Source organism: Lelliottia sp. F153, from assembly GCF_002870005.1.
GTDB classification, from domain to species: Bacteria; Pseudomonadota; Gammaproteobacteria; order Enterobacterales; family Enterobacteriaceae; genus Enterobacter; species Enterobacter nimipressuralis.
Genome location: NZ_PKFT01000001.1, coordinates 171732 through 287074 on the forward strand (window position 1 = coordinate 171732; position 115343 = coordinate 287074).

Below are 115343 nucleotides of genomic sequence, written 5' to 3' on the forward strand. Positions count from 1 at the left end.
TCTGGGGGGTGACAAGAGGCATTTTTTTGTATCATTTCCGTAACTTACGAGTGTCGTGGAACGGCGACAGTATAATTTCGCAGCGTAATAAAACAGGTTGAGCGAAGGTGAGAATGGAAAGTAACGGCGGGTGATTACAGGTGACTGAAAAGGTTAGTTTCTTAGGGAAACTAACCTGATAAAGAGACTAGATATAGAGCGAGGTTTCGCCGACAGGACGGGTCTTAAAGCGGCGATGCACCCACAGATACTGCTCCGGCGCGCGCATGATTTCGCTTTCGATCACTTTATTAATGTACGTCGCGGCTTCGCGCTCATCCTGTGGGTAATTATGCAGCTCAGGAGAGATAAACAGACGATAGCCAGACTTATCGGCTTTTCTGACCATGGTCACCGTCAGCATCGGCGCACCGGACAGCCGTGAGATAACAAATGTCCCGTTCGTGGTGGCGACATCTTTCACCGCGAAGAACGGGGCAAAACTGCTGCCTTTACGCCCATAATCCTGATCGGGCGCGAACCATACCGCTTCCCCTTTCTTCAGGGCATTCACCAGCCCTCGGAGGTTGTTGCGGCTGATCATCGCTTTGTTTGAGCGCATACGGCCGCGCGTCTGTACCCATTCCATCAGCAGATTGTTATGCGGGCGATAGGTCGCCATCATGGGCTGACAAAGACCCATCACGCGGCCACCCAGTTCCAGCGACATAAAATGCACGCCGATCACCATGACGCCACGATTTTGTGCCTGAACCTGTTTCAGGTTTTCCAGCCCTTCAACGTCGAACCATTTACGCACGCGCTCGTCCGGCCAGAACCAGGCCATACCGGTTTCCAGCAGCGCCATTCCGATGGATTTGAAGTTTTCAGCGATCAGCTTCTCGCGCTGTTCGACACTGTAATCAGGAAAACAAAGCTCAAGGTTTCTGCGGGCAATAGACTCCCGACGCTTCAGAAAAACACGGGAAGCGCTGCCTAAACTTGAGCCAAGAATTTGTATAGCGGGGTAGGGCAATTGAACGAGCACCCAAAGCAGGCCAAGGCCAAACCATGTGAGCCAGTAACGTGGGTGTAAAAATGCACTTTCGAATTTGCATTGAGACAAAGTAGTGAACCTATGTGAAGCCAGAGAAGGTAGCGCAAACATTGCGTTACAACGTGCTGATTTAGACCGTAGTTTTGGATTATCGTTGCAGGCCTTACCCAACTTTACGGCGCTGCCAGACCACTTCCGGTACAAGGCGGGCTGCGTAGATTAGCACCCTTATACGCGCTTTTCTATGACTTGTTTTTACTGGAAAAAGGCCGAATCAGGAATCGTTTCAGTTAAGTGTATCTCATGGGGGAAAAGCCGTGGCGGTGGATATTTCATGGGTGGAGCGTGCATTGATCTGGGCAGGAAAGTGTCCCCTGCAGGAATCGAACCTGCAACTAGCCCTTAGGAGGGGCTCGTTATATCCATTTAACTAAGGGGACGAAGCGGCACGAGTATAGCCTCATTTACACAGGGCGTTAAGCGCGATACCGCCTGACTGCTTAAAGTGTCGCCATTTAGTCGATTTTTTTTGGATTCTCGTCCTTGTTTTGTCGGGCTTTTTCCTTTTCCTTCAGCTCGGCCTTACGCTTGTTGGACATGTCGTTGCGGATTTGCGCATGGCTCAACAGGGCGAAAATAAAGGTCCCGCCGCAGATATTTCCTGCCAGTGTCGGCAGCGCGAACGGCCAGAAGAAATCACTCCAGTGCTGGGTGCCGTTAAACACCAGATACAGCACCTCCACCGTACCAACGACGATGTGGGTGGTGTCGCCCAGCGCGATAAGCCAGGTCATCAAGATGATTACCACGATTTTAGCCGCACCCGCAGAGGGGAACATCCAGACCATAGTGGCAATGATCCAGCCTGAGATAATGGCGTTGGCGAACATCTCGGATGGAGTATTTTTCATCACGTCCATACCGATTTTAATGAATGCGTCGCGGGTGGGTTCATCAAATATCGGCATATATTCGAACGCCCAGGCTGCCACGCCTGTTCCGATAATATTCCCCAGCAGGACCACGCCCCACAGGCGCATCAGAAGGCCAAAATTTCCCCACGTCGGTTTTTGCATCACCGGCAGCACCGCCGTCACGGTGTTTTCCGTGAACAGCTGCTGACGCGCCATAATGACGATGACAAAACCAAAGGTGTAACCAAGGTTTTCAAGCAGGAATCCACCCGGAACCCCCTCCAGCTGCACGTGAAAGATCCCTTTTGCGAGCAGGGAGGCCCCCATCGATAACCCGGCGGCGATCGCTGACCAGAACAGCGCCATCGCATCGCGCTCAAGCTCTTTTTCACCGTCCTGACGGATATGCTCGTGGATAGCCATCGCCCGTGAGGGGAGATGGTCTTCATCGACTTCGATTTTGCCACCCCGCTGTTTTTCTTCACTTTCCACTTCCAGCTCATCAGTATGTTTATCAATTTTTTCTGCGTTTAGTTCATCCATCTGGGGCGTCTCGCTTCGTTGTCATTACCATAATCGTAGCGGTTTTCCGGATAATGCCCGTGGGGAAGCTCTTATTTTTCCGGCAATGGCAATAAAGGCGATACATCACCTCCTGACACAGGATAAAATTGCCGACGAAAAGAAATGATAAAGCAGGCTATGCTGAGATCAGAGTGATGGCAGATGATTGCCTGTCACTGTGTGCGTGGACATCCCGAAACGTGCTGTTACAATCACTTGCACGACTATTCATAGAGCGCCAGGCGCTCTGTCGCGGATGGCAGTCAACGATAGCCATACTAACAGGGAGAAATATATGAAATTTCGGCTGTCGGCGCTTGCGCTGGGCACGACGTTGCTCGTGGGCTGTGCCAGCTCTGGAGAGCAAACGGGGCGCTCCGATCCTTTAGAAGGATTCAACCGATCCATGTATAGCTTTAACTACAACGTGCTGGACCCGTATCTGGTCCGCCCGGTTGCTGTGGCATGGCGTGATTACGTTCCGCAACCTGCTCGTAATGGTTTGAGCAATTTCACCAGTAACCTGGAAGAACCCGCTGTGATGGTGAACTTCTTCCTGCAGGGCGACCCGTATCAGGGGATGGTGCACTTCACTCGTTTCTTCCTGAACAGCTTGTTAGGGATGGGTGGCTTTATTGATGTGGCGGGAATGGCCAATCCGAAGCTGCAGCGTGAACAGCCGCACCGTTTTGGTAGCACGCTGGGCAGTTATGGCGTGGGCTATGGTCCGTATATGCATCTGCCATTCTACGGCAGCTTTACCGTTCGTGACGACGGTGGCGATATGGTCGATACCCTCTATCCGGTGCTCTCTTGGCTGACCTGGCCGCTGTCCATTGGTAAATGGACCGTGGAAGGGATTGAGACGCGCGCTCAGTTGCTGGATTCCGACGGCCTGCTGCGTCAGTCTTCCGATCCGTACATTATGGTGCGTGAAGCCTACTTCCAGAATCACGACTTTATTGCCAACGGCGGTAAGCTGAAACCGGAAGACAATCCGAATGCCAAAGCTATCGAGAATGAACTTTCAGAGATAGATAAAGAATAAATAAAAAAAGGTGAGCAAATGCTCACCTTTTTTAATGCCGACGCGATTAGAACGCGTAGTTGAAGTTGGTACCGAACAGCCAGGCTTTACCTTCAGATTTAAAGGTGTACGCAGCAGGGCCTTCACCCTCGGTGAAGCTGACGTTCTGACCGTGCATATAAGAAGCACCCACATCGATAGACGCATCGTCGTTAAACGCATAAGTCATACCGGCGCTCAGCCACAGACGGTCCTGATCCGGGATAGAAATGGAGCGTTTGTCCGCAGGAACCGGGCTGTCATCGAACGCGATACCGGTACGGAAGGTCCAGTTCTTATCGTAGTAGTAGGTCGTACCCAGCGCGATACGATAAGCATCTTTGAAGCTTTCATCTTTATAGAACAGCGTCTGACCGTCGTTGCCGGTGGCTTTCAGCTCCTGGAACTGACTCCAGCTGGTGTAGGTCAGGCTATAGTGGACAGCCCACTGCGGTGCCACGCGGTTATAACCAGACACTTCCCACATTTCTGGCAGGTTCAGCGTCAGCGCGCCGCTCTGGGTTCTGCCGCCGGTGCCCGCTGGCAGACCGGTCAGGCCCATGCTGGCGAAGATGTTGCTCAGGTTCGGGTCAATGGAGCTTTTATAGTCGCCGTCAAAGTCGATTTTCACTTCAGAACGGTAGGTCAGACCCCAACGGTTGTTTTTATCCAGTTCATAAAGGATACCGGCGTTCCAGCCGAAGCCCCACTCGTCGCCCTTAAGATATGCAATCTGGTCGTCAGGGGAGTTAATACCATCCAGCATGGATGGAGGCACCATCCCCTGCAGCTGCCCTGCCAGCAGTGGACCGAGTGAACCCGCATAGCGCTCGATTTTGGCTTTCGCGTAAACCGCATCAAAGCCCACACCGAAGCTCCAGTTGCTGTCCAGACGATACGCGCCGCTCAGATTGAGGTTGATGGTCTGCAGGTCAGTCTTACCGCCATAAATGCCGGCCGCGTAGCTGTCGTTAAACTCTGTTGCCAGACCATAGTTGGAGGTGACGGATGCGCCCCAGCCAAATTGATCGTTGATTGGCATAACAAAGTGCATGTTAGGTACCCACGCCACGGGCGCGATGTTGTCCTGGTTAGCACTCTGTCCGGTTAAATTGGATTTCCCGGTAACGTTCACATCAGGATCGATATAAACGGCACCCATTGAGAAGGTCGGGCGATCAAACATAGTGATCAGCGCCGGGTTACGGCTCACGTTGCCTGCGTCATCGGCAATCGCACCTTCCCCAGAATATGCACGGCCAAGGCCAGAGGAAGAAAATTCGTTAAGCTGGAAGCCCGCTGACCAGGCGGAGGTTGATACGATTGCCACTGCGACTGCCAGCGCAGTCTTTTTGAACAGGGTTTTCTGGCTCATGACCATAACCTCATTGAGTTATTTTTATGCAATATATGTTACATAGAGTAACAGGAGCGCGAAGTGTAGGGTCTGCGGTAACACTTAGAAATCAGACCAGTGGCGAGAGTATAGGTCGGACCAGATGGGATGTTGCAAGTATGTTTCTGAAGTTTTTCAAAGATGTTTTTTGAAACGAGATCTCTGTGGCAAAAATGCGACCGCCGGCACTCAGCAGAAAGGGTGATTTTTGCGTTAGATCATTTTTTAGTGTGATAACGGTCACTTATCCCCGTTTGCGCCATTAACGGCTGGAGAGACCCACGGCCAGGGCGTAAAATATCAGCAACGTGTTTATCTCGCGCCGTGCGCGAATGCAGAGGAACTTGAGCTATGAGTAAATGCAGTGCTGATGAAACCCCGGTTTGCTGCTGTATGGATGTCGGTACCATTATGGATAACACCGATTGCACCGCGTCTTACAGCCGCGTATTTAGCAAACGTTCGGATGCAGAAGAAACCTTAGCCGCGCTCACCAAACGCGCGCGCGACGTGGAATCCGATCCCTGTGAAATCAAATCCACCTTCACGGAAGTGGACGGTGGCGTGAAGCTTGATATCGATTTCATCTTTGCGTGTGAAGCTGAAACCCTGATTTTCCAGCTCGGTCTGCGTTAATTTCTCCGTCGAGTTGCCGGGTGATTTTTTACTTATCCGACCTGCAGTTTCGTAGTCGGGTAAGGCAAAGTCGCGGCCCGCAAAAAATACCTCAAATGCCCCTGTGACCCAGGGGCATTTTCTTTTCTTCTCTGTGTCTTAGCTCGCACTTTTTCGCTTCCCCGATTGGCTCTATGTAAAAAAATGGTTAAAACTGTTATCAGGTCAGACCACTTTGCGCTTATGTCATTTACAGGGGATTTTTATGAGTCAGGCACTACCGCTCGTCACCCGCCAGGGTGACCGCATTGCCATTGTCAGCGGATTACGTACTCCGTTTGCACGTCAGGCGACGGCATTTCACGGAATACCGGCTGTCGATCTGGGGAAAATGGTAGTGGGGGAGATGCTGGCTCGCAGCGAAATACCCCCAGAGGTCATCGAACAACTGGTTTTTGGCCAGGTCGTCCAGATGCCGGAAGCACCCAATATCGCCCGCGAAATCGTGCTTGGCACGGGAATGAACGTCCATACCGATGCCTACAGCGTCAGTCGCGCCTGTGCGACCAGCTTCCAGGCCGTCGCTAACGTAGCGGAAAGCCTGATGACCGGCACCATCCGCGCCGGTATTGCAGGCGGGGCCGACTCCTCTTCCGTTTTGCCGATTGGCGTCAGTAAAAAGCTGGCCCGTGTGCTGGTGGATGTCAACAAAGCCCGCACCATGGGGCAGCGTCTCAAACTTTTCTCCCGCCTGCGTCTGCGCGATCTGGCGCCGGTGCCGCCAGCGGTCGCGGAATATTCTACCGGCCTGCGAATGGGCGATACCGCAGAGCAAATGGCGAAAACCTACGGCATCACCCGCGAACAGCAAGATGCTCTGGCGCATCGCTCGCATCAGCGTGCCGCGCTGGCGTGGTCCGAGGGAAAACTGGCGGATGAAGTGATGACGGCCTATATCCCGCCGTATCGCGAACCGCTCAGTGAAGATAACAATATCCGTGGCAGTTCGACGCTGGCTGATTATGCAAAATTACGTCCGGCGTTTGACCGCAAGCACGGAACCGTCACGGCGGCGAACAGTACGCCTTTGACCGATGGTGCGGCGGCAGTGATCCTGATGACCGAGTCGCGGGCAAAAGAGCTGGGGCTGGTGCCGCTGGGCTACCTGCGCAGCTACGCCTTTACCGCTATCGACGTCTGGCAGGATATGCTGCTGGGACCGGCCTGGTCCACGCCGCTGGCGCTTGAGCGCGCCGGATTAACGCTGTCTGATTTAACTCTTATCGATATGCACGAGGCTTTTGCCGCGCAGACGCTTGCCAATCTGCAGCTACTGGCCAGCGAACGCTTTGCCCGCGATGTGCTGGGCCGCGCGCATGCCACGGGCGAAGTGGACGAGAGCAAATTTAACGTGCTGGGCGGATCTATCGCATACGGCCATCCGTTTGCCGCCACCGGCGCACGCATGATTACGCAAACGCTGCATGAGCTTCGCCGTCGCGGCGGAGGTTTTGGTCTGGTCACCGCCTGTGCGGCGGGCGGTCTGGGCGCGGCGATGGTTCTGGAGGCTGAATAATGGAAACCACTTCCGCTTTTGACCTGAAGGTCCGGCTGGACAATATTGCCGTCGTCACCATTGATGTGCCGGGCGAAAAGATGAATACCCTGAAGGCCGAATTTGGCGTTCAGGTGCGCGCTATTCTCAGGCAAATTCGCGAAAACAAAGACATTCGCGGGCTGATTTTTATCTCAGCCAAACCCGATAACTTCATCGCCGGTGCAGATATCAACATGATCGCCCGCGCCGGCAGTGCGCAGGAAGCGGAAGAGCTGGCCCGACAGGGGCAGCAGATCATGGCCGAGATCCACGCGTTGCCGATCCCGGTGATCGCGGCGATCCACGGTGCCTGCCTGGGTGGCGGCCTGGAGCTGGCGCTGGCGTGTCACAGCCGTATTTGTACGGATGATGGGAAAACCGTACTCGGTCTGCCGGAAGTGCAGCTGGGTCTGCTGCCGGGATCCGGTGGCACCCAGCGTTTACCGCGTCTGATTGGCGTGAGTACCGCGCTGGAAATGATACTCACCGGTAAACAGCTTCGGCCACGTCAGGCGCTGAAAGCCGGGCTGGTGGACGAAGTGGTTCCCCATTCCATTCTGCTGGACGCGGCCGTTGAGCTGGCATTAAAAGGGCGGCAGACGAGCCGTCATCTGCCGGTTCGCGAGCGTATTCTCGCCGGCCCGCTCGGGCGCGCGCTGCTGTTTAATGTGGTCGGCAAGAAAACGGAACAGAAAACCAAAGGCAACTACCCGGCGACCAAACGCATTCTCGAGGTGATTGAAACCGGCCTGGCACAAGGGAGCAGCAGCGGTTATGCGGCTGAGGCCAAAGCCTTTGGCGAACTGGCGATGACGCCCCAGTCGCAGGCACTGCGCAGCATCTTTTTTGCCAGTACCGACGTGAAAAAAGATCCCGGCAGCGAGGCGTCACCGGCGCCGCTGGCCTCTGTAGGCGTTTTGGGCGGGGGATTGATGGGCGGTGGCATTGCGTTTGTCACGGCCAGCAAAGGTAAATTGCCTGTACGAATCAAAGACATCAACGCAAAGGGCATTAATCACGCATTGCAATACAGCTGGCAGCTCCTTGATCAAAAGGTTAAACGCCGCCATATCAAAGCCAGTGAACGCGACAGAGAGCTGGCGCTGATTTCAGGCACCATCGACTACAGCGGTTTTCACCATCGTGACCTGGTGATTGAAGCCGTATTTGAAGACCTGACGCTGAAACAGCAGATGGTCGCCGACGTGGAACAGCACTGCGCGCCGCACACCATTTTTGCCTCAAATACGTCGTCGCTGCCGATTGGCGATATCGCCGCACGTGCCGCGCGACCGGAGCAGGTGATCGGTTTGCACTTCTTTAGTCCGGTGGAAAAAATGCCGCTGGTGGAGGTCATACCTCACGCTTCGACGAACGCTCAAACGGTGGCCACGGTGGTGAAGCTCGCCAAACGGCAGGGCAAAACACCGATTGTGGTGGCCGACAAGGCCGGTTTTTACGTTAACCGCATTCTTGCGCCTTATATTAATGAGGCGATGCGCCTGCTAACGGAAGGCGAGAAAATCGAACACATTGACAATGCGCTGGTCAAGTTTGGTTTTCCAGTTGGCCCAATCCAACTTTTGGATGAGGTTGGAATTGATACAGGCACTAAAATTATACCTGTGCTGGAAGCTGCTTATGGAGAACGGTTTAGCCCGCCTGCAAACATTGTTTCTACGATCTTGAATGACGATCGCAAAGGCAGAAAAAATGGACGGGGCTTCTATCTTTACGCAGTTAAAGGGCGTAAAAGCAAGAAACAGGTCGACCCCTCGGTCTATGGGCTTATTCACGCCAGCGGCCAGGGGAAGTTGTCAGCACAGCAATGCTCTGAGCGCTGCGTCATGATGATGCTCAACGAAGCGGCTCGTTGTTTTGACGAGCAGGTCGTTAAAAGTGCGCGAGACGGCGATATTGGTGCCGTGTTTGGTATCGGTTTTCCACCTTTCCTGGGTGGCCCGTTCCGCTATATGGATAGTCTTGGCGCGGGTGAAGTGGTGGCAATATTGCAGCGTCTGGCTTCGCTTTATGGTCCACGGTTTACGCCGTGTGAACAATTAATGCGCATGGCAGAAAATAACCTGCACTTTTGGCCAGCAGAGGAAACTGACCCCGTAACTTAAGGTCAAACAAGAGTATATCTGACGGTGAATGAACCTGTTTTGGCTATTTTGTAAACAGATATTGACTATACTTACGCCATTAAGGTAAAAAACAGCGTTTCATTCATCAGATGGATCAGGCACAATGCCCGGCCATCGGGTTTTCTACCTTTTTGATCTTTTCGCGGGTAGTGAACGCCGGTGATCCTGGTTAACAAAAGCGGTGCAATATGCAAGTTTTTATCATGCGTCACGGCGACGCGGCACTCGATGCTGCCAGTGACTCTGTTCGTCCTTTGACGACCTGTGGTTGTGACGAATCCCGTCAAATGGCGACCTGGCTCAAAGGCCAAAAAGTGGATATCGATCGTGTGCTGGTGAGTCCGTTCCTGCGGGCCGAACAGACGCTGGATGTGGTAGGGGAGTGTATGAACCTGCCGAAGAGCGTCGATGTTCTTCCTGAGCTTACTCCCTGCGGGGATGTGGGTCTCGTCAGCGCGTATCTTCAGGCGCTGTGCAATGAAGGTGTCTCTTCCGCACTGGTGATTTCCCATCTGCCGCTGGTCGGCTACCTGGTGTCTGAACTGTGCCCTGGCGAAACGCCTCCGATGTTCACCACCTCCGCGATTGCCAACGTCACCCTCGACGATGCGGGCAAAGGGGTATTCAACTGGCAAATGAGTCCGTGCAACCTGAAGATGGCAAAAGCTATCTGACGTGACGAATGATCTGGCGGGTAGCCTGTGCCACCCGCCTGCCTGTCAGGGCAGCTCCGGTGGCTGCCACTCTTCAACTTCAATCAACACCAGCAGCGCGGCATCTCCGCCGTACTCTTTTGGCGCCTGATGAAAAGCCATCACGTGTGGATGCTGAGCCAGCCACAACGGCGTTTGCTGTTTGAGAATATGCTTTCCATGGCCGTGCATCACACAGGTGCAGAACACGTGCTCGCGACGACACGCGGCAATGAGCGCGCCCAGCTCCTGTTTCGCCTGCATTTGCGTCAGGCCATGCAGATCGAGAAACAGCTCCGGCGAATAATCTCCGCGACGTAACTTTTTCAGCTCAAAATGGCTGACATCTTCCCGCACATATTTCACTGCCCCCTGCGTGTTCAGCAGCGGCTGAAATTCGTCTGAAAAATAGTGGCTGTTATCCGCCTGTTCCTGCAGCAGCCGTTTGACCGGCACTTCAGTCACTTTTTTGCGGATCGGGCGATGGACAATGGTGTCCTGGGTGATTTTGCGCGTCCCGCTCATGAGCTGGCGAAACAGCGTCTGATCCTCCTCGCTAAGCGGCATTTTCTTTTTCATTAGTCCGTCTCATCTCTTATTTCCCTTAGTTTACCTGAGGGAGGCGCAAGCAAAACGCATTTTTTCACCTCTCCCACGCCGTCCCGATGCTGATTTATCGCCGTCTTCATGGCAAACTAGCCGCCGAAAATTATGCAAGCATGCCCTGGAGAGAATAATGGATAAAATATTTGTCGATGAAGCAGTAAACGAACTGCATACCATTCAGGACATGTTGCGTTGGTCCGTCAGTCGTTTTAGCGCCGCCAACATCTGGTACGGCCATGGAACGGACAACCCGTGGGATGAGGCGGTTCAGCTGGTGCTGCCATCCCTGTATCTGCCGCTGGATATCCCTGAAGACATGCGCACCGCGCGTCTGACCTCCAGCGAAAAACACCGTATCGTTGAGCGCGTGATTCGCCGCGTCAACGAGCGTATCCCGGTCGCCTATCTCACCAATAAAGCCTGGTTCTGCGGTCACGAATTTTACGTTGATGAACGTGTGCTGGTGCCGCGCTCGCCGATTGGCGAACTGATCAACAACCACTTTGCAGGCCTGATCGACCACCAACCGCAGCACATTCTGGATATGTGTACGGGCAGCGGCTGTATCGCGATTGCCTGCGCGTATGCCTTCCCGGAAGCGGAAGTGGATGCGGTTGATATCTCCGCCGACGCGCTGGCCGTTACCGAACACAACATCGAAGAGCACGGTTTGATTCACCACGTGACGCCGATCCGCTCCGACCTGTTCCGCGACCTGCCAAAACTGCAATACGATCTGATTGTCACCAATCCGCCGTACGTGGATGCAGAAGACATGTCCGATCTGCCGAATGAATATCGCCACGAGCCGGAACTCGGTCTGGCCTCAGGTTCTGACGGCCTGAAACTGACGCGCCGCATTCTGGCCTGCGCGCCGGATTATCTGACTGACGACGGCATTCTGATTTGTGAAGTCGGTAACAGCATGGTACATCTGATGGAGCAGTACCCGGACGTGCCATTCACCTGGCTTGAATTCGACAACGGTGGTGAAGGCGTCTTCATGCTGACCAAAGCGCAGCTCATCGCCGCGCGTGAACACTTCAGCATTTACAAAGATTAATCCAACGGGCTTCGGCCCGTTTCACATTGCTCAAACACAGAACAACGACAATGGAGCCGTGATGGCAGGAAACAGTATTGGACAATTATTCCGTGTAACGACTTTCGGCGAATCACACGGTCTGGCGCTGGGTTGCATCGTCGACGGCGTGCCACCTGGTATCGAACTGACCGAAGCGGATTTACAGCACGATCTCGATCGCCGCCGTCCGGGCACTTCGCGCTACACCACGCAGCGTCGCGAGCCGGATCAGGTCAAAATTCTCTCCGGTGTCTTTGAAGGCCGCACTACCGGCACCAGCATTGGTCTGTTGATTGAAAATACCGATCAGCGCTCGCAGGACTACGGCGCCATCAAAGATGTTTTCCGCCCCGGTCATGCCGATTACACCTACGAACAAAAATACGGTTTTCGCGACTATCGCGGCGGCGGGCGCTCATCGGCGCGTGAAACAGCCATGCGCGTAGCGGCGGGCGCTATCGCTAAAAAATATCTGGCGCAAAAATTTGGCATCGTGATTCGCGGCTGCCTGACCCAGATGGGTGACATTCCGCTGGCGATCAAAGACTGGGATCTGGTTGAACAGAACCCGTTCTTCTGCGCGGATGCCGACAAAATTGACGCACTGGACGAACTGATGCGCGGCCTGAAAAAAGAGGGCGACTCCATCGGCGCGAAAGTGACCGTCGTGGCTGACGGCGTTCCGCCGGGCCTGGGCGAGCCGGTCTTCGATCGCCTGGATGCAGATATCGCCCACGCGATGATGAGCATCAATGCGGTGAAAGGCGTGGAAATTGGCGATGGTTTTGACGTGGTGGCGCTGCGCGGCAGCCAGAACCGCGACGAAATCACGAAAGAGGGTTTCCAGAGCAATCATGCGGGCGGCATTCTGGGCGGCATCAGCAGTGGTCAGCAGATTGTGGCCAACATCGCGCTGAAACCGACCTCCAGCATTACCGTACCGGGGCGCACCATTAACCGCTTTGGCGAAGAAGTTGAGATGATCACCAAAGGGCGTCACGATCCTTGTGTCGGTATCCGTGCGGTGCCGATCGCGGAAGCGATGCTGGCCATTGTGTTAATGGATCATTTCCTGCGCCAGCGCGCGCAGAATGCGGACGTGACGACCACCATTCCACGCTGGTAAACATGAAAAAAACCGCTATTGCTCTGTTGGCTCTGCTTGCCAGCGGAGCCAGTCTGGCAGCCACGCCGTGGCAAAAAATCACCCATCCGATCGCGGGCAGCGCCCAGTCGATCGGCGCGTTTGCTAACGGCTGCATCGTTGGCGCGCAGGATCTGCCGCTGCAGTCCGACACCTATCAGGTGATGCGTACCGACCAGCGTCGCTTCTTTGGTCATCCGGATCTGGTGCTGTTTATCCAGCGTCTGGGCAATCAGGTGCATAACCTGGGGCTGGGGACGATGCTGATCGGCGATATGGGGATGCCAGCGGGCGGTCGCTTCAACGGCGGACACGCCAGCCATCAGTCCGGTCTGGATGTGGATATTTTCCTGCAACTGCCGAAAACCCGCTGGAGTTCGGCGCAGCTGCTTAAACCCCAGGCATTGGATCTCGTCGCCCGTGACGGCAAAAGCGTGGTGCCGTCTCTGTGGTCGCCAGATGTCTCCAGCATGATTAAGCTGGCGGCAAAAGATAACGATGTGACGCGCATCTTCGTCAATCCGGCGATCAAGCAACAGCTCTGTCTGGACGCCGGAACGGATCGTGACTGGCTGCGTAAAGTGCGCCCGTGGTTCCAGCATCGCGCGCATATGCACGTGCGTCTGCGCTGCCCGGCCAACAGCCTCGAATGTGAAGATCAGCCGTTACCGCCGCCGGGAGATGGCTGCGGGGCAGAACTCCAGAGCTGGTTTGAGCCAGCAAAACCTGGAACCACCAAGCCTGAGAAGAAGACACCGCCTCCGTTGCCGCCTTCCTGCCAGGCGCTACTGGATGAGCATGTACTTTAATGGATAATTTCGTCGATCTGTTTATGGTGTCACCGCTGCTGCTGGCGGTGCTGTTTTTTGTTGCGATGCTGGCGGGATTTATCGATGCGCTGGCGGGGGGAGGCGGTCTGCTGACAGTGCCAGCGCTGCTGGCGGCGGGTATGAGCCCGGCCCAGGCGCTGGCGACCAATAAGCTGCAGGCCTGCGGCGGCTCGCTCTCTGCCTCCATCTACTTTATTCGCCGTAAAGTGGTCAGTCTTGCCGACCAAAAGCTCAATATTCTGATGACCTTTATCGGCTCCACCAGCGGCGCGCTGCTGGTGCAGCACGTGCAATCGGATATTTTGCGCCAGATTTTGCCAATCCTCGTGATCTGCATTGGTCTCTACTTTTTGCTGATGCCAAAATTAGGGGAAGAGGATCGTCAGCGCCGTCTGCACGGTCTGCCGTTTGCCCTGATTGCGGGCGGCTGCGTCGGTTTTTACGATGGCTTCTTCGGGCCGGGTGCCGGTTCTTTTTATGCCCTGGCGTTTGTGACGCTGGCCGGTTTTAACCTCGCCAAATCCACCGCCCACGCAAAAGTGCTCAACGCCACCTCAAACCTGGGCGGTCTGCTGCTGTTTATCATTGGCGGGAAAGTGATTTGGGCGACCGGCTTTGTGATGATGGTCGGACAGTTTTTAGGCGCGCGCGTCGGCTCGCGTCTGGTATTGAGCAAAGGGCAAAAACTGATTCGTCCGATGATTGTGATTGTGTCGGCGGTGATGAGTGCCAAACTTCTTTATGACAGCCACGGACAGGAGATCCTCCACTGGTTGGGGATGAACTAATGAACAGTACGCATAAATACGAACAGCTGATTGAGATTTTCGACAGCTGTTTTGCGGATGATTTTAATACCCGTCTGATTAAAGGCGACGACGAACCGATCTATCTTCCTGCTGATGCAGATGTGCCATACAACCGAATCGTGTTTGCTCACGGGTTTTATGCCAGCGGTCTGCACGAGATTTCCCACTGGTGTATTGCCGGGAAAGCGCGCCGCGAACTGGTCGATTTCGGTTACTGGTACTGCCCGGACGGGCGAGATGCCACGACGCAAGGGCAGTTTGAAGATGTGGAAGTCAAACCGCAGGCCTTCGACTGGCTATTTTGCGTGGCGGCAGGTTTTCCGTTCAACGTCAGCTGCGACAATCTCGAAGGCGATTGCGAGCCGGATCGTATTACCTTCCAGCGCCGCGTTCACGCGCAGGTGATGGAATATCTTGAGAAAGGCATCCCGGAGCGACCGGCGCGTTTTATCAAGGCACTACAGAATTATTACCACACGCCGGCAATAACGGCGGAATGCTTCCCGTGGCCGGAAGATCTCAACTGAGGAAAAAAGATGATCGCAGAATTTGAATCACGCATCCTGGCGTTAATTGATGACATGGTGGAACACGCCAGTGACGATGAACTGTTTGCCAGCGGTTATCTGCGTGGTCACCTGACGCTTGCTGTTGCCGAGCTGGAAGCGGGCGACGATCACTCACCTGAAGCGGTCCACGCTGAAGTGAGCCGTGGTCTTGAAAAAGCCATTCAGGCGGGCGAGCTTTCTCCACGCGACCAGTCACTGGTGCTGGGGATGTGGGACAATTTGTTCCAGCAGGCTAATCTGAAGTAGTGGCTTTTTGCCCGGTAGCGCCTGCGCTTACCGGGCCTCCAAACCTTATCCTACCTTTTTACCCTTCAGTAATTTTCGCACCCACAGCCGATTTGGGTTCAATCCTGCAAGCGTAACACCGTCCATCGGGATCGGCTCATCGCTCATCTGCGACGCCAGAATTTCAGCGGCCAGCGGCGCAGTACACAATCCCCGCGACCCGAGCGCACCGAGCATAAACAGGTTCGGATAGACGGGAGAACGCACGGCATTCTCTTTGGATTCTGCCAGATCCTGATAGGTCGCAAGCGTCGCGTCGTAGTCCGGTACATTGCCGATCATCGGCAGATGATCGCGGGTGGCGCACCGCACGCCGCAGCGCGCGTCGCTGCCGCTTACGTCCACCTCTTTCGCCCATTCAGCCCCGGGGAAGCAGTCGATCAAGCGCTGGCGGTTTTGCTGCTGATCCGCTTCGCTATAGCAAATGTCCGCTTCGCCGCGATGATAGCTGGCTCCGATGCAGTGATGACCGTTGGTCGGGTTTTGTGGCGTCAGATAGCCGTCGTAACACAAGACCTGACGGAGCTTGCCGAGCTGAGCTGTCGTGGGAATATGGCTCACCTGGCCGCCAACCGGATAGACCGGCAGATTTTCTGTTTGCGGGAAATCGCTGATGCGATGGCCGTTGGTCAGCACCACTCCGGCGTGTCGGGCCTGTGCACCATGGGCAAAACGCAGCTGCCAGTCGCCTTCGATGCGATCCAGGGATTCAAGCTGATGTTCATAATGCACGGTCAGCCCTTGCGACTGGGCCAGCGCAATGGCCGCTGCCGTAAGCTGCGCCGGGCAGAGCCAGCCGCCTTGCGGGTAGTGAATGCCACCGCAGCCCGTCTCCAGGCCACTTAACGCCTGCACCTGCTCGGCGTCCACGGCTTCCGCGATGTGCGCCGGTAATTCCAGGCTCAGCATCTGGTCGATCTTGCGCTGGCTTTTTTCGTCCCAGCCGAGCTGTGTGACGCCGCACCATGCATGGTCAAAGGTGACTGGCAGGCTGTCGTAAAGACGCCGGGCAAAGGTAAAGGCGGCCGGGAAAAACTGGCTAAGTGCCGGATCGTGGGCGGTCAGCAGAGGATACAGCGCGCCCTGGCGATTGCCGGAGGCACCCGTGGCGGGGGCGGTATCAGCGCAGTACAACGTCACCTGCCAGCCGCGCTGGAGCAGGGCAAGCGAAAGCAGTGCGCTGGCAATACCACCGCCAATAATTGCCGTTTCACGTTTTTCCGCACCGCTGCGGGCAAACCAGGGGGTGCGCTCAGGCAGGGGATTATCCTGCTCCATCACGCCTGTCAGCATCTCTCGCTTGCGGCCAAATCCTTTGGTTTTGTACATGGTGAAACCGGCGTCCTGCAAACCACGGCGCACGAACCCGGCGGAGGTGAAGGTGGCGAGCGTAGCGCCAGGACGCGCCAGACGCGCCATCGCCGCGAACAGATGCGGGCTCCACATGTCCGGATTTTTCGCGGGAGCAAAGCCATCCAAAAACCAGGCGTCCACTTTCTGATTCAGAGAATCGTCGAGTTTGTCCGTCAGGTCATTGATGTCCCCGAGCCACAAATCCAGCGTGACTTGACCACCGTCTAACACTAAACGATGACAGCCGCCGATCGGCTGTGGCCACTGGGCCTGCAACTGCTCGGCCCAGACGCGAAGTTCCGGCCAGTGCTGATGGGCCAGGGTCAGGTCGTGGGCGGTGAGGGGGAATTTCTCGAAACTGATGAAATGTAATCTTTGTAGCGTAGCGTCAGGGTGTGCCGCACGGAACTGAACAAACGCCTGCCAGAGGGTGAGGAAGTTTAATCCGGTGCCAAAACCGCTCTCCGCCACCACAAACTGGCTGCGCGGATGGACAGGGAAACGCGCGTTCAGCTGGTTTCCGTCGAGGAAAACATAACGAGTTTCTTCCAGTCCGTTATCATTAGAGAAGTAGACATCGTCGAAATCTCGGGAAACAGGTGTACCCTCAGCGTTGAACTCAAGGTTGGCGGGTTGTATGGCGTTTTGTTTCACGTAAGTTACTCGTCTGACAGGCAGTGGCAGGATCTTAGCGATGTGTGTTCGATGGTGCAAATTTCCACAGAAATTGGCTGATCGGACTTGTTCAGCGTACAAGTGTACGCTATTGTGCGACTCGAAACTTAATATAGTATGACTTACAGAGGTATTGAATGAAACGTGCAGTGATTACTGGCCTGGGCATCGTTTCCAGCATCGGTAACAACCAGCAGGAAGTCCTGGAATCTCTGCGTGAAGGACGCTCGGGGATCACTTTCTCTCAAGAATTCAAAGATTCTGGTATGCGTAGCCACGTGTGGGGTAACGTCAAACTGGACACCACCGGTCTGATTGACCGCAAAGTGGTCCGTTTCATGAACGATGCCTCTATCTACGCTTACCTCTCAATGCAGCAGGCTGTAGAAGATGCTGGATTGAAAGAAGACGTTTATCAGAACAACCCACGCGTGGGCCTGATCGCAGGTTCCGGTGGTTCTTCTAAATCTCAGGTGTTCGGCGCAGACGCAATGCGTAGCCCGCGCGGCCTGAAAGCGGTCGGTCCTTACGTTGTGACCAAAGCGATGGCGTCAGCGGTGTCCGCGTGCCTCGCGACCCCCTTCAAAATCCACGGTGTGAACTACTCCATCAGCTCCGCATGTGCGACCTCCGCACACTGTATCGGCAGCGCGGTTGAGCAGATCCAGTTGGGTAAACAAGACATCGTATTTGCTGGCGGCGGCGAAGAGCTGTGCTGGGAAATGGCGTGTGAATTCGACGCAATGGGCGCACTGTCCACCAAATACAACGAAACGCCAGAAAAAGCGTCCCGTACCTATGATGCGAACCGTGACGGTTTCATCATCGCAGGCGGCGGCGGTATGGTTGTGGTTGAAGAGCTGGAACACGCTCTGGCACGTGGCGCGCACATCTACGCTGAAGTTGTGGGCTACGGTGCGACTTCCGATGGCGCAGACATGGTTGCTCCATCAGGCGAAGGCGCAGTGCGCTGCATGAAGCTGGCGATGAACGGCGTTGATACCCCAATCGACTACCTGAACTCCCACGGTACCTCGACTCCGGTCGGCGACGTGAAAGAGCTGGGTGCTATCCGTGAAGTCTTCGGCGACAACAGCCCGGCGATCTCCGCGACGAAAGCGATGACCGGTCACTCTCTGGGCGCCGCTGGCGTGCAGGAAGCTATCTACTCTCTGCTGATGCTGGAACACGGCTTTATCGCCCCAAGCATTAACGTTGAAGAGCTGGACGAGCAGGCTGCTGGCCTGAACATCGTGACCAAGCCAACTGAGCAGGCGCTGACGACGGTGATGTCCAACAGCTTCGGCTTCGGCGGCACCAACGCCACGCTGGTAATGCGTAAGCTGAAAGCGTAAGTTTTCCGCTGATGAAAAAAAGGAGCCTGATGGCTCCTTTTTTATGCGTTGACAATTGATTGACTGAAAAGGCAAACTTCGGCTTCAACATTATCACTTTGATAATGCGTAAGCGTTTAACGTCAACCAACGCACCTTAATCCTGATCCTCAGGTAGAGGGGGCGTGGCATTTCCCCGCCTTACTCTTCATTTTCGGAGTAATGCATGACCGCAGTAACCCAAGCAGAAAAAACCTCTTCAGCGAATATCTCGCTGTTTCGCATCGCCTTCGCGGTGTTTCTTACCTATATGACCGTCGGCCTGCCGCTGCCGGTAATCCCGTTGTTTGTGCATCAGGAGCTGGGCTACGGCAATACCCTGGTGGGTGTCGCCGTGGGGATTCAATTTCTGGCGACCGTGTTAACCCGTGGCTATGCCGGACGCCTGGCCGATCAGCATGGCGCAAAGCGTTCCGCGTTACAGGGTATGTTCGCCTGCGGGCTGGCGGGTGGGGCATGGCTGCTGGCCGCGCTGCTGCCGGTGGACGCCATCTATAAATTCGCACTGCTGATTGTCGGGCGCTTAATTCTCGGTTTTGGCGAAAGCCAGCTGCTGACCGGGACGCTCACCTGGGGAATGGGGCTGGTCGGGCCGACGCGTTCCGGGAAAGTGATGTCCTGGAACGGGATGGCGATCTACGGCGCACTGGCCGCAGGCGCACCGCTGGGTCTGCTGATCCACAGCCATTTCGGTTTCGCCGCGCTGGCGGGGACGACCATGGTACTGCCGCTGGTGGCGTGGGCCTTTAACGGCACGGTGCGTAAAGTGCCAGCTCACAAAGGCGATCGTCCGTCGCTGTGGAGCGTGGTCGGTCAAATCTGGAAACCGGGCCTCGGTCTGGCGCTGCAGGGCGTAGGTTTTGCCGTAATTGGCACCTTTGTCTCGCTCTACTTCATGAGCCGGGGCTGGGCAATGGCTGGTTTCACCTTAACCGCATTCGGTGGGGCCTTCGTGCTGATGCGCGTGCTGTTCGGCTGGATGCCGGACCGTTTTGGCGGCGTAAAAGTGGCGGTGGTTTCGCTAATGATTGAGACCCTCGGCCTGCTGCTTTTGTGGCAGGCACCGGTGGCGTGGATTGCGTTGCTGGGCGCGGCGTTAACCGGCTGCGGCTGCTCGCTGATCTTCCCGGCGCTCGGCGTCGAGGTGGTGAAACGCGTAGCACCGCAGGTTCGTGGAACTGCACTCGGCGGCTATGCGGCATTCCAGGATATCTCGTACGGTATCACTGGCCCGCTGGCAGGGGTACTGGCGACGTCGTTCGGCTATCCGTCGGTGTTTCTGGCAGGGGCCGTCTCGGCAGTGGTGGGGATAGTGGTAACGGTTCTCGCATTCCGGAAGCAGTAAGCGGCATTGTCGGCTAGCGTTTCGCTTACCCGACCTGCAAAATCCATAATTTAGCAGGTCGGGTGGCGGATACTTCGCCTCAGGCAACCAGCCAGAACAATGCCAGCGCTACCATCAGCGCGATAAACATCAGGCCGGGGCGTGCAGACATCGATTTTATAGTGTCCACCACCGGGGCGAACAGCGGGCTGTAGATTGGCTGAATATTGCGCGCTTCTGGCACACCGCCGTCACGTTCGGCGCGGCGGATAAAGATCTGGTTCAGTAAATCCTGAATCTGGGCGGGGGTCAGTACCGTCTGCGGCGTAACCTGCCAGTTCTGCTGCGCATATTCACGCACCGCTTCAAATTCTCGTGGTTCCAGCGGCTGTTTAAGCGCCGCCTGCAGGGTATGCAGCGTGGGCGCGCTTTGGGTACTCAACGTCTGACGCGCCTGAAGCCAGGTCACCAGGTGGGTAAACTGTTTCGCCGGGATCAACTCACCGGCTTTCACGCCGGAAAGTTCCAGCATGGATTGCCAGATAAGCTTGTTTGACTCGCCCGTGGCAGCAGCCAGCCGGGTGACCATCTGCTTGAGAGTATTATGCTCAGCAGGCTGCAGAGGGCGCTCCGTCGCCGGGCGTTGCTGCGGCTGCGGAATAGAGAGCTGATTGCTCTGTAACAGCGTGAGCACCGTTTTCAGCTGGTCCGGTGTGAGCTGGCTCAGGGCCGTCTGACCAAACTGCTGACGGATAAAATCACTCACCGCCTGACGATTATTCCCCTGGCCTAACAGTTCGGTGAGCTGCGACACCATCTGGCGGGTGGTGTGATTTTGCTGCGCGGTATTCAGGCGCAGATTCAGGTTTTGCTCGGCGGCAGGGAAGTGGCGCGATAACAGCGGCGTGTCGTTTTTCAGCCCCAAATCATGTTTCACTCCCGCCCACACCTCCGCGTTCTGTTGCGACGTAAGCGCAACCAGGCGGGTGATCAGTCGCTCCAGCACCGTGCGCTGCTGCGTCGATAACGGCTGTTCGCCAATGGCGGAAGGTGTTACTGGGCCTTCACCGGGAGGGCGCGGCGGCGTACCTGAAATGGGCTGCATCGTCAAAATCCTTAAAGTCATTACTCACCGTAAACCAGGCAAAGCGTTCGGGTATGCCTGGCGGCGAGATTATGGCACACTTGGCCGGTTAACTTCCTCTCAAACAGGTACTCTGTCGTGAAAATCCTCGTTGATGAAAATATGCCTTACGCCCGTGAGCTGTTTAGCCGCCTGGGCGACGTTAAGGCCGTTCCCGGTCGTCCCATTCCCCTTGAAGAACTCACCGATGCTGATGCCCTGATGGTGCGCTCGGTCACCAAAGTGAATGAGGCGCTGCTGTCGGGTAAAAACGTCAAATTTGTAGGGACAGCGACGGCGGGAACCGATCACGTGGACGATGCCTGGCTGGCACAGGCCGGTATCGGATTCTCAGCCGCGCCGGGCTGCAACGCTATCGCCGTGGTGGAATACGTTTTCTCTTCACTGTTGATGCTGGGTGAGCGCGACGGCTTTGCGCTGAAAGATCGCACGGTGGGTATTGTTGGCGTCGGTAACGTCGGCGGGCGGTTGCAAAAACGTCTGGAAGCCCTCGGTATCCGCACCTTGCTGTGCGATCCCCCACGCGCCGATCGCGGTGATGAAGGCGACTTCCGCACGCTGGATGAACTGGTCGAGCAGGCGGATGTGATCACCTTCCATACGCCGCTGTTTAAAGACGGACCGTACAAATCCCTGCATCTGGCCGATGAGGCGTTAATTCGCCGCCTGAAGCCTGGCACTATTCTGATAAATGCCTGCCGTGGCCCGGTGGTGGATAACACCGCGCTGCTGAAATGTCTGGAAGAGGGGCAGGAGCTGAGCGTGGTGCTGGATGTCTGGGAACCGGAGCCGGATCTCAACGTGGCGCTGCTGAACCGCGTGGATGTCGCTACCGCGCACATCGCGGGCTATACGCTTGAAGGCAAAGCGCGCGGTACGACGCAGGTGTTTGAAGCCTATAGCGCTTTTATCGGCCAGGCGCAGCAGGTGGCGCTGGATACACTGCTGCCTGCGCCGGAATTTGGCCGCATTACGCTGCACGGTCCGCTTGATGAGTCTTCGCTAAAAAGGCTGGTGCATTTAGTGTATGATGTGCGCCGCGATGACGCGCTGCTGCGAAAAGTGGCCGGCATTCCGGGTGAATTCGACCGGCTTCGCAAGAATTATCTTGAGCGCCGTGAGTGGTCCTCCCTGTATGTCATCTGTGACGACGCCGATGCGGCGGCGTTGCTGAATAAACTGGGTTTTACTGCCACGCATAACCCGGCGCGTTAATGTTTTCCTCATGCTCTCTGCCGGATAATCTGGCAGGGACGCAGTTTCATTTCTGGAGTAAACCACCATGTCTGAAGGCTGGAATATTGCCGTACTGGGTGCCACTGGCGCTGTGGGCGAAGCCCTGCTCGAAACACTTGCGGAGCGTCAGTTCCCGGTGGGAGAAATCTATGCTCTGGCGCGCGCCGAAAGCGCGGGCACCTCTCTGCGCTGTGAAGGTAAAACCGTTCGCGCGCAGGACGTAGCTGAATTTGACTGGACGCAGGTGCAACTGGCGTTCTTTGCAGCAGGCGTTGAAGCCTCGGCGACTTACGCTGAAGAAGCGGCGAACGCCGGTTGCCTGGTGATCGACCTGAGCGGTCTGTTTGCCCTCGAGCCTGACGTGCCGCTGGTGGTGCCGGACGTGAACCCGTTCGTGCTGGCCGACTACCGCAACCGCAACATTATTGCTGTCCCGGACAGCCTGACCAGCCAGCTGCTGACGGCACTGAAACCGCTGATCGACGACGGTGGTCTGTCGCGCATTAGCGTAACCAGTCTGCTTTCTGTTTCCGCGCAGGGCAAAAAAGCGGTCGACGCGCTGGCAGGGCAGAGCGCGAAACTGCTGAACGGTATCCCGGTGGACGATGACGACTTCTTCGGTCGCCAGTTGGCTTTCAACCTGATGCCAATGCTTGCCGACCGTGAAGGCAGCGTGCGCGAAGAGCGTCGTATTGTCGACGAAACCCGCAAAATTTTGCAGGACGACGGCCTGATGATCTCTGCCAGCTGCGTGCGTTCTCCGGTCTTCTACGGCCACGCGCAGATGGTGAGCTTTGAGGCTCTGCGCCCGCTGGCGGCGGAAGAGGCGCGCTATGCGTTTGAGCGCGGCGAAGATATCTCCCTCAGCGAAGAGACAGAGTTCCCGACCCAGGTGGGCGATGCGACGGGTAACGCGCGTCTCTCCATCGGTTGCGTGCGTAACGATTACGGGATGCCTGAACAGGTGCAGTTCTGGTCTGTGGCGGACAACGTCCGTTTCGGCGGCGCGCTGATGGCGGTTAAAATCGCTGAGAAGCTGGTGCAGGAGTATCTGTAAGGATGTCTGAAGTGGAGCAAAAGTCAGTCCATAGAATTGCCCTCGGAATAGAATACGACGGCAGCAAATATTATGGCTGGCAGCGTCAGAATGAAGTGCGCAGCGTTCAGGAAAAGCTGGAAAAAGCGCTCTCTCAGGTGGCGAACGAACCGATCAACGTGCTGTGTGCCGGTCGTACCGATGCGGGCGTTCACGGCACGGGCCAGGTGGTGCATTTCGAAACTACTGCGGTGCGTAAAGACGCGGCCTGGACGCTTGGCGTAAATGCGAATTTGCCTGGTGACATCGCGGTGCGTTGGGTCAAAGATGTGCCCGATGATTTTCACGCGCGCTTTAGTGCCACGGCGCGTCGCTACCGTTACATCATCTACAACCAGCGTCTGCGTCCGGCGGTGTTAAGCCAGGGCGTGACCCATTTTTATGAGCCGCTGGATGCAGAGCGTATGCACCGTGCCGCGCAGCAGTTGCTCGGCGAAAATGACTTTACCTCGTTTCGTGCGGTTCAGTGCCAGTCGCGCACCCCGTGGCGAAACGTGATGCACATTAACGTCAGTCGTTATGGCGCGTATGTGGTGGTGGACATCAAAGCGAATGCCTTTGTACATCATATGGTGCGGAATATCGTTGGCAGCCTGATGGAAGTAGGCGCCGGACACCAGCCGGAGAGCTGGATTGCAGAACTGCTGGCAGCGAAGGACAGAACGCTTGCGGCAGCAACGGCGAAAGCGGAAGGGCTGTATCTGGTCTCGGTGGATTATCCGGATCGATTTGACCTTCCAAAACCGCCAATGGGCCCGCTGTTTTTAGCGGACTAACGCAGTTGCAATTAAGGCTTAACAATATGGACTTAATACGATTTCTCATTGATTTCATCCTGCATATCGATGTTCATCTGGCGGAGCTGGTCGCGCAGTACGGCGTCTGGGTGTATGCCATTCTGTTTCTGATTTTGTTCTGTGAAACCGGCCTGGTCGTCACGCCGTTTTTGCCGGGCGATTCGCTGCTGTTTGTCGCGGGCGCGCTCTCTGCGCTGCCGACCAACGATCTCAACGTTCACCTGATGGTGTTGCTGATGATTATTGCGGCTATCGTCGGCGATGCGGTGAACTACACTATTGGGCGGGTATTCGGTGAACGGCTTTTCAGTAATCCGAACTCGAAGATTTTCCGTCGCAGCTATTTAGATAAAACGCACGCGTTCTACGAACGTCATGGTGGCAAAACCATCATTCTGGCGCGTTTTGTGCCGATCGTCCGCACCTTTGCACCGTTTGTGGCAGGTATGGGGCATATGTCCTATCGTCATTTCGCGGCGTATAACGTGATTGGCGCACTGCTGTGGGTGCTGCTGTTTACCTACGCGGGCTACCTGTTTGGCGATCTGCCTATTGTGCAGGAAAATCTTAAGTTACTGATTGTTGCCATTATTGTGCTCTCAGTCTTGCCGGGTGTGATCGAAATTATTCGTCACAAACGCGCGGCGGCTAAGCAAGCGAAATAAAGACGCATTTGCGGTTCGACCACTTTTTTATCCAAAGTTTCGGGCTGTTATGTTTTAATGTGCAACATTCATGGTCTGTTTGCGGCAAAAATGGCATTATGCGCCGCTTACAGCAAAACTGGCATACGACCAGGTTCAGGCAGAAAGGTTATCAATGAGCTGGATTGAACGAATTAAAAGCAACATAGCCCCAACCCGTAAGGCGAGTATTCCTGAAGGGGTGTGGACCAAGTGTGACAGCTGCGGCCAGGTCCTGTACCGCGCTGAGCTGGAACGCAATCTTGAGGTTTGCCCGAAGTGTGACCACCACATGCGTATGTCGGCGCGTAATCGCCTGCATAGCGTGCTGGACGAAGGTTCGCTTGTGGAACTGGGTAGCGAACTTGAGCCAAAAGATGTGCTGAAGTTCCGTGACTCCAAAAAATACAAAGATCGACTGGCTTCTGCTCAGAAAGAGACCGGCGAGAAAGACGCGCTGGTGGTGATGAAAGGCACTCTGCACGAGATGCCGGTTGTCGCTGTGGCCTTTGAGTTCTCCTTTATGGGCGGCTCAATGGGTTCTGTCGTCGGCGCGCGTTTCATCCGTGCCGTTGAACAGGCGCTGGAAGACAACTGCCCGCTGATCTGCTTCTCCGCCTCCGGTGGTGCACGTATGCAGGAAGCGCTGATGTCCCTGATGCAGATGGCGAAAACCTCTGCGGCCCTGGGCAAAATGCAGGAGCGCGGTCTGCCGTATATCTCCGTGCTGACCGACCCAACCATGGGTGGCGTCTCTGCAAGCTTTGCGATGCTGGGCGATCTGAACATCGCTGAACCGAAAGCGCTGATCGGCTTTGCCGGCCCACGCGTTATCGAACAGACCGTTCGTGAAAAACTGCCGCCGGGCTTCCAGCGCAGTGAGTTCCTTATTGAAAAAGGCGCTATCGACATGATCGTTCGCCGTCCGGAAATGCGCCTGAAACTGGCGAGCATCCTGGCGAAGCTGATGAATCTGCCGTCGCCAAGCCCGGACGAGCCGCGTGAAGGCGTGGTTGTGCCGGATCAGGAACCCGAAGCCTGATAACTCAAAAAGGGCAGGGCCAGACGGCGCTGCCCTTTTCACTTATTTGATACACAAGCCATCAGAGCAGTATCAGGGCGTCGCCAACGTAGAGACCGCTTGAAGGCCGAAGTGTATACATAAATGAAAGTGCGTATCATGGAAAAAAATACTCTTCCCCAAGCCACGTCACCCCTGGTCACGTGGCTTTCTTATCTGGAAAATCTGCACAGTAAAACCATCGATATGGGCCTGGATCGCGTGAGCGAGGTGGGTGCGCGTCTTGATGTCCTCAAGCCCGCGCCCTTCGTGTTCACCGTAGCGGGAACGAACGGCAAAGGCACCACCTGTCGCACGCTAGAGTCCATGCTGATGGCCGCCGGTTACAAGGTGGGTGTTTACAGTTCGCCGCATCTGGTCCGCTACACCGAACGCGTGCGCGTGCAGAATAGCGAACTGCCGGAATCCGCCCACACAGCCTCTTTCGCGCAAATCGAAGCGGCGCGCGGCGAGATTTCGCTCTCCTATTTTGAGTACGGCACGCTGTCCGCCCTGTGGCTGTTTAAGCAGGCGCAGCTGGATGTGGTGATCCTCGAAGTCGGTTTAGGTGGACGCTTAGATGCGACTAACATGGTTGATGCCGATGTCGCGGTGGTGACCAGTATTGCACTTGACCATACGGACTGGCTGGGGCCGGACCGCGAAAGCATTGGCCGCGAAAAAGCGGGTGTTTTCCGCGCCAACAAACCTGCCGTGGTCGGTGAACCGGATATGCCGCACACTATCGCCGACGTGGCGAAGGAGAAGGGGGCACAGCTGATGCGTCGTGGCGTTGACTGGCAATATGACGTAACGGGCGACAGCTGGCGTTTTCGCGACGCGCAGGGCGAGCTGGACCATCTGCCGCTGCCACAGGTGCCGCAACCGAACGCGGCGACCGCACTGGCGGCTATCCGCGCCAGTGGTCTGGCGGTGAGCGAACAGGCGATACGAGACGGCATTCAGAACGCGCTTTTGCCGGGGCGTTTTCAGATTGTCAGCGAATCACCGCGTTTGATTCTGGACGTGGCGCATAACCCCCATGCAGCGGCCTATCTTGCTGAGCGCCTCAAATCCCTGCCAAAAACCGGGCGCGTACTTGCGGTTATCGGTATGCTTCACGATAAAGATATTGCGGGCACGCTGGCCTGCATGGAGACTGTGGTCGATTGCTGGTATTGTGCTCCCCTGGAAGGGCCTCGAGGCGCGTCGGCTGAGCAGTTGATGGAACATCTCGCGAAGGGCGAAGCTTATGAAAACGTGGCGCTGGCATGGCGCGCCGCGATGGCGGATGCTAAACCTGAAGATACCGTGCTGGTGTGTGGATCATTTCACACGGTGGCACATGTCATGGAAGTAATGGAGGCGGGGAGAACCGGTGGCAAGTAAGTTTCAGAACCGTTTAACAGGAACCATTGTGCTGGTTGCGCTGGGAGTGATTCTCCTCCCGGGACTGCTCGACGGGCAGAAAAAACATTATCAGGATGAGTTTGCGGCGATCCCGCTGGTGCCAAAACCCGGCGATCGCGACGAGCCAGACATGCTGCCTGCGGCCACGCAGGCGCTGCCCGCTCAGCCTCCTGAAGGGGCGGCGGAAGAGGTGCGCGCCGGTGATGCGGCGGCGCCGTCGCTCGATCCTTCTCGTCTGGCGGCGAGCAACGCCGGTGAGCTGGACCCGGTTCCAGAACCCGTTGCACAACCAAAGCCTGCCGTGAAACCGGCAGAAAAACCGCAGCCGAAACCGCAGCGCGATAAAGCCAGCGAGCAGATCGCCGCCGCGACGGAAGCGCCACCGGAAAAACCGGTTCAGGAAGAGAAGCCTGCGCCAACCGGTAAAGCGTATGTGGTGCAGCTTGGTGCGCTAAAAAATGCCGACAAAGTCAATGAAGTGGTCGGTAAACTCCGCGGTGCCGGATATCGGGTTTACACTTCACCTTCCACCCCGGTGCAGGGTAAAATTACCCGCATTCTGGTGGGTCCGGATGCGTCGAAAGATAAGCTGAAAGGCTCGCTCGGCGAGCTGAAGCAGATTTCCGGGCTGAGCGGTGTGGTGATGAGTTATAGCGCGAACTGACGTGCGCGCATACCCCTCGTCCCACCGGGTGAGGGGATTGCTCCATACGGTCTTGAGGGCCGGGATGAGAGGCGGGAATTCGTCCAAAGAGGCGCAATAACCCAGCGGCGTTGAACATTTTTTCAGCGCCTTTTTTATTTACGCGCGGGAAGGAAATCCCTACGCAAACGTTTTCTTTTTCTGTTAGAATTCGCCCCGAACTGGATGACAGGGCGTTTAATCGTGGGACACATATGGTCTGGATTGATTACGCCATCATTGCGGTGATAGGTTTTTCCTGTCTGGTTAGCCTGATCCGTGGCTTTGTTCGTGAAGCGTTATCGCTGGTGACATGGGGTTGTGCTTTCTTTGTCGCCAGTCATTACTACACTTACCTGTCTGTCTGGTTCACGGGCTTTGAAGATGAACTGGTCCGAAATGGAATCGCCATCGCGGTGCTGTTTATCGCGACGCTAATCGTCGGCGCTATCGTGAACTACGTGATAGGTCAGCTGGTCGAGAAAACCGGTCTGTCAGGAACGGACAGGGTGCTGGGGATCTGTTTTGGTGCGCTGCGAGGCGCGCTGATCGTGGCTGCGATACTGTTCTTCCTTGATACCTTTACCGGGTTTTCAAAAAGCGAAGACTGGAGCAAGTCCCAGCTGATTCCACAGTTCAGCTTCATCATCAGATGGTTCTTTGACTATCTGCAAAGCTCGTCGAGTTTCTTGCCCAAAGTGTAAAACGCTTTGAGATGTGGCTTAACGAGGAAAAGACGAATGTGCGGTATTGTCGGTATCGCCGGTTTCATGCCGGTAAACCAGTCTATTTATGACGCGTTGTCGGTGCTTCAGCACCGTGGCCAGGATGCAGCAGGCATCATCACCATTGATGCCAACAACTGTTTCCGTTTACGCAAAGCGAATGGCCTGGTCAACGATGTATTTGAAGCCCGCCATATGCAGCGCCTGCAAGGCAATATGGGGATTGGCCACGTTCGTTATCCTACTGCTGGCAGTTCCAGCGCCTCTGAAGCACAGCCGTTCTACGTCAACTCACCGTATGGCATCACGCTTGCCCACAATGGCAACCTGACCAACGCGCATGAGCTGCGTAAAAAGCTGTTCGAAGAGAAGCGTCGCCACATTAACACCACCTCTGATTCTGAAATCCTGCTCAATATCTTTGCCAGCGAGCTGGATAACTTCCGCCATTATCCGCTGGAAGCAGACAACATTTTTGCCGCCATTGCCGCGACTAACCGCCAGATCCGTGGCGCGTATGCTTGCGTGGCGATGATTATCGGCCACGGTATGGTGGCATTCCGCGACCCTAACGGCATCCGTCCGCTGGTGCTGGGTAAGCGTGATTTGGGTGATGGCCGTACCGAGTATATGGTCGCCTCCGAGAGCGTGGCGCTGGATACCCTGGGCTTTGAGTTCCTGCGCGATGTCGCCCCGGGCGAAGCCGTCTACATCACCGAGAAAGGTCAGCTGTTTACCCGTCAGTGTGCGGAAAACCCGGTCAGCAATCCGTGCCTGTTCGAATATGTTTACTTCGCACGCCCGGACTCGTTCATCGACAAAATTTCCGTGTACAGCGCGCGCGTGAATATGGGTACCAAGCTCGGTGAGAAGATCGCCCGCGAGTGGGACGATCTGGAGATCGACGTGGTGATCCCGATTCCGGAAACCTCCTGCGATATCGCACTGGAGATGGCCCGTATTCTGGGTAAACCGTACCGTCAGGGCTTTGTGAAAAACCGCTACGTTGGCCGCACCTTTATCATGCCTGGTCAGCAGCTGCGTCGTAAGTCCGTGCGTCGTAAGCTCAACGCCAACCGCGCTGAGTTCCGCGATAAGAACGTGTTGCTGGTGGATGACTCCATCGTACGTGGCACCACTTCCGAGCAGATTATCGAGATGGCGCGTGAAGCCGGTGCCAAGAAAGTTTATCTGGCCTCTGCTGCGCCGGAAATTCGTTTCCCGAACGTCTACGGTATCGATATGCCGACCGCCAACGAGCTGATCGCACACGGTCGTGAAGTGGACGAGATTCGCCAGATCATCGGCGCTGACGGCCTGATTTTCCAGGATCTCAGCGATCTGATTGACGCAGTACGCGCTGAAAACCCGGACATTCAGCAGTTCGAGTGCTCCGTGTTCAACGGCATCTATGTGACCAAAGACGTCGATCAGCAGTATCTCGACTACCTTGACTCGCTGCGTAACGACGATGCCAAAGCCGTACAGATGCAAAACGATCTCGAAAGCTTAGAGATGCACAACGAAGGCTAACGCCCCGGCAAGTGAGGGCGGATGCCCTCACTTGCAACTCCCCGCAAAATCCTGCAAAGTCTGCCCTGAAGCAAGAAAGGGCGAAATCATGAAACAACTCATTGTAGGGATCTCCGGTGCCAGTGGCGCCATTTACGGCGTACGTCTGCTCCAGGTGCTGCGCGACGTGGCGGATGTCCAGACCCATCTGGTGATGAGCCAGGCGGCGCGTCAGACCCTTTCCCTCGAAACCGATTTTTCTCTGCGCGATGTTCAGGCTCTGGCCGACGTGGTGCACGATGCCCGCGATATCGCCGCCAGCATCTCCTCTGGCTCGTTTAAAACTGCCGGCATGGTTATCCTGCCCTGTTCCATTAAAACCCTCTCAGGCATCGTCAACAGCTATACGGACACTCTCGTGACCCGCGCGGCCGACGTGGTGCTGAAAGAGCGCCGCACGCTGGTGCTGTGCGTGCGCGAAACGCCGCTGCATCTCGGCCATTTGCGTCTGATGACGCAGGCGGCGGAGCTGGGCGCGGTCATTATGCCGCCGGTTCCGGCGTTCTATCATCGCCCGCAAACCCTCGACGACGTGATTAACCAGACCGTAAACCGCGTACTGGATCAGTTTGATATCGACCTGCCGGAAGATCTGTTCGCGCGCTGGCAGGGCGCATAACCCGTCGCCCCGTTTGGGTGCATGATAAGCCTGGTTGCCCCTTCTCGGGGCAATTATGCAACCGCGATCATATCCTCGACATTTAATTCCTTTTTTCCCTTTTTCCCCCTCCGGTTCGTTTGGCAGACCTGCTATCTTCACTATTAAGGCAATATCGCAACGTTTTATTAACATATTTAACGTCGATTTTTTGACCAGTCGGCAATATGGCATAAGACCTGCAAGAGAACGCCTGCTATCCAACACACAACACAAACCATAATAAAATCACGACACTTGAGGGTAAATGTATGAAGAAGACGGTTCTGGCTCTGTCTCTGCTGGGGGGATTAAGTGCGGCAGCGAGCAGCTATGCAGCACTTCCTCAGACAGTGCGCATCGGTACAGACGCCACTTACGCGCCATTCTCGTCCAAGGATGCGAAAGGCGACTTTGTCGGCTTTGATATCGATTTGGGTAATGAAATGTGCAAGCGCATGCAGGTGAAATGCACATGGGTGGGCAGCGATTTTGATGCGTTAATCCCGTCGCTGAAAGCCAAGAAAATCGATGCCATTATCTCCTCGCTCTCCATTACCGAAAAACGTCAGCAGGAAATCGCCTTCTCTGACAAGCTCTACGCGGCAGATTCCCGTCTGATCGCGGCGAAAGGCTCTCCGATTCAGCCGACCATCGAGTCGCTGAAAGGCAAACATGTGGGTGTGCTTCAAGGCTCCACTCAGGAAGGGTTTGCTAATGCTGACTGGCGCGAAAAAGGCGTCGATGTGGTTGCCTATCAGAACCAGGATCTGATCTACTCTGACCTCGCAGCAGGGCGTCTGGATGCCGCATTCCAGGACGAAGTGGCCGCCAGCGAAGGCTTCCTGAAACAACCCGCAGGTAAAGAGTTCGCCTTTGCTGGCCCGTCGGTGAAAGACAAAAAATACTTCGGCGATGGCACTGGGATTGGCTTACGTAAAGACGACAAAGAGCTGAAAGCGGCATTCGACAAAGCCTTTGCCGAACTGCGCAAAGACGGCACCTACGACAAGCTGGCGAAGAAGTACTTCGACTTCAACGTCTACGGGGATTGATCGTCACTGACGGGGCACTGCGTCTGCATGATCCAAAATGGTGCAAAAGACGCACCATTTTGGGTTGCTGAGTGCATAGTTAAGCATTTATGATGCAAAAATTTCCATCTGGCGGGCTTTATACTTTGCCTTGCCAGGGGGATTAATGGCACATTAATGGCACTCCCCCGTTGTAAAATCCCGTAAGAAGACAGTCTGTTGAGGATAAACATGAAAAAACTGGTGTTGTCGCTTTCTCTGGTGCTGGCATTTTCCAGCGCTACCGCAGCTTTTGCCGCCATTCCGCAAAAAATCCGTATCGGTACCGATCCGACTTATGCCCCGTTCGAATCGAAGAATTCGAAAGGTGAACTGGTCGGTTTTGACATCGATATCGCCAATGAGCTGTGCAAACGCATCAAAACCCAATGCACCTACGTTGAGAACCCACTGGATGCGCTGATCCCCTCGCTGAAAGCAAAGAAAATCGACGTAATTATGTCCTCACTCTCCATCACCGAAAAACGTCAGCAGGAGATTGCCTTCACCGACAAACTCTATGCGGCGGATTCTCGTCTGGTGGTCGCTAAGTCTTCTGACATTCAGCCAACGCTTGAGTCACTGAAAGGCAAACGCGTGGGTGTGCTGCAGGGCACCACCCAGGAAACCTACGGCAATGAGCACTGGGCGCCGAAAGGCATCGAGATCGTCTCCTACCAGGGCCAGGAAAATATCTACGCTGACCTGACTGCTGGCCGTATCGATGCGGCGTTCCAGGACGAAGTGGCCGCTAGCGAAGGTTTCCTGAAGCAGCCTGTAGGGAAAGATTACAAGTTCGGCGGTCCGTCCATTAAGGACGAGAAACTCTTTGGCGTCGGCACCGGCATGGGCCTGCGTAAAGAAGACAACGAACTGCGCGAAGCACTGAACAAGGCCTTTGCCGAAATGCGCGCAGACGGCACTTACGAAAAACTGGCGAAGAAATACTTCGACTTTGATGTCTACGGCGGCTAATCGCCCCGTTAAATAACGTGCGGCCCCTCCCGCGTTCCGGGAGGGGAAAAGACACGGTGTGACCACTCACGACAGGGCAGGCCTTATGCTGTACGGATTTTCTGGCGTTATTTTACAAGGCGCGCTTGTCACCCTCGAACTGGCCATCAGTTCAGTGGTGCTGGCGGTGCTGATAGGCCTGGCGGGTGCGGGAGCGAAACTCTCAAGTAATCGGGTACTGGCATTAATTTTTGAAGGCTACACCACGCTGATTCGCGGTGTGCCCGATCTGGTCCTGATGCTGCTCATTTTCTATGGTCTGCAGATTGCGCTCAACGGCGTGACGGATGCCGTGGGAATGTCGCAGATTGATATCGACCCGATGGTGGCCGGTATTATCACCCTTGGCTTTATTTACGGCGCCTATTTCACGGAAACCTTCCGCGGCGCATACATGGCCGTACCAAAAGGCCATATCGAGGCAGCCACCGCCTTCGGTTTTACCTCCTCACAAATTTTCCGTCGGATTATGTTCCCGGCCATGATGCGCTTTGCCTTACCGGGCATCGGTAACAACTGGCAGGTGATCCTAAAAGCGACGGCACTGGTGTCCCTCCTCGGTCTGGAAGATGTGGTGAAAGCCACGCAGCTTGCGGGTAAGAGCACCTGGGAACCCTTCTATTTTGCCGTCGTGTGCGGCGTGATTTATCTGGTGTTTACTACCGTCTCCAATGGTGTGCTGCTTCTTCTCGAACGTCGCTACTCCGTGGGTGTGAAGAGGGCTGACCTGTGATTGAGATTATTCAGGAATACTGGAAATCGCTGCTGTGGACCGATGGCTACCGCTTTACCGGCGTCGCGATTACCCTGTGGCTGCTGATTTCGTCAGTGGTGATGGGCGGGATTCTGGCGGTGTTTTTATCCATTGGCCGCGTATCGGAAAACAAATACATTCGCTTCCCGATTTGGCTGTTTACCTATATTTTTCGCGGCACGCCGCTGTACGTCCAGCTGCTGGTCTTTTACTCCGGCATGTACACGCTGGAAATAGTCAAAGGCACCGAAATGCTGAACGCGTTCTTTCGCAGTGGCCTGAACTGTACCGTGCTGGCGCTGACGCTAAACACCTGCGCGTACACCACGGAAATCTTCGCCGGTGCCATTCGTTCTGTGCCTTACGGTGAGATTGAAGCGGCGCGCGCCTATGGTTTCTCATCGGTGAAGCTCTATCGCTGCATTATTATGCCTTCCGCACTGCGTATCGCGCTGCCGGCATACAGCAACGAAGTGATCCTGATGCTGCACTCCACCGCCCTGGCGTTTACCGCGACGGTGCCGGACCTGCTGAAAATCGCGCGGGATATTAACTCGGCGACTTACCAGCCCTTTACCGCCTTTGGCATCGCCGCGGTGCTGTATTTGATTATTTCGTACGTCCTGATTAGCCTGTTCCGCAAGGCAGAAAAACGCTGGTTGCAGCACATGAAACCTACTTCGACGCACTGAGAAAACGATGTCTGAAAATAAATTAAACGTTATCGATCTGCACAAACGCTACGGCGAACATGAAGTGCTGAAAGGGGTATCGCTGCAGGCGAATGCGGGCGATGTGATCAGTATTATTGGCTCATCCGGTTCGGGAAAAAGTACCTTCCTGCGCTGCATTAACTTCCTCGAAAAGCCGAGCGAAGGGTCGATTATCGTCAGCGGGCAAAATATCAACCTGGTGCGCGACAAAGACGGGCAGCTGAAAGTGGCGGATAAAAATCAGCTGCGTCTGCTGCGCACGCGTCTGACGATGGTGTTCCAGCACTTTAACCTCTGGAGCCATATGACGGTGCTGGAGAACGTCATGGAAGCGCCGATTCAGGTGCTGGGCTTAAGCAAACAGGAAGCGCGTGAACGTGCGGTGAAATACCTGGCGAAAGTGGGTATCGACGAACGTCAGCAGATTAAGTACCCGGTGCATTTGTCCGGCGGTCAGCAGCAGCGTGTCTCTATCGCCCGCGCGCTGGCGATGGAGCCGGAAGTTCTGCTGTTTGATGAGCCGACCTCGGCGCTCGATCCTGAGCTGGTGGGCGAAGTGCTGCGCATTATGCAGAAGCTGGCCGAAGAGGGGAAAACGATGGTGGTGGTGACGCACGAGATGGGCTTTGCCCGTAACGTCTCGAACCACGTTATCTTCCTGCATCAGGGCGTCATCGAAGAGCAAGGGCATCCTGATGAGGTGCTGGCGAACCCGAAAAGCCCGCGTTTGCAGCAGTTCCTGAAAGGCTCGCTCAAGTAATGTCGGTGCCCGGTGGCGTTGAGTTTACCGGGCCTGCAAAACGCATATCATCGCCGGGCAAAGACCGTGCCGCCCGGCAATTCACACCGCACCACACTCCAGCCGATACACCCAGTCGTCGTAGCGCACGCCATTAATCTCATAGGCCTTTTCCAGCACCTGAGTACGCACAAATCCCTGCTTCTCCAGCACCCGCACCGAACCGGCGTTATCCGCCAGCACATAGGCATTAATCGCTTTCACGCCCGCCTGGCTGAACGCATAGTCGCACACCGCCCGTAGCGCTTCGCTGGCATAGCCTTTGCCCTGTGCCTGAGGGATCACCGTATAGCCGATATCTGCCTCTTCACGGAATTTCGCGCTGATTTGCAGGCCAATATCGCCGAGCGGTGTGTCGTTGCCGTGGGCGCGAATCACAAAGGTATGGGGCGCAGCCAGGCGAATGGCGAACAGGCGCCGGGTCTCTTTTTCAGGCGCAATGGCCGCCATATAACGCATGATCGCGCGATCTTCGCGCAGGGAGCGGAAGAACGCCCAGTCGGAGGGTTTAAAGGGGGAAAGCTGAAGTCGGGGAGTGGTGATTGTCGCCATAGTGTCGCCATTCTGGGGAGTCTGACGTACGACTCTACCATAAGCGACACGGCAGATTTAACCCACCACATCTCCCAGGGCTTCTTCTAAGTCGTACCAGCGGAAGGCAAATCCCGACGCCTCCAGCCGTTTTGGCAGGGCGCGCTGCCCGCCCAGCACCAGCACTGACGATTCCCCCATCAACAGGCGGATGGCCGTCGCAGGGGCGCGAAGCACCGCCGGGCGTTTCAGGGCGTGGCCCAGCGCATGGGCAAACTGTTCGTTTCGCACCGGGTAGGGTGCAACCATATTGAACGGGCCGCGCAGATCGTTATCCAGCAGCCACAGAATGCCGTTAACCATATCGTCGATATGAATCCAGGCCAGATACTGGCGCCCGTTGCCCATCGGGCCGCCCAGGCCAAGTTTAAACACCGGGAGCATCTTCGCCAGAATTCCGCCCTTCGGTGCTAGCACCACGCCGGTTCTGAGCAGACAAACGCGGGTGGCGTCACTCTGCGCCCCGCAGGCGATTTGCTCCCAGCGGGCGCAGAGTTTGTGGGTAAATTCGTTATGCGGTGGCTCTTCTTCGGTAACGACGACTTCGCCGAGATCGCCGTAATAGCCTGCCGCCGAGCCGGAAATCAGAACCGACGGAGGCGTTGCGCTGGCGTGGAACAGATCGATCAGCTTTTGAGTGGTGTTCCAGCGGCTGTCACACAGCCGCTGTTTCTGCTCTTCGGTCCAGCGTTTGTCGGCGATAGGCTCACCGGCGAGGTTGATGACGGCGTCGAAACCGTCCAGATTCTGCTGTTCAGCCAGCCCTTTCCAGATATCGACGTTATTGCCGAGCACCTGACGCGCTTTATCCGCGTTGCGCGTCACCACGGTGATGTCGTGTTTCAGCACCTGCAAGCGCGAAATGAGATGACGGCCAATCAGGCCGGTACCGCCAGTCACCAGAATCTTCATACCACCTCCTGGAGGCGCTTAGCGTTGCCAGCTTAGGGTCATAGAGACCGAGTCGGCGTAACGCAGCGCGTGAAGTTTGTCGATTTCTACTTCAGCATAAGTGACCCAGTGATGTTCGCGTGCGATATCGAGCACATCCTGAGTTAATTTTTCCAGCAAAGAGAAACGGTTATTCTCAACGTACTTAATGATGTTCTTGGTAATGGTGCGATAGTTCAGGGCGTCGTTGATATCTTCACTGGCGCGGGCCTTGTCGGCCGGGTAGTGAATAACGACATTAATCACGATGTCCTGACGGTTTTCGATCTCTTCGTCTTTGATACCGATAAAAGTGCGTAAGCGTAAGTTTTTTATACGAATAATAGCGTCATGCTGAGACATTGCAGGCTTCCTCTGTTTGTTATTCGCACCATAATACATGAGGATTTTGGGCGCGCCCAATCCGACGGGTACCTAAATTTGCTGAGCCTTCTGCATCGCGCGCTCCGTCGCCGGGCGGGTGCGGATCCGCTCGAACCAGTTGTTCACGGCAGGGTAAGTGGCCAGATCGATTCGCTGACGCAGATGGGCGTTGATCCACGGCCAGCATGCGATATCCGCGATGCTGTAATGATCGCCGCCAAGCCACGGGGATTTTTCCAGCCGCTTGTTCAGCACCCCGTAAAGACGCTGGGTTTCCACCTGATAGCGCTCAATGGCGTAAGGAATGGGCTGCGGGGCAAAATGGTTAAAGTGGTGGTTTTGTCCCAGGCTCGGCCCCAGACCGCTCGCCTGCCAGAACAGCCATTGCAGCGTGTGGTGTCGCTCACGCAGCTCACCGCTCAGCAATTTGCCGGTTTTTTCCGCCAGATAGAGCAGGATCTCACCCGATTCAAACAGGCTCAGCGGCCTGCCGCCATCCACAGGGGAGGTATCGACAATCGCGGGAATTTTATTGTTGGGCGAAATGGCCAGAAAATCAGCCCGGAACTGATCGCCCTTGCTGATATCCACTTTGATAATGCGATAATCCAGCTGAGTTTCTTCCAGAAAGAGCGTGATCTTGTGACCGTTAGGGGTCGGGGCAAAATAGAGGTCTATCATCTCAACTCCTGTCATTAGATTATTTCAGGCCTTAAAAACGAGTATAGGCGCTGCGCATAAATCGTGAGTTTTCATCAAGTGACAGGAACGCAAAGAGATTATATGTTGGATGAAAACCGTTCAGCCGATGAGGATGTTATGAGCCAACCTGCGATTACCCTGTGGTCCGATGCCAACTTTTTTTCGCCGTATGTCATGAGTGTGTATGTCGCGCTGGCGGAGAAGGGGCTGACATTCAACCTCAAAACCGTTGATCTGGATCGCGGCGATCACCTTAAACCGCAGTGGCAGGGTTACGCGCTGACGCGCCGTGTACCGGTGCTGGAAATCGACGGGTTTGAGCTGAGTGAATCCTCAGCCATTGATGAGTATCTCGAAGATCGCTTTGCGCCGCCGGAGTGGGAGCGTATCTATCCCCACGATCTGCAAAAACGCGCGCGGGCGCGACAGATCCAGGCGTGGCTCAGGAGCGATCTGGTGCCGATTCGTGAGCAGCGTGCGACAGACGTGATCTTTGGCGGTGCGAAAATGCCTGCGCTCAACGAAGCGGGTGAGGCGAGCGCCAGTAAGCTCTTCGAAACGGCCACGAAACTGTTGGAACACGGCAACCCGAACCTGTTTGGCGAATGGTGTATTGCCGATGCGGATCTGGCGCTGATGCTTAACCGCCTGGTACTGAATGGCGACGCCGTTCCACAGGCGCTGGCCGACTATGCCTCCTTCCAGTGGCAGCGCGCCTCCGTGCAGCGTTTTGTCGCGCTGTCGGCAAAGCGTGCAGGCTGATAAACCCCGTGGGTTCAGGTATGATAGGGCAGTGATCATTTGAAAGGAGTCACTGATGAAACTCATGTTTGCATCGGATATTCACGGATCGCTGCCCGCGACGGAGCGCGTACTTGAACGCTTTGTGCAAAGCGGGGCGCAGTGGCTGATTATCCTCGGCGATGTGCTTAACCACGGGCCGCGTAATGCGCTTCCTGACGGCTACGCTCCCGCGCAGGTGGCGGACAAACTGAATCAGTATGCGGATAAAATCATCGCGGTGCGCGGCAACTGCGACAGTGAAGTCGATCAGATGTTACTTCACTTCCCGATGACTGCCCCCTGGCAGCAGGTGTTGCTGGGCCAGAACCGCCTGTTTTTGACCCACGGACATCTTTTTAGCCCGGATAATTTGCCGCCGCTCTCGACTGGCGATGTGCTGGTTTACGGTCATACTCATATTCCGGTGGCGTCGAGGCACGGAGATATCGTGCATTTCAATCCTGGCTCCGTCAGTATTCCGAAAGGGGGGAATATCCCCAGCTACGGCATGCTGGAGGAGAATCTATTACGCGTTATCGCACTTAATGATCAGCAAGTTATTGCGCAGGTCAGCATTAATCCGTAAGTTACACCTCAAAAGTCAAACGCGCCAAAAGAGCGCTTAACGAGAAGGGTTCCCGATGGTGGAGCAGAGTCATTTGGCAAGTACAGAGTGGGTTGACATTGTCAGCGAAGACAATGAAGTGATCGCACAGGCGAGCCGCGAGCAAATGCGGGCTGAACGTCTGCGTCACCGCGCAACTTACATCGTTGTTCACGATGGAATGGGCAAGATCCTGGTACAGCGACGTACTGACACGAAAGATTTTCTCCCGGGCATGCTCGATGCTACGGCAGGTGGCGTGGTCCAGGCCGATGAAATTCTGCTGGACTCTGCGCGTCGTGAGGCAGAAGAGGAGCTGGGCATTGCCGGTGTGCCTTTTGCTGAGCACGGTCTGTTCTACTTTGAAGACCCACATTGTCGCGTCTGGGGCGGATTGTTTAGCTGTGTGTCCCACGGTCCCTTCGCGCTTCAGGAAGAAGAGGTGAGTGAAGTAAGCTGGATGACGCCAGAAGAGATCACCGCACGTTGTGATGAGTTCACTCCGGATTCACTGAAAGCTCTGGCGCTGTGGATGAGCCGCAACGCCAAAAACGAGTCCGCAAAACCTGAGAAGCAGGAGCAGGCTGAGTAAACCTCAGCAACTCTCCCGCAAACACAGACTGGAGGCGATCGGTTTCTGATCGCGCCAGTCGCTGTCATTCAAGCGCTCCAGCAGCGCGCGTCCCGCTTCAACACCAATCTTACGATGTGGCACCGCCATCGTCGTCAGCGGCGGCTGACAGACGCGGCTGACGTCGCTATCGCCAAAACCCACCACCGCCAGGTCATCCGGTACTTTGATGCGCCGGCGCTGACACTCATACAACACGCCGCACGCCAGTTCGTCGGAGACGCAGACCAGCGCATCCAGTTCCGGCCAGGCAAGTAAAAACTCCGGCAGCTGCGACGCACCCGTTGAGAAATTCGGCGGCAGTGCGGCATTTATCACCCGATTCGGCGACATATGGTGGCGCAACATCGCCTTATACCAGCCCTGCAGGTGCTGCTGGAAAATCCACTGCTCCTGATTGGCGCACAGCAGACCGATGTTCTGATAGCCGCGCTGAATCACCAGTTCGGTGAGTTCGTACATCGCCGCGACGTTGTCGATTCCAATATTCATATCCAGCGGATCGGCGCGCATCGCCCCCATTTCCATCACCGGTATAGAGGCGTTTTTTAGCCAGTGGCGGACGGTATCCGTGTGTTCCGCGCTGAGCAAAATGGCGGCCGCAATGTTAGAAGCGAGCAGTGTTTCGAGCAGTTTCTCTTCCTGCTCAGGACGGTGCTGAGATTCGGCCAGCATAATCTGGTATCCGGCCGGTTGCAGGATTTGCTGCAGCCCGGCGAACATATCGGAACATCCGTCTTCTGCAAGATTGGGGACGACCATGGCAATGGTCCTGGATGATGCTGACGCCAGCGCACTGGCTGCAAGATTGGGCATATAACCCAGCTCCTGCACCGCTGCATCAATTTTTTCTCGTAGCTTATCGGAAACCTGCTCTGGCGTGCGCAATGCGCGGGACACCGTCATAGTACCCACTCCGGCAAGCTGAGCGACATCAGAGATTGTCACTTTGCCGGTACTACGTCGTTTTCGGGTTAGAGACATACAAATTCCTGGTGACCAGTCGCGTTTTGTTATCTTCCTTCACTTCACGTAAAAATCAGTATACGCCTTAACTCCCTTTTTTTACTGTGATTTAAGGTGCGGTTTGTAATTTGATAGCGCTATCACAAATTTGAACGTTAGAAATTGGTAGCGCTATCTTTGTGATCTTGATCGCAGCTATCCGTGATAGCCTTGCATAAAGTTTGCTCATTGTTGATATCAGGCCGGGAGGAAAACATGCTCAAAAAATGGATACATGATGCAACCATCACCCTGGAAGAGAGCGTTGAAAACTGGCCGCAGGCGCTGGAGCTTTGCGCCAGACCGCTGCTGGAGATGAACGTGATTTCCCCGGATTATGTGACGGCGATTGTCGAACAGCATCATAAGTTAGGACCGTATTACGTGCTGGCACCAGGGCTGGCGATGCCGCATGCGCGGCCAGAAGAAGGGGCGAAAGGGCTTGGCCTCTCATTATTAAAACTTAAGCAGGGAGTCGCATTCGGTGCCGGAGAGTTCGATCCGGTAGATATTATTATCATGCTGGCTGCACCCGATAAACACAGCCATATCGAAATGATCTCCGCGCTGGCCGAGTTATTTTCCAGTGACGATGATTTGGCCGAACTGCATAACGTAAATACGCGGGAGGAAATAAAAGCCATTATCGAACGCTTCTGACGTTATTACCCATTCCGATTAATTAACTCATTACGCTGATGCGTGATGCGGGCGCACTCTACTCAAAAAAGGCATAACAATGAAAATTATGGCGATTTGCGGCTCCGGCCTGGGCAGTAGTTTCATGGTCGAAATGAATATCAAAAAAGTGCTAAAAAAATTAAATATCCAGGCTGAGGTTGAGCACTCCGATCTCTCTTCGGCCACACCGGGTGCTGCCGATGTGTTCGTGATGGCGAAAGACATTGCTGCCAGCGCGAGCGTGCCGGAAAGCCAGCTGGTGGTCATCAACAACATTATTGATATCAATGAACTTGAAGCGCAACTCAGCGCCTGGTTCGCAAAACAATCATCCTGATAACACCCTGTAAACGGTGAGGTGGATATGTTTATAATCGAAACGTTGAATTTCGTTGTTGATATTTTAAAAGTACCCTCAGTGCTGGTGGGCTTAATTGCCTTAATTGGACTGGTAGCCCAGAAAAAACCGTTTTCGGATGTGGTGAAAGGCACCATTAAAACCATTCTCGGTTTTATTGTTCTGGGCGGCGGTGCTACGGTGCTGGTCGGCTCCTTAAATCCCTTAGGGGGAATGTTTGAACACGCCTTTAATATTCAGGGCATTATTCCGAATAACGAAGCCATTGTGTCCATTGCGCTAGAGAAATATGGCGCATCTACGGCGCTGATTATGGCCTTCGGGATGGTAGCGAATATTATTGTCGCTCGCTTTACCCGACTGAAGTACATCTTCCTGACCGGGCACCACACGTTCTACATGGCTTGCATGATCGGCGTGATCCTGACCGTCGCCGGGTTTGAGGGTATCGGCCTGGTCTTTACCGGCTCGCTGATTCTCGGTCTGGTCATGGCGTTCTTCCCGGCGCTGGCGCAACGCTACATGAAGCGCATCACCGGTAATGACGATATCGCGTTTGGCCACTTCGGTACGCTGGGCTACGTGCTTTCCGGCTGGATCGGCAGCAAATGCGGGAAAGGCTCGCGCTCAACGGAAGAGATGAATCTGCCAAAGAACCTCAGCTTCCTGCGCGACAGCTCAATCTCTATCTCGCTGACCATGATGATCATCTACCTGATTATGGCCGTCAGCGCCGGGCGTGAGTATGTCGAAGCGACCTTCAGCGGCGGTCAAAACTACCTGGTTTACGCAATTATCATGGCGATCACCTTCGCGGCGGGGGTGTTCATCATCCTGCAGGGTGTGCGTCTGATTCTGGCGGAGATTGTCCCGGCCTTTACCGGCTTTTCCGAAAAACTGGTCCCGAACGCGCGTCCGGCCCTCGACTGCCCGGTGGTCTATCCCTATGCGCCTAACGCCGTGCTGATTGGCTTCCTGTTCAGCTTCCTCGGCGGTCTGGTTGGTCTGTTCCTGTGTGGGCAGTTTAGCTGGGTGCTGATCCTGCCGGGTGTGGTTCCACACTTCTTCACCGGTGCCACTGCCGGGGTGTTCGGGAATGCTACGGGCGGGCGTCGTGGTGCGATGATTGGGGCCTTTGCCAACGGCCTGCTGATTACCTTCCTGCCGGTGATGTTGCTGCCGGTGCTGGGGGCGATTGGTTTCGCTAACACCACCTTCTCAGACGCTGATTTTGGCGCAGTGGGCATCGTGCTGGGCAATCTGGCGCGCTATCTGTCTCCGTTCGCCATTACCGGTCTCGTCGTTGCGCTGTTCGCCGCGCTGGTGGCCTACAACGTGTTCGCTAAAAACAACTCTGCGGGCGGTAACGCGCAGGAAAACACCGGAGCTAAATCATGAATGTGAAAGAAGTCACCCGACTGGCGCGTGAGATCCGCCTGGAAACGCTCAAATCCTTAACGCAGCTGGGGTTCGGTCATTACGGCGGCAGTATGTCGGTGGTGGAAACGCTGGCGGTGCTTTACGGCGCGGTGATGAAAATCGACCCGGCCGATCCCGACTGGCCAGAGCGCGATTACTTCGTGCTCTCCAAGGGGCACGCTGGCCCGGCGCTTTACAGCACGCTGGCGATCAAAGGCTATTTCCCGGTGGAAGAACTGAGCACGCTGAACCAGAACGGCACGCGTTTGCCGAGCCACCCGGATCGTCTGAAAACGCGCGGCGTGGATGCCACTACCGGTTCGCTGGGGCAGGGAATTTCAATCGCTGGCGGGATGGCCCTATCGCATAAGCTGGCGGGGCGTCCTAACCGGGTGTTCAGTATCGTCGGTGACGGCGAGCTAAACGAGGGGCAGTGCTGGGAAGCCTTCCAGTTTATCGCCCACCACCGGCTGACCAATCTGACCATTTTTGTCGACTGGAACAAACAGCAGCTCGACGGCGAACTGGATGAGATCATCTGTGCGTTCGATCTCGAAGGGAAGTTCCGTGCCTTTGGCTTTGACGTGGTGACGGTCAAGGGGGACGACGTGGCCGGACTGCTGGAGGTGGTTTCGCTGCCGCCTGCCGCCGGTGCCCGCCCGCTGGTGGTGATCCTCGACAGCATCAAAGGGCAGGGCGTGCCGTATCTGGAGCAGCTAAGCAACTCCCACCACCTGCGACTGACGGATGACGTCAAAGCCGCGCTGAATGAGACGATTCGCCAACTGGAGGCCGCACATGATTAAGGTTGCACCCGCAGGACAAAAAGATGCCATCGAGATGCGTAAAGTCTACGCCGGTTTCGTGGCAAACCAGATTGAAGCCGGAAGTGAGATTATCGCTCTCGAAGCGGATCTGATGAGCTCAATGGCAATGGATGGCGTGGCGCGGGATTACCCGCAGCATGTAATTAACTGCGGCATTATGGAAGCCAACGTCATCGGTACGGCCGCCGGGCTATCGCTCACCGGGCGTAAACCCTTTGTGCATACGTTCACGGCCTTCGCCAGCCGCCGCTGCTTTGACCAGCTGTTTATGTCGCTGGATTATCAGCGCAATAACGTCAAAGTCATTGCCTCGGATGCGGGTGTCACGGCCTGTCACAATGGCGGCACCCATATGTCGTTTGAGGATATGGGGATCGTGCGCGGCCTGGCGCATTCGGTAGTACTGGAAGTGACCGATGCGGTGATGTTCGAAGACGTGCTGCGCCAGCTTATCGATCTCGAGGGTTTTTACTGGGTACGTACCATCCGTAAGCAGGCGCCAAGCGTCTATGCACCGGGATCGACCTTTACCATTGGCAAAGGTAACGTCTTGCGTGAGGGGAGCGATATCACGCTGATTGCAAACGGCATCATGGTGGCGGAAGCGCTGGAAGCGGCTCGTCAGCTCGAGCAGGAGGGGGTCAGCGCGGCGGTAATCGACATGTTTACCCTGAAACCTATCGACCGGATGCTGGTGAAAAACTACGCCGAGAAAACCGGGCGGATTGTGACCTGTGAAAACCACAGTATTCACAACGGGCTGGGGTCTGCGGTGGCAGAAGTGCTGGTGGAAACCTGTCCGGTCCCGATGCGTCGTGTCGGCGTGAAAGAGCGGTATGGTCAGGTGGGCACGCAGGACTTCCTGCAGAAAGAGTATGGCCTGACGGCACACGATATTGTCTCGGCGGCGCGAGAGCTGCTGTAATTAAAAAAGGCGACCAGAGGGTCGCCTTTTTGTTGCCCGGTGGTGCAGACGCTTACCGGGCTTACAGAACGTTCAGAACATTACTGCTGTTGCTGTGAAGACTGAATCGCGGTCAGAGCGATGGTGTAGACGATATCGTCAACCAGTGCGCCACGGGACAGGTCGTTCACCGGCTTGCGCATACCCTGCAGCATCGGCCCGATGGAGATCAGGTCGGCAGAACGCTGTACCGCTTTGTAGGTGGTGTTACCGGTGTTCAGATCCGGGAAGATGAACACGGTCGCGCGACCTGCAACCGGAGAGTTCGGTGCTTTGGATTTCGCAACGTCAGCCATCACGGCGGCGTCGTACTGCAGCGGGCCATCGATCATCAGGTCAGGACGTTTTTCCTGCGCCAGACGCGTCGCTTCACGCACTTTCTCTACGTCGCTACCTGCACCAGAGGTGCCGGTGGAGTAGGAGAGCATCGCAACGCGCGGTTCGATACCGAAGGCAATTGCGGAGTCCGCAGACTGGATAGCAATCTCAGCCAGCTGTTCTGCAGTTGGGTCTGGGTTGATCGCACAGTCACCGTAAACATAAACCTGTTCAGGCAGCAGCATGAAGAACACAGAAGAGACCAGCGAGCTACCTGGTGCCGTTTTGATCAGCTGCAGCGGTGGACGGATGGTGTTCGCGGTGGTGTGAACTGCACCAGAAACCAGACCGTCAACTTCGTCCTGCTCCAGCATCAGGGTACCCAGTACCACATTGTCTTCCAGCTGTTCGCGCGCAACGGCTTCGGTCATGCCTTTGCTCTTACGCAGCTCAACCAGACGGGCAACGTAGCTCTCGCGAACCACTTCTGGATCGACGATTTCGATACCTGAACCCAGCTCAACGCCCTGAGACGCTGCAACGCGGGTGATTTCATCTGGGTTACCCAGCAGTACGCAGGTCGCGATGCCGCGCTCTGCACAGATAGCAGCCGCTTTAACGGTACGCGGTTCGTCGCCTTCTGGCAGAACAACGCGTTTACCGGCTTTACGTGCCAGCTCGGTCAGCTGGTAGCGGAATGCTGGTGGAGACAGACGACGGCTACGCTCGGAGGTTGCGGTCAGAGACTCAACCCAGTCAGCGTTGATGTAGCTTGCAACGTATTCTTGAACTTTCTCGATACGCTCATGGTCATCAACCGGGACTTCGAGGTTGAAGCTCTGCAGGCTCAGAGAGGTCTGCCAGGTGTTGGTGTTCACCATGAACACTGGCAGGCCGGTGGCGAACGCACGTTCGCACAGCTTGCTTACGCGAGGGTCCATTTCGTATGCGCCGGTCAGCAGGATCGCACCGATCTCAACGCCGTTCATCGCAGCCAGACAGGCGGCAACCAGCACATCAGGACGGTCAGCGGAGGTCACCAGCAGGGAACCTGCACGGAAATGTTCCAGCATGTGCGGAATGCTGCGCGCACAGAAGGTCACAGATTTCACGCGGCGGGTATTGATGTCGCCTTCGTTAACCACGGTCGCATTCAGGTGACGCGCCATGTCGATCGCACGGGTAGCGATCAGATCGAAGCTCCACGGCACCGCGCCCAGCACTGGCAGCGGGCTGCTTGCGCTCAGCTGAGCAGGGTCCACTTTCACGATCTTCGCTTTGGAAGAGTCGTCGAAAATTTCAGACAGGTCAGGGCGAGTACGGCCTTGCTCATCAACCGGTGCGTTCAGTTTGTTAACGATAACGCCGGTGATGTTGCTGTTTTTCGCGCCGCCGAAGCTGCTGCGAGTCAGCTCAATGCGCTCGTTCAGCTGTTCCGGGGTATCGGTACCCTGAGACATCACGAACACGATTTCAGCGTTCAGGGTTTTGGCGATTTCGTAGTTCAGAGACTGAGCAAACTGATGTTTGCGCGTCGGAACCAGACCTTCAACCAGAACCACTTCCGCGTCCTTCGCGTTCGCGTGGTAGTTAGCGATGATCTCTTCCATCAGCACATCGGACTGATTGCTGGAGAGCAGAGACTCAACGTGGCTCATTTTCAGCGGTTCAGCCGCTGGCAGACCGGAATTCGCACGCACGATGGCGGTGGTCTGGTCTGGCGCATCGCCACCGGCACGAGGCTGGGCGATAGGCTTAAAGACGCTCAGGCGAACGCCTTTGCGTTCCATAGCACGGATAACGCCAAGGCTGACGCTGGTCAGGCCGACGCTGGTTCCGGTAGGGATCAGCATAATAGTACGGGACACGGTTTATCCTCTTTTGGTTACCGCCGCAGTGGGCGGGGTACAAAACAGCACCGCCAGCATTGCTGGCGGTGTGGAATCAGGCAGTCAGACGGTTCGCGTCTTGCGCGATGACCAGCTCTTCGTTGGTTGGGATAACCAGAGCCGGGCGGGTGCCTTCTTTGTTGATGAAGCCAGACTTGCCGAAACGGGCAGCCAGGTTACGTTCGTGATCAACATCGAAGCCCAGAACGCCCAGTTTGCCCAGGGACAGTTCACGAACCATTGCCGCGTTCTCACCGATACCACCGGTGAAGATAACCGCATCCAGACGACCATCCATCAGTGCAGTGTAAGAACCGATGTATTTCGCCAGACGGTGGCAGTAAACGTCCATTGCACGTTTAGCGTCAGCTTTGGTGGTGTAGTTGTCTTCAACGTAACGGCAGTCGCTGGTGACTTCGGTCAGACCCAGCAGGCCAGACTCTTTGGTCAGCATTTTGTTGATTGCATCAACGCTCATGCCCAGGGTGTCGTGCAGGTGGAAGATGATCGCCGGGTCGATGTCACCGGAACGCGTACCCATCACCAGACCTTCCAGCGGGGTCAGACCCATAGAAGTATCAACACACTCGCCGTTGCGGATAGCAGAAACAGAACCACCGTTGCCCAGGTGGCAAGTGATGATGTTCAGCTCTTCAACAGGTTTGTTCAGAATCTTGGCCGCTTCCTGAGTAACATAGAAGTGGCTGGTGCCGTGTGCGCCGTAACGACGAACGCCGTGCTCTTTGTACAGGCTGTACGGCAGGGCATAGAGGTAAGACTCTTCTGGCATGGTCTGATGGAACGCGGTGTCGAAGACAGCGACGTTTTTGTCTTTCAGATTCGGGAAGGATTTCAGCGCTTCCGCGATGCCGATCAGGTGTGCAGGGTTGTGCAGCGGTGCAAAAGAGGCTGCGTCTTTGATACCCTGAATAACGGAATCGTCGATCACTACAGAGCCGGTGTACTTCTCGCCGCCGTGAACTACACGGTGGCCGATCGCAGTCAGCTGAGCAGACAGTTCTGGTTTTTGTGCCAGAATAGTGTTAACGATAAAGTTCAGCGCTTCACTGTGAGCGGCGCCTGCACCTAAAGCCGCTTCTTGTTTGCTGCCGTCCATTTTCCATTTCAGACGTGCTTCAGGAAGATGGAAACATTCGGCCAAACCAGAGAGGTACTCTTCACCGTTGAGCGCATCGATGATGGCGAATTTCAGTGAGGAGCTACCGCAGTTCAGAACCAGTACTAACTTACTCGACATGGAAGTACCTATTATTGATACGTGGCTAAAAAAACGTCAGTGAGTCTCGTAGCGTAGCGCAAGATGACCCAGACATTTATGATTAACATCATGCCAAACGAACTTTCTGGCATGATGAAAGAAATCCATATGATTTTATGCCATTTTGAACGATTTTCAGACAATGGCATAATATGCGATAATTTGACGAGTTAACGATTCTCGTCTAAGGCCCAATCAGGCTGGCACAGAATACCCGATACTGGGTAGCGATGACAAAATATTTTGAACGTTGTCATGGCTTGTTGTGGATTTGCACGAAAATTTTAATTTTTATATGTGAAGTTGAGGTACAGCCATGTCGACACCTGAGAACCCCTCCGTGAGCTTCTTGAGTCTGTTTCGTCGGGGCCAGCATTACGCTAAGACGTGGCCCCTGGAGAAGCGCCTTGCGCCGGTGTTTGTAGATAACCGCGTTATCCGCATCACCCGCTATGCGATCCGTTTTATGCCGCCGATTGCCGTCTTTACCCTGTGCTGGCAAATCGCGCTGGGTGGTCAGCTTGGCCCGGCAGTGGCAACCGCGCTGTTTGCGCTCAGTCTCCCGATGCAGGGATTGTGGTGGTTGGGTAAACGTTCTGTCACGCCGCTGCCACCTACTATTTTACACTGGTTTTATGAAGTGCGCGGGAAACTTCAGGAAGCAGGCCAGGCGCTGGCCCCGGTTGAAGGCAAACCGGATTATCAGGCGCTGGCGGATACGCTCAAGCGGGCTTTCAAGCAACTTGATAAAACATTCCTTGATGACTTGTGATTGATCATCGAAACGGTCACGAAAAGAAGGCACAGTAACCACCAGTTACCGTGTCTTTTTTTTTAGTGCAACGCGCAACAGGAGTCGAAAGATGGAAATGACCAATGCTCAACGTCTGATTTTGTCCAATCAGTACAAGATGATGACTATGCTTGATCCCGACAACGCGGAGCGCTATCGCCGCCTGCAGACTATCGTTGAACGTGGATTCGGCTTGCAGATGCGCGAGCTGGACCGCGAGTTTGGCGAACTGAAGGAAGAGACGTGCCGCACCGTCATCGACATTATGGAGATGTACCACGCGCTGCATGTTTCCTGGACCAATCTGAAAGATGCTCAAACCATTGATGAGCGTCGCGTGACATTCCTCGGTTTTGACGTAGCGACCGAATCGCGTTACCTGAGCTATGTTCGCTTCATGGTCAACACCGAAGGGCGTTACACCCATTTTGATGCCGGTACCCATGGCTTTAATTCCCAGACGCCGATGTGGGAAAAATATCAGCGTATGTTAAGCGCGTGGCACGCCTGCCCGCGTCAGTACCATTTAAGCAGTAACGAAATTCAGCAAATTATCAATGCCTGAGGGGGTAAGTGTGCAGTGTAAAGGTTTTCTGTTTGATCTGGACGGTACGCTGGTGGATTCGCTGCCGGTAGTCGAGCGCTCGTGGTGCCATTGGGCCGACAGGCATGGCATTGACCATCAGGACGTATTGAATTTCATCCATGGCAAACAGGCCATTACCTCTTTACGTCACTTCTTGCCCGGACGAACCGAAGAAGAGATTCAGGCGGAGTTCAAGTATCTGGAGCAGATCGAAGCAACAGATGTCGAAGGGATTGTCGCCCTGCCGGGCGCGCTTGAGCTGCTCAATCATCTTGAGGAGGCGCAGATCCCCTGGGCTATCGTGACCTCAGGTTCGATTCCCGTCGCGCACGCCCGCCATAAGGCTGCCGGTCTGCCGACGCCTGAAGTGTTCGTCACCGCCGAACGCGTGAAGCGCGGGAAACCGGAACCGGACGCCTTCTTATTAGGCGCGGAATTGCTGGGCATCCATCCGGCCGAGTGCGTCGTGGTGGAAGATGCCGCCGCCGGTGTGCTGGCCGGGCTGAACGCCGGTAGCCATGTGGTTGCCGTGAATGTGCCCGCCGGTTCGCCCCGGCTCGACGAGGTCGACTTTGTGCTCACGTCGCTTGCCGCGCTGTCCGTTCACAAGGGCGCAGACGGAAATGTTACCGTCTCCTTAAAAATGTAATCCCATGATTTGGCCCCACATTGTTGGGGCCTTTTTATGGCAAAATTCCACACCCTTTCCCTGACAAGGACATGTTGTGAACGGTGAACTGATTTGGGTGCTCAGCCTGCTTGCTATCGCCATCATTCTCTTTGCAACCGGCAAAGTGCGCATGGACGCCGTCGCTTTACTGGTTATCGTCGCGTTTGTTCTGAGCGGCACCTTAACGCTCCCGGAAGCCTTCTCGGGTTTTAGCGATCCCAACGTTATTTTGATTGCCGCGCTGTTTATCATCGGTGACGGACTGGTGCGCACCGGCGTCGCCACGGTGATGGGGGCCTGGCTGGTGAAAGTGGCGGGCAGCAGCGAAACCAAAATGCTCATCTACCTGATGCTGACGGTCGCCGGACTGGGGGCCTTTATGAGCTCCACCGGCGTCGTTGCAATCTTTATTCCGGTGGTGTTAAGCGTCTCCATGCGCATGCAGACCTCACCGTCGCGACTGATGATGCCGCTGAGTTTTGCCGGGCTGATTAGCGGCATGATGACTCTGGTCGCCACGCCGCCGAACCTGGTGGTTAACAGTGAACTCCTGCGCGAAGGCTATGCCGGGTTTAGTTTCTTCAGCGTGACGCCGATTGGCCTGGTGGTGCTGGTGCTCGGCGTGATTTATATGCTCCTCACCCGCTTTGCCCTGAAGGGCGATAACCAGCATAAACACCGCGATGGCTGGCGCAGACGCACCTTTCGCGATCTGATCAAAGAGTATCGTCTTACCGGTCGGGCGCGTCGTCTGGCGATTCGCCCCGGCTCGCCGCTGATTGGTCAGCGTCTTGACGATCTCAAGCTGCGCGAGCGCTACGGCGCGAATATCATCGGGGTCGAGCGCTGGCGCCGGTTCCGTCGCGTGATTGTGAATGTGAACGGGGTGTCTGAGTTTCGCGCCCGCGACGTTCTGCTGATTGATATGTCGACGGCAGATGTCGATCTGCGTGAGTTCTGCACCGAGCAACTGCTGGAGCCTATGGTGTTGCGCGGTGAGTATTTCTCCGACCAGGCGCTGGACGTGGGGATGGCGGAAGTCTCTCTTATCCCCGAATCGGAATTGCTGGGTAAAACCGTCCGTGAGATCGGGTTTCGTACCCGCTACGGGCTGAACGTGGTTGGCCTGAAACGCGACGGGGTGGCGATGGAAGGGGCGGTAGTGGATGAGCCGCTGCAGCTGGGCGATATCTTCCTGGTGGTCGGCAACTGGAAACTGATCAGCCAGCTTGGGCAAAAAGGGCGTGATTTTGTGGTGCTCAATATGCCCATCGAAGAGAGCGACGCGTCACCGGCCCACAGCCAGGCGCCGCATGCCATTTTCTGTCTGGTGCTGATGGTCGCACTGATGCTCACGGACGAAATTCCGAATCCGATCGCGGCCATTATTGCCTGTCTGCTGATGGGGAAATTCCGCTGCATCGATGCGGAAAGTGCCTATAAAGCCATTCACTGGCCGAGCATTATTCTGATCGTCGGGATGATGCCGTTTGCGCTGGCGCTGCAAAAAACGGGTGGCGTCGATCTGGTGGTGAAAGGGCTGATGGACGTCGGCGGGGGATACGGCCCGTACATGATGCTGATTTGTCTGTTTGTCATGTGCGCCACCATCGGGCTGTTTATCTCTAATACCGCGACGGCGGTGCTGATGGCGCCGATTGCGCTGGCGATGGCTAAATCGATGGGGGTGTCGCCGTATCCGTTTGCGATGATGGTCGCCATGGCCGCGTCGGCGGCGTTTATGACGCCCGTTTCGTCACCGGTGAATACCCTGGTGCTGGGGCCGGGAAACTATAAATTCAGCGATTTCGTGAAGCTCGGCGTGCCGTTCACTATCCTGGTAATGCTGGTGTGCGTGGTGTTGATTCCGGTGCTGTTCCCGTTCTGACCTGTTTGCGCCGGGCGGCGGCTTCGCCTGACCCGGCTGCATTTGCGTATCAGCTGTACACCTGGCAAAGGCTTACAGCGGCGAATCCTGACTGATTTCATCCAGCGACAGATGGAAGCTCGGCACGAATACCTCCATGAAATAATCCATCTCTTCGCTGCGACGCGACTCGAGGGTTTTTTCCAGCCGCGTTTTCGCCAGTAAAAACTCATTATTACCAGCGGAGAGTTCTTCCAGACACTTGAGATAGGCGCACAGGGCATCCGCCTGTTTCACCAGCAATCTTTCCTCTTCCGTGCACTGGTGTTCGTCGATAAGCGGCGCAAAAATATCCCGCAGCTCTTCCGGCACCATATCCACCAGTTTTTGCTGGGCGATCTTCTCGATGGCCTTATATTCCTGCGCAATCTGCGAGTTGAAATATTTAACCGGTGTCGGTAAATCCCCGGTCAGAACTTCAGAGGCGTCGTGATACATAGCCAGCAGCGCGATGCGCTCGGGGTTCACCTGCCCGTTGAATTTACGGTTTTTGATAGCGGCCAGCGCGTGCGCGACCATGGCGACCTGCAAACTGTGTTCAGACACGTTCTCTGTGCGCACGTTGCGCATCAGCGGCCAGCGGTTGATTAACTTCAGGCGGGAGAGATGGGCAAAAAAATGACTCTGACTCATAGATAACCTTTTGTCTTGCACTGCGACAGATTTCATTGTGCGGCGAGGGGAGGCAAGATGCAAATCAGGCTGCCCGTGGCAGCCTGATGGAGGTTTACTGATGATAACCGGAGAGGAAGCGTCCGAACCGGCTGATCGCCATTTCGAGGTCGTCTTCGCGCGGCAGGGTGACGATACGGACGTGGTCCGGCCACGGCCAGTTAAACGCGGTTCCCTGCACCAGCAGCACTTTTTCCTGTAACAGGAAGTCGAGCACCATTTTCTGGTCGTCGTGAATATTGAAACGTTTAATATCGATTTTCGGGAACATATACAGCGCGCCGTTCGGCTTCACGCAGGAGACGCCAGGAATATCGTTAATCAACTCCCACGCGCGGTTACGCTGCTCATACAGACGCCCGCCGGGTACGATAAATTCGCTGATGCTCTGATAACCGCCGAGCGCTGTCTGAATGGCGTGTTGCGCCGGAACGTTAGCACACAGGCGCATCGAGGCGAGCATTTCCAGCCCTTCGATATAGCCTTTGGCGTGTTTTTTCGGGCCGTTCAGAACCATCCAGCCCTGACGGAAACCGGCAACGCGGTAGGTTTTCGACAGGCCGTTAAAGGTGACGGTCAGCAGATCCGGAGCCAGCGTAGCAATAGAGTGGTGTTGCGCCGCGTCGTAGAGGATCTTGTCGTAAATCTCATCGGCAAAGATGATCAGGTTGTGCTGACGGGCGATCTCAACGATCTCCATCAACAGCTCTTTAGAATAGACGGCACCCGTTGGGTTGTTCGGGTTGATAATCACGATACCGCGCGTGCGCGGGGTGATTTTGGCGCGGATATCGTCGAGATCCGGGAACCAGTCGGACGATTCATCGCACAGATAGTGCACCGCTTTGCCGCTGGAAAGGGAAACGGCCGCTGTCCACAGCGGATAGTCCGGCGCAGGCACCAGCATTTCATCGCCGCTGTTAAGCAGAGCCTGCATCGCCTGGACGATCAGTTCAGAAACGCCGTTACCAATATAGATATCTTCAACGGTGACATCGCGCATCCCACGGGCCTGATAGTGCTGCATGATGGCCTTACGGGCGGAGTAGAGTCCTTTAGAATCACAGTAGCCTTGCGCCGTCGGCAGGTTACGGATCACATCAACGAGGATTTCATCCGGCGCGTCAAAGCCAAAGGGCGCGGGGTTACCAATGTTGAGTTTCAGGACTTTGTTGCCTTCCTCTTCAAGGCGCTTAGCCTCTTTAAGTACCGGACCGCGGATGTCGTAACAGACGTTATCTAATTTGCTGGATTTTTCGATAGGGGACATGAATCGTTAACCTTTTAGCTGTTATTGCCACTCCCTGCCGTGGAAGTCAGCACGGAACAATGTACTCCCACCGCGCTGCGTTTTGAAGGGTGTACAGAAGAAGATTTTGCCGGGATGCGAAAATAAGAGGTAATCTTTTTAACTGCCAGAGGGGGGATTTGGTCGTGTAAAGCATTGCGTTGACAGGCAAGTGCAGTCTATTATCTCGCGCCAGGTGGTTTTTAATGTATTTTACCCTGCCAAAAACCGCTGTACGACAGATAAACGATGAGATCGCAATGATTTCTCCCGGTGACCTTTCGTAAAACCGGAATGCTTCTTAATATCTTTGGTGAATGATGGATTCGGCCAGAGGTTGCGCGTGTGAAAATATTGTTAAGCAATATTAATGGATAAACCTAATCTACATTAATGTTTATTTATTAATGATGCCTAAATCTTAACTTTCGTTAATTTTAATAAAATTAGTTTAGCCGTTAATCAACATGGATTAATCAGTAATGGTGTAATAATACTTATAAATAAAGTGGATTTGGGTTAAGATGTTGTCTCAGGAAAAGAGAGGAATGTTTACATTACTGTGTATTTTGCCTCGATTTTTCTGTATTAGTTGATTGTTATTGTTAGAATTATCTCTACTATACTGGATAGGCAACACCTTTACTGCTGTGCCCGTGTTGCGAGTAAAAGAGTGATGATGAGTAAGTTCTTTAATGGAATTTACTGAAATCAGCAAAATCTAAAAATATCCTGAACATTTAAGAGAATAAAAATATCGTCATGGAACGTTGTTTCTGACTTCTGCTATACACCAGCCAATAACTATCTGTCAGGTAGTCTGCCGGTCGGCAGCTCCGCACGAGCAACTTGTAAGTGAATAGATATGATAAATGCAAATCGTCCGATACTAAATCTCGATCTCGATCTGCTGAGAACGTTTGTTGCGGTCGCTGATCTCAACACCTTTGCAGCCGCTGCTGCCGCTGTCTGCCGTACGCAATCGGCGGTCAGCCAACAGATGCAGCGACTGGAGCAACTGGTGGGCAAAGAACTCTTTGCACGCCACGGTCGTAATAAACTGTTAACTGAGCACGGGATCCAGTTACTGGGTTACGCCAGGAAGATTTTACGCTTCAACGATGAAGCATGTATGTCATTAATGTTTAGCAATCTTCAGGGCGTTTTAACGTTAGGCGCTTCTGATGAATCTGCTGATACGATATTGCCGTTTTTACTTAATCGGATCAGTTCGGTTTATCCGAAGCTTGCGCTGGATGTCAGCGTAAAACGAAATGCCTTCATGATTGATATGCTTAAAGACCATGAAGTTGATCTGGTTGTTACCACGCACTGTCCTGGACAATTTGATTGTCTGACATTGCGAACGTCGCCAACGCACTGGTATTGCGCGGCAGAATATGTGCTGCAAAAAGGCGAGCCTATTCCGCTGGTATTGCTGGACGACCCTAGTCCGTTCCGCGATATGGTGTTGTCGGCTCTGAATGAAGCGAATATTCCGTGGCGTTTAGCGTACGTGGCCTCCACATTACCTGCAGTGCGTGCCGCCGTTAAAGCCGGCCTTGGTGTGACCGCTCGCCCTGTTGAGATGATGAGCCCGGATTTACGCGTCTTAGGTAAATCTAATGGTTTACCTGCGCTGCCGGACACGGAATATCTGCTTTGCCATAACTCATCCAGCAACAACGAGCTGGCAAAAATCGTGTTTGAAGCGATGGTGAACTACCACAACCCGTGGCAATTCGAAAATGTTACTCCCGAAGGGGGGGGCGATTCCCTGGTGGTTGAAGGGGATTTTGAGTGATCCCGATCCGATAATTGTCGTAACAATTTGTAAGTGTAAAAAAGAACCACTCGTGCGGTATTTCCGCGGAGTGGTTTTTTTTTGACAACAATAGCGCCATACTCTTTGAGGTTATTGTAAATAAGTCTTAATTATCATCGCGATGTATGGTTCTGCTCGATTTTTGAACGTAATGCGTTTTGTTATCTTCTCTGCGGCACTGATGTTAAAAAACCAGCAAAAATGTTGCCGTTTTTTTGATTGGATTAACAAAAGCGTGTCTCAGATCAAGAAAATACTCCCATTTGGGGGGAGGAATCAGCAGCAAATCCTGTCAAAATAGGAGGGTAATATTTCTTTTACTTCAAAACGGACACGATTCAACAGCATGCAGTTGACGTAAAGTCATCGACCCACCAGGGTTAAAGGGCATGAAATGTTAATGAGAATCGATCTATGTGATTTAATGTGAAGAAACCTTTGTTAAAGTTGACAAAAGGTTATAGAAAGGAGTAAAAAACCACATCATTTTGCTGTCTATGTCTCATTTCTGACAGTCGGTGTAAGGTTATTTGTTCCTCCCCATGAATCGATGTGATGTCCATCTGCCAGCAAGAGCAGAGCTGTAGATATCACTTTTGATGAGTAAGCAATGAGTATGTCAACATCCACAGAAGTCGTCGCTCATCACTGGGCATTCGCAATCTTTCTTATTGTTGCCATTGGCCTGTGCTGCCTGATGTTAATCGGCGGCTGGTTCCTGGGCGGTCGCGCCCGCGCAAGGCACAAAAACACCCCATTTGAATCGGGTATCGATTCGGTAGGTACTGCTCGCTTACGCCTGTCCGCCAAGTTCTATCTGGTGGCCATGTTCTTCGTCATTTTCGACGTTGAAGCGCTCTACCTGTTCGCATGGTCAACGTCTATCCGCGAAAGTGGATGGACTGGCTTTGTCGAAGCCGCAATTTTCATTTTAGTGCTACTGGCCGGTCTGGTGTACCTGGTGCGCATCGGCGCGCTGGACTGGACACCTGTGCGTTCACGCCGTGAACTGGTTAATCCGGAAAACAGTAACTCTAATCGTCAGCAGTAACAGCGAGGCAATAAGATGGATTATACGCTCACCCGCATAGATCCTAACGGTGAGAATGACCGTTACCCCCTGCAAAAACAGGAGATCGTAACCGACCCCCTGGAGCAAGAAGTCAACAAAAGCGTGTATATGGGCAAGCTCGAACATGCCATGCACGATATGGTCAACTGGGGTCGTAAGAACTCCATCTGGCCATACAACTTTGGTCTTTCTTGCTGCTACGTTGAAATGGTGACGTCATTCACTGCGGTGCATGACGTTGCGCGTTTTGGTGCCGAGGTACTGCGTGCTTCCCCTCGTCAGGCTGACCTGATGGTGGTGGCCGGAACCTGCTTCACCAAAATGGCGCCAGTCATTCAGCGTCTTTATGACCAGATGCTCGAGCCGAAGTGGGTTATCTCCATGGGTGCCTGTGCAAACTCGGGTGGTATGTACGACATTTATTCCGTTGTGCAAGGCGTCGATAAGTTTATCCCGGTGGATGTTTACATCCCTGGCTGCCCGCCGCGTCCGGAAGCTTACATGCAGGCGCTGATGCTGCTGCAGGAGTCGATCGGTAAAGAACGCCGTCCGCTTTCCTGGGTCGTGGGCGACCAGGGCGTGTACCGCGCCAATATGCAGTCTGAGCGCGAGCGTAAACGCGGAGAACGTATTGCAGTCACCAATCTGCGTACGCCTGACGAAATTTAATTTGCGCCTGTGGGCCTGGGGCAAACCTTCGCATATCACTATACAAATAGCGCGAAGCCAGGCTTAACAGTCACCACGGACCATTTGCAATGGTGAACAATATGACCGACTTAACCGCGCAAGATGCCGCATGGCAAACCCGGGATCATCTCGATGACCCGGTCATTGGCGAACTGCGCAACCGTTTTGGGCCGGATGCCTTTACTGTTCAGGCCACCCGCACCGGGGTACCCGTTGTTTGGGTGAAGCGTGAGCAATTGCTGGAAGCAGTTGATTTCTTAAAGAAATTACCTAAACCTTACGTCATGCTGTTTGACTTACACGGCATGGATGAGCGTCTTCGCACCCACCGTCACGGTTTACCCGCGGCGGATTTTTCCGTTTTCTACCACCTGATCTCAATAGACCGCAACCGGGATATCATGCTCAAGGTGGCATTGTCTGAAAACGACATGCATCTGCCGACGCTCACCAAACTTTTCCCTAACGCCAACTGGTATGAGCGTGAAACCTGGGAAATGTTCGGCATGACCTTCGATGGCCACCCGCACCTGACGCGCATCATGATGCCGCAGACCTGGACCGGCCACCCGCTGCGTAAAGACTATCCGGCGCGCGCCACCGAATTCGATCCGTTTGAGCTGACCAAAGCCAAACAGGATCTGGAGATGGAAGCGCTGACTTTCAAGCCGGAAGACTGGGGCATGAAGCGCGGTACCGACAACGAGGACTTCATGTTCCTCAACCTCGGTCCAAACCACCCGTCTGCGCACGGTGCGTTCCGTATTATTCTTCAGCTTGACGGCGAAGAGATTGTCGACTGCGTGCCTGATGTCGGTTACCACCACCGTGGTGCTGAGAAGATGGGCGAGCGTCAGTCCTGGCACAGCTACATTCCGTACACCGACCGTATCGAGTACCTCGGCGGCTGCGTGAACGAAATGCCTTATGTGCTGGCCGTTGAGAAACTGGCGGGTATCACCGTACCGGATCGCGTTAACGTTATCCGCGTGATGCTGTCAGAACTGTTCCGTATCAACAGTCACCTGCTCTACATCTCCACGTTCATTCAGGACGTCGGGGCGATGACGCCGGTGTTCTTCGCGTTTACCGACCGTCAGAAAATCTACGATCTGGTTGAAGCAATTACGGGTTTCCGTATGCACCCGGCCTGGTTCCGTATTGGCGGCGTGGCACACGACCTGCCGCGCGGATGGGATCGTCTGCTGCGCGAATTCCTCGACTGGATGCCGAAGCGTCTGGCCTCTTACGAGAAAGCCGCGCTGCGTAACACCATCCTGATTGGCCGTTCCAAAGGCGTGGCCGCTTACGGCGCGAAAGAAGCGCTGGAGTGGGGCACCACCGGTGCTGGCCTGCGTGCGACGGGTATTGATTTCGACGTGCGTAAAGCCCGTCCATACTCTGGCTACGAAAACTTCGACTTCGAAGTCCCGGTTGGCGGCGGTGTATCCGACTGCTACACCCGCGTGATGCTGAAAGTCGAAGAGCTGCGCCAGAGTCTGCGCATCCTTGAGCAGTGCCTCAACAACATGCCGGAAGGCCCGTTCAAAGCGGATCACCCGCTGACAACGCCGCCACCGAAAGAGCGCACGCTGCAACATATCGAAACCCTGATCACTCACTTCCTGCAGGTTTCCTGGGGCCCGGTCATGCCGGCCAACGAATCCTTCCAGATGATTGAAGCGACCAAGGGTATTAACAGTTACTACCTGACCAGTGACGGCAGCACCATGAGCTATCGTACGCGTATCCGTACGCCGAGCTATGCGCACCTGCAGCAGATCCCGTCAGCCATTCGCGGCAGTTTGGTCTCCGACCTGATTGTGTATCTGGGTAGTATCGATTTTGTTATGTCAGATGTGGACCGCTAATTATGCACGAGAATCAACAACCACAAACCGAGGCTTTTGAGCTGAGTGCGGCAGAACGTGCGGCAATTGAGCACGAAATGCACCACTACGAAGACCCGCGTGCGGCATCCATTGAAGCGCTGAAAATCGTCCAGAAACAGCGTGGTTGGGTACCTGATGGCGCGATCTATGCGATCGCCGACGTGCTGGGTATCCCGGCAAGCGACGTGGAAGGGGTGGCAACATTCTACAGCCAGATCTTCCGCCAGCCGGTGGGCCGTCACGTAATTCGCTATTGCGACAGCGTCGTTTGCCATATCACCGGTTATCAGGGCATCCAGGCTGCACTCGAGAAGAAACTCGATATCAAGCCAGGACAGACGACCTTTGACGGTCGTTTCACGCTGCTGCCAACCTGCTGCCTGGGTAACTGCGACAAGGGTCCGAGCATGATGATTGATGAGGACACTCACAGCCATCTGACGCCGGAAGCAATTCCTGACCTGCTGGAGCGGTACAAATGAAAACAGTCATTCGCACTGCTGAAACCCATCCGCTGACCTGGCGTCTGCGCGATGACAAACAGCCAGTTTGGCTCGAAGAATACCAGAGCAAAAACGGTTACGAAGGGGCGCGTAAAGCGCTCTCGGGCATGGCGCCAGATGAGATCGTTAACGCGGTTAAAGATTCCGGCCTGAAAGGGCGCGGCGGTGCAGGCTTCTCCACCGGTCTTAAGTGGAGCCTGATGCCGAAAGACGAATCCATGAACATCCGTTACCTGCTGTGTAACGCCGATGAAATGGAGCCAGGCACCTATAAAGACCGCCTGCTGATGGAGCAGCTGCCGCACCTGCTGGTGGAAGGCATGCTGATCTCCGCGTTCGCGCTGAAAGCCTATCGTGGTTACATCTTCCTGCGCGGCGAGTACATCGAAGCGGCAGAGCACCTGCGCCGCGCGATTGCAGAAGCGACCGAAGCGGGCCTGCTGGGCAAAAACATTCTCGGCACCGGTTTTGATTTTGAGCTGTTCGTGCACACGGGCGCAGGGCGTTATATCTGTGGTGAAGAGACCGCACTGATTAACTCCCTCGAAGGCCGCCGCGCGAACCCACGCTCCAAGCCGCCATTCCCGGCAAGTTCCGGCGTCTGGGGTAAACCGACCTGTGTCAACAACGTCGAAACCCTGTGTAACGTACCGGCTATTCTCGCCAACGGCGTGGAGTGGTATCAGAACATTTCGACCAGCAAAGACGCGGGCACCAAGCTGATGGGCTTCTCCGGCCGCGTCAAAAACCCTGGCCTTTGGGAGCTGCCGTTCGGTACTACCGCACGCGAAATCCTCGAAGACTATGCGGGCGGGATGCGCGATGGCCTGAAATTTAAAGCCTGGCAACCGGGTGGGGCAGGGACCGACTTCCTGACCGAAGCCCACCTCGATCTGCCAATGGAATTTGAAAGCATTGGTAAAGCAGGCAGCCGTCTGGGTACGGCGCTGGCGATGGCCGTTGACCATGAAATTGGCATGGTGTCGCTGGTGCGTAACCTGGAAGAGTTCTTCGCGCGCGAATCCTGCGGCTGGTGTACGCCATGCCGTGATGGTTTGCCATGGAGCGTGAAAATTCTGCGCGCTATCGAGCGCGGCGAAGGCCAGCCGGGCGATATCGAGACACTTGAGCAACTGTGTCGATTCCTCGGTCCGGGCAAAACCTTCTGTGCCCACGCACCAGGTGCCGTTGAGCCATTGCAGAGCGCGATTAAATATTTCCGCGACGAATTCGAAGCAGGCATCAAGCAGCAGTTCAGCAATACCCATTTGATTAATGGTATTCAGCCGAACCTGCTGAAAGCGCGCTGGTAGCGATACTGAATTTTGATTAACGCTCAGTCTCTGACTGAGCCAACTGGAAGCATGCTAATGGCTACGATTCATGTAGACGGCAAAGAATACGAGGTCAACGGGGCCGACAACCTGCTAGAAGCTTGTCTGTCTCTCGGCCTTGATATTCCGTATTTTTGCTGGCATCCGGCGCTGGGCAGCGTCGGTGCTTGCCGCCAGTGTGCGGTGAAGCAATATCAAAACGCGGAAGACACGCGTGGGCGCCTGGTGATGTCCTGTATGACACCAGCGACCGAAGGCACCTTTATTTCGATTGAAGACGAAGAAGCGAAACAGTTCCGCGAGAGCGTCGTGGAATGGTTGATGACCAACCACCCGCACGACTGTCCGGTTTGTGAAGAGGGCGGTAACTGCCATCTTCAGGATATGACCGTGATGACCGGTCATAGCTTCCGTCGCTATCGCTTTACCAAACGTACCCACCGTAATCAGGACCTGGGGCCGTTCATCTCTCACGAAATGAACCGCTGCATCGCCTGCTATCGCTGCGTGCGTTACTACAAAGATTACGCAGACGGTCAGGATCTGGGCGTGTATGGCGCACATGACAACGTCTACTTTGGTCGTCCGGAAGACGGTACGCTTGAAAGCGAATTCTCCGGCAACCTGGTAGAAATCTGCCCGACGGGCGTCTTCACCGATAAAACGCACTCCGAGCGTTACAACCGTAAGTGGGACATGCAGTTTGCACCAAGCATCTGCCAGCAGTGTTCCCTTGGCTGTAACACCAGCCCGGGCGAGCGCTATGGTGAACTGCGTCGTATCGAAAACCGTTACAACGGTACCGTAAACCACTACTTCCTCTGCGACCGTGGTCGTTTCGGCTATGGCTATGTGAACCTGAAAGACCGTCCGCGTCAGCCGGTTCAGCGTCGTGGCGATGACCTGATCACCCTCAACGCTGAACAAGCAATGCAGGGCGCGGCGGATATTCTGCGCCAGTCGAAGAAAGTGATCGGTATCGGCTCCCCGCGCGCCAGCGTCGAAAGCAACTTTGCGCTGCGTGAGCTGGTGGGTGCGGATAACTTCTACACCGGTATCGCCAACGGCGAGCAGGAACGTCTGCAGCTGGTGCTGAAAGTGCTGCGTGAAGGCGGTATTCGTACCCCGGCGCTGCGCGAAATCGAATCCTATGATGCAGTGCTGGTACTGGGCGAAGATCTGACTCAGACCGGTGCACGCGTTGCGCTGGCCGTACGTCAGGCGGTGAAAGGTAAAGCACGTGAAATGGCAGCAGCCCAAAAAGTGGCTGACTGGCAGATTGCGGCAATCCTGAACATCGGCCAGCGTGCCAAACATCCGCTGTTTGTGACGAACGTCGACAACACCCGTCTGGACGACATCGCGGCGTGGACCTATCGCGCACCGGTGGAAGATCAGGCGCGCCTCGGTTTTGCTATTGCTCACGCGCTGGATAACAGTGCTCCGGCCGTTGAAGGCCTGGATCGTGACCTGCAAAACAAGATCGACGTGATCGTTCAGGCTCTGGCCGGTGCGAAAAAACCACTGATTATTTCCGGCACCAACGCCGGCAGCCCTGATGTGATTCAGGCTGCGGCAAACGTGGCTAAAGCGCTGAAAGGGCGTGGGGCAGACGTGGGTGTAACCATGATTGCGCGCGCAGTGAACAGCGTCGGTCTGGGACTGATTGGCGGCGGTTCTCTGGAAGCGGCGTTAAGCGAACTCGAATCGGGTGCGGCTGACGGCGTTATCGTACTTGAGAACGACTTGCATCGTCATGCTTCTGCGGCTCGCGTGGATGCCGCTCTGTCTAAAGCGCCGTTGGTGATGGTAATCGACCATCAGCGCACCGCGATTATGGACAAAGCGCACCTCGTGCTCTCAGCGGCAAGCTTCGCCGAAAGCGACGGTACGGTTATCAACAACGAAGGTCGCGCACAGCGTTTCTTCCAGGTTTATGACCCGTCTTATTACGACAGCAACACCGTGATGCTGGAAAGCTGGCGCTGGCTGCACTCGCTGCACAGCACCGTGGAAAACCGTCAGGTGGACTGGACGCAGCTCGATGATGTGATCGATGCCGTAGTTGCAAAACTGCCGCAGCTGGCGGGCATTAAAGAAGCCGCGCCGGACGCGAGCTTCCGCATTCGCGGCCAGAAACTGGCTCGTGAACCGCACCGTTACAGTGGTCGTACCGCCATGCGCGCCAATATCAGCGTGCACGAACCGCGTCAGCCGCAGGATAAAGACACGATGTTCGCCTTCTCCATGGAAGGGAACAACCAACCGTCTGCACCGCGCTCTCAGGTTCCGTTCGCATGGGCACCAGGCTGGAACTCCCCGCAGGCATGGAACAAGTTCCAGGCGGAAGTGGGCGGCTCTCTGCGCCACGGTGATCCAGGTGTTCGTCTGATCGAGGCGAGCGAAACGGGTCTGGAGTACTTCACGACCGTTCCGGCAAGTTTCGAAGCGCAGGAAGGCAACTGGCGTATCGCGCCGTACTACCATCTGTTCGGTAGTGACGAGATGTCCCAGCGCTCTCCGGTATTCCAGACGCGCATGCCGCAGCCTTACATCAAGCTCAATCCGGCGGATGCCGCGAAGCTTGGCGTCAACGCGGGCAGCCAGGTCTCCTTTAGCTATGAAGGCCAGACTATCAGTCTGCCGCTGGTTATCGCCGAAGGTCTGACAGCAGGGCAGGTGGGTCTGCCGATGGGTCTGCCGGGCATCGCTCCGGTACTGGCGGGCGCGCGTCTTGATAATCTGCAGGAGGCACAAGCATGAGTTGGTTAACGCCGGATCTCATCGAAATTCTGTTAAGCATTCTCAAGGCGGTGGTCATTCTGCTGGTGGTTGTCACCTGCGGCGCGTTCATGAGCTTTGGTGAACGTCGTCTGCTCGGTCTGTTCCAGAACCGTTACGGACCGAACCGCGTGGGCTGGGGTGGTTCACTCCAGCTGGTCGCGGACATGATCAAGATGTTCTTTAAAGAAGACTGGATCCCGAAATTCTCGGATCGCGTCATCTTTACTCTGGCACCGATGATCGCCTTTACCTCACTGCTGCTGGCCTTTGCTATCGTCCCGGTCAGTCCGACTTGGGTGGTCGCTGACCTGAATATCGGGATCTTGTTCTTCCTGATGATGGCGGGTCTTGCGGTGTACGCGGTGCTGTTTGCGGGCTGGTCCAGTAACAACAAATACTCGCTGCTGGGTGCGATGCGTGCGTCTGCGCAGACCCTGAGCTACGAAGTGTTCCTGGGTCTTTCCCTGATGGGCGTGGTGGCGCAGGCCGGTTCATTCAACATGACCGACATCGTCAACAACCAGGCCGACATCTGGAACGTCATTCCGCAGTTCTTTGGTTTTGTCACCTTTGCTATCGCAGGCGTGGCGGTGTGTCACCGTCACCCGTTTGACCAGCCAGAAGCCGAGCAGGAACTGGCCGACGGTTATCACATTGAATATTCCGGTATGAAATTCGGTCTGTTCTTTGTGGGCGAGTACATCGGTATCGTCACCATTTCCGCGTTGATGGTAACGCTGTTCTTTGGTGGCTGGCATGGCCCGTTCTTACCGCCGTTCATCTGGTTCGCGCTGAAAACCGCGTTCTTCATGATGATGTTCATTTTGATTCGCGCCTCATTACCGCGTCCGCGTTATGACCAGGTAATGTCCTTCGGCTGGAAAGTGTGCCTGCCGCTGACGCTAGTCAACTTGTTGGTAACGGCCGCTGTCATTCTCTGGCAGCAGCCATAAGGGGCAATAGACCATGACCTTAAAAGAATTATTGGTAGGTTTCGGCACCCAGGTACGCAGTATCTGGATGATCGGCCTGCACGCGTTTGCAAAACGCGAAACCCAGATGTATCCGGAAGAGCCGGTCTATCTGCCGCCGCGTTACCGTGGCCGTATCGTGCTGACCCGCGATCCGGACGGCGAAGAACGCTGCGTTGCCTGTAACCTGTGTGCGGTAGCCTGTCCGGTTGGCTGTATCTCTTTGCAGAAAGCAGAGACCAAAGACGGCCGCTGGTACCCTGAGTTCTTCCGCATTAACTTCTCACGCTGCATCTTCTGCGGTCTGTGTGAAGAAGCGTGCCCAACCACGGCGATTCAGCTGACTCCAGATTTCGAACTGGGTGAGTACAAGCGTCAGGACCTGGTGTACGAGAAAGAGGATCTGCTGATTTCCGGTCCGGGCAAATACCCGGAATATAACTTCTACCGGATGGCGGGTATGGCAATCGACGGCAAAGATAAGGGCGAAGCAGAGAACGAAGCTAAGCCTATCGACGTCAAGAGCCTGTTACCGTAAGGAGAGGGCAATGGAATTCGCTTTTTATATCTGTGGCCTTATCGCCATCCTGGCCACGCTGCGAGTGATTACGCACACCAATCCGGTGCATGCGTTGCTTTACTTAATCATTTCGCTTCTGGCCATTTCCGGCGTGTTCTTCGCGCTGGGCGCCCACTTTGCGGGTGCGCTGGAGATCATCGTCTACGCCGGGGCCATTATGGTTCTGTTCGTGTTCGTCGTCATGATGCTGAACCTGGGCGGCTCTGAAATTGAACAAGAGCGTCAGTGGTTGAAACCGCAGGTATGGATTGGCCCGGCGATTCTGTCGGCCATCATGCTGGCAGTGATCGTTTACGCGATTCTCGGCGTGAACGATCAGGGTATCGACGGTACGCCGATCAGCGCGAAAGCGGTCGGTATCACGCTCTTCGGTCCGTACGTACTGGCCGTTGAACTGGCGTCGATGCTGCTGCTGGCGGGTCTGGTTGTTGCCTTCCACGTTGGCCGCGAAGATCGTGCGGGCGAAGTGCTGAGCAACCGTGCGAATGACAGCGCGAAAAGAAAAACGGAGGAGCGCGCATGATCCCCTTAACACATGGACTGATCCTCGCCGCGATTTTGTTCGTCCTGGGCTTAACCGGTCTGGTTATCCGACGCAATCTGCTGTTTATGCTGATCGGTCTGGAAATCATGATCAACGCTTCCGCGCTGGCCTTTGTGGTCGCCGGTAGCTACTGGGGCCAGACCGATGGTCAGGTGATGTATATTCTCGCCATCAGCCTTGCGGCTGCCGAAGCGAGTATTGGCCTGGCGCTGTTGCTGCAGCTCCATCGTCGCCGCCAGAACCTGAACATCGATTCAGTAAGTGAGTTGCGTGGATGAACATGCTTGCCTTAACCATTATTTTCCCGTTGATCGGCTTTGTGCTGCTGGCTTTCTCCCGCGGTCGCTGGTCGGAAAATCTGTCTGCCACCGTGGGCATCGGCTCTATCGGCCTGGCTGCGCTGGTCACCGCTTACGCGGGTATCGACTTCTTTAACAACGGCAAGCAGGCGTTCAGCCTGCCGCTGTGGACCTGGATGTCGGTCGGCGATTTCAACATCGGTTTCAGTCTGGTACTGGATGGTCTTTCCCTGACCATGCTCTCCGTGGTCACCGGCGTTGGTTTCCTGATCCACATGTTCGCCTCATGGTATATGCGCGGTGAAGAGGGTTACTCCCGCTTCTTCGCCTACACCAACCTGTTTATCGCCAGCATGGTTGTTCTGGTGCTGGGTGATAACCTGCTGCTGATGTATCTCGGCTGGGAAGGCGTGGGTCTCTGTTCTTACCTGCTGATCGGTTTCTACTACACCGATCCGAAGAATGGCGCAGCCGCCATGAAAGCGTTCGTCGTGACCCGTGTGGGTGACGTGTTCCTCGCTTTCGCGCTGTTCATTCTTTACAACGAACTGGGCACGCTGAACTTCCGCGAAATGGTGGAACTGGCGCCAGCGCACTTCGAAGCAGGCAACAACATGCTGACGTGGGCAACGCTGATGCTGCTGGGTGGTGCCGTGGGTAAATCCGCGCAGCTGCCGTTGCAGACCTGGCTTGCGGACGCGATGGCAGGCCCAACGCCTGTCTCCGCGCTGATCCACGCCGCGACCATGGTGACCGCCGGTGTCTATCTGATTGCACGTACGCATGGCCTGTTCCTGATGACGCCGGAAATTCTGCACCTTGTCGGTATCGTCGGGGCGGTAACTCTGGTGCTGGCGGGCTTTGCCGCGCTGGTTCAGACGGACATCAAACGCGTTCTCGCTTACTCCACCATGAGCCAGATTGGTTACATGTTCCTGGCGCTGGGCGTGCAGGCATGGGACGCAGCGATCTTCCACCTGATGACGCACGCGTTCTTTAAAGCGCTGCTGTTCCTCTCGTCCGGCTCCGTCATTCTGGCGTGCCATCACGAGCAGAACATCTTCAAGATGGGCGGTCTGCGCAAATCGATTCCGCTGGTGTATGTCTGCTTCCTGGTGGGCGGCGCGGCGCTGTCGGCACTGCCGATCATCACTGCGGGCTTCTTCAGTAAGGACGAAATCCTTGCGGGCGCCATGGCAAATGGTCATATCAATCTGATGGTGGCAGGTCTGGTCGGTGCGTTTATGACCTCCCTGTATACCTTCCGTATGATTTTCATCGTCTTCCACGGTAAAGAACAAATTCACGCTCACGCAGGGAAGGGGATTACTCACCACCTGCCGCTGCTGGTTCTGCTGGTGCTCTCTACCTTCGTTGGCGCGATGATTGTGCCACCGTTGCAGGGCGTACTGCCGGATACCACCGAGCTTGAGCACGGTCGCGTTCTGACGCTTGAAATCACCTCCGGTGTGGTCGCTATCGCAGGCATCCTGATTGCTGCATGGCTGTGGCTTGGCAAACGTACTCTGGTGACGGCTGTTGCTAACAGTGCGCCAGGCCGTCTGCTGGGCACCTGGTGGTACAACGCGTGGGGCTTCGACTGGCTGTACAACATGATCTTCGTTAAGCCGTTCCTGGGCGTTGCATGGTTGCTGAAACGCGATCCGATGAACTCCATGATGAACATCCCGGCAGTGCTGTCCCGCTTTGCAGGTAAAGGCCTGCTGTTGAGCGAGAACGGCTATCTGCGCTGGTATGTGGCATCCATGAGCATTGGTGCGGTCGTCGTGCTGGCGCTGCTGATGGTGTTGCGTTGATCTGAGATTGGGTTTGCCCGGTGGTTCAAGCCGGGCCTGCAAGAGCGTAGGTCGGATAAGCGTGAGTGCCACCCGACATAACAAACCCAATCCGAAGTGAATGTTCCGTGAGAATTCGTTGAAAATCGGCCCCGGCTGGGGCCTTAAAAAGGAATAAAAATCGCCATGTTACTACCCTGGCTAATATTAATTCCCTTCATTGGTGGGTTCCTGTGCTGGCAGACCGAACGCTTTGGCGTGAAGATGCCGCGCTGGATTGCGCTGATCACCATGGGATTGACGCTCGCGCTTGGTCTGCAACTGTGGTTGCAGGGCGGCTATTCTCTGACCCAATCTGCGGGTATTCCGCAGTGGCAGTCTGAATTTATCCTGCCGTGGATACCGCGCTTTGGTATCACAATCCACCTCGCCATCGACGGTCTGTCGCTGCTGATGGTGGTGCTGACCGGTCTGCTCGGCGTTCTGGCGGTGCTCTGTTCCTGGAACGAGATTCAAAAATACCAGGGCTTCTTCCACCTGAACCTGATGTGGATCCTGGGCGGCGTTATCGGCGTGTTCCTTGCCATCGACATGTTCCTGTTCTTCTTCTTCTGGGAGATGATGCTGGTGCCGATGTACTTCCTGATCGCGCTATGGGGCCATAAGGCATCCGACGGTAAAACGCGTATCACGGCGGCCACCAAGTTCTTCATCTACACCCAGGCGAGTGGTCTGGTGATGTTGATTGCTATCCTGGCGCTGGTGTTCGTGCACTACAACGCGACCGGTGTCTGGACCTTCAACTATCAGGACCTGCTGAAAACGCCAATGTCTCACGGCGTCGAATACCTGCTGATGCTGGGCTTCTTCATTGCGTTTGCGGTGAAAATGCCGGTGGTTCCATTGCACGGCTGGCTGCCAGACGCGCACTCCCAGGCACCCACGGCGGGTTCCGTTGACCTGGCGGGGATCTTGCTGAAAACCGCGGCCTACGGTCTGCTGCGCTTTGCGCTGCCGCTGTTCCCGAACGCCTCCGCGGAGTTTGCACCGATTGCGATGTGGCTCGGTGTGATTGGTATCTTCTACGGCGCATGGATGGCTTTCACGCAGTACGACATCAAACGTCTTATCGCGTACACCTCCGTTTCCCACATGGGCTTCGTGCTGATTGCCATCTACACCGGCAGCCAGCTGGCGTACCAGGGGGCGGTGATTCAGATGATTGCGCACGGTCTGTCTGCGGCGGGTCTCTTCATCCTCTGTGGTCAGCTGTACGAACGTCTGCATACCCGTGACATGCGCATGATGGGCGGTCTGTGGAGCAAAATTAAGTGGTTGCCAGCCCTGTCGATGTTCTTCGCAGTGGCGACGCTGGGTATGCCGGGTACCGGTAACTTTGTCGGCGAATTCATGATTCTGTTCGGCAGCTTTAAAGTGGTTCCGGTCATTACGGTTATCTCCACTTTCGGCCTGGTCTTCGCGTCCGTTTACTCGCTGGCGATGCTGCATCGCGCTTACTTCGGTAAAGCGAAGAGCCAAATCGCGGCGCAAGAACTGCCGGGAATGTCGCTGCGCGAACTGTTCATCGTTCTGCTGCTGGTCGTACTGCTGGTGCTGCTGGGCTTCTATCCGCAGCCGATTCTGGATACCTCGCATTCCGCGATGGGTAACATCCAGCAGTGGTTTGTTAATTCTGCTTCTAATACAAGGCTGTAAATCGCCATGACAATAACTCCACAACAACTGATCGCGCTGCTACCGCTGCTGATCGTCGGATTGACGGTGGTGGTTGTGATGCTCTCCATTGCGTGGCGACGCAATCACTTCCTGAATGCCACACTGTCGGTTTTAGGTCTGAACGCTGCGTTAGTCTCCCTCTGGTTTGTTGGCCAGGCGGGCGCAATGGATGTCACCCCGCTGATGCGCGTTGACGGTTTTGCGATGCTGTACACCGGGCTGGTCCTGCTGGCGAGCCTGGCGACCTGTACCTTTGCTTACCCTTGGCTCGAAGGCTACAACGACAACAAAGAAGAGTTTTACCTGCTGGTTCTGATTGCCGCCCTCGGCGGGATCCTGCTGGCGAACGCGAACCACCTCGCGGCCCTGTTCCTCGGTATTGAGTTGATCTCACTGCCGCTGTTCGGCCTGATTGGTTATGCGTTCCGTCAGAAGCGCTCTCTGGAAGCGAGTATCAAGTATACGATTCTGTCTGCTGCCGCCTCGTCTTTCCTGCTGTTTGGTATGGCGCTGCTGTACGCACAGTCCGGTAACCTGTCGTTCGTGGCGCTCGGTAAGAGCCTCGGCGACAACATGCTGCACGAACCGCTGCTGCTGGCGGGTCTGGGCATGATGATCGTCGGTCTTGGCTTTAAACTCTCTCTGGTTCCGTTCCACCTGTGGACGCCAGACGTGTATCAGGGCGCTCCGGCCCCTGTCTCCACCTTCCTGGCGACAGCGAGTAAAATCGCGATCTTCGGCGTGGTGATGCGTCTGTTCCTGTACGCTCCAGTGGGTGACAGCGAAGCGGTGCGCGTGGTGCTCGGCATTATCGCCTTCGCCTCCATCATCTTCGGTAACCTGATGGCGCTGAGCCAGACCAACATCAAGCGTCTGCTTGGTTACTCGTCTATCTCCCACCTGGGTTATCTGCTGGTGGCACTGATTGCCCTGCAGAGCGGCTCCATGTCGATGGAAACCGTCGGTGTTTACCTGGCCGGTTACCTGTTCAGCAGCCTCGGCGCGTTCGGCGTCGTGAGTCTGATGTCCAGCCCGTACCGTGGTCCGGATGCCGATTCACTGTTCTCCTACCGTGGTCTGTTCTGGCACCGTCCGATTCTGTCTGCGGTAATGACGGTGATGATGCTGTCACTGGCGGGTATCCCGATGACGCTGGGCTTTATCGGTAAGTTCTACGTGCTGGCCGTCGGTGTACAGTCTGGCCTGTGGTGGCTGACGGCTGCGGTGGTTATCGGCTCCGCAATCGGTCTGTACTACTACCTGCGTGTGGCGGTGAGCCTGTATCTGTCGGCACCACAGCAGCTGAACCGCGATGCACCAACCAACTGGCAGTACAGCGCCGGCGGTATTGTGGTGCTGATCTCCGCGCTGCTGGTACTGATCTTCGGTATCTATCCGCAGCCGCTGATCACCCTGGTGCAGCATGCGATGCCGCTGATGTAATGGTCTCAGACATAAAAAAACCCGCCTCGGCGGGTTTTTTAGTGCGGGTGAGCAAAGCGCCACCCGGCAATCAGACTCAAATCAAGCCAGCTGTTTGCGGCTAATCAATGGCCCATCAATCTTCTTCATCGACCGATCCAGCACTTCCTCAATCACCGATGACAGCTCGTTAAGCTCAAACTTCGCCACGTAGCCATCGGCCTTCACCTTGCGGATATGATCTTCGTTGGCGTTTCCGGACAGGGAGGAGTGGATCACCACCGGAATATGCTTGAGGATCTCGTCAGATTTGATTTTGCGCGTCAGCGTAAATCCGTCCATTTCCGGCATTTCGAGGTCGGTCAGTACCAGCGCGATTTTATCGGTGATCGGCACGCCTTCGGCCTGCGCCTGTGCAGCCAGCACGCCAATTTTTTCCCACGCTTCTTTGCCGGTGATATGCAGCTGGGCCGGGATGTTCATCGCCTCCAGCCCTTTTTCCAGCATGGAGCGGGCAACCTTAGAATCTTCCGCCACAATCGCCACCGCGCCAGGCTTGATGTTGAATTTGCTGATTTTCAGGTTATTGGCGTGCAGATCGTGGTTCGCCGGGGTGATGTCATACAAAATCTGCTCAACGTCGAGCACCATCGCCAGATCGTTGGTATCCGTCTCTTCATCGAGGCAGGCGATGCTGGTAATGTAGCGTCCGCTGACGGCGGTTTCCGCCGCATGGACCTGCTTCCAGTCCAGACGCATGATGTTTTCTACCGACTCCACGGCAAACGCCTGCACGCTACGGGCGTACTCGGTGATCAGCAGAATGTTCAAACCGGTGGCGGGTTTACAGCCAGCCACCGCCGAAAGATCGATGACCGGGATCACCTGATCGCGGATATTCACCATACCCATCAGCGGCGACTTCATGCCCGCGGGCTTGGTGAATTCCGGCATCGGTACAATTTCACGCAGCTTAAAAACGTTAATGCCAAACAGCTCAGACTTGTTCTCATTCAACGAGGTACCGAGGCGGAACAGCAACAGTTCAAACCGGTTCGACAGGGTCAGATTGGCCCTGTCATCAATATCTTTCTGGAAATTATCCATTTTACCCTCAAGTGAGATGCTTGCCTTTTAATCGTTATCGGCACGCCGAGGGAAAAGTGAAGGGCTAAACGCAAACCTGCATGAAATCGTGGGCCAGCTCGCACTCCTTGAACACTTCCCGGCACTCCGCCAGCAGCGCCGCACAGCCCTGGGCATCGTAGCGAGAGCTGACGTGGGTGACGATCAGTTTCTGCACGCCCGCGTCTCTGGCAAGGGTTGCCGCCTGACGCGTAGAGCTGTGCCCACGGCTGTTGGCTTTCTCTTCCATCGCCGTCTCAAGGGTCGCCTCGTGGACCAGCAGATCAACGTTGTGCGCCAGAAGCAGCGCTTCAGGGCAGGGCGCTGTATCGCCAAATATCGCCACTTTTTTACCGGGAACCGGGGCCGCGAGATAAGCCTGACCGTTAACAACGCTGCCGTCATCCAGCGTCACGGTTTCGCCATTTTTTAGCTGCTGGAACAGCGGGCCAGGTTTGATGCCGTCGGCAATCAGCGCGGCGGCGTCCAGTGCGCCGGGTTTGTCGTGTTCTTCCACACGATAGCCATAGCACTCCACCGGATGATTCAGCGGCTGTGCGGTCACCGTAAAACGCGCGTCCTGGAATACCACGCCTTCAGCGATCTCGATCACCTCCAGCGGATAATCGGTCCACGATCCGCTCAGGCGCAGGGTGGTCTCGACAAACGCCTGAATGCCCTTCGGACCGTAGATTGTCAGCGGTCTGGCGTTCCCGGCCATCGAGCGGCTGCACAGTAGCCCTGGCAGACCAAACAGATGGTCGCCGTGCAGGTGAGTGATAAAAATTTTATCCAGCTTGCCGGGGTGATACGCGGTGTGTAACAGCTGATGCTGCGTCCCTTCACCACAGTCGAAAAGCCATAAACCCGCGTGCGTCGGGTGCTGTAAATCGAGCAGGATTGCCGTCACATTTCGTGATCGGGTTGGCACACCGGCGGACGTACCGAGAAAAATCAGTTCCATAACATCATCAGACTCTATGACTCACGAGAAGTGTTTAGTATAACGGGATGATACTTAAGAAGGAGCCTGACATGATCCAGTGGCAAGATTTACATCACAGTGAACTGACCGTTTCCGCCCTTTACGCGTTACTCAAATTACGTTGCGAAGTGTTTGTCGTCGAGCAGACATGCCCCTATCAGGATATCGACGGCGATGACCTGGTCGGTGAGAACCGCCATATCCTCGGCTGGAAAGATGATGCGCTGGTGGCGTATGCGAGGATTCTGAAAAGTGAAGACGATTTCGACCCGGTGGTGATTGGCAGAGTGATCATCAGCAGCAACGCGCGAGGTGAAAAACTCGGCTATAAGCTGATGGAACAGACGCTCGAATCCTGCAAAAAACAGTGGCCAGACAAGGCGTTATATCTCGGCGCGCAGGCGCATCTGCAGCCATTCTATGCCCACTTTGGGTTCGCCCCGGTGACAGAGGTGTACGACGAAGATGGTATTCCACATATCGGCATGGCGAGGGAGGCGAAACAGGCGTAATAGCCTGTCGTTGTCTATAGTTAGGGACTGAAGCACTCACATGGAGAAAAATATGTCATTTCAATCTTGGGATTCCCGTATCGACGACGACCTGGCGCTGCTTAGTGAAACACTGGAAGAGGTGCTGCGCTCTTCAGGCGACCCGGCAGACCAAAAGTATATTGAGCTGAAAGCGCGTGCTGAACAGGCGCTGGAAGAGGTCAAACACCGCGTCAGCAATGCCTCCGACAACTACTATTATCGCGCCAAAAAAGCGGTCTATCGTGCCGATGATTACGTGCACGAAAAACCGTGGCAGGGCATTGGCGTAGGGGCGGCTGCCGGCCTGGTGCTGGGGCTTCTGCTCTCCCGCCGCTAAGTTTATGCAAAAACGGTGACCCCTCCCTAAACGTGGGTACTGCTTTTTACGGTAAGTACCCCGTATAATGTGAGGTTTTAACAGGGAGAGGTCAGCGTGCATTCGATTTCAATTGCGATTGAACGTCTTGGTCAGTTTCTGGCTCAAGCGTTTCCGCCTACACCCGGCACGCGTCATGTCGACGTCTCTTTCCCGTTAAACGATGCCTTCGATCCCCTGGCCTGGCTGGGTGCTCAGGTGGCCTATCCTCAGTTTTACTGGCAACAGCGTAGTGGTGAGGAAGAGCTGGCCGCCCTCGGCGCGGTGCACCATTTCTCGTCACTCTCGCTCGCCCGCCAGTTTCTCCAGACTCACGAACTTTCCGATGACACCCGCATTTGCGGCCTGAATGCGTTTGCTCCTGAAAAGAGCCACCTGTTTCTGCCGCGCCTGCTCTGGCTGCGTCTTGGGGGCGTGGCGACACTGCGACTGAACCTGTCGAGCGACCATTCGCTTGCGGATGATGCGCAGCAGGCGAGAGCCTTTTTACAGCAGCTCTCACCCGCCAGAACAATTACCCCGCTCGCTCCGCACAAGGTGCGCGAAACGCATCTGCCTGAAAAACCGGAGTGGCTGCGGCTGATTTCGCAGGCCACCGAGACCATTGCCAGCGGTGCATTCGAAAAAGTGGTGCTGGCGCGGGCGACGGATTTGCACTTTGATCGGGGCATCAACGCCATCGCTCTGATGGCAGCCAGCCGTCGGCTGAACTTCAACTGCTACCATTTCTGCATGGTATTCGACGCCCACAGCGCGTTTATGGGCTCCTCGCCGGAGCGCTTGTGGCGTCGACGCGGCAACCACCTACGCACCGAAGCGCTGGCGGGCACCGTGGCCAGCCATCCTGACGATCGCCAGGCTCAGTATCTGGGCGAATGGCTACTGGCCGACGACAAAAACCAGCGTGAAAACATGCTGGTGGTGGAAGACATCTGTCAGCGGCTACAGCACCATACCCAGGCGCTGGAAGTGCTTCCGGCGCAAATCGTTCGTCTGCGCAAGGTGCAGCATTTGCGCCGCTGTATCTGGACCGAGTTAAAACACCCCGATGACGAGCAGTGCCTCCAGCTATTGCAGCCGACGGCCGCTGTCGCCGGTTTGCCGCGCCTGTCAGCGCGCGATTTTATTCAGACATATGAACCGTTCGATCGGGAGTGGTACGCCGGATCGGCCGGATACCTCTCTTTGGCACAAAGCGAGTTTTGCGTGGCGCTTCGCAGCGCGCGCGTCAGTGATTCAGCAGTCAGACTTTACGCCGGGGCAGGGATTGTCAGTGGGTCCGTGCCTGAGGACGAGTGGCAGGAGATAGAAAACAAAGCCGCAGGGCTGAGAACACTGCTCCTTATGGATTAATACTGAGTCGCACATTCCCGATTCATATCAAAATTCAATCACTCTCTATTATTTATACTGTGTCTTAATATTGATACCGGACAATTTCATGTCAGTAAGTTCTTTTAACCGCCGCTGGGCGACGGTCATTCTCGAAGCCCTGACGCGCCATGGCGTCAGGCATGTGTGTATTGCGCCGGGCTCACGTTCAACGCCGCTGACGCTGGCGGCGGCAGAAAACCGGGCGTTTATTCATCACACCCATTTTGATGAACGCGGTCTTGGTCATCTGGCGCTCGGGCTGGCAAAAGTCAGCCAGGCACCCGTGGCGGTGATTGTGACGTCCGGTACGGCGGTGGCAAATCTCTATCCGGCTCTGATTGAAGCCGGGCTGACGGGCGAAAAACTCATTCTCCTCACCGCGGACCGACCGCCTGAACTGATCGACTGCGGCGCCAATCAGGCGATCCGCCAGCCGGGTATCTTTGCTTCTCATCCATCCCAGTCGATCGCGTTACCGCGCCCGACTCAGGACATTCCCGCCAGTTGGCTGGTGTCGACGCTTGATAACGCGCTCGGTTCCCTGCGCAGTGGCGCACTGCATATCAACTGCCCGTTCGCCGAACCGCTGTACGGCGAAATGGACGACACCGGCGTTGAGTGGCAACAAGCTCTCGGCAACTGGTGGCGCAGCGATAAACCCTGGCTGCGCGTACAAACGCATCTTGAAAGCGCCAGACAGCGCGACTGGTTTTTCTGGCGACAAAAGCGCGGCGTCGTTCTCGCCGGGCGCATGAGCGCCGCCGAAGGCAAGATGGTGGCCGAATGGGCGCAAACCCTGGGCTGGCCGCTAATTGGCGATGTGCTTTCGCAAACCGGGCAGCCGCTGCCGTGCGCCGATCTCTGGCTGGGAAATGCCAAAGCGGTAACGGAACTGTCGCAGGCACAAATCGTGGTTCAGCTCGGGTCAAGCCTCACGGGTAAACGCCTGTTACAGTGGCAGGCCACCTGCGATCCGGAAGAGTACTGGCTGGTGGACCCGCTGGAAGGACGGCTGGATCCAGCGCACCATCGCGGGCGTCGTCTGGTCAGCACCATCGACGAATGGCTGGATGCGCATCCGGCGGAAAAACGTCAGCCATGGGCGACGGATATCCCGGCCTTGTCGCGTCAGGCCTGGGAGTTAACCTCCCGCCAGTGCGAAGGCTTTGGCGAGGCTGAGCTGGCGCACCGCATCCGCCACTATCTGCCGGAGCAGGGCCAGCTGTTTGTCGGCAACAGCCTGGTGGTGCGTCTGATTGATGCCCTGTCAAAACTGCCGGCCGGGTATCCGGTCTACAGCAACCGTGGCGCCAGCGGGATTGACGGTTTGATCTCTACGGCGGCGGGCGTGCAGCGCGCCAGCGCGAAATCGACCCTGGCGATTGTCGGGGATTTATCGGCGCTGTATGACCTGAACGCGCTGGCACTGCTGCGCCAGGTCTCTGCGCCGTTTGTGCTGATTGTGGTGAACAATAACGGCGGGCAGATTTTCTCCCTGCTGCCGACGCCGCAAAGCGAGCGCGAGCGTTTCTATCTGATGCCGCAAAACGTACAGTTTGAACACGCCGCGGCGATGTTTAGCCTCAAATACCATCGTCCGGAGAGCTGGGCCGATCTCGACGACGCGCTCAGTCGCGCCTGGCGGCAGCCGGGCACCACGCTGATTGAGCTGGTGGTCAACGATTCCGACGGCGCGCAGACGCTGCAAAGCCTGCTCGCCCAGGTGAGCCATCTATGATTCTGGCCGGTCAAAGGCGTGCCGGTAAGCCAGGGTTGCCCTGGCTGGTCTTCCTGCACGGTTTTTCCGGCGACTGTCGCGAATGGCAGACGGTGGGCGCTAAGCTGCCCGATCATCCGCAGCTGTATCTGGATCTCCCAGGGCACGGCGGTTCACAGGATATTGCCGTCTCTGGGTTCAGCGACGTGAGCCAGCTGCTGACCAATACTCTACTTAGTTACAACATACTTAACTACTGGCTGGTGGGGTACTCCCTCGGCGGCCGCGTTGCGATGGTTCATGCCTGTCAGCAGCCGAAAGGGCTGGCGGGGCTGATTGTCGAGGGCGGTCATCCGGGCCTGTGCGACGCGAAAGCGCGAGAGGCGCGAGCCGAATCTGACCGCCGCTGGGCGCAACGTTTTCGCGATGAACCACTGCTGTCAGTTTTTCGTGCCTGGTATCAACAGCCAGTTTTTGCCTCGCTGACTGACGCGCAGCGTGACGAACTCATCACCCTGCGCAGCCAAAATAACGGCGCGACGCTTGCCTCCATGCTGCAGGCCACATCCCTGGCGAACCAACCTGATTTACGCGCGGCGCTGAACGCCCGCACAACGCCTTTTCACTATGTGTATGGCGAGCGCGACGAGAAGTTTGCAGCCCTCGCGGCTGAACTTAACGCCGAACGCCATGTGATTCCCAATGCCGGACACAACGCCCACCGGGACAATTCCGCTGCGGTTGCCGCGAGTCTGGCGCAGATACTGCGTTTTCGAATAAAGGACATCCCATGATCTACCCTGATGAACAAATGCTGTATGCCCCCGTTGAATGGCAAGACTGCTCCGAAGGCTATACGGATATTCGTTACCACAAATCGACGGACGGCATTGCCAAAATCACCATCAACCGCCCTCAGGTGCGTAACGCGTTTCGTCCCCTGACCGTGAAAGAGATGATGCAGGCGCTGGCCGATGCACGTTACGACGATAACGTCGGCGTCATCGTTCTGACCGGCGAAGGCGACAAAGCTTTCTGCGCGGGCGGCGATCAGAAAGTACGCGGCGACTACGGCGGATATCAGGATGACTCCGGCGTACATCACCTGAATGTGCTCGACTTCCAGCGCCAGATCCGCACCTGTCCAAAACCTGTCGTGGCGATGGTTGCTGGCTACTCCATCGGTGGCGGCCACGTGTTGCACATGATGTGTGATCTGACGATTGCCGCAGAGAACGCCATTTTCGGCCAGACCGGTCCGAAAGTCGGCTCATTCGACGGCGGCTGGGGCGCGTCCTATATGGCGCGCATTGTCGGTCAGAAAAAAGCGCGTGAAATCTGGTTCCTGTGCCGTCAGTACGACGCCAAAGAGGCGCTGGATATGGGCCTCGTCAACACGGTGGTGCCGATTGCCGATCTGGAAAAAGAGACCGTTCGCTGGTGTCGCGAAATGCTGCAAAACAGCCCAATGGCGCTGCGCTGCCTGAAAGCAGCGCTGAACGCCGACTGTGACGGTCAGGCCGGTCTGCAGGAGCTGGCGGGTAACGCCACTATGTTGTTCTACATGACCGAAGAAGGGCAGGAAGGCCGCAACGCGTTTAACGAAAAACGCCAGCCGGACTTCAGCAAATACAAACGGAATCCGTAATGCGTCGCGCGCAGGTTTACCGCTGGCAGATACCCATGGACGCGGGCGTGGTGCTGCGTGAACGGCGGTTAAAAACCCGTGACGGTCTCTTCGTCCATCTGCAGCAGGGCGAAAAGCAGGGCTGGGGCGAAATCTCGCCGCTGCCGGGCTTTAGCCTTGAATCGCTTGACGACGCCCAGGCCGCGCTGCTGAGTTGGGTGAATGCCTGGCGAGAAGGGGCTTCTCCGGCACTGCCGGAGGTGCCTTCTGCCGCCTTCGGTATTAGCTGCGCGCTGGCCGAGCTGGACGGCACGCTGCCGGACGCGGCGGATTACCGCGCCGCGCCGCTCTGCTCGGGCGATCCGGACGAACTGTTTGCCGCCCTTAGCGCTATGCCCGGCGAGAAAGTCGCCAAGGTCAAAGTGGGCCTGTACGAAGCGGTACGCGATGGCATGGTGGTCAATTTGCTGCTCGAAGCGATTCCGGATTTGCGTCTGCGTCTGGATGCAAACCGCGCGTGGACGCCGCTCAAGGCGCAGCAGTTCGCGAAGTACGTCAATCCGGCGTATCGCGATCGCATCGCATTTATGGAAGAGCCGTGCAAAACCCGCGACGACTCGCGCGCCTTTGCGCAGGAGACGGGAATTGCCATTGCCTGGGATGAAAGCCTGCGTGAAGCGGATTTCCAGTTTCTCGCTGAGCCGGGCGTGAGTGCGGTGGTGATCAAGCCGACGCTGACGGGCAGCCTGGAGAAGGTGCGCAAGCAGGTGGCTGCGGCCCACGCTCTCGGCCTGACGGCGGTGATAAGTTCTTCCATTGAGTCGAGCCTTGGCCTGACGCAACTGGCGCGGATTGCCGCGTGGCTCACCCCGCAGACCATTCCGGGGCTGGACACGCTCAATCTGATGCAGGCCCAGCTGGTGCGTCGCTGGCCGGAGAATACGCTCCCGCTGGTGGACGTTGAGGCGCTGGAGCCACTGCTATGAGCTTTACCGACTGGCCGTGGCGGCACTGGTGTCAGCAAAAAGCCGACAAACCCGCGCTGCGCCTCAACAGCGACACGCTGACCTGGCACCAGCTGTGCCAGCGCGTTGATGCGCTGGCAAGCGGCTTCCGTCAGCAGGGCGTGCAGGATGGTGACGGGGTGATGCTGATGGCGCAAAACCATCCCAACACTTTGCTGGCCTGGCTGGCATTACTGCAATGTGGCGCGCGGATTTTACCCGTCAACCCGCAGCTTCCACGTCCGCTGCTGAATGTATTAATCCCCCAGATGACGTTGCGTTTTGCGCTGGTGCTGGACGGCGAGTTCGACGGATTGCCAACGGTGTTGATGCGCGAATCAGCAGGTCACTACGCCGCCCCCTGGCAACCTGCGCGGCTGGCATCCATGACGCTCACCTCCGGTTCGACCGGTCTGCCAAAAGCGGCGGTACATACCTGCGACGCGCATCTTGCCAGCGCGCAGGGCGTGCTCTCTCTGATGCTTTATGGCGACGATGATGACTGGCTGCTTTCCCTCCCTCTTTTTCATGTCTCCGGACAGGGAATTTTGTGGCGCTGGCTGCTGGCCGGCGCGCGATTAACCGTGCGTGAAAAACAGCCCCTGGAGCAGATGCTGGAGGGCTGCACGCATGCCTCGCTGGTGCCGACGCAGCTCTGGCGTTTGCTGAATCACCCTGATCCTGTCGCTCTTAGGGCTGTCCTGCTGGGCGGCGCGGCGATCCCCGTTGAGTTAACCCTTCGGGCGCAAGAGCAGGGGATCAAAACCTGGTGCGGATACGGGCTGACGGAATTCGCCTCGACAGTTTGTGCCAAAGAAGCCGACGGGCAACCGGATGTCGGGAGTGTGCTACCGGGGCGCGAGGTCAAGATTGTTGAAGGTGAGGTCTGGCTCCGGGCCAAAAGTATGGCCAGCGGCTACTGGCGCGACGGCGGATTAACGCCACTTGCCAATGCGCAAGGCTGGTTCGCTACCCGCGATCGCGGAGAGTTACATGACGGCCGTCTGACCCTTGTCGGGCGCATGGATAATCTCTTTTTCAGCGGCGGAGAAGGCATTCAGCCGGAAGAGCTGGAGCGCGTCATTAGCGGGCATCCGCTGATTCATCAGGTTTTCATCGTGCCGCTGGACGACGCCGAATTTGGTCAGCGACCGGTGGCGGTGGTCGAATGCGCAGAAAACGCGGATATCACGACCTTCCCGGAGTGGGTGGGCGATAAGCTGGCGCGTTTCCAGCAGCCGCGACATTGGCTGGTTTTGCCCGCTGAGCTGAAAAGCGGCGGGATCAAAATCTCCCGTCGGGCGCTGCAGCATTGGGTGAACGCTTTTCTGAAAGGCTAGCGTTTTCAGGCAGCTGCTGCGGCTGGCTAACGCCAGAAAGTTTCAAATCGTTACAATCTAAACGTCATACGCACCGATAGCGCATTGATCCCTGGATTTATCGGGTTAAAATCGCGCGGTTTTGGGATATCTATTTTAAATGAGTGCGGGATCACGACAATGAAAAAAGTGGCATTACTGGGCCTGAGCGGCCTGATGTTTGTATCTGCGGCGGCAAATGCAATCTCTTTTAGCGGCCAGGCGGGTAAGGATTACACCCACCTCGGTTTTGGCATGGGCACAGAGACGTCTGGCCTGGCGATGACCGGCGGCTGGACTCACAACGATGACGACGGCGATGCCGCGAGCCTCGGTCTAGGTCTGAACATCCCGCTGGGTCCATTCCTGGCGACCGTTGGCGGGAAAGGTATCTACACTAATCCGAACGACGGGGACGAAGGCTACGCAGCAGCAGTGGGCGGCGGTTTGCAGTGGAAAATCGGCGACAGCTTCGGTCTGTTTGGTGAGTACTACTACTCTCCGGATTCCCTCTCCAGCGGTATCGACAGCTATGAAGAAGCCAACGCCGGTGCGCGCTGGACCATCATGCGTCCGATCACCATCGAAGCCGGTTATCGCTACCTGAATCTCGCCGGTAAAGACGGCAACCGCGACAACGCGCTGGCCGATGGCCCGTACGTGGGCGTGAGCGCAGGATTCTGATTTTAGGGTGCGGCGTTCTGCCGCACCTGTTTCTCTCTTCCCCCCACATCTGATTGCGCTATAGTGTTTCCACTAAATAAGTGGGAGAACACGATGATAAGCGTGGAAATGTTGTCCACTGGCGACGAAGTGCTGCATGGACAAATTACCGATACCAATGCGGCCTGGCTGGCCAATTTTTTCTTTGAGCAGGGTTTACCGTTAACGCGCCGTAATACCGTCGGCGATAGCCTCGAGTCGCTGGTCAACGTGCTACGTGAGCGCAGCGAACATGCGGATGTCCTGATCGTCAACGGTGGCCTCGGGCCAACCAGCGACGACCTCAGCGCCCTGGCAGCGGCGACGGCCAAAGGCGAAGGGCTGGTGCTGCATAAAGAGTGGCTGGTGCAGATGGAGCGCTTCTTCAGCGAGCGTGGCCGGGTGATGACGCCCAGCAACCGCAAGCAGGCGGAAATCCCCGCCAGCGCCGAGTTTATTAATAATCCAGTCGGCACGGCCTGTGGTTTTGCGGTCAAGCTGAACCGCTGCCTGATGTTCTTTACCCCCGGCGTTCCCTCTGAATTTAAAGTGATGGTCGAGCAGGAAATTATGCCGCGCCTGCGCGAGCGGTTCACACTGCCGGAGCCGCCGATTTGCCTGCGCCTTACCACCTTTGGCCGTTCGGAAAGCGATCTGGCGCAAAGCCTCGATCCCCTTGAGCTGCCTGAAGGGGTATCGATGGGCTACCGCTCCTCAATGCCCATTATCGAGCTGAAACTGACCGGCCCGGCGACGCAAAAAGCGGCGATGCTGGCGGCATGGCCTGAGGTGCAGCGCGTAGCGGGTGAAAATCTGATCTTTGAAGGCACGGAAGGATTACCGGCGCAAATCGCCCGTCATCTTCAGGAGCGTCAATTGAGCCTGACCCTGAGCGAGCAGTTCACCGGCGGTTTGTTGGCGCTGCAACTCTCGCGGGCTAACGCCTCGCTGCTGGCGAGCGAAGTGGTGCCTTCGCAGGAAGAGACGCTCGCGCAAACCGCCCACTGGACGGCCGATCGACGGGTCAACCATTTCGCCGGGCTGGCGCTGGCGGTGACTGGTCTTGAAGATGAGCATCTCAACTTTGCCCTCGCCACACCGCAGGGCACTCACGCTCTGCGCGTGAAAATGAGTGCCACGCGTTACAGCCTGCAGGTGCGTCAGGAGGTGTGCGCGATGATGGCGTTGAATATGCTGCGCCGCTGGCTGAATGGCAAAGAGGTCGCCAGCGATCATGGCTGGATAGAGGTGGTGGAAACGCTGTTTATCGAGTGAAAAAACCGGGGCAAAACGCCCCGGTCTGCTTAGCTGAGCGCTTTCGCCAGCAGGGAGATTGGATGTTCACAGCGCAGGCTCGTGGACATCTCGATCTGCCATTTACAGGTTTCGCAGTCGGTCACCACCAGGTCTGCGCCGCTCTCTTCGATCTGGCGGAACAGCGGCGCACCAATGGCCTGCGATGTCGGGTAGTTTTCGCTTTTAAAGCCGTAGGTCCCTGCAATCCCGCAGCAGCGCGAATCCAGCACCGTCAGTTCCAGCCCCGGAATCAGCCTGAGTAGCTCCAGCGTATAAATCGCCCAGCCCATTTTTTCCATATGACAGGGTGTGTGATACACCACTTTCAGCGGTAATTTCTTCAACGGCAGCGTCTGCCCGCTATCCAGTTTGCGCCAGATAAAACGGGTGGCCAGCTCGATGTGCTCGCGCAAACCGCTGTTATCGACGTCCAGCAGATGCGGATACTCATCCCGCAGCGTAAAGGTGCAGGTGGATGACGTGGCGAGGACCGGGATCCCTTTGTCGACAATCGCTTCGCGCAGGGAGGTCACGTTGTGCCGGGCCTGTTTACGCGCTCGTTCAGTAAAGCCGTTGGCAATTAGCGGCACGCCGCAGCACTTCTCTTTATTCAGCAACTGCACGCCTGTGCCCATTGCATTCAACACGCTGACCAGATCTTTGCCCAGCTGCGGGTGGTTATAGTTCACGTAACAGCCGTGGAAGAACGCGGCCTGGTCGGTGTACTGCGCCTGTCTCTCGGCAACGCTTTTATACCAGCGGCGGAAAGTCCCGTGGGAGTATTTGGGCAGAGTGCGGTGATGATCGATTTTGAGCGCCACGTCGAGAAGCTTTCGCACCGGTTTCAGCGAGGTCGCCGCATTCACCAGCGGGGCGAACGGCGTGGAGACGCTGCCCATCAGATCCGTATGGCTTAAAATGGCATCACGAAGGGTCGGTTTTTGCGTGCTGTACTGCGCCCGCGCGCGCTGGATAATATCCCCGATTTTGACATCAGAGGGGCAGGCGACTTCACAGCGTTTGCAGTTGATGCAGTATTTCAGCGCGTCGTCGTACAGTGCGCCATCTTTCAGGCGCAGACGCTCGCCGTCCGGCCCGGCCTGTTTCGGCCCCGGGTAGCGCGGATTCACGCTACTCACCGGGCAAACGGTGGTGCAGACGGTGCATTTGATGCAGCTTTCAAAACGGGTATCGTTCATGGTTGTTCTCCCGCTCGCTGGCAAATCTGTTCGGCAACGGCCAGCGCCGTGATGGCGCAGACACCGCCGCCGCAGCCCTGGGCTATCGGGTCAAAACCGCCCAGCACCGAGCCAATGGCGTAAAGATTGTCGATCGCCACGCCGGAAAGCTGCGGGCGCAGATGCTCATCGGTGATGACACCAAACTGCTGCCACGGCTGGGGTGTGAAGAAATCGCTCTGATACCAGTCGGCGCGGGAGGCGCTCTGGCGCACGTCCAGCCCCATCACCGCCTCGCGGATCCCTTCGCGGGTGCTGATTAATCCGTTACTGAAGAAACTGCCGCTCGCCAGCACCACAAAACGGGCACGCAGCGGAATATCCTCATGGTTTCGCGTCCAGACGGCGTGGGCGTTACCCGCTTCAAGCGACACTTTTTTGACTTCATCCCCCGCCATCCAGACGCCGCCCTGAGCAATAAACTGCCGCTGAAGCTGATTGTGCAGACGAATTCCTGGCACAGATGGCGGCAGCGTCGGCAGCAGCCAGAGCGGGCAGGGGAGGCGATCGCTGAGCCAGCGCCACAAACGATTATCTGTCAGGCCAAAACAGGCCGGCATGTACAGGGCATCGACGCCCTGCGCCAGAGGATGTAAGGCGTCAAAAATCATCGGCCAGTGAACGTCGTTGTCCAGCAGCCGGGCAATATTCACGGCGCGAAACTCGCTGGCGTTATCCCGCAGCACATCCAGCTCCGGTAACTCGATCTCCGCCGTGTCCGCGTGAATCCCCTGGTGTCGAAGTGACGCAGCGGCAAGATGGGCCTGAAAATCGAGAAATCCGCTGATGCCAATGACGCAGACGCGCTGGTTCTGGTTGGGGGCGACCGGCACCTCTTCCGGACTGAGCCAGGCGCTGCGCTGGGTGCCGAGCGGAGTGACTCGCGCGTGATTTTGCCCGGCATTGCCCTTTAAGCGCGCGCCGCTGGCGGCGAGGAGGCTTTCGGTTTCTCGCGCGAAGCGGGCAATATTTTCAACCCCCACCCGGCGGTAAGGGTGTTCAGGCGGCAACGCCGCCGGGTTTTGCACCGCCGTGAGCGGATTCTGGACGGGCGAACCGTCGGCCATCGCGCCGAGCAGGTCCAGGGAGCCGGACGAAAAATGCAGCGCGCTTTGACCGCGACTGATAATGGCGCAGCGCTGGCCGCTTTGCGTCAGCTTCAGGCCGCACAGCAGCCCGGCGAGACCGCCACCAATAATCACCGTATCAAATTTCATCGTGCTGCTCCTTTTCCAGTCCGCACAGCCCCTGGTAGACCCAGCGGGTAAATTCGCTTTCGCGCAGCGCGTCGCCCCAGGCGACAGGCTGCACCCCTTTCCAGCGCTCATTGAGGAACTCGCTGAGCTGCGTCAGTGATTGCGCGGAGGTGGTGACATTGAAACGCTGTAACAGGCCCGCCGCGCGGCAGGCGCACAGCTCGCCCTGACAGGTGCCCATCCCGACGCGGATACGGCGACGTAAATCGAGCAGGTTGTTAACCGCCAGAGTTTCCACCGCATACTGCACTTCGCCCGCAGTGACGGCTTCGCATTCGCACACCAGGCTGCGGCTGCGGCGGCCCTGGCCCAGCCAGGCGGGCGTGCGATCGCCGTGGCGGTAGATGGCCGATCCGCGCAGCGGCGCGGGCAGGGAGATGATTTTTTGCAGCGTTTTTTCGGTTGGCTCCTGCGAGCCTGGCAGCGGGCGCTCAGCAGTGGTGCAGGGCTGCGTATTGCCGAGTTTGCGGCATACGGCGTCGGTCGCCCACTGCGCCATCAGCCGGTAGGTCATCAGTTTGCCGCCGGTGATGGTAATGAAACCTTCCAGCCCGTCGCGCGCGGCGTGATCGAGCAACACAATGCCACGGCTGACGTTGCGCCCGCTCGGATCGTCGTCGCTGGCGACCAGCGGGCGTACCCCGGCATAGGCGCGCAGAATGCGGGTTTGCGCCATGACAGGCGCCAGTTTTTCCCCTTCACGCAGCAGGATATCCACCTCTTCGGCGGTCACCCGATTACAGTCGATATCGTTGTAATCAATGTGCGTGGAGGTGGTACCAATCAGGGAGATGGTATCGCCCGGCACCAGGATGTCGGCGTCGGACGGTTTGCGGCAACGGTTGATGACGTGATTGTTGATACGGTGATCGAGGATCAGCAGCGAGCCTTTCGCCGGGAACATGCGAACGGACAGCTCTGCATACTCCGCAATGTGCTGACCCCAGATCCCGGCAGCATTGACCACCACCCCTGCGTACAGCTCGCTGTGTTCCCCGTACAGGCGATCATAGACACGCACGCCCCGCACGCTGTCGCCTTCACGGATAAGCCCTGTAACTTCATGCGCGGTCAGAATGGTCGCGCCGTGTTCGCGGGCATCGAGCATATTGGCCGCCGTCAGGCGGAAGGGGTCCACGGTGCCGTCGGGCACTTTCACTGCGCCCAGCAGGGCCGGGTTTACCGCCGGTTCGATGCGGCGGGCAAGCAGAGGATCTATCGCTTCGGCATTGATACCCGCGTTAGTGCAGGCGGTAATAAAGGTTTTCTGAAACGCCAGATCGTCCTCTGGCAGCGTGATAAACAGGCCGTCTGTGGGTTCAATGCAGTGGCGGGCGATGCGTTTGAGGATCTGGTTTTCGGCGATGCACTCGCGCGCGGATTCGTTGTCGGTCACGGCGTAGCGCGCGCCGCTGTGCAGTAAGCCGTGATTGCGCCCGGTGGCGCCGGTGGCGATATCGTGACGTTCGAGCAGCGTAACGCTTAAGCCTCGCAGGGCGCAGTCCCGCGCCATCCCGGCGCCCGTTGCGCCGCCGCCAATGATAATCACATCGCTATAACGGGGATCGCGGATTGCCATTGTCTTCCCTCATGTTCGTTTTTTACCATTTAGCCACATCAAAAATGTGGTTTGTTTGATTTCGAACACAAACGAGCGCAATTCGAAAATGAAACGTGATGCCGTGCGCCTTTTTGCGCACTGTGTCATATTTCCGTAACAATTCGTGCGTTGATTCACAGTAACAATCGTCGTGATTATTTAACATCCCCAACCTCTCTGGAGCTGGGGTGCAGTAAAAGCCCTGGCAATTTACAATATGGCCACGGAGGCTGTTATGCTCAGTATCTTCAAACCTGCTCCGCATCGGGCACGTCTGCCAGAGGCAGAAGTTGACCCGCTTTATCGCCGCCTGCGCTGGCAAATCTTCCTCGGAATTTTCTTCGGCTATGCCGCTTACTATCTGGTGCGCAAAAACTTCGCCCTGGCGATGCCGTATCTGGTTGAACAGGGGTTTTCGCGCGGTGACTTAGGTTTCGCACTCTCCGGCATTTCAATTGCCTACGGTTTTTCGAAATTCATCATGGGGTCGGTCTCGGACCGCTCGAATCCGCGCGTCTTCTTACCGGCGGGCCTGATTCTGGCTGCGGCGGTAATGCTGTTTATGGGCTTTGTGCCCTGGGCGACCTCCAGCATCGCAGTGATGTTTGTGCTGCTGTTTATCTGCGGCTGGTTCCAGGGAATGGGGTGGCCACCGTGCGGACGTACCATGGTCCACTGGTGGTCGCAGAAAGAGCGCGGCGGGATTGTGTCGGTGTGGAACTGCGCCCATAACGTCGGCGGCGGTATTCCGCCACTGCTGTTCCTGTTAGGGATGGCGTGGTTTAACGACTGGAAAGCGGCGCTGTACATGCCTGCATTTGGCGCGATTCTGGTGGCGATGATTGCTTTTGCGCTGATGCGCGATACCCCGCAATCCTGCGGCCTGCCGCCAATTGAAGAGTATAAAAACGACTATCCGGACGACTACAGCGAGCAGCACGAAGAGGAGCTGACGGCGAAGCAAATCTTCATGAAATACGTCCTGCCGAACAAACTGCTGTGGTACATCGCGGTGGCGAACGTGTTTGTCTATCTGCTGCGATACGGCATCCTTGACTGGTCGCCAACCTATCTGAAAGAGGTGAAGCACTTCGCGCTGGATAAGTCATCCTGGGCCTATTTCTTATATGAATACGCCGGGATCCCGGGCACGCTGATTTGCGGCTGGATGTCGGATAAAGTGTTCAAAGGCAACCGCGGTGCAACGGGCGTGTTCTTTATGACACTGGTGACTATCGCCACGATCGTGTACTGGCTCAACCCTCCGGGAAATCCGGGCGTGGATATGGCCTGTATGATCGTGATTGGCTTCCTGATTTATGGCCCGGTAATGCTAATCGGCCTGCATGCCCTTGAACTGGCGCCGAAGAAAGCAGCAGGGACCGCCGCAGGCTTTACCGGTCTGTTTGGTTATCTCGGCGGATCGGTTGCCGCCAGCGCTATCGTCGGTTACACGGTCGATTTCTTCGGCTGGGACGGTGGCTTCATGGTGATGATTGGCGGCAGCATAATGGCAGTATTGCTGCTGATTGTGGTGATGTTCGGTGAAAAACGTCATCACGCGGAGATGATGCAGAAACGCGGATAAAAAAAATGCCCGCGAAAGCGGGCATTTAGTGCGTGCAGGCATTACATCTCGATTTCGATATCGCCTTTTGCCCGGCAACAGCAGGGCAAAATTTCCCCTTCATTGATGAACGCCAGCGGCTCGGTGAGCCAGTCGACCTGGCCTGCCACTAAACGGCAGCGGCAGGAGCCGCAGTAACCGGCGCGACACTGGTATTCGACTTCCACCTGATGCGACTCAAGCGCGACCAGCAGAGAAGGGTGCTCTTCGCGGCACAGAACTTCTGTGCCGGAAAGGCTTAGCGTGACGCGGCTCATCAGAGCTGGAAATCGCTCAGGTCGTCAGTATTGACTTCGGAATCAATCTGACCGACCAGGTAAGAACTCACTTCCACTTCCTGCGGCGCAACCTGCACGTTGTCGGACACCAGCCAGGTGTTGATCCATGGAATCGGGTTAGAGCGCGTTTTAAACGGCAGCTCAAGGCCCACCGCCTGCATGCGGATGTTGGTGATATACTCCACGTACTGACACAGAATATCTTTGTTCAGACCGATCATGGAGCCGTCGCGGAACAGGTAATCTGCCCACTCTTTTTCCTGCTGAGCGGCCAGCACAAACAGGTCATAGCACTCCTGTTTGCACTCTTCGGCAATCTCTGCCATTTCCGGATCGTCCACGCCGCTGCGCAGCAGATTCAGCATGTGCTGAGTGCCGGTCAGATGCAGGGCTTCGTCGCGAGCGATCAGACGGATAATTTTCGCGTTACCTTCCATCAGCTTGCGCTCTGCGAAGGCGAATGAGCAGGCAAAGCTGACATAGAAGCGAATCGCTTCCAGCGCGTTGACGCTCATCAGGCACAGGTACAGCTGTTTTTTCAGGGCGCGCAGATTCACGGTCACGGTTTTACCGTTAACGTTGTGGGTGCCTTCGCCCAGCAGATGCCAGTAGCTGGTCATTTCGATCAGCTCGTCGTAGTAGTGGGCGATGCCCTCTGCACGTTTCTGGATCTGCTCGTTGGTAACGATATCGTCAAACACCACCGCCGGATCGTTCACGATGTTACGGATGATGTGGGTGTAGGAGCGCGAGTGGATCGTCTCGGAGAACGCCCAGGTTTCAACCCAGGTTTCCAGCTCAGGAATAGAGATCAGCGGCAGCAACGCCACGTTCGGGCTACGACCCTGAATGGAATCCAGCAGCGTCTGGTACTTCAGGTTGCTGAGGAAAATGTGTTTTTCATGGTCAGGCAGTGCCTGAAAGTCGATACGATCGCGTGAAACATCCACTTCTTCCGGACGCCAGAAGAAGGAGAGTTGCTTTTCGATCAGCTTTTCGAAGATGTCATATTTTTGCTGATCGTAGCGTGCCACGTTGACCGATTGCCCGAAGAACATGGGCTCTTTGAGCTGGTCGTTTTTCGTCTGTGAAAAGGTGGTATATGCCATTGAAGTGAGTCCTGTAGGAGTGTAATGCCGGACAGCGCTTTGCGTATCCGGCCTACAACACCTCGAAATTATGTAGGCCGGATACGGCGTTTACGCCGCCATCCGGCAAAAGGCAAAACTAGATCTTACATGCGCCGCTTTCGCAGCCATCGTCCTGGATTGAAGGCGCCATATCATCCTGCGCATCTTCTGCACCGTCACGGGTGTTGTGATAGTACAGGGTTTTCACGCCAAATTTGTAGGCGGTCAGCAGATCTTTGAGCAACTGTTGCATCGGCACTTTTCCTGACGGGAAGCGCGTCGGATCGTAGTTGGTGTTGGCAGAGATCGACTGGTCGATAAACTTCTGCATGATACCCACCAGCTGCAGGTAACCGTCGTTATTCGGCATTTCCCACAGCAGCTCGTAGTTATTCCCCAGCGTTTCGTAATCCGGCACGACCTGACGCAGCACGCCATCTTTCGAGGCTTTGATGCTCACGTGGCCGCGCGGCGGCTCAATGCCGTTGGTGGCGTTGGAGATCTGCGAGGAGGTCTCGGACGGCATCAGCGCAGAAAGGGTGGAGTTACGCAGACCGTGCGTTTTGATCGATTCACGCAGACCTTCCCAGTCGAGATGCAGCGGCTCGCTGACGATACCGTCCAGATCTTTCTTGTAGGTATCGATCGGCAGAATGCCTTTCGCGTAGGTAGTTTCGTTGAACCACGGGCACGCGCCTTGCTCTTTCGCCAGCTCATTCGAGGCTTTCATCAGGTAATACTGAATGGCTTCGAAAGTTTCATGCGTCAGGTTATTGGCGCTGCCGTCGGAGTAACGCTTACCGTTTTTCGCCAGCCAGTAGGCAAAGTTGATCACGCCAATACCCAGCGTACGACGGCCCATGGCACCGCGTTTTGCCGCAGGGATTGGGTAGTCCTGATAATCCAGCAGGGCATCCAGCGCGCGAACCGCCAGCACAGCCAGCTCTTCCAGCTCGGACAGGCTCTTGATTGCGCCCAGGTTGAATGCAGACAGAGTACAGAGCGCGATTTCACCGTTTTCGTCGTTAACGTCGTACAGCGGTTTGGTCGGCAGGGCGATCTCCAGGCACAGGTTAGACTGGCGCACGGGCGCGATGGCCGGATCAAACGGGCTGTGGGTGTTGCAGTGGTCCACGTTCTGAATGTAGATACGGCCAGTTGAGGCACGTTCCTGCATCATCAGAGAGAACAGGTCCACCGCTTTGACGCGCTGTTTGCGGATGCTGTCGTCGTTTTCGTACTGGGTATACAGACGCTCGAACTCATCCTGATCGGCGAAGAACGCGTCATACAGGCCTGGGACGTCGGACGGGCTGAACAGGGTGATGTCCTGGCCTTTCAGCAGGCGGGTATACATCAGTTTGTTGATCTGAACGCCGTAGTCCATGTGACGAACGCGGTTGCCTTCAACGCCACGGTTGTTTTTCAGAACCAGCAGGCTTTCCACTTCCAGATGCCACATTGGGTAGAACAGCGTGGCTGCACCGCCGCGAACGCCGCCCTGAGAGCAGGATTTCACTGCGGTCTGGAAGTGTTTGTAGAACGGAATACAGCCGGTATGGAACGCTTCACCGCCGCGAATTGGGCTACCCAGGGCACGAATACGGCCCGCGTTGATACCGATACCGGCACGCTGGGAGACGTATTTCACAATGGCGCTGGAGGTGGCGTTAATGGAATCCAGGCTGTCGCCGCACTCGATCAGAACGCAAGAGCTGAACTGGCGAGTTGGGGTGCGCACGCCAGACATGATCGGCGTAGGCAGAGAAATTTTAAAGGTAGAAACCGCATCATAGAAACGCTTCACATAGCTCAGGCGGGTTTCACGCGGATAGCCGGAGAACAGGCATGCGGCGACCAGAATGTACAGGAACTGCGCGCTTTCGTAGATTTCACCCGTTACGCGGTTCTGAACCAGGTATTTGCCTTCGAGCTGTTTGACCGCGGCGTAGGAGAAGTTCATGTCACGCCAGTGATCGATAAACCCGTTCATCTGCTCGAACTCTTCTTCCGTATAGTCTTCCAGCAGATGTGTGTCGTATTTGCCCAGCTCAACCATTTTGACCACGTGATCATACAGCGCTGGCGGCTCAAACTGGCCGTAGGCTTTTTTACGCAGATGGAAAATGGCAAGACGTGCTGCGAGATACTGATAATCAGGCGCTTCGCGGGAGATGAGGTCAGCCGCCGCCTTGATGATGGTCTCGTGGATGTCAGAGGTTTTGATGCCGTCGTAGAACTGAATGTGAGAACGCAGCTCAACCTGGGAGATAGATACGTTATTCAGTCCTTCTGCTGCCCAGTCGAGAACTCGATGGATTTTGTCGAGATTGATACGCTCAGTGGTACCGTCGCGCTTTGTCACCAGCAGACTCTGATTCATGTGGGTTTTTACCTGTCCGTGAATTACCGTGAAATAGAAATATCCCCCGCTTATCCACAGAATGGTCTTGTGACTAACTCTGTGGATAAATACTACATGTAGGGGTTTTGCGATTAAAAGAACGCTATATGGTGAGTATTCTAGTATCGAATCATTTCAGTACAAGGGTTGATTTTGAGGTTAAATTGAGGTTGTGAAAGGGTAAAAAAGCCTAAGTCCTCGTGCTGTAAGGCCTGGACGACATGTCAATAATTAAGAAAAAAAATTCAAAATTTGATCGAGTGCTGATTTCTTCAACGAGAGGTCAAAATTGCGCAACATGACGCCGCGCAATCTTTATAAGAATAGTTGATGACGTTAGTCGTTTTTTGCGGTTGTGTGCAACATATAGTTAACATCTACACCCGGCGCGAGTTTGAATTTGTCCGTTAGCGGATTGTAGTGCAAACCAGTGATGTGCTGCTCTTTAAGCCAGGTGCCGTCGACCCAGCCTAATAATTCAGCCGGTTTGATAAATTTCTTCACGTCATGGGTGCCTTTTGGCACCATGCGCAGGACATATTCTGCCCCTACGACCGCCATCAGCCACGCCTTGCCGTTACGGTTGATGGTCGAGAAGAAAACCTGTCCACCGGGTTTGACAAGCGCAGCGCAGGCCTTGACCACCGACTGCGGGTCAGGAACGTGCTCTAACATTTCCATGCAGGTGACCACGTCATACTGATGAGCGTGCTTCGCCGCGTGCTCTTCGACCGTCTCTTGAACGTAATCCACCTGAATACCGGTTTCTAACGCATGCAGGCGCGCGACCTGTAATGGCTCAAAGCCCATATCCAGCCCGGTGACTGTGGCCCCTTCGCGCGCCATGCTCTCTGCCAGAATGCCGCCGCCGCAGCCGACATCGAGCACGTTTTTACCGAACAGACCGCCGGAACGCTCCGCAATATAGCCCAGACGCAGCGGGTTAATACGGTGCAGAGGTTTGAACTCACCTTCGAGATCCCACCAGCGGGATGCCACCGCTTCAAATTTGGCGATCTCTTCGTGGTCGACGTTGTGAGCTACCGGGGATTTTTCGGCATTCATGGGCGCTTTTACTCCTTATTTCGCAAGAGGATCGAGTATATCAGGCTCTCCCCGCGAATAAAGCATACAGGTTTACCTGTCTCATAGCGGTTGTGTTATAATTTGCGACCTTTGAATCCGGGACACAGTAGAGGGATAGCGGTTAGATGAGCGACCTTGCGAGAGAAATTACACCGGTTAACATCGAGGAAGAGCTTAAGAGCTCCTATCTGGACTATGCGATGTCGGTCATTGTTGGCCGTGCGCTGCCAGACGTCCGAGATGGCCTGAAGCCGGTACACCGTCGCGTACTTTACGCCATGAACGTATTGGGCAATGACTGGAATAAAGCCTACAAAAAATCTGCCCGTGTCGTTGGTGACGTAATCGGTAAATACCACCCTCATGGTGATACCGCCGTTTATGACACTATCGTGCGTATGGCGCAGCCATTCTCCTTGCGTTACATGCTGGTAGATGGCCAGGGTAACTTTGGTTCTGTCGATGGCGACTCCGCGGCGGCGATGCGTTATACGGAAATCCGTATGTCGAAAATCGCCCATGAGCTGATGGCCGACCTGGAAAAAGAGACGGTAGATTTCGTCGATAACTACGACGGCACCGAGCGCATCCCAGACGTGATGCCGACCAAGATCCCGAACCTGCTGGTGAACGGTTCTTCCGGTATCGCCGTCGGTATGGCCACCAACATTCCGCCGCACAACATCACGGAAGTGATCAACGGTTGCCTGGCCTTTATTGACGATGAAGAGATCAGCATTGAAGGGCTGATGGAACACATCCCTGGCCCGGACTTCCCGACTGCCGCCATTATCAATGGTCGTCGCGGTATCGAAGAAGCGTACCGTACCGGTCGTGGCAAAATTTATATTCGTGCCCGCGCGGAAGTGGAAGCTGACGCGAAGACGGGTCGCGAAACCATTATCGTCCACGAAATTCCGTATCAGGTGAACAAAGCGCGCCTGATCGAAAAAATCGCGGAACTGGTAAAAGATAAACGCGTTGAAGGTATCAGCGCGCTGCGTGACGAGTCTGATAAAGACGGTATGCGCATCGTGATTGAAATCAAACGCGACGCGGTGGGTGAAGTTGTTCTTAACAACCTTTACTCCCAGACGCAGCTCCAGGTTTCCTTCGGTATCAACATGGTGGCACTGCACCATGGTCAGCCGAAGATCATGAACCTTAAAGAGATTCTGAGCGCGTTCGTGCGTCACCGCCGTGAAGTGGTGACTCGCCGTACTATTTTCGAACTGCGTAAAGCACGCGATCGTGCCCACATCCTCGAAGCGCTGGCTGTTGCGCTGGCGAACATCGACCCGATCATCGAACTGATCCGTCGTGCGCCAACGCCTGCCGAAGCGAAAGCGGGCCTGGTTGCCCGTCCGTGGGAGCTGGGTAACGTCGCGGCCATGCTGGAACGCGCTGGCGATGATGCTGCGCGCCCTGAATGGCTGGAGCCGGAGTTCGGCGTGCGTGACGGTCAGTACTATCTGACCGAACAGCAGGCACAGGCGATTCTGGATCTGCGTCTGCAGAAACTGACTGGCCTTGAGCATGAAAAACTGCTCGACGAGTACAAAGAGCTGCTGGAGCAGATTGCTGAACTGCTGCATATCCTCGGTAGCGCAGATCGTCTGATGGAAGTGATTCGTGAAGAGCTGGAACTGGTCCGCGATCAGTTTGGTGATGAGCGTCGCACTGAGATCACCGCCAACAGCGCGGATATCAACATCGAAGATCTGATCAACCAGGAAGATGTGGTTGTGACCCTGTCTCACCAGGGCTACGTGAAGTATCAGCCGCTGACCGACTACGAAGCACAACGTCGTGGTGGTAAAGGCAAATCAGCTGCACGTATTAAAGAAGAAGACTTTATCGACCGCCTGCTGGTGGCCAACACCCACGATACGATCCTCTGCTTCTCCAGCCGTGGCCGTCTGTACTGGATGAAGGTTTATCAGCTGCCGGAAGCGAGCCGTGGGGCGCGTGGTCGTCCAATCGTCAACCTGCTGCCGCTGGAGCCGAACGAACGCATCACTGCGATTCTGCCGGTCCGCGAGTACGCAGAAGGCGTAAACGTCTTTATGGCGACCGCCAGCGGGACCGTGAAGAAAACCGCGCTGAAAGAGTTCAGCCGTCCGCGTTCTGCCGGCATCATTGCCGTCAACCTGAACGAAGGCGACGAACTGATCGGCGTGGATCTGACCTCCGGTACTGACGATGTCATGCTGTTCTCTGCCGCCGGTAAAGTGGTGCGCTTCAAAGAGAGCGCCGTGCGCGCGATGGGTCGTACTGCGACCGGTGTTCGTGGTATCCGTCTGGCAGGCGAAGACAGCGTTGTTTCCCTGATTATTCCACGTGGCGAAGGGGCAATCCTGACCGTGACGCAGAATGGTTACGGTAAACGTACGGCGGAAGGGGAATACCCAACCAAGTCTCGCGGTACGCAGGGCGTTATCTCCATTAAAGTCACCGAACGTAACGGCTCCGTTGTCGGCGCGGTACAGGTTGATGACTGCGATCAGATCATGATGATCACCGACGCAGGCACCCTGGTTCGTACCCGCGTGTCTGAGATTAGCGTTGTGGGTCGTAACACCCAGGGCGTGATCCTCATCCGTACTGCGGAAGACGAAAACGTGGTCGGCCTGCAGCGTGTTGCAGAGCCGGTGGATGACGAAGAGCTCGATTCCATCGACGGAAGTGTGGCAGAAGGCGATGACGAAATCGCGCCGGAAGCGGACACCGACGACGATGCGGCAGACGATGCCGAAGAGTAATGTCTCCTGACAGAAAAAAGGGCCGGATTCCGGCCCTTTCTTTTTTGCAGACAAGCGAACATTGCGGCAAGCGGCGTTTACCGCTACCTTAACCACATTCTTTTTGACCCTGATGGCGGAGCTTCGCCCCCTTGAAATACCTCGTCTCCTTTCGTACCACGCTTAAAGTCTCTCGCTATTTATTCCGGGCGCTGGCGTTATTGCTCTGGTTACTGGTCGCGCTGTTTTCGGTGTTTTACATCGTCAACACGCTGCACCAAAAGGAGTCCGAGATCCGTCAGGAGTTCAACCTAAGCTCCGATCAGGCCCAGCGCTATATCCAGCGCACGTCCGACGTGATGAAAGAGCTGAAGTACATTGCGGAGAACCGTCTGACGGCGGAAAACGGGATTATGGCGTCCCGCGGGCGCGACGATAAATCGGAAGTCCCGGATTTCGAGCCGTTGTTCCCGGATTCTGACTGCTCGGCGATGAGCAACTCCTGGCGAGGCTCTCTCGAATCGCTGGCCTGGTTTATGCGCTACTGGCGCGATAACTTCTCTGCGGCCTACGATCTTAACCGCGTGTTCCTCATCGGCAGCGAAAATCTCTGTATGGCCGATTTTGGCCTGCGGGATATGCCCGTCGAGCGCGAGGATGCGCTGAAAAAACTGCACGAACGTATTCTCAAATACCATAACGCCCCTCAGGATGAGCGCGGCAACAATATTTTCTGGATTAGCCAGGGCCCGCGTCCAGGCGTGGGCTATTTCTATGGCCTGACGCCGGTCTATCTGGCTAACCGTCTGCAGGCGCTGCTGGGCACCGAGCAGACGATTCGCATGGAGAACTTCTTCACGCCGGGCAGCCTGCCGATGGGGGTGACCATTCTCGATGAAAATGGTCATAAGCTGATTTCACTCACCGGTCCTGAGGATCGTTTAAAAGTCGATCCGCGCTGGATGCAGGAGCGCTCCTGGTTTGGATATACCTCGGGATTCCGCGACCTGGTGCTGAAGAAAAGCCTGCCGCCGTCTTCACTGAGTATTGTCTACTCCGTGCCGGTCGATATGGTGCTGGAACGCATCCGGATGCTGATCCTCAACGCAATCCTGCTGAACGTGCTGGTAGGCATTGCGCTGTTTACGCTGGCGCGGATGTATGAGCGCAAGATTTTCATTCCGGCAGAGAGCGACGCCCAGCGCCTGGAAGAGCACGAGCAGTTCAACCGCAAAATTGTCGCTTCGGCGCCCGTCGGCATCTGTATTCTGCGCACTCAGGACGGAACGAATATCCTCAGTAATGAGCTGGCGCATAACTATCTGAACATGCTGACGCACGAAGACCGGCAGCGGCTGACGCAAATCATCTGCGGCCAACAGGTCAATTTTGTCGATGTGCTTACCAGCAACCACACGAACCTGCAGATCAGCTTTGTTCATTCGCGCTATCGCAACGAAAACGTGGCGATTTGCGTGCTGGTGGATGTCTCCTCGCGCGTGAAAATGGAAGAGTCCTTGCAGGAAATGGCGCAGGCGGCGGAACAGGCCAGCCAGTCGAAATCCATGTTCCTCGCCACCGTCAGCCATGAGCTGCGCACGCCGCTGTACGGCATTATCGGTAACCTCGATCTGCTGCAAACCAAAGAGCTGCCGAAGGGCGTCGACCGTCTGGTGACGGCGATGAACAACTCGTCGAGCCTGCTGCTGAAAATTATCAGCGACATTCTCGACTTCTCCAAAATTGAGTCTGAGCAGCTGAAAATCGAGCCGAGCGAGTTTTCGCCGCGTGAGGTGATGAACCACATCAGCGCCAACTATATGCCGCTGGTGGTGCGCAAGCAGCTGGGACTTTACTGCTTTATCGAGCCGGATGTGCCGGTGACATTGCAGGGCGACCCGATGCGCCTGCAGCAGGTAATTTCCAACCTGCTGAGCAATGCGATCAAGTTTACCGACATCGGCTGTATCGTCCTGCATGTTTCCCGCGCCGGGGATTATTTAAGTATCCGCGTTCGCGACACGGGGACCGGGATCCCGGCCAAAGAGGTGGTTAAACTGTTTGACCCGTTCTTCCAGGTGGGAACCGGCGTACAGCGTAACTTCCAGGGCACAGGTCTGGGGCTTGCGATTTGCGAGCAGCTGATCAGCATGATGGACGGCGATATCTCGGTGGATACCGAGCCGGGTATGGGCAGCCAGTTTACGATTCGTATCCCGCTCTATTCGGCGAAGTATCCGGTGAAAGCCCCGGCGGATGGCTTGAGCGGTAAAACAATCTGGCTGGCGGTGCATAACGCCTCGCTGTATACCTTCCTCGAGTCGATGCTGACTAACCGTGGCCTTCACGTGATGCGCTACGAGGGGCAAGCCGCCGATGCCGACGACACGCTGATTACGGACGTGGAGCTGGACCCGTCCTGGAAAGGCAGAGCCGCGATTATCTTCTGTCGTCGTCATATTGGTATTCCGCAGGAGCGTGTGCCGGGAGAGTGGACGCACAGCGTCGCCACGCCGCATGAGCTGATGCATCTGCTGGCGCATATCTATCGCGTTGAAGTGGATGAGCGCGACGGCGTGAGAGCGCTGCCGTCGCCGGACTCTTCCGTCGCAATGAATGACGATATGATGATTCTGGTGGTCGACGATCATCCGATTAACCGGCGTCTGTTGGCCGATCAGCTCGGATCGCTGGGATATCAATGTCTGACGGCCAATGACGGCGTCGATGCGCTTAACGTGCTCAGCAAAAATCATATTGATATTGTGCTCAGCGACGTCAACATGCCGAACATGGATGGCTATCGCCTGACGCAGCGTATCCGCGAGCAGGGGCTGACTCTGCCGGTCATTGGCGTGACGGCGAATGCGCTGGCTGAAGAGAAGCAGCGCTGCCTGGAGTCGGGAATGGACAGTTGTCTGTCGAAACCGGTGACGCTGGATGTGATCAAGCAGACCCTGACGGTCTACGCGGATCGCGTGCGCAAAAACAGGGCGTAAAAAAACCCGGCAAGCGTGAGCGCTGCCGGGTTTTTTAAGCGAAGAGCAATCAGTCTTTATCGACCGCGCTCAGCGTCACAGAAGAGAGATAGTTCAGCAGGGCGATGTCATTTTCAACACCCAGCTTCATCATCGCCGATTTCTTCTGGCTACTGATGGTTTTAATGCTGCGGTTCAGCTTCTTGGCAATCTCGGTGACCAGGAAACCTTCCGCGAACAGGCGCAACACTTCGCTCTCTTTCGGGGACAAACGCTTGTCACCGTAACCACCGGCGCTGATTTTCTCCAGCAGACGGGAGACGCTTTCCGGGGTAAATTTCTTGCCTTTCTGCAGGGCGGCAAGCGCTTTCGGCAGATCGGTTGGCGCGCCTTGTTTCAGTACGATCCCTTCAATATCGAGTTCTAGCACGGCGCTTAAGATCGCCGGGTTGTTGTTCATGGTCAGAACAATGATCGAAATGCTCGGGAAGTGGCGCTTGATGTATTTGATAAGCGTGATCCCATCTCCGTATTTATCTCCCGGCATGGAGAGATCGGTGATGAGGACATGGGCATCAAGTTTCGGGAGGTTATTGATAAGTGCTGTAGAGTCTTCAAATTCACCGACAACATTCACCCACTCGATCTGTTCAAGTGATTTGCGAATACCGAACAGTACAATCGGGTGGTCATCGGCAATAATTACGTTCATATTGTTCATGTATAAGGCTACCTTGCTACAGCAAGCTTTTGACGTAGGCGTCAATGTCGCTGATGTATTTTTCTGTGCCAGAAGCATCCTTCTCGCGAATAAGATGTTCCAGCGTTTCACATAACTGCTTGCCCGGAACCAGATTAAGCATGGCAAACACCCCTTTAAGCCGGTGTGCTGTCTGCGCCAGCGCCGCGAAATCCTTCGCAGCGGACTCAGTATACAACCGCTTAACATCATCTGGTACTGTATCTACAAAGAGGGAATAGTATCCGCTGGCATGGAGTTCGGCATTTTCATCGCCACCCAACGGGGACTCCAGGATCTCTTCTTGTGCCAGCTGTTCCTCTATTAGTTGTAGTACAGCTTCCTGCATCGCATTGCTCATATTAAAGTTGACGCGCATCTGGCCGGGGCCGATTTTGCGCACGCCAGACTCATCATCGCTTAAAAGCAAGCCCGAGGCAGTAAGATTAGACGGATTATCAGTTAAAAACAGATCATATTCTTGACTTGTAAGCCTGTCGTCCGGGGTGATGCAGGACGCCCCCCAGTTTTCCAGCTGACGAACCACAATGTTGCGGATCTCGTTCGAGGTCACATCCACCATGATCACCACATCATCCAGCAGACGCTCTTCGTCTTCTTCCTCTGGGGTCGCGGCCATTTTGACGTGCAGGGAGTAGCGGGTACCAAGGGACTCGCGGGCTTTAATATTCAGGTGCCCGCCCAGTTTACGCGCCAGCTGATCGCACAGCCAGAAGGTGAGGGGATTGGCTTTGCCGTAGTTGTCGCTCTGAGTATCGTTAAGGAACGGGAAGTGCAGATTGTCGACTTCGCTCAGCGTCACGCCTTCGCCCGTATCCAGAATACGGATCGTCAGGCGGTCTTGAGCGGATTCGTCTGCGCTGACTTCCAGCGTAATTTTGCCGATTTGAGTGGTGGTGACGGAGTACTGAATCAGCATCAGCACGATGCGGCGCAGGGCATCGCGGTCGCCGTGGCGTTTATCGTTAGCGGGCAGATGGTTGTTAATCAGCAGCTGCAGCCCTTTACGCTTAATCACCGGCAGGACTTCAGGTACCACTTCGTTGATCAGATCCTGAATCGAGAACAGGGTAGGGTTCCCTCTCCAGGAGTCGTTTTCCAGCATATTAGCCAGCTGAATTTCATCCACCATCCGCACGAGCGTATCCGCCTGAGTGGCAAGCTGATGGCTTTCTGGCGTGCTGATGTTTGCGGCCTGGCTTGCCAGCGCTTTCAGCGGACGCTTAAACGCATCGCTGATGTTTTGCATAAAGACCGCGCGGCCCTGCTGGTTCTTCTCATACAGCCGCTGGGCCTGCTTGAGTTTCTTGTTCACCAGCACTTCACGGTCCTGATCGCGGATGATAAAGATTTGGGTGCGGGAAGCAACCTGGCTGCGGAACTGACGAATTTCATACAGTTCATTATTAATGGTGGCCTGAATGACGCCCTGGTGCTGATCGGCCATCGCCGTGATGTTCTGCAAATTCAGGTGCGGCAGCAGATGATCGGCAATCTTGTTGCTCATAATGGTGCGATTAGCTTCCTGGTCATGCACCAGCAGCCCGAGCGGGAGGATGGAGACAATCTCCTCATTCAGCGCCCGCAGGACGCGCAGTTCGTTGCCTGAGCCGGATGACGACACGCTTTCGCTTTGACGGCCAGGCTGGAAGCGGAAGGTGCTGTAGCCAAACAGCGCCAGCGCCAGCAGGCCGATATTCAGCAGCAGCGGCAGGAGAATATTTTGCAGGGTATCCAGCAGTAAGGTACCAAACGGCACCTGCCACACCAGGCGCATCCCGGTGGAGTTCAGCGCAGAGGCGATCTCAATCTTCGAGCCATTGAATGTAATGGTGGCGCTCTCCGGGCCCTCTTTCTTATCGGCTGATGCGCGCAGGTTTTGTGCGGAGCTGTCTGGCTCCAGACGGAAACTGTCCAGTGGCATGTCAGGCGGGATCAGATCGTTAATCGGCAAATCAAAGGCCACGACGGTCGCCAGATGGCCCGGCTGGTTAAACGTGGTGCGCAGGGTAAAGTAATGCCCGTTCTGCCACGCCAGGCGGCGCAGAGAGGAGAAACTTTCGCGCTCATCCAGGGCGTTGGCCTGCTGGAGCATTTCGGCGCGACGGGAATCGACGATCGAGCCGATGGTGGACTCTTTAAACCCGGATGAGAGATCTTTTAGCGGCAGCGTGGAGATCAGGATCATGCTGTTATCCTGACCGTTGAGATAATACATCGACCACGGCACCGTTTCTGCGCCCCACAGCGTGTCGAGATAGGTCGACATCCGCTGGGTCATCTCAAGCGTGGCGCTATCGTGCGAACCAAAAATCAGGGCTTCGGTTTTACGGCGCGTTTTTTCGAGGTAATACACGTCCTGTTTAAGACGCGTCTCCTGCAGATTCTCACCCGACGAGGTTCCCGGTGCGGCGGCAATGTTGTCATAAATCTGCCAGGTGGCGTAACGCCAGGTATCAATGCGCTTATGCACCGCGTGGGTGATATCAACAATCTGGTAGCTCCTGTCCTTCAGCCAGGTATTGACCGCGCTCTGCACCATCACTCCCATCGTCACCAGTAGCACAATGATTAAGAGAAGGAAGAAGCGGGTGATGCTCCCCGGAAGGAGGGAGAACTTACCTGTTGCTGTGGTTTCAGACTGACTCATTGATATGTTTAACCCGATATGGCCGCACGTAAGGGGGAGTGGGCAGTATAAAGGGTAATACCTGAATTTCCAGCATCGTAGCCAGAGCAGACGGGACTTTTTCGACTTTAAATAGCGCAGGGCGAGGCAGATTTAAAAGTGTACAAACGCGATCGGATTGTACAAATAATTGGCAATGAATGTGAAAAATAGCACTAATTAACAAGAAATTAAAATTTGTTAAAGCGACGGGAAAGGAAATTTAGGGACATAATCGAATTAATTAATAGTTGTTATAATTTCAGTGCGGTAGCACAGATAAATTCAGTTTACGTAAAGAAGCGTAAAAAAAAACCGAATGCAGTGCACTCGGCTGAATTAGGGATAAACAGACATTCAAAACTGAATGACGGTAATAAATAAAGTTAATGATGATAGCGGGAGTTATTTTAGTGATCCCGACGGTTTTTGTTTTGACAATCAGTGCGGTAATGATTACTTTGGCTATCTCTCTGATATATATCATCTATTTTCAATTTTTGATTTAATGTGCTTTATTTTTTAGCTCTTAGTGCTATCAAAAAGTTCCCCTTTATTTACAAATTGAAACATGTTTGTAGATGAATGAAACATCTTCAAAGTTTTCGTATCATATTCTTATTGGATTATTCTGTAATTTTGCGGAGAATGAAGTTGCCGACTGGTTAAGAGGGTTAATCAGTAAGCAGTGGTAATAATAAGGCATATAAAGGCATATAACAGAGGGTTAATAAAATGAAAGTTAAAGTCCTGTCCCTCCTGGTACCAGCTCTGCTGGTAGCAGGCGCAGCAAATGCGGCTGAAATTTATAACAAAGACGGCAACAAATTAGATCTGTTCGGTAAAGTCGACGGTCTGCACTATTTCTCCGATGACAAAGGCGCTGATGGCGATCAGACCTACATGCGTATCGGCTTCAAAGGCGAAACTCAGGTTAACGATCAGCTGACCGGTTACGGCCAGTGGGAATACCAGATTCAGGGTAACACCGACGAGAGCGACAACCAGTCCTGGACTCGTGTGGCCTTCGCGGGTCTGAAATTCGCTGACGCAGGTTCTTTCGACTACGGTCGTAACTACGGCGTTATCTACGATGTCACCTCCTGGACTGACGTACTGCCAGAATTCGGCGGCGACACCTACGGTGCTGACAACTTCCTGCAGTCCCGTGCTAACGGCGTTGCAACCTACCGTAACCAGGACTTCTTCGGTCTGGTTGATGGCCTGAACTTTGCTCTGCAGTATCAGGGTAAAAACGGCAGCGTTGACGGCGAAAACGACACCGGTCGTAGCACCCTGAAACAGAATGGCGACGGCTACGGCGCGTCCCTGACCTACAACCTGGGCGAAGGCTTCAGCGTGGGTGGTGCGATGTCTTCCTCTAAACGTACTGCTGACCAGAATGCAGCAGGCGTGTACGGCGAAGGCGATCACGCAGAAGTGTACAGCGGTGGTCTGAAATATGATGCCAACAACATTTACCTGGCAGCACAGTACTCCCAGACTTACAACGCAACCCGTTTCGGCGACTCCCAGAGCAGCAGCGACATCTACGGTTTTGCTAACAAAGCACAGAACTTCGAAGTGGTTGCTCAATACCAGTTCGACTTCGGTCTGCGTCCATCCGTGGCTTACCTGCAGTCTAAAGGTAAGGACGTAAGCAACAACACCACCAACTTCGGCGATCAGGATCTGCTGAAATATGTTGATGTTGGCGCGACTTACTACTTCAACAAAAACATGTCCACCTACGTGGATTACAAAATCAACCTGCTGGATGAAAACAACTTCACCCGTCAGGCTGGTATCGGTACTGATGATATCGTCGCTCTGGGTCTGGTTTACCAGTTCTAAGACACGCTCAGTAACACAAAGGGGCCTTATGGCCCCTTTTTCTATTCTCTTTTTAGGGCCTTACCTGCGACCGGGTTTGATATACTCTTGCCGCCCAGGCATGAGGATGATAACGAATGGACATGACTTTTTGGCGCGCTGGCATTCTGGCGAGCTTTTTCTTACTGGTGGCATGCGACTCTTCCACCCCTTCGGTGAAACCCGCTGCGCCTGCAGCTACGGTGCTGGAAGGGAAAACCATGGGAACCTTCTGGCGCGTCAGCATCATGAATGTTGACGCCAGACGCGCGGACGAACTGCGCGGTAAAATTCAGTCTCAGCTCGACGCTGACGATCAGCTGCTCTCGACCTATAAAAATGATTCTGCGCTGATGCGCTTCAATCTGTCCAATAGCACCTCCCTGTGGCCCGTAAGCGAGGCGATGGCCGACATCGTCACCGAGGCGCTGCATATTGGCTATAAAACCAACGGGGCGATGGATATTACCGTCGGGCCGCTGGTGAATTTATGGGGCTTTGGCCCGACGAAACAGCCGGAGAAAATCCCCGATCAGGCGCAAATCGACGATGCCCGCGCCCGCACCGGTTTGCAGCATCTGACGGTGATCAACCAATACGGGCAGCAGTATCTGCAAAAAGACATTCCCGATCTGTTTGTGGATCTTTCAACGGTCGGGGAGGGCTACGCGGCGGATCATCTGGCCGCGCTGATGACCCAGGAAGGGATCTCACGCTATCTGGTCTCCGTCGGTGGCGCGCTGGTCAGCCGTGGCCTGAATGCCAGCGATCAGCCCTGGCGCGTGGCGATCCAAAAACCGACCGACACCCAGAACGCAGTCCAGGCGGTGGTGGATATTAACGGCCACGGCATCAGTACCTCCGGAAGCTATCGGAATTATTACGAACTGGACGGGAAACGCCTCTCTCACGTCATCGATCCGCAGACCGGTCGCCCGATCGAACATAATCTGGTCTCCGTTACCGTCATCGCTCCTACTGCGCTGGAGGCCGATACCTGGGATACGGGGCTGATGGTGTTGGGACCAGAGAAGGCGAAAGAGGTGGTGCGCCAGGAAGGGCTGGCAGTGTATATGATCACCCGCGAGGGCGAGACGTTTAAAACCTGGATGTCGCCGCAGTTCCAAAGCTTCTTAATTAGCGAACAAAATTAAAAAGCAAGGTTGCGGGTTTTTGTTCAGTGGCACTCCGGCATTGTGTGAGTATGCTTGTAAGAGGAGCCGATGATGAAAAACGTGATCCTGAATACCGATGAAGAACGCTGGCTGGCAGTGCTGGCCCGCGATTCCAGTGCCGATAACCAGTTTGTCTTTGCCGTCCAGACAACCGGCATCTTTTGCCGCCCTTCCTGCCGGGCGCGCCACGCGCTGCGCAAGAATGTCCGTTTCTTCCCCGATGCCCGTCATGCTGAACAGGCCGGGTTTCGCCCCTGCAAACGCTGCGCGCCGGACAAAGCCGATCCTCAGGCCGCAAAAATGGCCAAAATCGAACAAGCCTGCCGCCTGCTGGAAGAGGACTCTGCGCTGACCCTGACTGCGCTGGCAGAAGCGGTGGCGATGAGCCCGTTCCATTTTCACAGGCTGTTTAAAACCCACACCGGGATGACGCCGAAATCCTGGCAGCAGGCGGCGCGCGCGCGACGTTTACGGGCCGCACTGACGCAGGGCGATACCATTACCGATTCCGTACTGGCCGCCGGTTTCCCCGACAGCAGCAGCTACTACCGAAAAGCAGACGACGTGTTGGGCATGACCGCGAAGCAGTACCGCAATGGCGGGAATGACGTGACCGTGCGCTACGCCATTAGCGACTGCGATCTGGGCCGTTGCCTGGTGGCGGAAAGTGAGCGCGGGATCTGTGCGATTTTACTGGGCGATAATGACGATGCCCTGGCAGAAGAGATTCATACGCTTTTCCCTCACGCACAGCAGGAAACGCCCGAGGGGACCTTTGCGGGCAGGCTGCATCAGGTGATTACGAGTCTGGATAACAGCGGCACGGCGCTGGCGCTGCCGCTGGATATTCGCGGTACCGCGTTTCAGCAGCAGGTCTGGCAGGCACTGCGCGCGATCCCCTGCGGTGAAACTGCGAGCTACCAGCAGGTCGCCAGTGCCATCGGCAAACCCAACGCGGTGCGGGCGGTGGCAAGCGCCTGCGCGGCCAATAAGCTGGCGATCGTTATCCCTTGTCACCGCGTCGTGCGAAACGACGGCGCCTTGTCCGGCTATCGCTGGGGAACGGCGCGCAAAGCGCAGTTGCTGCAGCGTGAAGCGAAAAATCAGGAGGAGTAATGCTGGATCTGTTTGCGGATAGCGATCCCTGGCAAGAGCCGCTGGCGCCCGGTGCCACCATTTTGCGCCGCTTCGCTTTAGCGCGCGCCGATACGCTGTTTCAGGCAATTGCTGAGGTCGCTGCGCTATCGCCGTTCCGCCATATGGTCACGCCGGGCGGATACACCATGTCCGTGGCGATGACGAACTGCGGATCGCTTGGCTGGACGACAAACGATCGCGGGTATCTCTATTCACCTATCGATCCTGTGACGGGCCAGCCCTGGCCGTTAATTCCCGCAGCGTTCAGCACGCTCTGTCATGACGCGGCAGTCGCGGCGGGCTATCCGCACTTTCAGCCCGACGCCTGCCTGGTCAACCGCTACGCGCCGGGAGCAAAGCTATCGCTGCATCAGGACAAAGACGAGCCGGATCTGCGTGCGCCGATTGTGTCTGTTTCGCTGGGCCTGCCTGCGGTCTTCCAGTTTGGCGGCCTGAAGCGCAGCGATCCGCTTAAGCGGCTGATGCTTGAGCACGGTGACGTGGTGGTGTGGGGTGGGGAATCTCGGCTTTTTTATCACGGGATTCAACCCCTTAAACCTGGCATTCATCCACTGGCAGGGGAGTACCGCTACAATCTTACCTTCCGCCAGGCATCGGATAGCGAATAAAAATAAGAATTATTCTTGATGTAACCGTCGGGCAGTTTACACTGCTGGCTGTTTTTTCTTGTCCGGATTGCTTTGCATGCAACTACTTCTCCTTGTCTGGCGTCAGTACCGCTGGCCGTTTGTCGCGGTTATGGCGCTCAGCCTTGCCAGCGCCGCGCTGGGCATTGGGCTTATCGCCTTTATTAACGTCCGTCTGATTGAAATGGTCGATACGAAACTGTCGGTATTGCCGGAGTTTCTCGGCCTGCTGCTGCTGCTGATGGCGGTCACGCTGGCTTCGCAGCTGGCGCTGACGGCCCTGGGGCACCATTTCGTCTATCGCCTGCGCGGCGAATTTATCAAACGTATTCTCGATACGCAGGTTGAACGCATCGAACAGCTGGGCAGTGCGTCACTGCTGGCGGGGCTGACCAGCGATGTGCGAGCGATTACGATTGCCTTTGTGCGTTTGCCGGAGCTGGTGCAGGGTATCATTCTGACCTTTGGCTCAGCAGCCTATCTGGCGTGGCTATCGACCAAAATGCTGGCGGTGACCGCGATTTGGATTGTGGTCACTATCTGGGGCGGTTACCTGCTGGTGGCACGCGTGTATAAGCACATGGCGGTGCTGCGTGAAACAGAAGATAAGCTCTATAACGACTACCAGACGGTGCTGGAAGGGCGCAAAGAGCTGACCCTCAACCGCGAGCGCGCCGAGCACATCTTTAACAACCTCTATATTCCCGATGCACGCGAATATCGCCATCACATCATTCGCGCCGATACCTTCCACCTGAGCGCCGTGAACTGGTCGAATATCATGATGCTGGGCGCAATCGGTCTGGTGTTCTGGATGGCAAACAGCCTCGGCTGGGCCGACACTAACGTGGCGGCGACCTATTCCCTGACGCTGCTGTTCCTGCGTACGCCGCTGCTCTCCGCCGTGGGTGCGCTGCCGACGCTACTCAGTGCTCAGGTGGCCTTCAGAAAACTGAATCAGTTTGCGCTGGCGCCGTTCCGCCCTGAGTTCCCGCGCCCGGATGCCTTCCCGGACTGGAAAACGCTGGAACTGCGCAACGTCACTTTCCATTATCAGGATAACAACTTTGCCGTCGGCCCGGTCAATCTGACCATCCATCGCGGCGAACTGCTGTTCCTGATTGGCGGCAACGGTAGCGGAAAATCCACGCTGGCGATGCTGCTGACCGGGCTGTATCAGCCGCAGTCGGGTGAAATCCTGCTGGACGGAAAAGCGCTGTCCGTTGAGAAACCGGAAGATTATCGCAAGCTCTTCTCCGCAGTCTTTACGGATGTCTGGCTGTTCGATCAGCTGTTAGGGCCGGAAGGCAAACAGGCAAATCCTGAGCTGGTCGCGAAGTGGCTCGAACAGCTGAAAATGTCGCATAAGCTGGAGCTTCAGGACGGCAAAATCCTTAATCTCAAACTGTCGAAAGGGCAGAAAAAACGCGTGGCGCTGCTGCTGGCGTTAGCGGAAGAGCGCGACATCATTCTGCTGGATGAGTGGGCGGCCGACCAGGACCCTCACTTCCGCCGCGAGTTTTATCAGGTGCTGCTGCCGCTGATGCAGGCGATGGGCAAAACGATTTTCGCCATCAGCCACGACGATCACTACTTCATTCACGCCGACCGCTTGCTGGAGATGCGTGACGGACAGCTCAGCGAGCTGACCGGCGAGGAGCGCGATGCCGCCTCGCGAGATGCCGTGGCGCGTACTGCGTAAAGGTAAACATGCCGGGGGGCGGCCACGCCTTACCCGGCTTGTTTTACGACAAAACCTGCTATCCGCTCCTTTTTTATCCATTCCGCCCATTTGTTTATTATCATTTACATTCCCCCACGCTATGCTTGATATCACCTTATTTCATGGATTTATGATTGATGTCGTTGATAAACAAAAACAGCGCAAGGCTGCGCGATCAGGAGCGTGCCCGACTTATCTGGCTTCTGACCACTGATAAAGCGGTCACGTCGGCGTTACTCGGAAAATTGACCCTGGCTGAGCAATATGACGTCGGTACCTTGTCCGACGATATTGCTGAGGTAGGGGCGCTGGTTGCCCATCTGCCACCGCCGGACCTGGCGGATACCCTCGAGTCTCTCCCTTCGGAAGAGCGTCACGCCCTGTGGCGACTGGTGCAGGATCATGAGCGTGGACAGGTACTCCTGGAGGCCTCGGAGAACGTCTGGGATGATCTCATCGATGATATGAGCGACCGCGAACTGCTCGATGCCGTGCAGACGCTGGATATTGACGAGCAGATCTACCTGGTTCAACACCTGCCGCGTAACCTGACGGGCCGCCTGCTGGCATCGCTGCCGGCGGAAGAGCGTGCTCGCGTACGCCAGGTGATGGACTTCGCTCAGGACAGCGTCGGCGCGATCATGGAGTTCGAAGTGATCATGGTGCGCCCGGACGTCACGCTGGCCACCGTGCAGCGCTATTTGCGCCGCAAAGGGAAAATGCCGGAAAACACCGATAAGCTGTTTGTCACGGCGCGCGACAAAACCCTGCTTGGCGAGCTGTCGCTGCAATCCATCCTGCTCAACGATGCACAGCGTCGGGTGAGTGAGGTCATGAATAACGAGCCAATGGTCTTCTCCCCGGAAGATGACGCTGAAAAGGCGGCGCGTACCTTCGAACGTGACAACCTGATCAGCGCCGCAGTTGTGGATTCTGTCGGCAAACTGATGGGCCGCGTGACGATCGATGAAATCGTTGACGTGGTGTATGAAGAGACCGACAACGATTTGCGCGCGTTAGGCGGTCTGAGCGCCGAAGATGACGTCCATGCCTCCGTCGGCAAAGCGGTCAAAACGCGCTGGGCGTGGCTGGCGATTAACCTCTGCACCGCTTTTATTGCCTCCCGGGTGATCGACGGCTTTGAACACACGATTTCACAGCTGGTGGCGCTGGCCTCCTTGATGCCAATTGTGGCAGGGATTGGCGGTAACACCGGGAATCAAACCATCACCATGATCGTACGCGCCCTGGCGCTGGAGAAAATCCAGCCTGGGAACTTTACGTTCCTGATCTTCAGGGAGATGGGTGTGGCACTGATTAACGGCCTGGTGTGGGGCGGGATTATGGGCGGCATCACCTGGTGGCTGTACGACGATATGGCGCTGGGTGGCGTGATGATGCTGGCGATGGTGCTCAACCTGCTGGTGGCATCGATGATGGGGGTGATCATTCCGCTGACGATGACCCGCTTCGGGCGCGACCCCGCGGTGGGGTCGAGCGTGATGATCACCGCCATTACCGATACCGGCGGCTTCTTTATTTTCCTTGGCCTGGCGACGATTTTCCTGCTGTAACCGCGTGCTTGCGCTTCAACCGGGCAGGGATTATCACCATCACGATGATCCCGCCCAGTACGCCAATTGCCAGATTGCCGGTTGAGACGGTGGCCGCAACGGTCACCAGCATAACCAGGGTTTCAGCAATCGGCGCGTCTTTCATGGTTCCCGGCTGAATGCTATGCCAATTGAAGGTCTTGAACGCCACAATCGCCATAATCCCGGCAAGCACCGCCATCGGAATGTGCGCCATGACTTCGCTCAAGCCGGTGACCAGAATCAGCAAAACCACACCCGCCGCCAGCGTAGATATGCGGCTGCGTCCTTTCCCCATCTCCACGTTAACGATGGTTTGCCCAATCATTGCGCAACCGGCGATACCGCCGTAAAAGCCGGACATCATATTCGCAACCCCCAGCCCGATGCTCTCCCGGCGTTTACTCGACGGCGTCAGGGTGAGTTCATCCACCAGTTTTGCCGTCAGCAACGATTCCATCAGACCGACAAAGGCGATGCTGAGCGCGCAGGGCCAGATAATGCTCAGGGTGTGCAGGTCCAGCGGCACCAGCAGCTGCGTCAGACCCGGTAGCCCGCCGCTCATGGAGCCTTCGTCGCCGACGGTCGGCAGAATCTGCCCGCTGGTCACGGTAAAGAGGGTTAAAACGACAATGGCGATAAGCGGGGAGGGAACGCTTTTGATAACCCGAGGCGCCCACAGGACTATCAGCAGCGTCAGCACAAACAGTCCGACGATCAGCGGGCTTTTGGTCCAGAAATGGGGCACCTGGGCAAAGAAAATCAAAATGCCGAGGGCATTCACAAACCCGGTCATCACCGACTGGGGAATAAAGCGCATCAGACGCTCCATGCCGAGCACGCCAAACAGGATCTGAATGAGACCGGCGAGGATCACGGCAGGCAAAATGTACTGAACCCCGTGCAGATGCACCATTGGGCCGATCACCAGGGCGACGGAACCGGCAGCAGCGGTAACCATCGCCGGACGGCCGCCTAAAAAGGACATCGCCAGACAGAGCACCACCGAGGCGATGAGACTCACCTTCGGGTCCACTCCGGCGACCACGGAAAACGAAATCACTTCGGGGATAAGCGCCAGAGCGGTAATCACGCCGGCTAAGGTTTCGCGCATCAACATTTTAGGTGAGCGCAGTACGCTCGAGACGCGACCATCGTCAGGCGTCAGGGCAGAAGTGTGTGGTAATGACATAGCTATTCGCAGGTTAGGGCAGGCTTCCGTGCGCGCGATCACAAAGTGCAGCATAGTAGCCAGAAAAGCCGCGCGGTGCCAGCCAGCAATCCTGATACCCACACAATTATTCAAACATTTAATTTCACAATTACAATAATTTCTTAACCTTTAAACAATGTTTAAAAATTGTTAACGTTCCCCCGCAGCTTATTTCACCTGCATTTTCCACGTAAAAAGCACGACTACAAGTAAGGCATAAATGATGAAAAAAATGACTGCCATGCTCTTTTCTATGGCCGTAGGGCTAAGCGCCATCTCAATGGCGGCGAAAGCGGATACGCCTAAAGAGCAGGAAACGGACGTCCTTTTAATTGGCGGCGGCATTATGAGCGCCACGCTGGGCACCTATTTACAGGAATTACAGCCAGACTGGTCGATGACCATGGTTGAGCGCCTCGACGGCGTGGCGCAGGAGAGTTCGAACGGCTGGAACAACGCCGGTACGGGCCACTCGGCACTCATGGAACTGAACTATACGCCGCAGAAAAAGGACGGTTCCATTAGTATCGAGAAGGCGGTTGAGATCAACGAAGCCTTCCAGATCTCCCGCCAGTTCTGGTCACATCAGGTAAACAGTGGTGTGATGCACGACCCGCACTCCTTTATTAATACCGTTCCGCACATGAGCTTTGTGTGGGGCGACGACAACGTCAACTTCCTGCGCGCGCGCTACGCCGCGTTGCAGCAGAGCAGCCTGTTCCGTGGCATGAAATATTCTGAAGATCATGCGCAGATTAAAGAGTGGGCGCCGCTGGTGATGGAAGGGCGTGACCCGAACCAGAAAGTGGCCGCGACCCGTACTGAAATCGGGACCGACGTAAACTACGGTGAAATCACCCGTCAGCTGGTGGGCGCATTGCAGAAGAAAGACAACTTCAAACTGCAGGTCAGCACCGAAGTGCGTGGCTTTAAGCGTAACGCGGATAACAGCTGGAGCGTGACCGTTGCCGATCTGAAAAACAATGAAGCCGAGCACGTGATCAAGGCGAAGTTCGTCTTTATCGGGGCCGGTGGCGCTGCGCTGAAACTGTTGCAGGAGTCCGGTATTCCGGAAGCCGACGACTATGCGGGCTTCCCGGTTGGCGGCCAGTTCCTGGTCTCTGATAACCCGGAAGTAGTGAACCGTCATCTGGCGAAAGTGTATGGTCAGGCCTCCGTTGGCGCTCCGCCGATGTCTGTTCCGCATATCGATACCCGTATTCTGGACGGCAAACGCGTGGTGCTGTTTGGGCCGTTTGCGACCTTCTCCACGAAATTCCTGAAAAACGGCTCCCTGTGGGATCTGCTGAGTTCCACCACCACCTCGAACTTTATGCCGATGGTGGATGTGGGCCTGGATAACTTTGATCTGGTGAAATACCTGATTAGCCAGGTGATGCTCTCCGATGACGACCGTTTTGCTGCCCTGCAAGAATACTACCCGCAGGCGAAGAAAGCCGACTGGCGTTTATGGCAGGCGGGTCAGCGCGTGCAGATCATCAAGCGCGATCCGAAAGAGGGCGGCGTTCTGCGTCTGGGTACGGAAGTGGTGAGCGACAAAGACGGGACCATTGCCGCGCTGCTGGGCGCATCGCCTGGAGCATCCACTGCGGCACCGATCATGCTGCATCTGATGGAAAAAGTGTTTAAGGATAAAGTTGCCAGCCCGGAATGGCAGGCGAAGCTGAAAAACATTATTCCGTCTTATGGCACCAAACTGAACGGTAACGTGGCAGCGACGGAACAAGAGCTGGAATACACCAGCGGTGTTCTGCAGCTCAAATACGAAAAACCGCAGGCAGCAGATGTGGCACCGCAGGCGCAACCGCAGGCAAAACCACAGCCGGAATCTAAACCGGTCGCGGATATCGCGCTG

The 115343-nt window shown here is 55.7% G+C and carries 101 protein-coding genes and 1 tRNA gene (1 of these 102 only partly in view); 74 read left to right on the top strand and 28 right to left on the bottom strand.

Annotated elements, in window-relative coordinates; genetic code table 11:
• Positions 1-187: 187 nt before the first annotated feature.
• The 3 genes from lpxP to F153LOC_RS00835 all read right to left on the bottom strand — a co-directional run bounded on the left by lpxP (position 188) and on the right by F153LOC_RS00835 (position 2493).
• Positions 188-1147 (bottom strand): kdo(2)-lipid IV(A) palmitoleoyltransferase, encoded by a 960-nt coding sequence (lpxP, locus tag F153LOC_RS00825; RefSeq protein ID WP_100779400.1) that lies wholly within the window; start codon positions 1145-1147, stop codon positions 188-190.
• Positions 1148-1404: 257 nt separating this feature from the next.
• A tRNA-Arg gene (locus F153LOC_RS00830) sits at positions 1405-1476 on the bottom strand.
• A gap of 75 nt (positions 1477-1551) precedes the next feature.
• Positions 1552-2493: a formate/nitrite transporter family protein gene (locus tag F153LOC_RS00835; protein WP_102104930.1), complete on the bottom strand. Its 942-nt coding sequence runs from the start codon at positions 2491-2493 to the stop codon at positions 1552-1554.
• A gap of 316 nt (positions 2494-2809) precedes the next feature.
• Between F153LOC_RS00835 and mlaA the strand changes: the two genes are divergently transcribed.
• A complete protein-coding gene (gene mlaA / locus F153LOC_RS00840) occupies positions 2810-3562 on the top strand; it encodes a phospholipid-binding lipoprotein MlaA (protein WP_100779402.1) in 753 nt (250 codons plus the stop codon).
• A gap of 46 nt (positions 3563-3608) precedes the next feature.
• Here the strand turns inward: mlaA and fadL are convergent, their stop codons facing one another.
• Positions 3609-4955, bottom strand: a complete 1347-nt coding sequence (gene fadL, locus F153LOC_RS00845) for a long-chain fatty acid transporter FadL (protein ID WP_100779403.1) — start codon at positions 4953-4955, stop codon at positions 3609-3611.
• Positions 4956-5327: 372 nt separating this feature from the next.
• On the opposite strand from fadL, the gene F153LOC_RS00850 reads away from it, so the two are divergent.
• The 4 genes from F153LOC_RS00850 (at position 5328) to sixA (ending at position 10009) form a co-directional block, all read left to right on the top strand.
• Positions 5328-5612, top strand: coding sequence for a YfcZ/YiiS family protein (locus tag F153LOC_RS00850; protein ID WP_100779404.1), 285 nt, complete (start codon positions 5328-5330; stop codon positions 5610-5612).
• A gap of 244 nt (positions 5613-5856) precedes the next feature.
• Positions 5857-7167, top strand: coding sequence for an acetyl-CoA C-acyltransferase FadI (gene fadI / locus F153LOC_RS00855; protein ID WP_100779405.1), 1311 nt, complete (start codon positions 5857-5859; stop codon positions 7165-7167).
• Positions 7167-9314, top strand: a complete 2148-nt coding sequence (gene fadJ / locus F153LOC_RS00860) for a fatty acid oxidation complex subunit alpha FadJ (RefSeq protein WP_102104929.1) — start codon at positions 7167-7169, stop codon at positions 9312-9314. Before fadI ends, fadJ begins: the two co-directional genes overlap by 1 nt.
• Before the next feature lie 209 nt (positions 9315-9523).
• Positions 9524-10009: a phosphohistidine phosphatase SixA gene (sixA, locus tag F153LOC_RS00865; protein ID WP_100779407.1), complete on the top strand. Its 486-nt coding sequence runs from the start codon at positions 9524-9526 to the stop codon at positions 10007-10009.
• 45 nt (positions 10010-10054) lie between these two features.
• Here the strand turns inward: sixA and smrB are convergent, their stop codons facing one another.
• Positions 10055-10606, bottom strand: a complete 552-nt coding sequence (gene smrB, locus F153LOC_RS00870; RefSeq protein ID WP_095282796.1) for an endonuclease SmrB — start codon at positions 10604-10606, stop codon at positions 10055-10057.
• 157 nt (positions 10607-10763) lie between these two features.
• Here smrB and prmB point away from each other — a divergent pair, with 157 nt between their 5' ends.
• From prmB to F153LOC_RS00900, 6 genes are all read left to right on the top strand, one after another.
• Entirely contained in the window at positions 10764-11696 is a 933-nt protein-coding gene (gene prmB, locus F153LOC_RS00875; protein ID WP_102104928.1) for a 50S ribosomal protein L3 N(5)-glutamine methyltransferase, read from the top strand.
• Positions 11697-11757: 61 nt separating this feature from the next.
• Positions 11758-12843 carry a chorismate synthase gene (aroC, locus tag F153LOC_RS00880; protein ID WP_102104927.1) on the top strand — a complete coding sequence of 362 codons (1086 nt, stop codon included), beginning with the start codon at positions 11758-11760 and terminating at the stop codon, positions 12841-12843.
• Between the two features lie 2 nt (positions 12844-12845).
• Entirely contained in the window at positions 12846-13670 is an 825-nt protein-coding gene (gene mepA / locus F153LOC_RS00885; protein WP_102104926.1) for a penicillin-insensitive murein endopeptidase, read from the top strand.
• Positions 13670-14479, top strand: a complete 810-nt coding sequence (locus F153LOC_RS00890; RefSeq protein WP_100779411.1) for a sulfite exporter TauE/SafE family protein — start codon at positions 13670-13672, stop codon at positions 14477-14479. Before mepA ends, F153LOC_RS00890 begins: the two co-directional genes overlap by 1 nt.
• Positions 14479-15027, top strand: coding sequence for an elongation factor P hydroxylase (locus tag F153LOC_RS00895; RefSeq protein WP_102104925.1), 549 nt, complete (start codon positions 14479-14481; stop codon positions 15025-15027). Before F153LOC_RS00890 ends, F153LOC_RS00895 begins: the two co-directional genes overlap by 1 nt.
• A 9-nt stretch (positions 15028-15036) precedes the next feature.
• Entirely contained in the window at positions 15037-15315 is a 279-nt protein-coding gene (locus F153LOC_RS00900; protein ID WP_100779413.1) for a YfcL family protein, read from the top strand.
• A gap of 45 nt (positions 15316-15360) precedes the next feature.
• On the opposite strand, the gene mnmC is transcribed toward F153LOC_RS00900, so the two are convergent.
• Entirely contained in the window at positions 15361-17361 is a 2001-nt protein-coding gene (mnmC, locus tag F153LOC_RS00905; RefSeq protein WP_199174670.1) for a bifunctional tRNA (5-methylaminomethyl-2-thiouridine)(34)-methyltransferase MnmD/FAD-dependent 5-carboxymethylaminomethyl-2-thiouridine(34) oxidoreductase MnmC, read from the bottom strand.
• Positions 17362-17519: 158 nt separating this feature from the next.
• On the opposite strand from mnmC, the gene fabB reads away from it, so the two are divergent.
• On the top strand, positions 17520-18737 hold the full coding sequence (gene fabB, locus F153LOC_RS00910; protein ID WP_100779415.1) for a beta-ketoacyl-ACP synthase I: 1218 nt from the start codon (positions 17520-17522) through the stop codon (positions 18735-18737).
• A gap of 205 nt (positions 18738-18942) precedes the next feature.
• Positions 18943-20121 (top strand): MFS transporter, encoded by a 1179-nt coding sequence (locus F153LOC_RS00915; RefSeq protein ID WP_102104923.1) that lies wholly within the window; start codon positions 18943-18945, stop codon positions 20119-20121.
• Between the two features lie 79 nt (positions 20122-20200).
• Here F153LOC_RS00915 and flk read toward each other — a convergent pair whose 3' ends face one another.
• Entirely contained in the window at positions 20201-21205 is a 1005-nt protein-coding gene (gene flk, locus F153LOC_RS00920; RefSeq protein ID WP_102104922.1) for a flagella biosynthesis regulator Flk, read from the bottom strand.
• Between the two features lie 117 nt (positions 21206-21322).
• Here flk and pdxB point away from each other — a divergent pair, with 117 nt between their 5' ends.
• From pdxB to hisP, 15 genes are all read left to right on the top strand, one after another.
• Entirely contained in the window at positions 21323-22459 is a 1137-nt protein-coding gene (gene pdxB / locus F153LOC_RS00925; RefSeq protein ID WP_102104921.1) for a 4-phosphoerythronate dehydrogenase PdxB, read from the top strand.
• A 67-nt stretch (positions 22460-22526) separates the two neighbouring features.
• Positions 22527-23537 (top strand): aspartate-semialdehyde dehydrogenase, encoded by a 1011-nt coding sequence (locus tag F153LOC_RS00930; RefSeq protein WP_102104920.1) that lies wholly within the window; start codon positions 22527-22529, stop codon positions 23535-23537.
• 2 nt (positions 23538-23539) lie between these two features.
• The gene (gene truA / locus F153LOC_RS00935) at positions 23540-24352 is read left to right on the top strand and encodes a tRNA pseudouridine(38-40) synthase TruA (RefSeq protein ID WP_102104919.1); all 813 of its coding nucleotides are present in this window, start codon (positions 23540-23542) and stop codon (positions 24350-24352) included.
• Between the two features lie 26 nt (positions 24353-24378).
• The gene (locus tag F153LOC_RS00940; protein ID WP_102104918.1) at positions 24379-25038 is read left to right on the top strand and encodes a DedA family protein; all 660 of its coding nucleotides are present in this window, start codon (positions 24379-24381) and stop codon (positions 25036-25038) included.
• Between the two features lie 154 nt (positions 25039-25192).
• Positions 25193-26098, top strand: coding sequence for an acetyl-CoA carboxylase, carboxyltransferase subunit beta (gene accD, locus F153LOC_RS00945; RefSeq protein ID WP_100779422.1), 906 nt, complete (start codon positions 25193-25195; stop codon positions 26096-26098).
• A gap of 138 nt (positions 26099-26236) precedes the next feature.
• Positions 26237-27505: a bifunctional tetrahydrofolate synthase/dihydrofolate synthase gene (gene folC / locus F153LOC_RS00950; protein WP_102105009.1), complete on the top strand. Its 1269-nt coding sequence runs from the start codon at positions 26237-26239 to the stop codon at positions 27503-27505.
• Positions 27495-28190, top strand: a complete 696-nt coding sequence (gene dedD, locus F153LOC_RS00955) for a cell division protein DedD (protein ID WP_102104917.1) — start codon at positions 27495-27497, stop codon at positions 28188-28190. Before folC ends, dedD begins: the two co-directional genes overlap by 11 nt.
• 233 nt (positions 28191-28423) lie before the next feature.
• Positions 28424-28912: a colicin V production protein gene (gene cvpA, locus F153LOC_RS00960; protein ID WP_100779424.1), complete on the top strand. Its 489-nt coding sequence runs from the start codon at positions 28424-28426 to the stop codon at positions 28910-28912.
• A 36-nt stretch (positions 28913-28948) separates the two neighbouring features.
• The gene (purF, locus tag F153LOC_RS00965; protein ID WP_102104916.1) at positions 28949-30466 is read left to right on the top strand and encodes an amidophosphoribosyltransferase; all 1518 of its coding nucleotides are present in this window, start codon (positions 28949-28951) and stop codon (positions 30464-30466) included.
• An 88-nt stretch (positions 30467-30554) separates the two neighbouring features.
• Positions 30555-31124, top strand: coding sequence for a UbiX family flavin prenyltransferase (locus F153LOC_RS00970; RefSeq protein ID WP_102104915.1), 570 nt, complete (start codon positions 30555-30557; stop codon positions 31122-31124).
• A gap of 290 nt (positions 31125-31414) precedes the next feature.
• The gene (gene argT / locus F153LOC_RS00975) at positions 31415-32197 is read left to right on the top strand and encodes a lysine/arginine/ornithine ABC transporter substrate-binding protein ArgT (protein WP_102104914.1); all 783 of its coding nucleotides are present in this window, start codon (positions 31415-31417) and stop codon (positions 32195-32197) included.
• A gap of 210 nt (positions 32198-32407) precedes the next feature.
• Positions 32408-33190, top strand: a complete 783-nt coding sequence (gene hisJ / locus F153LOC_RS00980; RefSeq protein WP_100779427.1) for a histidine ABC transporter substrate-binding protein HisJ — start codon at positions 32408-32410, stop codon at positions 33188-33190.
• 85 nt (positions 33191-33275) lie between these two features.
• Positions 33276-33962: a histidine ABC transporter permease HisQ gene (locus F153LOC_RS00985; RefSeq protein WP_102104913.1), complete on the top strand. Its 687-nt coding sequence runs from the start codon at positions 33276-33278 to the stop codon at positions 33960-33962.
• Entirely contained in the window at positions 33959-34675 is a 717-nt protein-coding gene (locus tag F153LOC_RS00990) for an ABC transporter permease (protein ID WP_100779429.1), read from the top strand. Before F153LOC_RS00985 ends, F153LOC_RS00990 begins: the two co-directional genes overlap by 4 nt.
• Positions 34676-34682: 7 nt before the next feature.
• On the top strand, positions 34683-35456 hold the full coding sequence (hisP, locus tag F153LOC_RS00995) for a histidine ABC transporter ATP-binding protein HisP (RefSeq protein ID WP_102104912.1): 774 nt from the start codon (positions 34683-34685) through the stop codon (positions 35454-35456).
• Positions 35457-35537: 81 nt separating this feature from the next.
• Here the strand turns inward: hisP and F153LOC_RS01000 are convergent, their stop codons facing one another.
• The 4 genes from F153LOC_RS01000 to yfcG all read right to left on the bottom strand — a co-directional run bounded on the left by F153LOC_RS01000 (position 35538) and on the right by yfcG (position 38081).
• Positions 35538-36047, bottom strand: a complete 510-nt coding sequence (locus F153LOC_RS01000; protein ID WP_102104911.1) for a GNAT family N-acetyltransferase — start codon at positions 36045-36047, stop codon at positions 35538-35540.
• A 57-nt stretch (positions 36048-36104) separates the two neighbouring features.
• A complete protein-coding gene (locus F153LOC_RS01005) occupies positions 36105-36998 on the bottom strand; it encodes a TIGR01777 family oxidoreductase (RefSeq protein WP_102104910.1) in 894 nt (297 codons plus the stop codon).
• Between the two features lie 18 nt (positions 36999-37016).
• Positions 37017-37379 carry a dihydroneopterin triphosphate 2'-epimerase gene (folX, locus tag F153LOC_RS01010; protein WP_100779433.1) on the bottom strand — a complete coding sequence of 121 codons (363 nt, stop codon included), beginning with the start codon at positions 37377-37379 and terminating at the stop codon, positions 37017-37019.
• A gap of 72 nt (positions 37380-37451) precedes the next feature.
• A complete protein-coding gene (gene yfcG, locus F153LOC_RS01015; protein WP_100779434.1) occupies positions 37452-38081 on the bottom strand; it encodes a GSH-dependent disulfide bond oxidoreductase in 630 nt (209 codons plus the stop codon).
• Between the two features lie 138 nt (positions 38082-38219).
• Here yfcG and yfcF point away from each other — a divergent pair, with 138 nt between their 5' ends.
• From yfcF to yfcD, 3 genes are read left to right on the top strand one after another with little or no spacing between them, the layout of a single operon-like run.
• On the top strand, positions 38220-38864 hold the full coding sequence (gene yfcF / locus F153LOC_RS01020; protein WP_102105008.1) for a glutathione transferase: 645 nt from the start codon (positions 38220-38222) through the stop codon (positions 38862-38864).
• Positions 38865-38919: 55 nt separating this feature from the next.
• Complete coding sequence (gene yfcE, locus F153LOC_RS01025; RefSeq protein ID WP_146003447.1) at positions 38920-39471, top strand: phosphodiesterase; 552 nt, start codon at positions 38920-38922, stop codon at positions 39469-39471.
• Between the two features lie 55 nt (positions 39472-39526).
• Positions 39527-40081 carry an NUDIX hydrolase YfcD gene (gene yfcD / locus F153LOC_RS01030; protein ID WP_100779436.1) on the top strand — a complete coding sequence of 185 codons (555 nt, stop codon included), beginning with the start codon at positions 39527-39529 and terminating at the stop codon, positions 40079-40081.
• A 3-nt stretch (positions 40082-40084) separates the two neighbouring features.
• On the opposite strand, the gene F153LOC_RS01035 is transcribed toward yfcD, so the two are convergent.
• Positions 40085-41104: a LacI family DNA-binding transcriptional regulator gene (locus F153LOC_RS01035; RefSeq protein WP_100779437.1), complete on the bottom strand. Its 1020-nt coding sequence runs from the start codon at positions 41102-41104 to the stop codon at positions 40085-40087.
• Between the two features lie 237 nt (positions 41105-41341).
• On the opposite strand from F153LOC_RS01035, the gene F153LOC_RS01040 reads away from it, so the two are divergent.
• The 5 genes from F153LOC_RS01040 (at position 41342) to F153LOC_RS01060 (ending at position 45335) form a co-directional block, all read left to right on the top strand.
• A complete protein-coding gene (locus tag F153LOC_RS01040; protein WP_102104908.1) occupies positions 41342-41785 on the top strand; it encodes a PTS sugar transporter subunit IIA in 444 nt (147 codons plus the stop codon).
• A gap of 79 nt (positions 41786-41864) precedes the next feature.
• A complete protein-coding gene (locus F153LOC_RS01045) occupies positions 41865-42143 on the top strand; it encodes a PTS sugar transporter subunit IIB (protein WP_100779439.1) in 279 nt (92 codons plus the stop codon).
• A gap of 27 nt (positions 42144-42170) precedes the next feature.
• On the top strand, positions 42171-43562 hold the full coding sequence (locus F153LOC_RS01050; protein ID WP_102104907.1) for a PTS ascorbate transporter subunit IIC: 1392 nt from the start codon (positions 42171-42173) through the stop codon (positions 43560-43562).
• Positions 43559-44389 carry a transketolase gene (locus tag F153LOC_RS01055; RefSeq protein ID WP_100779441.1) on the top strand — a complete coding sequence of 277 codons (831 nt, stop codon included), beginning with the start codon at positions 43559-43561 and terminating at the stop codon, positions 44387-44389. Before F153LOC_RS01050 ends, F153LOC_RS01055 begins: the two co-directional genes overlap by 4 nt.
• Positions 44382-45335 carry a transketolase family protein gene (locus F153LOC_RS01060; protein ID WP_100779442.1) on the top strand — a complete coding sequence of 318 codons (954 nt, stop codon included), beginning with the start codon at positions 44382-44384 and terminating at the stop codon, positions 45333-45335. The genes F153LOC_RS01055 and F153LOC_RS01060 overlap by 8 nt, the downstream gene beginning before the upstream one ends.
• 80 nt (positions 45336-45415) lie before the next feature.
• Here the strand turns inward: F153LOC_RS01060 and pta are convergent, their stop codons facing one another.
• Positions 45416-47560, bottom strand: coding sequence for a phosphate acetyltransferase (gene pta, locus F153LOC_RS01065; RefSeq protein WP_100779443.1), 2145 nt, complete (start codon positions 47558-47560; stop codon positions 45416-45418).
• A 76-nt stretch (positions 47561-47636) separates the two neighbouring features.
• Positions 47637-48839: an acetate kinase gene (ackA, locus tag F153LOC_RS01070; RefSeq protein ID WP_100779444.1), complete on the bottom strand. Its 1203-nt coding sequence runs from the start codon at positions 48837-48839 to the stop codon at positions 47637-47639.
• A gap of 337 nt (positions 48840-49176) precedes the next feature.
• Between ackA and yfbV the strand changes: the two genes are divergently transcribed.
• The 4 genes from yfbV (at position 49177) to F153LOC_RS01090 (ending at position 52797) form a co-directional block, all read left to right on the top strand.
• Positions 49177-49632 (top strand): terminus macrodomain insulation protein YfbV, encoded by a 456-nt coding sequence (yfbV, locus tag F153LOC_RS01075; protein WP_100779445.1) that lies wholly within the window; start codon positions 49177-49179, stop codon positions 49630-49632.
• A gap of 91 nt (positions 49633-49723) precedes the next feature.
• On the top strand, positions 49724-50218 hold the full coding sequence (locus tag F153LOC_RS01080; protein WP_095282756.1) for a YfbU family protein: 495 nt from the start codon (positions 49724-49726) through the stop codon (positions 50216-50218).
• Positions 50219-50228: 10 nt separating this feature from the next.
• Positions 50229-50888 carry a sugar phosphatase gene (locus F153LOC_RS01085; protein WP_100780843.1) on the top strand — a complete coding sequence of 220 codons (660 nt, stop codon included), beginning with the start codon at positions 50229-50231 and terminating at the stop codon, positions 50886-50888.
• Positions 50889-50964: 76 nt separating this feature from the next.
• Entirely contained in the window at positions 50965-52797 is a 1833-nt protein-coding gene (locus F153LOC_RS01090; protein ID WP_102104906.1) for an SLC13 family permease, read from the top strand.
• 72 nt (positions 52798-52869) lie between these two features.
• Here F153LOC_RS01090 and yfbR read toward each other — a convergent pair whose 3' ends face one another.
• Both yfbR and alaA read right to left on the bottom strand, forming a co-directional pair.
• Positions 52870-53469, bottom strand: coding sequence for a 5'-deoxynucleotidase (gene yfbR, locus F153LOC_RS01095; RefSeq protein WP_102104905.1), 600 nt, complete (start codon positions 53467-53469; stop codon positions 52870-52872).
• Positions 53470-53563: 94 nt separating this feature from the next.
• On the bottom strand, positions 53564-54778 hold the full coding sequence (alaA, locus tag F153LOC_RS01100) for an alanine transaminase AlaA (protein WP_100779448.1): 1215 nt from the start codon (positions 54776-54778) through the stop codon (positions 53564-53566).
• An 883-nt stretch (positions 54779-55661) separates the two neighbouring features.
• On the opposite strand from alaA, the gene lrhA reads away from it, so the two are divergent.
• From lrhA to nuoN, 14 genes are all read left to right on the top strand, one after another.
• On the top strand, positions 55662-56600 hold the full coding sequence (gene lrhA, locus F153LOC_RS01105; protein WP_100779449.1) for a transcriptional regulator LrhA: 939 nt from the start codon (positions 55662-55664) through the stop codon (positions 56598-56600).
• Positions 56601-57231: 631 nt separating this feature from the next.
• Positions 57232-57672, top strand: coding sequence for an NADH-quinone oxidoreductase subunit NuoA (gene nuoA, locus F153LOC_RS01110; RefSeq protein WP_102104904.1), 441 nt, complete (start codon positions 57232-57234; stop codon positions 57670-57672).
• Between the two features lie 15 nt (positions 57673-57687).
• Positions 57688-58362, top strand: coding sequence for an NADH-quinone oxidoreductase subunit NuoB (gene nuoB, locus F153LOC_RS01115; RefSeq protein ID WP_003861482.1), 675 nt, complete (start codon positions 57688-57690; stop codon positions 58360-58362).
• 89 nt (positions 58363-58451) lie between these two features.
• The gene (nuoC, locus tag F153LOC_RS01120; protein ID WP_100779451.1) at positions 58452-60254 is read left to right on the top strand and encodes an NADH-quinone oxidoreductase subunit C/D; all 1803 of its coding nucleotides are present in this window, start codon (positions 58452-58454) and stop codon (positions 60252-60254) included.
• Between the two features lie 2 nt (positions 60255-60256).
• Positions 60257-60757 carry an NADH-quinone oxidoreductase subunit NuoE gene (gene nuoE / locus F153LOC_RS01125; RefSeq protein WP_095282749.1) on the top strand — a complete coding sequence of 167 codons (501 nt, stop codon included), beginning with the start codon at positions 60257-60259 and terminating at the stop codon, positions 60755-60757.
• Positions 60754-62091, top strand: a complete 1338-nt coding sequence (gene nuoF, locus F153LOC_RS01130) for an NADH-quinone oxidoreductase subunit NuoF (RefSeq protein ID WP_100779452.1) — start codon at positions 60754-60756, stop codon at positions 62089-62091. The genes nuoE and nuoF overlap by 4 nt, the downstream gene beginning before the upstream one ends.
• A gap of 57 nt (positions 62092-62148) precedes the next feature.
• A complete protein-coding gene (gene nuoG / locus F153LOC_RS01135) occupies positions 62149-64875 on the top strand; it encodes an NADH-quinone oxidoreductase subunit NuoG (protein ID WP_123427200.1) in 2727 nt (908 codons plus the stop codon).
• Positions 64872-65849, top strand: coding sequence for an NADH-quinone oxidoreductase subunit NuoH (nuoH, locus tag F153LOC_RS01140; protein WP_095282746.1), 978 nt, complete (start codon positions 64872-64874; stop codon positions 65847-65849). Before nuoG ends, nuoH begins: the two co-directional genes overlap by 4 nt.
• Before the next feature lie 13 nt (positions 65850-65862).
• The gene (gene nuoI / locus F153LOC_RS01145; protein WP_000172742.1) at positions 65863-66405 is read left to right on the top strand and encodes an NADH-quinone oxidoreductase subunit NuoI; all 543 of its coding nucleotides are present in this window, start codon (positions 65863-65865) and stop codon (positions 66403-66405) included.
• A gap of 10 nt (positions 66406-66415) precedes the next feature.
• Positions 66416-66970: an NADH-quinone oxidoreductase subunit J gene (gene nuoJ, locus F153LOC_RS01150; RefSeq protein WP_100779454.1), complete on the top strand. Its 555-nt coding sequence runs from the start codon at positions 66416-66418 to the stop codon at positions 66968-66970.
• On the top strand, positions 66967-67269 hold the full coding sequence (gene nuoK, locus F153LOC_RS01155) for an NADH-quinone oxidoreductase subunit NuoK (RefSeq protein ID WP_003861496.1): 303 nt from the start codon (positions 66967-66969) through the stop codon (positions 67267-67269). The genes nuoJ and nuoK overlap by 4 nt, the downstream gene beginning before the upstream one ends.
• Positions 67266-69107, top strand: coding sequence for an NADH-quinone oxidoreductase subunit L (gene nuoL / locus F153LOC_RS01160; protein ID WP_102104902.1), 1842 nt, complete (start codon positions 67266-67268; stop codon positions 69105-69107). The genes nuoK and nuoL overlap by 4 nt, the downstream gene beginning before the upstream one ends.
• A 165-nt stretch (positions 69108-69272) precedes the next feature.
• Positions 69273-70802 (top strand): NADH-quinone oxidoreductase subunit M, encoded by a 1530-nt coding sequence (nuoM, locus tag F153LOC_RS01165; protein WP_100779456.1) that lies wholly within the window; start codon positions 69273-69275, stop codon positions 70800-70802.
• Between the two features lie 6 nt (positions 70803-70808).
• Entirely contained in the window at positions 70809-72266 is a 1458-nt protein-coding gene (gene nuoN / locus F153LOC_RS01170; protein ID WP_100779457.1) for an NADH-quinone oxidoreductase subunit NuoN, read from the top strand.
• Between the two features lie 81 nt (positions 72267-72347).
• On the opposite strand, the gene F153LOC_RS01175 is transcribed toward nuoN, so the two are convergent.
• The gene (locus tag F153LOC_RS01175; protein WP_100779458.1) at positions 72348-73352 is read right to left on the bottom strand and encodes a chemotaxis protein; all 1005 of its coding nucleotides are present in this window, start codon (positions 73350-73352) and stop codon (positions 72348-72350) included.
• A 64-nt stretch (positions 73353-73416) separates the two neighbouring features.
• Positions 73417-74334 (bottom strand): ribonuclease Z, encoded by a 918-nt coding sequence (gene rnz / locus F153LOC_RS01180; protein WP_102104901.1) that lies wholly within the window; start codon positions 74332-74334, stop codon positions 73417-73419.
• A gap of 71 nt (positions 74335-74405) precedes the next feature.
• Between rnz and F153LOC_RS01185 the strand changes: the two genes are divergently transcribed.
• The 10 genes from F153LOC_RS01185 (at position 74406) to F153LOC_RS01230 (ending at position 84321) form a co-directional block, all read left to right on the top strand.
• Complete coding sequence (locus F153LOC_RS01185) at positions 74406-74867, top strand: GNAT family N-acetyltransferase (RefSeq protein ID WP_100779460.1); 462 nt, start codon at positions 74406-74408, stop codon at positions 74865-74867.
• Positions 74868-74919: 52 nt separating this feature from the next.
• Positions 74920-75225, top strand: a complete 306-nt coding sequence (gene elaB / locus F153LOC_RS01190) for a stress response protein ElaB (protein ID WP_100780844.1) — start codon at positions 74920-74922, stop codon at positions 75223-75225.
• A 96-nt stretch (positions 75226-75321) separates the two neighbouring features.
• Entirely contained in the window at positions 75322-76617 is a 1296-nt protein-coding gene (gene menF, locus F153LOC_RS01195) for an isochorismate synthase MenF (protein ID WP_102104900.1), read from the top strand.
• Between the two features lie 88 nt (positions 76618-76705).
• Entirely contained in the window at positions 76706-78376 is a 1671-nt protein-coding gene (gene menD, locus F153LOC_RS01200) for a 2-succinyl-5-enolpyruvyl-6-hydroxy-3-cyclohexene-1-carboxylic-acid synthase (RefSeq protein WP_102104899.1), read from the top strand.
• Positions 78373-79149 carry a 2-succinyl-6-hydroxy-2,4-cyclohexadiene-1-carboxylate synthase gene (menH, locus tag F153LOC_RS01205; RefSeq protein WP_102104898.1) on the top strand — a complete coding sequence of 259 codons (777 nt, stop codon included), beginning with the start codon at positions 78373-78375 and terminating at the stop codon, positions 79147-79149. The genes menD and menH overlap by 4 nt, the downstream gene beginning before the upstream one ends.
• Positions 79146-80003 (top strand): 1,4-dihydroxy-2-naphthoyl-CoA synthase, encoded by an 858-nt coding sequence (gene menB / locus F153LOC_RS01210; protein ID WP_100779464.1) that lies wholly within the window; start codon positions 79146-79148, stop codon positions 80001-80003. Before menH ends, menB begins: the two co-directional genes overlap by 4 nt.
• Positions 80003-80968 carry an o-succinylbenzoate synthase gene (gene menC, locus F153LOC_RS01215; protein WP_102104897.1) on the top strand — a complete coding sequence of 322 codons (966 nt, stop codon included), beginning with the start codon at positions 80003-80005 and terminating at the stop codon, positions 80966-80968. Before menB ends, menC begins: the two co-directional genes overlap by 1 nt.
• Entirely contained in the window at positions 80965-82326 is a 1362-nt protein-coding gene (menE, locus tag F153LOC_RS01220; RefSeq protein ID WP_102104896.1) for an o-succinylbenzoate--CoA ligase, read from the top strand. Before menC ends, menE begins: the two co-directional genes overlap by 4 nt.
• 159 nt (positions 82327-82485) lie before the next feature.
• Positions 82486-83028, top strand: a complete 543-nt coding sequence (locus F153LOC_RS01225) for a YfaZ family outer membrane protein (RefSeq protein WP_100779467.1) — start codon at positions 82486-82488, stop codon at positions 83026-83028.
• Positions 83029-83121: 93 nt separating this feature from the next.
• On the top strand, positions 83122-84321 hold the full coding sequence (locus tag F153LOC_RS01230) for a nicotinamide mononucleotide deamidase-related protein YfaY (protein WP_102104895.1): 1200 nt from the start codon (positions 83122-83124) through the stop codon (positions 84319-84321).
• A 29-nt stretch (positions 84322-84350) separates the two neighbouring features.
• On the opposite strand, the gene glpC is transcribed toward F153LOC_RS01230, so the two are convergent.
• Genes glpC through glpA form a run of 3 tightly spaced genes read right to left on the bottom strand, consistent with a single transcriptional unit; the run spans position 84351 to position 88415 of the window.
• On the bottom strand, positions 84351-85541 hold the full coding sequence (gene glpC, locus F153LOC_RS01235; protein ID WP_102104894.1) for an anaerobic glycerol-3-phosphate dehydrogenase subunit GlpC: 1191 nt from the start codon (positions 85539-85541) through the stop codon (positions 84351-84353).
• On the bottom strand, positions 85538-86797 hold the full coding sequence (gene glpB, locus F153LOC_RS01240; protein ID WP_102104893.1) for a glycerol-3-phosphate dehydrogenase subunit GlpB: 1260 nt from the start codon (positions 86795-86797) through the stop codon (positions 85538-85540). The genes glpC and glpB overlap by 4 nt, the downstream gene beginning before the upstream one ends.
• Entirely contained in the window at positions 86787-88415 is a 1629-nt protein-coding gene (gene glpA, locus F153LOC_RS01245; protein WP_102104892.1) for an anaerobic glycerol-3-phosphate dehydrogenase subunit A, read from the bottom strand. Before glpA ends, glpB begins: the two co-directional genes overlap by 11 nt.
• Before the next feature lie 256 nt (positions 88416-88671).
• Here glpA and glpT point away from each other — a divergent pair, with 256 nt between their 5' ends.
• Positions 88672-90024 carry a glycerol-3-phosphate transporter gene (glpT, locus tag F153LOC_RS01250; protein WP_100779472.1) on the top strand — a complete coding sequence of 451 codons (1353 nt, stop codon included), beginning with the start codon at positions 88672-88674 and terminating at the stop codon, positions 90022-90024.
• 41 nt (positions 90025-90065) lie between these two features.
• Here glpT and yfaE read toward each other — a convergent pair whose 3' ends face one another.
• From yfaE to ubiG, 4 genes are all read right to left on the bottom strand, one after another.
• A complete protein-coding gene (yfaE, locus tag F153LOC_RS01255; RefSeq protein ID WP_015959801.1) occupies positions 90066-90320 on the bottom strand; it encodes a class I ribonucleotide reductase maintenance protein YfaE in 255 nt (84 codons plus the stop codon).
• Entirely contained in the window at positions 90320-91450 is a 1131-nt protein-coding gene (gene nrdB / locus F153LOC_RS01260; RefSeq protein WP_100779473.1) for a class Ia ribonucleoside-diphosphate reductase subunit beta, read from the bottom strand. The genes yfaE and nrdB overlap by 1 nt, the downstream gene beginning before the upstream one ends.
• Before the next feature lie 118 nt (positions 91451-91568).
• The gene (gene nrdA / locus F153LOC_RS01265; protein ID WP_100779474.1) at positions 91569-93854 is read right to left on the bottom strand and encodes a class 1a ribonucleoside-diphosphate reductase subunit alpha; all 2286 of its coding nucleotides are present in this window, start codon (positions 93852-93854) and stop codon (positions 91569-91571) included.
• A gap of 357 nt (positions 93855-94211) precedes the next feature.
• Complete coding sequence (ubiG, locus tag F153LOC_RS01270) at positions 94212-94940, bottom strand: bifunctional 2-polyprenyl-6-hydroxyphenol methylase/3-demethylubiquinol 3-O-methyltransferase UbiG (RefSeq protein ID WP_100779475.1); 729 nt, start codon at positions 94938-94940, stop codon at positions 94212-94214.
• 146 nt (positions 94941-95086) lie between these two features.
• Between ubiG and gyrA the strand changes: the two genes are divergently transcribed.
• Together gyrA and rcsC are read left to right on the top strand one after the other, a co-directional pair.
• Positions 95087-97723, top strand: a complete 2637-nt coding sequence (gene gyrA, locus F153LOC_RS01275; RefSeq protein ID WP_102104891.1) for a DNA topoisomerase (ATP-hydrolyzing) subunit A — start codon at positions 95087-95089, stop codon at positions 97721-97723.
• 131 nt (positions 97724-97854) lie between these two features.
• Positions 97855-100701, top strand: a complete 2847-nt coding sequence (gene rcsC / locus F153LOC_RS01280; RefSeq protein ID WP_102104890.1) for a two-component system sensor histidine kinase RcsC — start codon at positions 97855-97857, stop codon at positions 100699-100701.
• A gap of 49 nt (positions 100702-100750) precedes the next feature.
• Here rcsC and rcsB read toward each other — a convergent pair whose 3' ends face one another.
• Entirely contained in the window at positions 100751-101401 is a 651-nt protein-coding gene (rcsB, locus tag F153LOC_RS01285) for a response regulator transcription factor RcsB (RefSeq protein WP_015959795.1), read from the bottom strand.
• A gap of 16 nt (positions 101402-101417) precedes the next feature.
• Complete coding sequence (gene rcsD / locus F153LOC_RS01290) at positions 101418-104090, bottom strand: phosphotransferase RcsD (protein WP_102104889.1); 2673 nt, start codon at positions 104088-104090, stop codon at positions 101418-101420.
• Positions 104091-104843: 753 nt separating this feature from the next.
• Between rcsD and F153LOC_RS01300 the strand changes: the two genes are divergently transcribed.
• The 6 genes from F153LOC_RS01300 to mgtE all read left to right on the top strand — a co-directional run bounded on the left by F153LOC_RS01300 (position 104844) and on the right by mgtE (position 112236).
• The gene (locus F153LOC_RS01300) at positions 104844-105962 is read left to right on the top strand and encodes a porin OmpC (protein WP_100779480.1); all 1119 of its coding nucleotides are present in this window, start codon (positions 104844-104846) and stop codon (positions 105960-105962) included.
• Positions 105963-106078: 116 nt separating this feature from the next.
• Positions 106079-107134 carry an FAD:protein FMN transferase ApbE gene (gene apbE / locus F153LOC_RS01305; protein ID WP_102104887.1) on the top strand — a complete coding sequence of 352 codons (1056 nt, stop codon included), beginning with the start codon at positions 106079-106081 and terminating at the stop codon, positions 107132-107134.
• 72 nt (positions 107135-107206) lie between these two features.
• Entirely contained in the window at positions 107207-108271 is a 1065-nt protein-coding gene (gene ada / locus F153LOC_RS01310) for a bifunctional DNA-binding transcriptional regulator/O6-methylguanine-DNA methyltransferase Ada (protein ID WP_102104886.1), read from the top strand.
• A complete protein-coding gene (gene alkB, locus F153LOC_RS01315; RefSeq protein ID WP_102104885.1) occupies positions 108271-108921 on the top strand; it encodes a DNA oxidative demethylase AlkB in 651 nt (216 codons plus the stop codon). Before ada ends, alkB begins: the two co-directional genes overlap by 1 nt.
• A gap of 76 nt (positions 108922-108997) precedes the next feature.
• Complete coding sequence (locus F153LOC_RS01320; protein WP_100779484.1) at positions 108998-110641, top strand: multidrug ABC transporter permease/ATP-binding protein; 1644 nt, start codon at positions 108998-109000, stop codon at positions 110639-110641.
• Positions 110642-110799: 158 nt separating this feature from the next.
• Positions 110800-112236 carry a magnesium transporter gene (gene mgtE / locus F153LOC_RS01325; RefSeq protein ID WP_102104884.1) on the top strand — a complete coding sequence of 479 codons (1437 nt, stop codon included), beginning with the start codon at positions 110800-110802 and terminating at the stop codon, positions 112234-112236.
• Here the strand turns inward: mgtE and F153LOC_RS01330 are convergent.
• The gene (locus F153LOC_RS01330; RefSeq protein ID WP_102104883.1) at positions 112199-113500 is read right to left on the bottom strand and encodes a SulP family inorganic anion transporter; all 1302 of its coding nucleotides are present in this window, start codon (positions 113498-113500) and stop codon (positions 112199-112201) included. The two genes, mgtE and F153LOC_RS01330, sit on opposite strands and share 38 nt — an antisense overlap.
• Before the next feature lie 190 nt (positions 113501-113690).
• Here F153LOC_RS01330 and mqo point away from each other — a divergent pair, with 190 nt between their 5' ends.
• Positions 113691-115343, top strand: the 5' portion of a protein-coding gene (mqo, locus tag F153LOC_RS01335) for a malate dehydrogenase (quinone) (protein WP_102104882.1). It continues 3 nt past the right edge of the window; 1653 of the gene's 1656 nt are visible here — the first part of the coding sequence; the start codon lies at positions 113691-113693; its stop codon lies off the right edge, out of view.

Bases quoted from the DNA above. Each gene is read 5' to 3' on its own strand.
- lpxP (WP_100779400.1), bottom strand. From the start codon at position 1,147: ATGTTTGCGCTACCTTCTCTGGCTTCACATAGGTTCACTACTTTGTCT.
- F153LOC_RS00835 (WP_102104930.1), bottom strand. From the start codon at position 2,493: ATGGATGAACTAAACGCAGAAAAAATTGATAAACATACTGATGAGCTG.
- mlaA (WP_100779402.1), top strand. From the start codon at position 2,810: ATGAAATTTCGGCTGTCGGCGCTTGCGCTGGGCACGACGTTGCTCGTG.
- fadL (WP_100779403.1), bottom strand. From the start codon at position 4,955: ATGAGCCAGAAAACCCTGTTCAAAAAGACTGCGCTGGCAGTCGCAGTG.
- F153LOC_RS00850 (WP_100779404.1), top strand. From the start codon at position 5,328: ATGAGTAAATGCAGTGCTGATGAAACCCCGGTTTGCTGCTGTATGGAT.
- fadI (WP_100779405.1), top strand. From the start codon at position 5,857: ATGAGTCAGGCACTACCGCTCGTCACCCGCCAGGGTGACCGCATTGCC.
- fadJ (WP_102104929.1), top strand. From the start codon at position 7,167: ATGGAAACCACTTCCGCTTTTGACCTGAAGGTCCGGCTGGACAATATT.
- sixA (WP_100779407.1), top strand. From the start codon at position 9,524: ATGCAAGTTTTTATCATGCGTCACGGCGACGCGGCACTCGATGCTGCC.
- smrB (WP_095282796.1), bottom strand. From the start codon at position 10,606: ATGAAAAAGAAAATGCCGCTTAGCGAGGAGGATCAGACGCTGTTTCGC.
- prmB (WP_102104928.1), top strand. From the start codon at position 10,764: ATGGATAAAATATTTGTCGATGAAGCAGTAAACGAACTGCATACCATT.
- aroC (WP_102104927.1), top strand. From the start codon at position 11,758: ATGGCAGGAAACAGTATTGGACAATTATTCCGTGTAACGACTTTCGGC.
- mepA (WP_102104926.1), top strand. From the start codon at position 12,846: ATGAAAAAAACCGCTATTGCTCTGTTGGCTCTGCTTGCCAGCGGAGCC.
- F153LOC_RS00890 (WP_100779411.1), top strand. From the start codon at position 13,670: ATGGATAATTTCGTCGATCTGTTTATGGTGTCACCGCTGCTGCTGGCG.
- F153LOC_RS00895 (WP_102104925.1), top strand. From the start codon at position 14,479: ATGAACAGTACGCATAAATACGAACAGCTGATTGAGATTTTCGACAGC.
- F153LOC_RS00900 (WP_100779413.1), top strand. From the start codon at position 15,037: ATGATCGCAGAATTTGAATCACGCATCCTGGCGTTAATTGATGACATG.
- fabB (WP_100779415.1), top strand. From the start codon at position 17,520: ATGAAACGTGCAGTGATTACTGGCCTGGGCATCGTTTCCAGCATCGGT.
- F153LOC_RS00915 (WP_102104923.1), top strand. From the start codon at position 18,943: ATGACCGCAGTAACCCAAGCAGAAAAAACCTCTTCAGCGAATATCTCG.
- flk (WP_102104922.1), bottom strand. From the start codon at position 21,205: ATGCAGCCCATTTCAGGTACGCCGCCGCGCCCTCCCGGTGAAGGCCCA.
- F153LOC_RS00930 (WP_102104920.1), top strand. From the start codon at position 22,527: ATGTCTGAAGGCTGGAATATTGCCGTACTGGGTGCCACTGGCGCTGTG.
- truA (WP_102104919.1), top strand. From the start codon at position 23,540: ATGTCTGAAGTGGAGCAAAAGTCAGTCCATAGAATTGCCCTCGGAATA.
- F153LOC_RS00940 (WP_102104918.1), top strand. From the start codon at position 24,379: ATGGACTTAATACGATTTCTCATTGATTTCATCCTGCATATCGATGTT.
- accD (WP_100779422.1), top strand. From the start codon at position 25,193: ATGAGCTGGATTGAACGAATTAAAAGCAACATAGCCCCAACCCGTAAG.
- folC (WP_102105009.1), top strand. From the start codon at position 26,237: ATGGAAAAAAATACTCTTCCCCAAGCCACGTCACCCCTGGTCACGTGG.
- cvpA (WP_100779424.1), top strand. From the start codon at position 28,424: ATGGTCTGGATTGATTACGCCATCATTGCGGTGATAGGTTTTTCCTGT.
- purF (WP_102104916.1), top strand. From the start codon at position 28,949: ATGTGCGGTATTGTCGGTATCGCCGGTTTCATGCCGGTAAACCAGTCT.
- F153LOC_RS00970 (WP_102104915.1), top strand. From the start codon at position 30,555: ATGAAACAACTCATTGTAGGGATCTCCGGTGCCAGTGGCGCCATTTAC.
- argT (WP_102104914.1), top strand. From the start codon at position 31,415: ATGAAGAAGACGGTTCTGGCTCTGTCTCTGCTGGGGGGATTAAGTGCG.
- hisJ (WP_100779427.1), top strand. From the start codon at position 32,408: ATGAAAAAACTGGTGTTGTCGCTTTCTCTGGTGCTGGCATTTTCCAGC.
- F153LOC_RS00985 (WP_102104913.1), top strand. From the start codon at position 33,276: ATGCTGTACGGATTTTCTGGCGTTATTTTACAAGGCGCGCTTGTCACC.
- hisP (WP_102104912.1), top strand. From the start codon at position 34,683: ATGTCTGAAAATAAATTAAACGTTATCGATCTGCACAAACGCTACGGC.
- F153LOC_RS01000 (WP_102104911.1), bottom strand. From the start codon at position 36,047: ATGGCGACAATCACCACTCCCCGACTTCAGCTTTCCCCCTTTAAACCC.
- F153LOC_RS01005 (WP_102104910.1), bottom strand. From the start codon at position 36,998: ATGAAGATTCTGGTGACTGGCGGTACCGGCCTGATTGGCCGTCATCTC.
- folX (WP_100779433.1), bottom strand. From the start codon at position 37,379: ATGTCTCAGCATGACGCTATTATTCGTATAAAAAACTTACGCTTACGC.
- yfcG (WP_100779434.1), bottom strand. From the start codon at position 38,081: ATGATAGACCTCTATTTTGCCCCGACCCCTAACGGTCACAAGATCACG.
- yfcF (WP_102105008.1), top strand. From the start codon at position 38,220: ATGAGCCAACCTGCGATTACCCTGTGGTCCGATGCCAACTTTTTTTCG.
- yfcE (WP_146003447.1), top strand. From the start codon at position 38,920: ATGAAACTCATGTTTGCATCGGATATTCACGGATCGCTGCCCGCGACG.
- yfcD (WP_100779436.1), top strand. From the start codon at position 39,527: ATGGTGGAGCAGAGTCATTTGGCAAGTACAGAGTGGGTTGACATTGTC.
- F153LOC_RS01035 (WP_100779437.1), bottom strand. From the start codon at position 41,104: ATGTCTCTAACCCGAAAACGACGTAGTACCGGCAAAGTGACAATCTCT.
- F153LOC_RS01040 (WP_102104908.1), top strand. From the start codon at position 41,342: ATGCTCAAAAAATGGATACATGATGCAACCATCACCCTGGAAGAGAGC.
- F153LOC_RS01045 (WP_100779439.1), top strand. From the start codon at position 41,865: ATGAAAATTATGGCGATTTGCGGCTCCGGCCTGGGCAGTAGTTTCATG.
- F153LOC_RS01050 (WP_102104907.1), top strand. From the start codon at position 42,171: ATGTTTATAATCGAAACGTTGAATTTCGTTGTTGATATTTTAAAAGTA.
- F153LOC_RS01055 (WP_100779441.1), top strand. From the start codon at position 43,559: ATGAATGTGAAAGAAGTCACCCGACTGGCGCGTGAGATCCGCCTGGAA.
- F153LOC_RS01060 (WP_100779442.1), top strand. From the start codon at position 44,382: ATGATTAAGGTTGCACCCGCAGGACAAAAAGATGCCATCGAGATGCGT.
- ackA (WP_100779444.1), bottom strand. From the start codon at position 48,839: ATGTCGAGTAAGTTAGTACTGGTTCTGAACTGCGGTAGCTCCTCACTG.
- yfbV (WP_100779445.1), top strand. From the start codon at position 49,177: ATGTCGACACCTGAGAACCCCTCCGTGAGCTTCTTGAGTCTGTTTCGT.
- F153LOC_RS01080 (WP_095282756.1), top strand. From the start codon at position 49,724: ATGGAAATGACCAATGCTCAACGTCTGATTTTGTCCAATCAGTACAAG.
- yfbR (WP_102104905.1), bottom strand. From the start codon at position 53,469: ATGAGTCAGAGTCATTTTTTTGCCCATCTCTCCCGCCTGAAGTTAATC.
- alaA (WP_100779448.1), bottom strand. From the start codon at position 54,778: ATGTCCCCTATCGAAAAATCCAGCAAATTAGATAACGTCTGTTACGAC.
- lrhA (WP_100779449.1), top strand. From the start codon at position 55,662: ATGATAAATGCAAATCGTCCGATACTAAATCTCGATCTCGATCTGCTG.
- nuoA (WP_102104904.1), top strand. From the start codon at position 57,232: ATGAGTATGTCAACATCCACAGAAGTCGTCGCTCATCACTGGGCATTC.
- nuoB (WP_003861482.1), top strand. From the start codon at position 57,688: ATGGATTATACGCTCACCCGCATAGATCCTAACGGTGAGAATGACCGT.
- nuoC (WP_100779451.1), top strand. From the start codon at position 58,452: ATGGTGAACAATATGACCGACTTAACCGCGCAAGATGCCGCATGGCAA.
- nuoE (WP_095282749.1), top strand. From the start codon at position 60,257: ATGCACGAGAATCAACAACCACAAACCGAGGCTTTTGAGCTGAGTGCG.
- nuoF (WP_100779452.1), top strand. From the start codon at position 60,754: ATGAAAACAGTCATTCGCACTGCTGAAACCCATCCGCTGACCTGGCGT.
- nuoG (WP_123427200.1), top strand. From the start codon at position 62,149: ATGGCTACGATTCATGTAGACGGCAAAGAATACGAGGTCAACGGGGCC.
- nuoH (WP_095282746.1), top strand. From the start codon at position 64,872: ATGAGTTGGTTAACGCCGGATCTCATCGAAATTCTGTTAAGCATTCTC.
- nuoI (WP_000172742.1), top strand. From the start codon at position 65,863: ATGACCTTAAAAGAATTATTGGTAGGTTTCGGCACCCAGGTACGCAGT.
- nuoJ (WP_100779454.1), top strand. From the start codon at position 66,416: ATGGAATTCGCTTTTTATATCTGTGGCCTTATCGCCATCCTGGCCACG.
- nuoK (WP_003861496.1), top strand. From the start codon at position 66,967: ATGATCCCCTTAACACATGGACTGATCCTCGCCGCGATTTTGTTCGTC.
- nuoL (WP_102104902.1), top strand. From the start codon at position 67,266: ATGAACATGCTTGCCTTAACCATTATTTTCCCGTTGATCGGCTTTGTG.
- nuoM (WP_100779456.1), top strand. From the start codon at position 69,273: ATGTTACTACCCTGGCTAATATTAATTCCCTTCATTGGTGGGTTCCTG.
- nuoN (WP_100779457.1), top strand. From the start codon at position 70,809: ATGACAATAACTCCACAACAACTGATCGCGCTGCTACCGCTGCTGATC.
- F153LOC_RS01175 (WP_100779458.1), bottom strand. From the start codon at position 73,352: ATGGATAATTTCCAGAAAGATATTGATGACAGGGCCAATCTGACCCTG.
- rnz (WP_102104901.1), bottom strand. From the start codon at position 74,334: ATGGAACTGATTTTTCTCGGTACGTCCGCCGGTGTGCCAACCCGATCA.
- F153LOC_RS01185 (WP_100779460.1), top strand. From the start codon at position 74,406: ATGATCCAGTGGCAAGATTTACATCACAGTGAACTGACCGTTTCCGCC.
- elaB (WP_100780844.1), top strand. From the start codon at position 74,920: ATGTCATTTCAATCTTGGGATTCCCGTATCGACGACGACCTGGCGCTG.
- menD (WP_102104899.1), top strand. From the start codon at position 76,706: ATGTCAGTAAGTTCTTTTAACCGCCGCTGGGCGACGGTCATTCTCGAA.
- menH (WP_102104898.1), top strand. From the start codon at position 78,373: ATGATTCTGGCCGGTCAAAGGCGTGCCGGTAAGCCAGGGTTGCCCTGG.
- menB (WP_100779464.1), top strand. From the start codon at position 79,146: ATGATCTACCCTGATGAACAAATGCTGTATGCCCCCGTTGAATGGCAA.
- menC (WP_102104897.1), top strand. From the start codon at position 80,003: ATGCGTCGCGCGCAGGTTTACCGCTGGCAGATACCCATGGACGCGGGC.
- menE (WP_102104896.1), top strand. From the start codon at position 80,965: ATGAGCTTTACCGACTGGCCGTGGCGGCACTGGTGTCAGCAAAAAGCC.
- F153LOC_RS01225 (WP_100779467.1), top strand. From the start codon at position 82,486: ATGAAAAAAGTGGCATTACTGGGCCTGAGCGGCCTGATGTTTGTATCT.
- F153LOC_RS01230 (WP_102104895.1), top strand. From the start codon at position 83,122: ATGATAAGCGTGGAAATGTTGTCCACTGGCGACGAAGTGCTGCATGGA.
- glpC (WP_102104894.1), bottom strand. From the start codon at position 85,541: ATGAACGATACCCGTTTTGAAAGCTGCATCAAATGCACCGTCTGCACC.
- glpB (WP_102104893.1), bottom strand. From the start codon at position 86,797: ATGAAATTTGATACGGTGATTATTGGTGGCGGTCTCGCCGGGCTGCTG.
- glpA (WP_102104892.1), bottom strand. From the start codon at position 88,415: ATGGCAATCCGCGATCCCCGTTATAGCGATGTGATTATCATTGGCGGC.
- glpT (WP_100779472.1), top strand. From the start codon at position 88,672: ATGCTCAGTATCTTCAAACCTGCTCCGCATCGGGCACGTCTGCCAGAG.
- yfaE (WP_015959801.1), bottom strand. From the start codon at position 90,320: ATGAGCCGCGTCACGCTAAGCCTTTCCGGCACAGAAGTTCTGTGCCGC.
- nrdB (WP_100779473.1), bottom strand. From the start codon at position 91,450: ATGGCATATACCACCTTTTCACAGACGAAAAACGACCAGCTCAAAGAG.
- nrdA (WP_100779474.1), bottom strand. From the start codon at position 93,854: ATGAATCAGAGTCTGCTGGTGACAAAGCGCGACGGTACCACTGAGCGT.
- ubiG (WP_100779475.1), bottom strand. From the start codon at position 94,940: ATGAATGCCGAAAAATCCCCGGTAGCTCACAACGTCGACCACGAAGAG.
- gyrA (WP_102104891.1), top strand. From the start codon at position 95,087: ATGAGCGACCTTGCGAGAGAAATTACACCGGTTAACATCGAGGAAGAG.
- rcsB (WP_015959795.1), bottom strand. From the start codon at position 101,401: ATGAACAATATGAACGTAATTATTGCCGATGACCACCCGATTGTACTG.
- rcsD (WP_102104889.1), bottom strand. From the start codon at position 104,090: ATGAGTCAGTCTGAAACCACAGCAACAGGTAAGTTCTCCCTCCTTCCG.
- F153LOC_RS01300 (WP_100779480.1), top strand. From the start codon at position 104,844: ATGAAAGTTAAAGTCCTGTCCCTCCTGGTACCAGCTCTGCTGGTAGCA.
- apbE (WP_102104887.1), top strand. From the start codon at position 106,079: ATGGACATGACTTTTTGGCGCGCTGGCATTCTGGCGAGCTTTTTCTTA.
- ada (WP_102104886.1), top strand. From the start codon at position 107,207: ATGAAAAACGTGATCCTGAATACCGATGAAGAACGCTGGCTGGCAGTG.
- alkB (WP_102104885.1), top strand. From the start codon at position 108,271: ATGCTGGATCTGTTTGCGGATAGCGATCCCTGGCAAGAGCCGCTGGCG.
- F153LOC_RS01320 (WP_100779484.1), top strand. From the start codon at position 108,998: ATGCAACTACTTCTCCTTGTCTGGCGTCAGTACCGCTGGCCGTTTGTC.
- mgtE (WP_102104884.1), top strand. From the start codon at position 110,800: ATGTCGTTGATAAACAAAAACAGCGCAAGGCTGCGCGATCAGGAGCGT.
- F153LOC_RS01330 (WP_102104883.1), bottom strand. From the start codon at position 113,500: ATGCTGCACTTTGTGATCGCGCGCACGGAAGCCTGCCCTAACCTGCGA.